Genomic DNA, 115343 nt, shown 5'->3' with positions numbered 1-115343 from the left:
GTGCGCTTTGGCGTTCGCTTCAGGGATACCGCGCATCAGCAGCAGCAGTTCGCCAATCACTAATTCTGCCACCGAACGGGTGTTGGAGAATGGCGCGTTGAATACCGGAATACCGCGCTTTGCCGCCGCATCCAGATTCACCTGGTTGGTACCGATACAGAAACAGCCGATAGCCACCAGTTTTTCCGCCGCAGCGATGATATCTTCAGTCAGTTGAGTACGGGATCGCAGGCCGATAAAGTGGGCATCACGGATGGACTCTTTCAGTTGCTCGCTATCCAGCGCGCCTTTGTGAAACTCAATGTTGGTGTAACCCGCAGCGCGAAGGCTATCCAGAGCTTTCTGGTGCACCCCTTCGACGAGCAGAAATTTAATCTTGTCTTTCTCCAGTGATACCTTTGCCATTTACCCGACCCTGTTTTTTGTCTTGACTGTGATGTTGTGCAGATTGCAATCCGCGTTAGTCAACATATCAAAAAAAACTATCGCGGCAATATGAACGTTTGCGTCGCGCATCTGAAGAAATGTCATACAGCGGGAAATGGTAGAGAAAAATGCTAAGAAATAAGAAGCTAGCGGCAGGTAACGTATGGCAATGGCAAAAACGTGACAGATATCACCAAATTTGCCGATTGCAGATTTTTTACAGGGAGGCATGCGCCTCCCTGTCAGATCATTTCACGATAGTTTTCACGCCTTCAGCGGTGCCGATCAGCGCCACATCCGCGCCACGGTTAGCAAATAACCCGACAGTCACTACGCCTGGCAGCGCATTGATGCTGTTTTCCAGCGCAATCGGATCGACGATCTCAAGACCATAAACATCCAGGATGACGTTGCCGTTATCTGTCACCACGTTCTGCCGATATTCCGGCCGACCGCCCAGCTTAACCAGCTCGCGAGCGACAGCGCTCCGCGCCATCGGAATCACTTCCACCGGCAGCGGGAATTTGCCGAGGATATCCACCTGCTTGGAGGCATCCGCGATGCAGATGAATTTATCCGCCACCGAGGCGATAATTTTCTCACGCGTCAGCGCCGCGCCGCCGCCTTTGATCATCTGCATCTGGCCGTTAATCTCATCCGCGCCGTCCACATAAATGCCCAGGCGGTCCACCTCGTTGAGATCGAACACGGTAATGCCAAGGCTTTTCAGTTTCTCGGTGGACGCGTCCGAGCTGGAAACCGCGCCTTCAATCTGGCCTTTCATTGTGCCCAGCGCGTCAATAAAGTGCGCCGCGGTAGAGCCAGTGCCAACCCCCACAATGGTGCCAGGTTCTACATACTTCAGCGCTGCCCAGCCCACTGCTTTTTTGAGTTCATCCTGCGTCATGGTCGTTTGCCTGTGGTGTGAAATTTCAGGCGCATTATAGACCAGCGTTACCCTAAATGTCCCTGTGACCAGGGTCACATTACGCGACGTCCAATTTCGTCTGTACCGAACAAAAATTTATGTCATAGTGCTGAGTACGATTTTTTCAGGAGAATGCCCGAGCAATGAAACGTCCGGACTACAGAACATTACAGGCGCTTGATGCGGTTATTCGTGAGCGCGGATTTGAACGTGCCGCACAAAAGCTGTGTATTACCCAGTCCGCCGTGTCGCAGCGCATTAAGCAACTGGAAAATATGTTTGGTCAGCCGCTGCTGGTGCGTACCGTGCCACCTCGTCCCACCGAGCAAGGGCAAAAACTGCTGGCGTTGCTGCGCCAAGTCGAGCTACTCGAAGAAGAGTGGCTTGGCGACGAACAAACCGGTTCCACACCGCTGCTGTTATCGCTGGCGGTCAACGCCGACAGCCTGGCGACCTGGCTATTGCCGGCATTGGCCCCGGTACTGGCCGACTCACCGATTCGCCTGAATCTGCAGGTGGAAGACGAAACCCGTACCCAGGAGCGTTTGCGTCGCGGTGAGGTAGTTGGCGCGGTGAGTATTCAGCCGCAGGCGCTGCCCAGTTGCCTGGTCGACCAACTCGGCGCGCTGGATTATCTGTTCGTCGGTTCGAAAGCGTTCGCCGAGCGCTATTTCCCGAACGGCGTCACCCGCTCCGCATTGCTAAAAGCACCGGCGGTCGCGTTTGATCATCTCGATGATATGCATCAGGCATTTTTACAGCAGTATTTCGACTTACCGCCGGGCAGCGTGCCTTGCCATATCGTCAACTCTTCCGAAGCGTTTGTACAACTGGCGCGCCAGGGGACAACCTGCTGCATGATCCCGCATCTGCAAATCGAAAAAGAGCTGAACAGCGGCGATCTGATCGACCTGACGCCCGGTTTGTTGCAGCGCCGGATGCTGTACTGGCACCGGTTTGCGCCAGAAAGCCGGATGATGCGCAACGTCACGGACGCATTGCTGGAATATGGGCATCGGGTGTTAAGGCAGGATTAATAAAACGCCCTCTTCCCGGCCGGGAGAGGGCGAAAGGGGTTACTTCGCCGGTGCCGCAGTCTGCGGCTGGCTCTGAGTCGGTTCCAGCTGGAACACGACATCTACCTGATCAGCAAACTGAATCGACGGTTGCTCATAAGTTTCCTGTGCGGAAGCGGCTTCTGGCGCATCCGCTTTCATCATGCGTACCATTGGGCTCGGCTGATAGTTGGAAACATGGTAGCGCACGCTGTAGATCGGGCCGAGTTTAGCGTTAAAGCCCGCCGCTAACTGCTGTGCCTGGTGCGTTGCATCATCGATAGCCGCTTTGCGCGCTTTATCTTTGAAAGACTCCGGTTGCGCAACGCCCAGGGATACAGAACGAATTTCGTTCAGCCCCGCTTTCAGCGCGCCATCCAGCAGTGAATTAAGTTTGTCCAGCTCTCGCAGCGTGACTTCCACAGTACGCACTGCGCGGTAGCCTTTCAGAATACTTTTGCCGTTCTGGTAGTCATAATCGGGCTGTGTGCGTAAGTTCGCGGAATTAATGTCTTTCCGGGCAATGCCGTTTTGCTCAAGAAAGCTAAGATATTGCGCAACACGGTCATCGGCCTGTTTTTTGGCTGAGGCAGCGTCTTTCGCGGCGACATTAACCTCAATCGCCAGCGTGGCGATGTCCGGGGTCGCGTCCACGCTTGCCGTACCCGAGGTGACAATATGCGGGCCGTCCGGCAATTCGCTCGCCTGTACCGCCATCGCGCTGAAACCGATCATTGCCGCCAGGGCCATCACTTTATATTTCACAGTTGCTCCTCCATGGTGCTTTTGTTACGCCCCGAATTGCAGGACGCCTGGCAGCAAGCTTAGCGGCTAAGCGTGAATTGTCCATCGGACTTACCTTAACTGAATAATCCCTGCATATGGTGCACGCCCTCTCGTGCCAGCTGGAAAGCGATAAACCACATCACCAGGCCCACCAGGGTGTTAATCACCCGCTGTGCTTGCGCCGTGCGCAAACGTGGCGCAAGCCAGGCCGCAAGTAAAGCAAGGCTGAAAAACCACAGGAAGGAGGCGCTCACCGTGCCCAGCGCAAACCAGCGTTTTGGCTCCGCATCAAGCTGACCACCCAGACTGCCGAGCACCACAAACGTGTCGAGGTAAACGTGAGGGTTCAACCAGGTAACTGCCAGCATCGTGGCGATGATACTCCAGCGCCCCTGCCGCAATGCTTCAGCACTCGCCAGTTCCATCTTGCTACCGAACGCCGTTTTCAGTGCGCCAAAGCCGTACCACAGCAGAAACGCCACGCCGCCCCACGTCACCATTGCCAACAGCCACGGCGACTGCATCAGCAATGCGCTCCCACCGAAAATGCCCGCGCAAATCAGTAATACGTCGCTGAGCGTGCAAAGCGCTGCGGTCATGATGTGGAACTGCCTGCGGATCCCCTGGTTCATGACAAAAGCATTTTGTGGTCCAAGCGGCAGGATCAACGCGGCCCCAAGCATAAGGCCTTGAAAATAATAAGATAGCACGTGGTAATTCCATCAGAGTCGTTTCAAATGCTGACTATAGCGCGGGATAATCATTAGATGAAATGGATAATACTTATCGTTAATAAGTAATGCTAATAATGAAGGATACAAATAAGGCCGGAACCCCGGCCCTGATGTTTACTGCCTGGTGGAATCTTTCACGCGTTTGAAATTCACGTCCATCTGTGGATACGGGAAACTGATACCATTTTCATCAAAACGGCGTTTGATAAGTTCCAGCACATCCCAATAAACGTTTTGCAGATCGCTGCTCTTGCTCCAGACACGTACCACAAAATTAATCGATGAAGGCCCCAATTCATTGAGGCGTACCGTCATTTCTCGATCTTTGATAATGCGTTCGTCAGCCTGAATAATGTCAGTCAGGATGCGTTTCACCTCATCGATATCTGAATCATACGCCACGCCAATAATAAACTCGTTACGGCGCACGGGTTCACGAGAGAAGTTAACAATATTCCCGGCAATGATTTTGCCGTTCGGAATAACCACAATACGCCCATCGACAGTGCGCATGGTGGTGGAGAAAATCTGCACCTGCAATACCGTACCGGCCACGCCACCCAGATCAACATACTCGCCTGAGCGGAACGGGCGGAAAGTCACCAGCAACACACCAGCAGCGAGGTTAGAGAGTGAACCTTGCAGCGCCAGACCGATAGCCAGACCGGCGGCACCAAGCACCGCGATCACCGAGGCAGTTTGCACGCCAACGCGGCCCAGAGCAGCAATCAAAGTAAACGCGATAATACCGTAACGCACCAGCGCGGAAAGAAAATCCGCCACCGTCGCGTCAATGTGGCGCGCCACCATCAGGCGATTAACGGTATTCGAGACAATGCGAGCCACAATCATCCCGACAATGATGATGGCAATGGCCGCCACGATATTAACGGCATAGCTCAACAGCAGCGCCTGGTTGTTTACCAGCCACGAACCTGCATTGTTGATGCTGTCGACAACGTCAAGATCTTCCATTCGTGCTTCCTTATGTTGTTCCAAAACGGGCCCCCCCTTACAGCAAGGAGAGATCCCTAAAGGGTAAACAAAAAGCCGCCATTTCGCCAAGTTGATCACATTTTGCCTTCGCAGGCATTTTGTTGAATTCACAATAAAAAAGGCCCGCATTTTGCGGGCCTTTTCAGACAGAAACAGTACAAATTACAGAACGTCTACCGCGTTCAGCTCTTTGAAAGCCTGTTCCAGACGAGTCACCATGCTGGACTGCGCTGCACGCAGCCATACACGCGGATCGTAGTATTTTTTGTTCGGCTGGTCTGCGCCTTTCGGGTTGCCCAACTGGCCCTGCAGGTAAGCTTCGTTTTCTTTGTAGTACTTCAGAATACCTTCCCAGGTTGCCCACTGGGTGTCGGTATCGATGTTCATTTTGATAACGCCGTAGCTTACAGAGTCTTTGATTTCCTGAGCAGAAGAACCGGAACCACCGTGGAAAACGAAGTTCAGGGGGTTGTGCTGCAGATTATGTTTCTTAGAAACATATTCCTGAGAATCGCGCAGGATAGTCGGGGTCAGTTTCACGTTACCCGGTTTGTACACGCCGTGTACGTTACCGAAGGAAGCGGCGATGGTGAAACGCGGGCTGATTTTGCTCAGCTCGGTGTAAGCGTAATCAACGTCTTCCGGCTGGGTGTACAGTGCAGACGCGTCCATATGGCTGTTATCCACGCCGTCTTCTTCACCACCGGTGCAACCCAGTTCGATTTCCAGAGTCATGCCCATTTTAGCCATACGCGCCAAGTATTTGGAGCTGATGGCGATGTTCTCTTCCAGAGACTCTTCAGACAGGTCAATCATGTGAGAAGAGAACAGCGGTTTACCGGTAGCCGCGAAGTGTTTTTCACCTGCGTCCAGCAGGCCGTCGATCCACGGCAGCAGTTTTTTCGCACAGTGGTCAGTATGCAGAATAACCGGCACGCCGTAATGTTCTGCCATCTGGTGTACGTGATGCGCACCAGAGATTGCGCCGAGGATTGCAGCGCCCTGAGGAACGTCGGTTTTCACGCCTTTGCCTGCGATGAACGCAGCGCCGCCGTTAGAGAACTGAACGATAACAGGCGCTTTAACTTTCGCTGCAGCTTCCAGAACAGCGTTAATGGAGTCAGTACCCACGCAGTTAACCGCAGGCAGAGCGAAGTTGTTTTCTTTAGCTACCTGGAACACTTTCTGAACGTCATCACCAGTGATCACGCCAGGTTTTACGAAATCAAAAATTTTAGACATGTTACGTAGTCCTGTATCTTCGGCCGTTGTACACATCATCCTTCAAGCTGACTCGGCGCTGGCTGCCTTCGCTTACATCAGAGACTTATTTCAGTCAGTTCCCGATGCTTCACTCCGTTGCCGCCTTGATGCAACCTGAATGATTTTGTGTAGAGAATTAAAGCGAGCCCGAAAGCGCGCTGAAAACAGGGCAGGTTTCCCTGCCCTTGAATGTCTTACTTCTTAGCGCGCTCTTCGAGCATGGCTACTGCCGGCAGTACTTTGCCTTCCACAAATTCGAGGAACGCGCCACCGCCAGTGGAGATGTAGGAAATCTTGTCAGAGATACCAAACAGGTCAATCGCCGCCAGAGTGTCGCCGCCGCCTGCGATGGAGAACGCGTCGCTGTCTGCAATCGCGTTAGCCACAATTTCGGTACCTTTACGGAAGTTCGGGAATTCAAACACGCCAACCGGACCGTTCCACAAAATAGTTTTGGCGTTTTTCAGGATTTCAGCCAGTTTTTGTGCAGAAACGTCGCCCAGATCCAGAATTTGCTCATCATCTTTGATGTCAGAAACAGATTTCAGGGTCGCAGTGGCGGTTTCAGAGAACTCTGTCGCAACGCGAACATCCGTCGGAACCGGGATATCGCAAGTACCGAGCAGACGTTTGGCTTCATCAACCAGGTCAGCTTCGTACAGGGATTTACCAACATTGTGGCCTTGAGCAGCAACGAAGGTGTTAGCGATGCCGCCGCCTACAATCAGTTGGTCAGCGATTTTTGACAGAGAATCCAGAACGGTCAGTTTAGTGGAAACTTTAGAACCACCAACGATAGCAACCATCGGACGAGCCGGTTCTTTCAGCGCTTTCCCCAGCGCGTCCAGCTCAGCAGCTAGCAGCGGGCCTGCGCAAGCAACATCAGCAAATTTACCAATACCATGCGTAGAAGCCTGGGCGCGGTGGGCAGTACCGAATGCATCCATTACGAAGACGTCGCACAGTGCGGCGTATTTTTTAGAGAGTGCTTCGTCGTCTTTCTTCTCGCCTTTGTTGAAGCGAACGTTTTCCAGAACGACCAGCTCACCCGCGGCAACTTCTACGCCGTCCAGGTAATCTTTAACCAGGCGAACCGGGTTGGACAGTTTGTCTTTCAGATAGTTAACAACCGGCAGCAGAGAGAATTCTTCGTTGTACTCGCCTTCGGTCGGGCGACCCAGGTGGGAAGTCACCATTACTTTCGCACCCTGCTTCAGTGCCAGTTCAATGGTCGGCAGAGAAGCACGGATACGCGCGTCGCTGGTCACTTTGCCATCTTTAACCGGCACGTTCAGATCAGCACGGATGAAAACGCGTTTACCAGCCAGATCCAGATCGGTCATCTTAATTACAGACATGGTGAATCCTCTCAATGATTCTTAAAGTTTTGCGAGCGCTGTTGCGCCCTACCTGAAACCAATAGCCGCCATTGCTAACGTCGTGTCGAGCATTCGGTTAGCAAAGCCCCATTCGTTATCGCACCATACCAGGGTTTTAATCAGGTGCGCACCACTGACCCGTGTCTGCGTGCCATCAACAATGGCACTGTGCGGATCGTGGTTAAAATCGGTTGAAACCAACGGTAATTCCGTATAGTCAACTATACCATGAAATGTTCCCTGCGCTGCTTTTTGCAGCAACGCATTGACTTCACAGGATTTTACCGGTTTCTTCACCGTTACACTCAGATCGATAGCGGTGACATTAATTGTCGGCACGCGCACCGCTATCGCTTCAAATCTGTCATTAAACTGCGGGAAAATTCTCGTGATACCTGCTGCCAGTTTGGTATCCACCGGGATGATGGACTGGCTTGCCGCGCGTGTACGCCGCAAATCGGGATGGTAAGCATCAATCACTTGCTGGTCGTGCATCGCCGAGTGAATCGTTGTCACGGTTCCTGACTCAATGCCATACGCATCGTCGAGTAGTTTTATGACCGGAATAATACAGTTCGTCGTACAGGACGCGTTTGAAACCAGCAGGTCGTCGGATCGCAACGTATTTTGGTTAACGCCGAAAACGATAGTTGCATCAAGGTCGTGGCTACCAGGATGGGAAAAGAGCACTTTTTTCGCCCCCGCCGCCAGATGCGCCTCGCCATCCTCACGGTTACCGTACACACCTGTACAGTCGAGCACTACATCTACGCCTAATTCGCGCCACGGCAGCGCATCGATAGTGCGCTCGTGCAGAATGCGAATAACGTCATCGCCGACAATCAGTTGTTCACGCTCCTGGCGAACATCCCATGCGAAACGCCCATGGCTGGTGTCATATTTCAACAAATGCGCCATGCCCACGGCATCGGCGAGTTCGTTGATTGCCACCACGGTGATTTCCGCCCGACGCCCGGATTCATATAAAGCACGAACCACGTTGCGCCCGATGCGACCGAAACCATTAATCGCTATGCGTACGGTCATAACTCTCCTGCAAGGCTAGCCAGCCTGAAGTGGATGACAGAGTAATCCAGCAACCACAGAAGGGGAATCCTCGCCTGCTTAAACTGCGTCTGTTTGATTATTTGTCGAACATTTAGCCGACTGAAACGCTTCAGCTAGAATAAGCGAAACCAGGAATAAAAGGAATGATTGTCCAGACGGTTTCGCCAGTAATCTGACCTGCATCACATTTTCACTGGAATAATTGGCGCGCGCGAAGGTCTTTTTGCTGGGGTTAAGAATTTACAGAAAGGGGAACAAGCGCAACAAAGCATCCCTGCGTGATGTGTTGATAAAGGAAGGTTGATTCCGGCAAACGCTTTACTGAGGATGATTAAAACCAGCTGCGTTCCGGCGTTTTTGGTTCAGTACGCTCTGTGCGTGGCATCTCAACCGGCAGCGAGGAGAGTTGCTTAGCCCACAGATCGGCTACCCACTTCACCCCTCTGGCGGTAAAACGCGCCTGAGACCAGCTACGCTTGTTTTCCCCAACGCCACCGTGGACGGTAAAGTATCCCGCATCAATATGGTACTGCGGCGGCATCAGCGCACCGTCGACGCGCTGCATAATGTTGCGCTCAAGCAAAAAGTTCCGGAACTGAGATTCCTTCACCCGAAGCATCTTACAAAGCTGACGGAAGCCAAGCGACTCCTCAACCCTGACATACCGGTCAAAGAACTCCGCCTTTGGGGCAGAAACGGCAAGTAGCGCTTCCGCGCGCTGACGCTTTTCGTACTGTTCGGCCCACGCGCGCGCAGCGGCTGCCGGATTAGTAAAATCGGGCAGGCTGATAAGCGACTCTTTCTCCTGCCAGCGATCGAGCATTTCTGCGGTAAAGCCCGGCGAGAGACGTGAAACCGTCAGCAATGAGTCCCGCTTATTGAGCAAAAACTCCTGTCGCATCTCACCTTCGCGCTCATACATATGCTCATTTACCGGCTGGGAGAGTCGTTGCGCAGTCTCCAGGCTTTTCACCATCCGTTTCACTTCGGTGTGCGTCAGGCCTGTCAATTTTGCGATTTCGCGGCTGCTGATCGTCGCCAGCGCATGTTGCGAATTGAAATTTTCACCAGGGATTACCATAGGTTCACTCCTTACACATACTCACCTTGGATAATTTGTAGAATTATTATACGAGTTACTGTACGAATATCCAGTATATTTTTTATACATAGCTCAACGGTGCATAAGCCGTGCGGTGAAGAGAGGACTAAATGGGTAATAAGTGGCTGAAGAAGCTAAAAAAGAGGCATGGTTGCCTGAGGGATTGTTATAGGGGGATGACGCTATGTTTAGCTGGCCTGCAAACCTGTAGCCTTAAATAAAACAGAGGCCCCCACTGGAATGCTGGCCCGGCAGGCGTTGCGCCGCCGGGCCAGAGGATGATTACAGCAGCGCTTTCGCTTTTGCTACAACATTGTCGACGGTGAAGCCAAACTCCTCGAACAGTTGCTCTGCCGGGGCGGATTCACCAAAGGTGGTCATACCGACAATAGCGCCATTCAGGCCGACATATTTGTACCAGAAGTCAGCAATACCGGCTTCAATCGCCACGCGAGCAGAGACCGCTTTCGGCAGTACGGACTCACGGTAAGCCGCATCCTGTTTGTCGAACGTGTCGGTGGACGGCATGGAAACCACGCGAGCCTTCACACCTTCGGCAGAGAGTTTTTCCCACGCTGAAACAGCCAGCTCTACTTCTGAGCCGGTGGCAATCAGGATCAGCTGCGGCTGACCTGCGCAATCTTTCAGTACGTACGCACCGCGGGCGATATCTGCCAGTTGCTGCGCGGTACGCTCCTGCTGCGCCAGGTTCTGACGGGAGAGGATCAGCGCTGTCGGGCCGTCATGGCGCTCAACACCGTATTTCCACGCCACCGCAGATTCCACCTGGTCACACGGACGCCAGGTGCTGACATTCGGAGTAACGCGCAGGGAAGCGACCTGCTCTACCGGCTGGTGAGTCGGGCCATCTTCGCCCAGACCAATTGAGTCGTGGGTGTAAACCAGCACCTGACGCTGTTTCATCAGCGCAGCCATACGCACCGCATTACGGGCGTATTCGACAAACATCAGGAAGGTGGAGGTATACGGCAGGAAACCGCCGTGCAAAGCGATACCGTTGGCAATCGCCGTCATGCCGAACTCGCGCACGCCGTAGTGAATGTAGTTACCGGCAGTGTCTTCGTTAATCGCTTTCGAACCGGACCAGATAGTCAGGTTAGAAGGTGCCAGGTCAGCGGAACCGCCGAGGAACTCCGGCAGCAGCGGGCCGAAGGCTTCGATAGCATTTTGCGAAGCTTTACGGCTGGCGATTTTCGCCGGATTGGCCTGCAGTTTTTCAACAAAGGCCTGCGCTTTAGCGTCGAAGTCTGACGGCAGCTCGCCCTTCATACGGCGGGTGAATTCAGCCGCTTCCTGCGGGAAGGCTTTCGCGTAAGCAGCGAACTTGTCGTTCCACGCCGCTTCTTTTGCCTGACCTGCTTCTTTTGCATCCCACTGCGCATAGATTTCAGACGGGATTTCAAACGGTGCATATTTCCAGCCAAGCTGCTCGCGGGTCAGCGCGATTTCCGCGTCACCCAGCGGCGCACCGTGGGAGTCGTGGGTACCGGCTTTGTTCGGTGAACCGAAACCAATGATAGTTTTGCACATCAACAGAGACGGTTTATCCGTTACGCTGCGTGCTTCTTCAACGGCGCGTTTGATGGCGTCTGCGTTGTGGCCGTCAATGCCACGAACCACATGCCAGCCATAGGCTTCAAAGCGTTTCGCCGTATCGTCGGTAAACCAGCCTTCTACGTGACCATCAATCGAGATGCCGTTGTCATCATAGAACGCCACCAGTTTGCCCAGCTTCAGCGTACCGGCCAGCGAGCAGGCTTCGTGGGAGATGCCTTCCATCATGCAGCCGTCGCCCATAAAGGCGTAGGTGAAGTGGTCAACAATGTCATGACCCGGGCGGTTAAACTGCGCTGCGAGGGTTTTCTCCGCAATCGCCATACCTACCGCATTGGCAATGCCCTGGCCCAGTGGGCCGGTAGTGGTTTCAACACCGGCGGTGTAACCCACTTCCGGGTGGCCCGGGGTTTTTGAGTGCAGCTGACGGAAGTTCTGCAGTTCGGACATCGGCAGATCGTAGCCGGTGAGGTGCAGCAGGCTATAAATCAGCATCGAGCCGTGGCCGTTGGACAGCACAAAGCGGTCACGGTCAGCCCAGGCCGGATTTGTCGGGTTATGGTTCAGAAAATCACGCCACAGCACTTCGGCGATATCGGCCATCCCCATCGGGGCTCCCGGGTGACCGGATTTGGCTTTCTGTACCGCGTCCATGCTCAGCGCACGAATAGCATTAGCAAGCTCTTTACGTGAGGACATTTTGACTCCAGATCGGACTGTTAAGGGCTGTTCCCGTAACGACTTGACGACAGCGCGTTTTGGGCTACGCCGGAAAAAAGTGCCAACAATGTAACCCAAGCGACAAGTCATGTACATGGAGCATCCTTTTGCCGATTCAGAAATCTCTGGAAGCTGCTCGCATGTTGCGCAATCTCCTCGCCCGCCTTCTGTTCTGTTCCTTATACTTAGGCTTACCGCCGGTTCGCCTGAGCTGGTGTATGAACAGAATAGCTATCCAATCATTGCGGAAGAGAACAAATGAAAATTCGCCAAGCCCTGTTTGCTCTGGGAATGACCACCCTGCTTGCCGGGTGTCAGAACATGAACTCCAACGGTTTTCTCAGCTCAGGAGCGGAAGCGTTCCAGGCCTATACGTTGAGCGACGCGCAGGTAAAAGCACTTAGCGATGACGCCTGTAAACAGATGGACAGCAAAGCGACCATCGCGCCGGCGAGCAGCCCGTACACGCAGCGTTTGAATAAAATTGCCGCCGCCCTGGGCGACAACATCAATGGCCAGCCAGTGAACTACAAAGTTTACGTGGCGAAAGACGTCAACGCCTTCGCCATGGCGAATGGCTGCATCCGTGTTTACAGTGCGCTGATGGACATGATGACCGACAACGAAGTTGAGGCGGTGATTGGCCACGAAATGGGCCACGTGGCGCTTGGACATGTGAAGAAAGGCATGCAGGTTGCGCTCGGCACCAATGCGGTGCGCGCGGCGGCGGCCTCCGCCGGCGGGATTGTGGGCAGCTTGTCGCAGTCGCAGCTTGGCGCGCTTGGCGAGCAACTGGTTAATTCGCAGTTCTCACAGCGTCAGGAAGCCGAAGCGGATGACTACTCTTATGACCTGTTGCGCAAACGCGGCATCAATCCAGCCGGGTTAGCCACCAGCTTCGAAAAACTGGCGAAGATGGAAGAAGGCCGTCAGAGTTCAATGTTTGACGATCACCCCGCCTCGGCTGAACGTGCGCAGCACATCCGTGACCGTATGGCGGCAGATGGCATTAAATAATCCAAAGGGAGGCAATCTGCCTCCCTTTTTGTTTCACCTGAAAAAGATGCACAGCGAACAAAACGCATCAATTACCAGATTGATCGCGCGGATCGCAACGCGTTGAAAAATGACAACACCTCTATTCCACGATTCCCCGTCAGGATGTTGTCAGCGGTGAGATGGCGCGCTATCCCGCTGATATCAGCTGCCTCCAGAAGAAGATCTGCTGGACCTACTGATAAAAAAATCCCTCCCGCACCGCGCTGGTGAGGAAGGGATTCCGTTGGTTACCGGTCAGACACTAAAACGCGTTATTCGTCTTCCAGATAGGTGTAGCCGTAAAGCCCGGCTTCGAACTCTTCGAGGAACTGCTGTTGCAGCGTCTCATCAAGCCCGGTCTGTTTCACCTGATCGCGGAACTGCGTCAGCAGCGTGTTCGGATCGAGCTGCACGTACTGCAACATATCCGCCACGGTATCGCCTTCATCAGAAAGCTCCACTTCAACGCTACCATCCGGGAAGACAAACACGTCAACCGCTTCGGTATCGCCGAACAGGTTATGCATATTACCGAGGATCTCCTGGTAAGCACCGACCATAAAGAAGCCCAGCATCGGCGGGTTCTCTGGATCGTATTCCGGCATCGGCATGGTGGTCGCAATCCCGTCACCATCCACGTAGTGATCGATAGCGCCATCGGAATCACACGTAATATCCAGCAACACTGCGCGGCGTTCCGGCGCGTGGTTCAACCCTTCCAGCGGCAGAACCGGGAACAGTTGATCGATCCCCCACGCATCCGGCATCGACTGGAACAGCGAGAAGTTGACGTACATTTTGTCCGCCATGCGCTCCTGCAACTCATCAATAATCGGGCGATGCGCGCGGTTGCTCGGATCGAGCTGTTTTTGCACTTCGTGGCACATATTCAGATAAAGCTGCTCGGCCCATGCGCGCTCTTGCAGGCTGAACGTGCCGGAAGAGTAACCGACATGGATATCATGCAGATCCATCTGGCTGTCGTGCAGCCATTCGCGCAGCGAACGGCGCGTACCCGGCTCATGCATCTCCTGCCAGGTTTCCCACATGCTCTGTAACGCACGCGGCGCGTCGTCTGCCGGCGGCGTCGCCGGCGTGTATTCGTTACGCTCAACGCCAATAATGTTGGAAACCAGCACAGTATGGTGCGCAGTTACGGCACGGCCAGATTCAGTGATCACCGTCGGGTGCGGCAGACCGTGCTCTTCACACGCATCGCCAATCGCCCAAATGATGTTGTTGGCGTATTCGTTCAGGCCATAGTTCACTGAACAATCTGACTGGGAACGCGTACCTTCATAGTCCACGCCCAGGCCGCCGCCCACGTCGAAGCACTGAATATTCACGCCAAGCTTATGCAGCTCAACATAGAAACGCGCTGATTCACGCACGCCGGTGGCGATATCGCGAATGTTCGCCATCTGCGAACCGAGGTGGAAATGCAGCAACTGGATGCTATCCAGACGCCCGCGCTCGCGCAGCATTTCTACCAGTTGCAGAACCTGGGTTGCCGCCAGACCAAATTTTGATTTCTCACCGCCGGAGGACTGCCATTTACCGGAACCCTGCGACGCCAGACGCGCACGTACGCCAAGACGCGGTATCACGTTCAGGCGTTCGGCTTCTTCCAGCACGATGGCGATTTCGGTCATCTTCTCAATCACCAGATAGACCTTATGGCCCATCTTTTCGCCAATCAGCGCGAGGCGAATGTATTCACGGTCTTTATAACCGTTACACACGATCACCGAACGGGTCATACCCGCGTGCGCTAGTACCGCCATCAGTTCCGCTTTGGAACCCGCTTCCAGACCCAGCGGTTCGCCGGAATGGATCAGTGACTCAATCACGCGGCGATGCTGGTTCACCTTGATCGGGTAAACCAGGAAATAGTCACCGTTGTAACCGTAAGATTCACGCGCACGTTTGAAAGCGGCGTTAATCGAACGCAGACGGTGTTGCAGGATCTGCGGGAAACAGAACAGCGCGGGCAGACGTTGCCCCTGCGCTTCACGCGCTTTCACCAGCTGCGCCAGGTCGACACGGGCTTCTGGAACGTCCGGATCCGGGCAAACGCTGATATGACCCAGCTCGTTGACGTCGTAGTAATTATTGCCCCACCAGGCAATGTTATAAGTACGAAGCATCTTGCTGGCTTCCTGGGAGCTCATCGCAACCTCCTGCATGGAACGTAGTACACCTTGTTCGCCTGCTGACGAAGGCGAAACCGAAGACATGTCGTCAGACATAACGAACCTCAATAGATGAAAGTGTATACCCTGTGCATATCACGACGCCCAACGGCTACGGCGCGCAAATGCATAAGCGTAAAATAGTTGACTACTATCGCAGTGACACATAGCGATAACAACCCATAAACAGCCTGACTTTTCAGCGCAATATGCTGAAGCACCGACTGTGCGACCGGTTTCTTATTCATATCATTGTAAAACACGTATCGGGACTCGAGTATGACAGCCCGGCGAAACCACGAGAAAACCCCTGTGTTAACAGGAGAGCCCTTGTTCAGTTATCACAATGCCTTACCGGCCCTGGAGTCCTGAGAAGCGCCGAAATGGGTATAACATCGGCAGGTTTGCAGATTCGAAATGCAGGTTGCGGGGAATAAACGCACGTCAGAACGACGCGACAGGTCCTGTAGAAAACAGCGCTTCATTATCTCTTATCACCTCCACGCAAGCCGTTAAGACCCGCGACAAGCCAAAGCCATTAAATTCACTGCTTAACCCGGCTGGAAGTGGCGACACAGCGTTTCTGCCGTGCGCTTTTTTTAATGAGCCGCGCGCGGCGTTTTATACCGATAACGGGGTGAAAATGCAAAATAAAAAAGCTGTGTTTGCCGCATTGCCAGGAAAATTTTCCGTCACTATTTGTGACAGGATGTGGCGAGCATCAAAAAACGCTGGCAATAAGGTCAAGAGTTAACCTAGAATAGCCATCCAGATGTTAATCCGTCCATACGTGAAGAATGTATGCGCAGAACCGATTAACACGCAGACTTCATGTGTCACCTTCTGCAGTCCGCGTCCGCCAGACGCGAAGACCTCCGGACACAGAATTCGAGCTAACCGTATTACTCCAGGGTGAAAACTTACTATGGCAAAACACCTTTTTACGTCCGAGTCCGTCTCTGAAGGGCATCCTGACAAAATCGCTGACCAAATTTCCGATGCCGTGCTGGATGCAATCCTCGAGCAGGATCCGAAAGCACGCGTTGCTTGTGAAACCTATGTCAAAACCGGCATGGTGCTGGTAGGTGGCGAAATCACCACCAGCGCGTGGGTAGATATCGAAGAGATCACCCGTAACACCGTACGTGAAATCGGCTATGTGCATTCTGACATGGGCTTTGACGCCAACTCCTGCGCCGTACTGAGCGCAATTGGTAAACAGTCTCCGGATATCAACCAGGGGGTTGACCGTGCAGACCCGCTGGAACAGGGCGCTGGCGACCAGGGCCTGATGTTTGGCTATGCGACCAATGAAACCGACGTGCTGATGCCTGCGCCGATCACCTATGCTCACCGTCTGGTTGAGCGTCAGGCTGAAGTGCGTAAAAACGGCACGCTGCCGTGGCTGCGTCCGGACGCGAAAAGCCAGGTAACGTTCCAGTATGACGACGGCAAAATCGTCGGCATCGACGCGGTAGTTCTGTCTACTCAGCATGCAGAAGATATCGATCAGAAATCCCTGCAAGAAGCGGTGATGGAAGAGATCATCAAACCGATCCTGCCGACCGAATGGCTGAATGCCTCGACCAAATTCTTCATCAACCCGACTGGCCGTTTCGTGATCGGTGGCCCAATGGGCGACTGCGGTCTGACCGGGCGTAAAATCATCGTTGATACCTACGGCGGTATGGCTCGCCACGGCGGCGGCGCTTTCTCTGGTAAAGATCCGTCGAAAGTTGACCGTTCCGCTGCTTATGCCGCGCGTTACGTTGCGAAAAACATCGTTGCCGCAGGTCTCGCTGACCGTTGCGAAATCCAGGTTTCTTATGCTATCGGCGTTGCTGAACCGACCTCCATCATGGTGGAAACGTTCGGTACTGAGAAAATCGCCAGCGAACAGCTGACGCTGCTGGTGCGCGAGTTCTTCGATCTGCGTCCGTACGGCTTGATTCAGATGCTGGATCTGCTGCATCCGATCTACAAACAAACCGCCGCATACGGTCACTTTGGTCGCGAAACTTTCCCTTGGGAAAAAACCGACAAAGCGGCGCTGCTGCGTGAAGCCGCCGGTCTGGAATAATTCTCTAACCGCGTTGCTATTCAGGCCAGCCTTGTGCTGGCCTTTTTATTTTTTACACCTGTTCATTTCGCCGCGATTTTTTCCAGCGCCTATACTCACTTATCCCGCACCGCATTTATCTGAAAGCGATTACACCGCTGCGCTTCGCTGATTTTTCAGACTTTTCCTTTTGAAAAACGAACACAACATGGTTGTTACATTCCGTTTCGGTTTAGTCTGAAACTCATCGCGTCCCCTCTCCTTTATCGCCCAACAATTCTATAATAATTAACACTTTTATTTACATTGACGGCCTTATTGCAATGTAACCGATTACACTCATGTGATGTAAATCACGTATTTTTACCGATGAGTGGCCTACCTTTTACATCGAAAAAACCAATGACATGAATGGAGGGCATAATGCCTGACAATAAAAAACAGGGGTATTCAAACAAGGCAATGACCTTCTTTGTTTGCTTCCTCGCTGCACTGGCAGGACTGCTTTTTGGCCTGGATATTGGGGTAATCGCGGGTGCGTTGCCCTTTATCACCAAAGATTTTCAGATTAGCGCACACACGCAGGAGTGGGTGGTCAGTTCAATGATGTTCGGTGCCGCTGTTGGCGCCGTCGGCAGCGGCTGGCTCTCCTGGCGCCTTGGGCGTAAAAAAAGCCTGATGATTGGCGCTATCTTGTTTGTCATCGGTTCGCTCTGTTCTGCGGCCGCGCCAAACGTGGAAGTGCTGATTATTTCCCGCGTACTGCTCGGTCTGGCGGTTGGTATTGCCTCTTATACTGCGCCACTCTATCTCTCTGAAATCGCGCCGGAAAAAATTCGCGGCAGCATGATTTCCATGTATCAGTTGATGATCACTATTGGGATTCTGGGCGCTTATCTCTCAGACACCGCGTTCAGCTACAGCGGCGCATGGCGCTGGATGCTGGGCGTCATCATCATTCCGGCGATTTTGTTGCTGATTGGCGTGTTCTTCCTGCCGGATAGCCCGCGCTGGTTTGCCGCCAAGCGCCGCTTCCATGATGCCGAACGGGTGTTGTTGCGCCTGCGCGATACCAGCGCCGAAGCGAAAAACGAGCTGGAAGAGATCCGCGAAAGCCTGCAGGTAAAACAGACCGGTTGGGCACTGTTCAAAGAGAACAGCAACTTCCGCCGCGCGGTGTTCCTGGGCGTATTATTACAGGTAATGCAGCAGTTCACCGGGATGAACGTCATCATGTATTACGCTCCAAAGATCTTTGAACTGGCGGGCTACACCAATACCACCGAGCAGATGTGGGGCACGGTGATCGTGGGTCTGACTAACGTTCTGGCGACCTTTATCGCCATCGGTCTGGTGGATCGTTGGGGACGTAAGCCGACGTTGGTACTGGGCTTTTTGGTCATGGCAGCGGGCATGGGCATCCTCGGCACGATGTTGCATCTGGGTATCCATTCGCCGTCGGCACAATACTTTGCTGTCGCCATGCTGCTGATGTTTATTGTTGGCTTCGCCATGAGCGCCGGTCCGTTGATTTGGGTACTATGTTCCGAAATCCAGCCGCTGAAAGGCCGCGACTTTGGTATCACCTGCTCCACCGCCACCAACTGGATTGCCAACATGATTGTCGGGGCAACGTTCCTGACCATGCTCAACACGCTGGGCAACGCCAACACCTTCTGGGTTTACGGCGGCCTGAACGTCCTGTTCATCGTGCTGACACTGTGGCTGGTGCCGGAAACCAAACATGTTTCGCTCGAGCACATTGAGCGTAACCTGATGCGTGGCCGTCCGCTGCGCGAAATTGGCTCCCACAACTAACCTTCAAGGCTTCCTCTGCGGAGGAAGCCTTTACTTTTTGCCTGTTGCACTCCTGCCCCACCCCACCTATTCTCTGCACTTATGAAAACACCCCGTCTCCCAATCGCCCTTCAGCAAGCCGTGATGCGCAGCCTGCGGGATAAACTCGCGCAAGCGAACCTGAAACTGGGACGTAACTACCCGGAACCGAAACTGGTCTATCAGCAGCGCGGCACGGCGGCAGGCACCGCCTGGCTGGCCGATTACGAAATCCGGCTGAATCCCGTTCTGCTGCTCGAAAACCAGCAGGCGTTTATTGAAGAGGTGGTTCCTCACGAACTGGCGCATTTGCTGGTGTGGAAGCACTTTGGTCGTGTCGCACCGCACGGCAAAGAGTGGAAGTGGATGATGGAGAGCGTGCTCGGTGTGCCCGCTCGCCGCACCCATCAGTTCGAACTGGAATCTGTGCGATCCAATACTTTCCCATACCATTGCAAATGTCAGCAGCACCAGTTAACGGTGCGACGCCACAATCGCGTGCTGCGCGGTGAGGCGGTTTACCGCTGCGTACACTGCGGCGAGCCACTAGCTGCTGGCGCGAGTAACTGAATCCATTAAGAAGTTTTCCGCGCGAACTGATTGCATCAGGCAACAGCTTCCGCTACGTTGCGAACTCGTTTTGACAGGGAGTTCGCCATGTTTCGTTTTATCTCACTCTTCTTCGCGCTGATTGCTGTTCCCGCCTTCGCAGCGGACGGCATCAACAGTTTTGCCCAGGCCAAAGCGGCGGGCGTCAAAGTTAACGCCGATGTGCCGGGCGATTTCTACTGCGGCTGTAAAATCAACTGGCAGGGTAAAAAAGGGGTTATCGACCTCGCGTCTTGCGGCTACCAGGTGCGTAAAAACGAAAACCGCGCCAGCCGGGTCGAATGGGAGCATGTTATGCCCGCCTGGCAGTTCGGCCATCTGCGCCAGTGCTGGCAGGATGGCGGGCGTAAAAACTGCGCCAAAGATCCGGTGTACCGCAAAATCGAAAGCGATATGCACAACCTGCAACCCGCTGTCGGCGAGGTAAACGGCGATCGCGGCAACTTTATGTACGGTCAATGGAACGGCGGCGAAAGTCAGTACGGTCAGTGCGGCATGAAAATTGATTTCAAAGCGAAGCTCGCTGAACCGCCTGTTCGCGCGCGTGGCGCAATTGCGCGTACCTATTTCTATATGCGCGACCAGTATCAACTCAACCTTTCCCGCCAGCAAACCCAGCTTTTCACCGCCTGGGACAAGCTTTATCCGGTCACAGACTGGGAGTGCAAACGTGATGAGCGCATCGCCAATGTGCAGGGCAACCATAACCCTTACGTGCAGCGCGCTTGCATGGCGCGAAAGAGCTAACCTACACTAGCGGCATTTGTTAAAGCCCGCCCCGTCCGTCAATCCCGGCCGGGGCTGCAACCTAAGCGGATTCGAAATACCATGCGCATTCCCCGCATCCACCACCCAGAACTAATCCAGCCAGGCCATGAGATTGCCCTCAGCGACGATGCCGCCAACCATGTCGGACGCGTGCTGCGTATGGGACCAGGCCAGGCCATTCAGCTTTTCGACGGCTCTAATCAGGTTTTTGAGGCCGAAATTGTCCGCGCCGATAAAAAAAGCGTGGTGGTGAAAATCCTTGGCAGTGAAGTGGACGATCGTGAATCGCCGCTTCATATTCACCTGGGCCAGGTGATGTCGCGTGGTGAAAAAATGGAATTCACTATCCAGAAATCGATTGAGCTTGGGGTAAGCCTCATTACGCCACTTTTTTCTGAGCGCTGCGGGGTTAAACTGGATGCTGAACGTCTGAATAAGAAGCTTCAGCAGTGGCAAAAAATCGCCATTGCCGCTTGTGAACAGTGCGGTCGCAATCGGGTGCCGGAAATTCGCCCGGCCATGGATCTCGAAGCCTGGTGCGCCGAAGAGGAAGCAGGCTTAAAGCTAAACCTGCACCCGCGCGCCAGCCAGAGCATCAATACGCTGCCGCTGCCCGTTGAACGCGTGCGCTTACTGATTGGCCCGGAGGGTGGGTTATCCGCCGACGAGATTGCGATGACCGCGCGCTATCAGTTCACCGATATTTTGTTAGGCCCCCGTGTGCTACGCACAGAGACTACGGCGCTTACCGCCATCACCGCGCTTCAGGTGCGCTTCGGCGACCTGGGTTGAAAGGAGAAGCAGAATGATCAAGCTCGGCATCGTGATGGATCCCATCGCGGACATCAATATCAAAAAAGACTCCAGCTTCGCCATGCTGCTGGAAGCTCAGCGCCGCGGCTATGAGCTGCACTATATGGAGATGGCGGATCTTTATCTGATTAACGGTGAAGCTCGCGCCCGTACCCGCACCTTGTCCGTCGAACATAATTACGACAAATGGTATGAATTCGGCAGCGAACAGGATATGGCTCTCGCTGAGCTGGACACCATCCTGATGCGTAAAGATCCACCATTCGATACCGAATATATTTATGCGACGTACATCCTTGAACGCGCGGAAGAAAAAGGCACGCTGATCGTGAACAAACCGCAGAGCCTGCGCGACTGCAACGAAAAGCTGTTTACCGCCTGGTTCCCGGAACTAACCCCGGAAACGTTGGTTACGCGCAACAAAGCGCAACTGAAAGCCTTCTGGCAAAAGCACACCGACATCATTCTTAAGCCGTTGGACGGCATGGGCGGCACTTCAATTTTCCGCGTTAAAGAGGGCGATCCAAACCTCTCGGTTATCGCTGAAACGCTGACCGAGCTGGGTAGCCGCTACTGCATGGCGCAGAACTACCTGCCCGCCATCAAAGATGGCGACAAACGTGTGCTGGTCGTTGATGGCGAACCGGTGCCTTACTGCCTGGCACGCATTCCACAGGGCGGTGAAACTCGAGGAAACCTCGCCGCAGGTGGACGCGGCGAACCGCGCCCGTTAAGCGAAAGCGACTGGGCCATCGCGCGTAAAGTCGCGCCGGTGCTGAAAGCCAAAGGGTTGATCTTTGTCGGCCTGGATATTATCGGCGATCGCCTGACCGAAATTAACGTCACCAGCCCAACCTGCATTCGCGAAATCGAAGCGGAATTCCCGATCTCCATTACCGGTATGTTGATGGACGCTATCGAGAAACGCCTCGGAAAATAACTGTCATATCAAGGGTGCGGGACGGATCCCGCCCCTCGCCAGCTTTGGCTAGTGACAGCACTCCGCTTTCCCCCCATACTAAGCTGTCGCTTTTTTGAACCAGGAAACAGAACCTCTGACAATGAATTTACAGCATCACTTTCTTATTGCCATGCCTGCTCTTCAGGATCCTCTCTTTCGTCGCTCCGTGGTTTACATTTGCGAGTACAACGATGAAGGTGCGATGGGGCTGATTATTAATAAGCCGCTGGAAAACCTGAAAGTGGAAGGTGTTCTGGAAAAACTCAAAATCCAGCCCACAGAACGCGATCCGGCAATCCGCCTGGATAAACCGGTGCTGCTTGGCGGCCCGTTGGCCGAAGATCGCGGTTTTATTCTGCACACGCCACCGGCGGCATTCTCGTCGAGCATCCGCGTGTCAGATAACACCGTCATCACCACCTCGCGCGATGTGCTGGAGACCCTTGGCACGGCAGAGCAACCGAGCGAAGTGCTGGTTGCGCTGGGCTATGCCTCGTGGGAGAAAGGGCAGCTCGAGGAGGAGATCCTTGATAACGCCTGGCTCACTGCGCCTGCGGATCTCAACATTCTGTTTAAAACGCCGATCGCCGATCGCTGGCGTGAAGCGGCCAAACTTATCGGTATTGATATCTCTACCATGCCTGGCGTGGCGGGACACGCCTGATGAGCGGAACCCTGTTAGCCTTTGATTTCGGCACCAAAAGCATTGGCGTTGCCATCGGGCAGCGCATCACGGGTACGGCTCGCCCACTCAGCGCGCTGAAAGCGCAGGACGGCACGCCGGACTGGAAGCTTATCGAAAAGCTGTTAAAAGAGTGGCAGCCCGAGTCTGTGATTGTGGGTTTGCCGTTGAATATGGACGGCACCGAGCAACCACTTACCGCTCGTGCCCGTAACTTTGCCAACAAAGTTCATGGCCGTTTTGGCGTGCAGGTGACGCTGCATGATGAGCGCTTAAGCACCGTAGAAGCCCGCGCCGGGCTGTTCGAACGCGGCGGTTTTCGCGCGCTCGACAAGGGAAGTGTCGATTCCGCTTCCGCCGTCATCATCCTTGAGAGCTACTTCGAACAACATTTCTGAACCTGCCCCGACCAGCAGCTCTCCCCCTTACTGACCCGACGAAAGCCGCGACCTGTTCGCGGCTTTCTGCCGATCGTTCTCACAGTTTCCGGCTGTGCTTTTTGCATTTCATTGCGTGTTTCTATAAAAGAAACATATTAGCATTAGCCAGCGTCAGGATTTTTCCGTCAGGCGTTCAACCAGCGCGTGAAGTGCCTGTAGCCGTGTTTCTACGACCGTGTCGTCAACGTGCCACATTCCGGCAAAGGCGAGTGCGGCGGAGTGTGCGCCAAGCGGTTTTGCCATCGAGACTTCACCGTCGTCATGGTGCCAGACCACGTGACCGTGCTCACGCTGCCGGGCGACATGCGGGCCAAGCAGCAGCCACTGCTCTTCGCTAAAGCGCTGTTGCAGGGTTTCATCACTTTCTGCCGCCAGTAACGCCATGCCGATGACGGACTGCCAGGCCGGAAGCATATGAAAACCAGCCAGCGCCTGGCTGACCTGACTACCGGGGCTGGAGTGATAGATATAGATCACCTGATCCTCCCAGAGCACCCCCATCGCCACCACGATATCTTTCGGGGCATGGCTTTCCAGTAGCGGCAGCGCCTGGGAGAAGAGTGCTGAACCACGGATGGCCTGCGCCGCCAGCGCATGGATTCCGGGACCAGGCAGATAGCGACGCTGTGCATCCTGCATCGTCAGGCCAATAGACGCCATGGTCATCAACAACCGGTTTACACGGGTTGTGTTAATGCCCATCAGGCGCGCCAGTTCGCGACAGCCAATGGCGCGATCGCTGGAAACCAGATATTGCAGGCAGCGAATGCCATCGATCAGGCTTTGATTGGGTTGTGAAGACATTGCAGGTTCACTTTTCAGGTTGCTCGAAAAAACGATTCTACCGCCAGTAAAGAAGGAAACAAGGTTATGAAAATCTTTCCTCAAACCGATGCCAGAACATTTCCAACGCAGCAACTGCACGCCGATCTGCTAGTTGCGGGCGGCGGGCTGGCAGGGCTTTGTGCCGCGCTGGCGGCAGCGCGAGACGGCTTGCAAGTGGTGCTCGTCCAGGACAGACCAGTGCTAGGCGGAAATGCCTCCAGCGAAGTGCGTCTGTGGGCCAACGGCGCAACCTCACATATGGGCAATAATAACCGCTGGGCGCGCGAAGGCGGCATCATGGGCGAAATCATGGAAGAGAACCTCTGGCGGAACAAAGAGGGAAATCCGGTAATGTTCGACCTGGTGTTGCTGGATCTTGCCAAAAGCCAGCCTGGGCTGACATTGCTGCTCAATACCGCCGTCTTTGAGGTCGAAAAAACGGAAAATGCCCTCACTGGGGTAAAAGCCTTCAACCCGATTAACGAGACTTTTTACACCATAAGCGCCACGCAGTTCTGCGATGCCACCGGCGACGGCGTGCTCGGTTTTCTGGCCGGTGCAGAATACCGTGAAGGCGCGGAAGAAGCTGAAGAGCTGGGCGAAAAAATGGCACCCGGTGACAATTTTGGTCACAAGCTGGGCCACTCCATCTATTTCTACACTAAGCAAACCGCCGGGCCGGTAAACTTTGTTCCCCCCTCTTTCGCCCTGCAAGATATCACCACCATTCCGCGCTACAAGCGCCTGACGTCAACGCTGAACGGCTGCGATTTGTGGTGGCTGGAGTGGGGAGGCCGCCTTGATACCGTGCACGAAAGTGAAGAGATCAAATGGGAACTGTGGAGAATTGTCTGGGGCGTCTGGGATCATATAAAAAACTCTGGCGAATTCCCTGAAGCCGCCAATATGACTATCGAATGGGTTGGTGCGATCCCCGGCAAGCGTGAAAGCCGCCGGTTCCTTGGCGATCATATGCTGTGCCAGCAGGACATTATTGAGCAACGCGATCATTACGACGCCGTGGGTTATGGCGGTTGGTCGATAGATTTGCACCCGGCTGATGGCGTTTACAGCACTCACGACGGCTGCCGACAGTTTCACAGCAAAGGCACCTACACCATTCCGTTTCGCAGCCTTTACAGCCGCTCACTCGATAACTTATTGCTTACCGGGCGGCTCATCTCCGCCTCGCATGTCGCCTTCGGCAGCGCTCGCGTAATGTGTACCTGCGGTCTATTGGGCGAAGTTGTCGGGCGCGCTGCGGCGCAATGTAAAGCCCTTAACCTGCTGCCGCGTGAACTGGCGCAGCGAGAGCATATCAGCACTTTGCAGCAGCATTTACAGGCCACTGGCTGCTATATCCCACGTCAGTGGCTGAACGACCCGGCTGCTGGCGCCACCGTCAGCGCCAGCAGCGAATACCAACTGAGCGAGCTGAAACCCAACGGCACCTGGCAGCCGCTTTCGGAACGCATGGCGTTACTGTTACCAGTGCGCGCGGGTGCGCAACTACCCGAGATGACGCTGCGTTTACGGGCATCAACACCGCAACCACTGGCGGTTTCACTGCTTGGCAGCGCACGCGCCGGGAACTTCACCCCAGACTATCAATACGACGAAAGCGTACTTCAGGTCTCCGGTGAAGCCGAGTACACCCTGGCTTTCAACTGGCAAAGCGATCGCGACCAGTACGTGTTTGTCGCTTTCGACGCGCAGGAAGGTATCGAAATTGCGCTCACGAGTACCCTCCTGCCAGGCATTATGACGGTCTTTAACAGCCTTAACGCCCGCGTGGCAAAACACACCCGCCAGGTCGCAGACGGCGATTATGGCGTCGACGAGTTCGATTTCTGGCTACCGCGCCGTCACCCGCAGCAGATCTTCCCTGCCCTGCGTTTCAGCCAGCCACTGAATGCCTGGTGTGCGCAGAATGTATTAAATGGCCGCTTGCGTCCGGAGCAGCAAATCAATGCATGGACACCCGCCGCTGACGATGTCGCGCCGGAAATCATCTGGCGCTGGGCGGAGCCGCAAACGTTGCAGCATTTAACGCTGGTACAGGACAACGACTTCGATAACGCGATGGAGTCAGTCCAGATGGGTCATCACTATGCCGTAACGCCACACAGCATCACGCACTACCGCCTTTGGGCCGACGAACGGCTTCTGGCTGACGTGGAAAACAATCACCACTCGGTGTGCCAGCATAGCCTTGCAGTGCCGCTGACGGTACGCAGCGTCAGGCTGGAGATCCTGAAAACGGCAGGCGCGCTGCCTGCGGTTTACTCGCTAAACATCCGCTAAAGCCAGCCTTGCAGCACACGCTGTTGGTGGCTTTGTGCGAACGTTTGCATTCCCGCCTGTTGCCCGGTTTGCATCACGCCGGGCAACTGGTGCGTTTTGCCTTCGCGGATCAGGCTCGCCACCGCCGGAGAGTTAATCAGCAACTCGAATAACGCCACTCGCCCTCCTCGCTTGTCCGCCTCAAGTTTTTGCGCCAGTACCGCCTGCAGGCTCCCCGCCAGCTGGCTGCGCACAGGATCTTTTTCTTGCGCCGGAAAGCTATCGACCAGCCGCTCTACCGCTTGTGCCGCACCGCGCGTATGCAGCGTCGCCAGCACCAGATGCCCGGTTTCAGCGGCGGTCAGCGCCAGGCGAATGGTTTCGCTGTCGCGCAGCTCGCCGAGCAGGATCACATCCGGATCCTCACGCAGCGCCGCGCGCAGGCCGTCAGCAAATGACAGGCAATGCAGACCGACTTCCCGCTGCTGAATTAAGCAGCGATTGCTGGTGTGAACAAACTCGATCGGATCTTCCAGCGTGAGAATATGACCATCGTTATGTTGATTCAGGTAATCCACCATGGCCGCCATTGTGGTGGATTTGCCGCTGCCAGTTGCGCCCGTCACCAGGATCAGGCCGTTTTCCCGCCCAAGCAATTCACTCAGCGATACGGGCGCATCCAGTTCACTCAGCAATGGACAGCTTTGCGGCAGCAAGCGTAACGCCAGCGAAACGCCACCGTGACGCGTAAAGGCACCGGCCCGCAGCCTGTGTCCTGCGGCTGTCGTCAGGGCAAAATCCACCTGCCCCCGCTCTCGCCACAGACGCTGCTGAGCAGTATTCAGATGCTGTTCAATCAGCCCGGCGAGATCGGTTATTTCAAACGGCGCGGGTTCCAGCCGTCCTTGCTGCCGCCAGCGCGGCACTGAGCCACTGCACAGGTGTAGATCCGAGACATTATGCTTTACACTAAGCGCCACTATTTCTTCTATATCCATATAGCCATCCTGGAATCATGAACGATATTGCGCATAACCTGGCACAGGTCCGGGACAAAATCTCAGCCGCCGCAACACGCTGCGGCCGGGCTTCAGAAGAAGTGACGCTGCTTGCAGTGAGCAAAACCAAACCTGCGAGCGCTGTCGCAGAAGCGATCAATGCCGGGCAACATGCTTTTGGCGAAAACTATGTTCAGGAAGGGGTGGATAAAATTAACCACTTCCGACAACTGGGCGTTCAGGGTCTGCAATGGCACTTTATTGGCCCGCTACAGTCCAACAAAAGCCGTCTGGTGGCGGAGAACTTCGACTGGTGCCACACGATAGACAGGCTGCGCATTGCCAGCCGTTTAAGCGAACAGCGCCCGGCAACGTTAGCGCCGCTGAATGTGCTTATCCAAATCAACATCAGCGATGAGCAGAGCAAATCCGGGATTGCGCTCAACGAGCTGGATGCGCTGGCCGCTCAGGTGGCCGAGCTACCCGGCGTTTGTCTGCGAGGATTGATGGCGATACCCGCGCCGCAAGCAGATTACGAACGCCAGTTTGCCGTGGCACGGCAAATGGCTGTAGCATTTGAAGCGTTAAAAACACGCTATCCGACGGTGGATACCCTGTCATTGGGCATGTCCGACGATATGACCGCCGCCATTGCGGCGGGAAGCACGATGGTGCGCATTGGTACGGCCATTTTTGGTGCGCGCGATTACACGAAAAATTAAGGAAAACTGAGGAACGCCATGAAGACGTTGACTTTCCTGCTCTCGACAGTGATTGAACTCTACACAATGGTTCTGCTGTTACGTGTCTGGATGCAGTGGGCACGCTGCGATTTTTACAACCCGTTTTCGCAGTTCGTGGTCAAAGCCACGCAGCCGATTGTCGGACCGCTGCGCCGCGTGTTGCCCGCAATGGGACCGCTGGATAGCGCTTCGCTGCTGATAGCTTTTGTGCTGTCGTTTATTAAAGCGATACTGATTTTTATGGTGATCACCTTCCAGCCGATCATCTGGATTTCCGCCCTGCTGATTTTACTGAAAACCATCGGCTTGATGATTTTCTGGGTACTGCTGGTAATGGCCATCATGAGTTGGGTGAGCCAGGGACGCAGCCCGGTGGAATATGTGCTCATGCAGCTGACCGAACCGCTGCTGCGGCCGATCCGCAGTCTGCTGCCGGCCATGGGCGGTATCGATTTTTCACCGATGATTCTGGTGCTGCTGCTGTACGTTCTGAATATGGGGATTGCGGAAGTGCTGCAATCTACCGGCGATATTCTGCTGCCGGGGCTGTGGATGGCACTATGAGTGCCGTTGTTACCTGTGAAGACGGGCTGGTGTTGCGGCTGTATATTCAGCCCAAAGCCAGCCGTGACGCCATTATCGGGCTGCATGGCGACGAGCTAAAAGTCGCCATCACCGCCCCGCCAGTGGACGGCCAGGCCAATGCGCACCTGGTAAAATTCCTCGCTAAGCAGTTCCGCGTGGCAAAAAACCAGGTCGTGATTGAAAAAGGCGAACTGGGCCGCCACAAACAGATTAAAATCTCACATCCGCAACAGATCCCGACGGAAGTCGCGGCGCTGATACATTAGGATCCGCTATGCAAAAAGTTGTCCTCGCTACCGGTAATGCCGGTAAAGTGCGCGAGCTGGCCTCGCTGCTGAATGATTTTGGCTTTGATGTTGTCGCACAAACTGAGTTGGGCGTGGAGTCTGCAGAAGAGACTGGCCTGACGTTTATTGAAAACGCCATCCTCAAAGCGCGCCACGTATCCCAGGTCACTGGACTTCCTGCCATTGCCGATGATTCCGGCCTGGCTGTCGATGCCCTCGGCGGTGCGCCGGGGATTTATTCGGCCCGTTATTCTGGGGTTGATGCCAGCGACCAGCAAAACCTGGAAAAGCTGCTCGACGCGCTAAAAGATGTGCCGGACGCTGAGCGCAAAGCGCAATTCCACTGCGTACTGGTCTATATGCGTCATGCGGATGACCCGACCCCACTGGTGTGCCACGGCAGCTGGTCAGGCGTGATCACGCGGCAGGCTGCGGGTAATGGCGGTTTTGGCTACGATCCGATTTTCTTTGTCCCTGCTGAGGGCAAAACCGCGGCGGAACTGACGCGCGAAGAAAAAAGCGCGATCTCCCACCGTGGACAAGCGTTGAAACTGCTACTGGAAGCACTGCGTAATGGCTGATTTGCCGCCTCTGAGCCTTTATATACATATTCCGTGGTGCGTGCAGAAATGCCCGTACTGCGATTTCAATTCCCACGCATTGAAGGGCGAAGTGCCACACGATGACTATGTTCAGCATTTGCTTAACGATCTCGATGCTGATGTCGCCTGGGCGCAGGGACGTGAAATAAAGACCATTTTTATTGGTGGCGGTACGCCGAGCCTGCTCTCTGGCCCGGCAATGCAAACGTTGCTGGATGGCGTGCGTGCGCGTTTGCCGCTCGCGCCTGATGCGGAAATCACCATGGAGGCCAACCCCGGCACCGTAGAGGCCGACCGCTTTGTCGAGTATCAACGAGCCGGCGTGAACCGCATTTCTATTGGCGTACAAAGTTTTAGCGAAACGAAGTTACAGCGCCTTGGGCGTATTCACGGTCCGCAGGAAGCCAAACGCGCCGCGCACCTGGCGAGCGGGCTGGGGCTACGCAGCTTTAACCTTGATTTAATGCACGGGTTGCCGGATCAGTCGCTGGAAGAAGCGCTGGATGACTTGCGACAGGCGATTGCGCTCAACCCGCCGCATTTGTCGTGGTACCAGCTCACCATTGAACCCAATACGCTGTTTGGCTCACGGCCTCCGGTGCTGCCAGACGACGATGCGCTCTGGGATATCTTCGAACAGGGACACCAGATCCTGACCGCCGCCGGGTATCAGCAATATGAAACCTCGGCTTACGCGAAGCCCGGTTACCAGTGCCAGCACAATCTTAACTACTGGCGTTTTGGCGACTATCTGGGGATTGGTTGTGGCGCTCACGGGAAAGTGACGTTTCCGGATGGGCGTATTCTGCGTACGGCAAAAACCCGCCATCCACGCGGTTATATGCAGGGTAATTACCTGGAAAAGCAGCACGATGTGGAGGCGCAAGATAAACCGTTTGAGTTCTTTATGAACCGTTTTCGCCTGCTGGAACCCGCGCCGCGAGCAGAATTTTCACGCTATACCGGACTGGATGAACGCGCTATTCGTCCGCAAATTGAGGAAGCACTGAAGCTGAATTATTTGACGGAAAGTGAAGAGAACTGGCAGATAACAGAACACGGTAAGTTATTTCTTAATTCCCTGCTGGAACTATTTCTTGCCGAATAATTCAGACGCTGGCTGTTCGGTTATTTGAACAGCCAGCCAGGGAATAATCAGTCGCTACAGTATATTACGCTGACGTATTGCGTGGCGCAGCAGCACAATACCACACGAAATAATCCCGCCGATCATTGCCGCCAATACCAGAATTAACGCCTTGCCCGCACCATCTTTTTTCATTGGAAGGGAGGGTGTCAGCTGGTATTTGATAGGGGAAAACTCAATATCTTTGATGTTCACCTTTTCCAGCTCCGACAATGTATATTCCCGATTCTGGAATTCCGCGTTTAACTCAGTTACATCTTTGAGCGACTTTTCAATTCTCAGCTTTTCTGCGATCCCATCCGCACCCAGCGCGATAGAAAAATCAGGATCATCTTGTACGGATTGTCCATTACTGTAGACCGGGCGCTTGATTCCAGCTGCATTGGCAACTTCCAGTGAGTAATTCAGGCGCTTGATTTTGGCATCATGTTTCGTAGTGATACGCACCCGATCCATCTCCAGCAGGTTTTTCTCGTAATTTTTACGTACTTCGACGTCACTACGCAGGGTATCCAGCGTCTCTTTCACCACCTGCGCTGACACATAGTCGATATAGTTTTGGAGCACCTGCTGCGCTTCCGGCGCGCTCGGTGCAGTGAAACTCAGCGACCATAAAGCGTAGGGCGAAGTGTCAACACTGCCCGGTTTGATACTATTAACGGCTTTGATTTTTTCAGACAACAACACGACGGCGCGGCGCAATTCGTGTTGATCAACATTCTGATCTTGTAATTTCCCCAAAACCAGTGGAGAGGAGGCAAGAAACTCTTCTTTCAAAGACTGAGAATTAAATTTTTTCAGGAAAAGATTAAATATCTCATTAGCATCAACAGGTACTTTTACACCAAGCACTTGCAGCGCAACCAGCGTTTTCTGTAATTCCGTCCACTGGATTTTTTCTGCCGCAGTCACCTCTGCCTGACTGGTCCATTTCTGTGGCAATAATGCGGCAATCAAAAACCCAGCAACAGCAAACAACAGTACCGTCGCGATAATGAAAACTTTACCTTTCCATAAAATACCTGCCAAACTTAGCAGGTCAATTTCATTCGTTTTAAAGGGAACAGGATGATTCTCATAAAAAGAAGGAGCTTGTTCAGGTTTGGTATTTAATGATGACATAAGATTATTTTCATAAAAATCGAGTCCATGATTTGAAGCTACGATATTAACATCAACAGGGACCTCCCGTAAGCAAATCAAACATCTATTAAGGTACTGAAATTGCCGCTATTTATCCAAAACCCACCAGGCTCTGTAGTTCCGCAGATTTTATTTTAATTGACCACCTAATTTTTTTATTTATATTAAAAATTACAGTGAGTTAGAAAAAAGAGACAAGGATTACCTGTCTATAATTAAGGGAAAAAGAAATAAGGATTATCTGTATATAATTAAGAAATAATAAAGAGTAATTGAATATATAAACACACAGCCATCCCTTAAAAGAGAAGGCTGTGTCGTGGCATTACTTCAACTGAGCGGTTAAGGCTTTACGGCTCTCTTCCAGCGTCACTACTCGCTTACAGACATCTTTCCCGAACTGCTGAAAATCCGCTTCCTGGTTTTTCCATTCGTTCTGGATAGCGGTTTGCAGACCGCCAAGGCTGCCTAAGACGTTTTGTAATGGGTTGCCGCCGCTTTTCAGCACGGCTTTCGCGCCCATTTCATTAATGCTGTCCTGCAGAATACCGCCCATCGCCTGGTTCACCAGTTGCTGGCCGTCCGCGCGGACTTGCTCAATCGCTTTATAGTGGAAGGTCAGACCATCGCTACGATGCTCAATAATGCGATTCATCTGCTCTTTTAATTGCGCATCAAGCCTGGTCAGGCGATTACGCATGCTGCTGCTTTCACCGACCTCTTTAACGATGATTTTATCCAGCGCGATGCGGTTTTTCTCCACGCGGCTGCGCGCACCATTATCAATCCACGGCAGCGCGCTGCGCAGTTCTGCCTGGTAATCTTTCGCCTGCTCGCGCTGAGCGGCGGTAAGTGTCGGTTGTTTGCCGTTGAACATCACATTGCCATCCGGTGTGATAACCAGATTGCCGTTCTCCCCTTTCACCTGCACGGTTTGCGGGTTGATGATCACATCGTCACGCGGCGTGACGCTACATTGATAGTCGGCCTGAGCCGCGAATGCTGTAAGCGTTAGAGCCGCCGCCAGTAGCGTTTTGCGCATCATATAAACTCCTGTAGAGACAAAACGGGCCAGCAAATGCTGGCCCCTTATGCTTTAGTTAGTCCCACCAAACGTCGAAAAGTTCGCTGACGCGCACCTCGGTCACCTGGTGTTCTTCAAGCCATTTACGCACGATAGCCTGATGCTCTTCAGTACATTTGCCAATCTCTTGCAGGCAGATCAGACCATCCCACGCCAGATAACCGCTACCGTCAAACGCCAGCTTGTTCGGCTCAATCACTTCCTGAATAAAGTCATCAACCGTTTTATCAATCTGCTCTTCGCTGGTGCCTTCCGGGAAGCGCCATGCAACAGAAAAACCCAGTTCCTGAAATTCATCGATGTGCATTTTTTTACGCAAACGACGGCTGCGGTTTGTTGCCATTATTTCACCCTCTCGAACATTAAGTCCCATACACCGTGACCAAGACGATGGCCACGCTGTTCAAATTTGGTTACCGGGCGCGACACTGGACGCGGCACAAAGTCGTTGGTCGCCGACAGGTTTTTGTAACCGTCGATGGACGTCATCACTTCCAGCATATGCTGTGCGTAGGCTTCCCAGTCTGTCGCCATATGAAACACGCCGCCCAGCTTGAGCTTGCTTTTCACCAGTTCAGCAAAGGGTACCTGAACGATGCGGCGTTTATTATGACGCGCTTTGTGCCACGGGTCAGGGAAAAAGAGCTGCACCATGTTCAAAGAATTGTCAGGAATCATCTTGTGCAACACTTCCACCGCGTCGTGGCACATTACGCGCAGATTTTCCACGCCCTCTTCATGAGCGGAGGAGAGGCAAGCGCCAACGCCCGGCGAGTGCACTTCAATGCCGAGGAAATCCTGATCCGGTCGCGTTTTCGCCATTTCAACCAGCGAAGCGCCCATGCCAAAACCAATCTCCAGCGTAACCGGGGAAGTGCGGCCAAACAGCGCGGTGAAATCAAGCGGCTGTTCTGTGAACTCAACGCCCATCACCGGCCAGTAATTATCCAGCGCGTGTTGCTGCCCTTTTGTCAGGCGGCCCTGGCGACGGACAAAGCTGCGAATGCGGCGCAACGGGCGGCCGTTTTCATCAAATTCCGGTGAAATGACGTCGTTATTCATAAAGTGATCTGCTTGTGAGAGTGTTCAGGAAACGGGCATTATCCAAAGTTCATCGCCCGATGCAAGCACCGGAAAGTTCCGGTTTACAGCTCATCGCCTCTGTGCTGCAATCTTCGCCCCTGATTACGTGATTCTGGTGACCATGCAAGCGTCTCAATTTTCAGCCCAGGTGCTGGGCTGGTACGACAAATACGGGCGAAAAACCCTGCCCTGGCAAATTGAAAAAACGCCTTACAAAGTATGGCTATCGGAAGTGATGCTGCAACAAACGCAAGTGACAACCGTAATCCCCTACTTCCAGCGCTTTATGGCGCGTTTTCCAACAGTGACCGATCTGGCGAACGCGCCGCTGGATGAAGTGCTGCATTTATGGACCGGGCTGGGTTATTACGCCCGCGCCCGCAACTTGCATAAAGCCGCACAGCGGGTCGCAAACCAGCACGCGGGGCGATTTCCGGAAACGTTCGAGGAGGTCGCAGCCTTGCCGGGCGTTGGCCGCTCGACCGCTGGCGCAATTCTCTCTTTGTCGCTGGGCAAACATTTTCCAATTCTTGATGGCAACGTAAAGCGCGTGCTGGCGCGTTGCTACGCGGTTGGCGGTTGGCCGGGTAAAAAAGAGGTGGAAAAGCGTTTGTGGGAGATCAGCACAGACGTCACCCCGGCTCAAGGCGTCGAGCGCTTTAACCAGGCGATGATGGATCTCGGCGCGATGGTTTGCACCCGTTCGAAACCGAAATGTGAACTCTGCCCGCTGCAAACGGGCTGTGAAGCTTATGCTTCCGGCACCTGGGCGCATTATCCGGGGAAAAAACCGAAACAGACGCTGCCAGAACGCACCGGGTATTTTCTGCTGATGCAGCACGAAGGCGAGGTTTATCTTGAGCAGCGCCCACCAAGTGGGCTGTGGGGCGGGTTATTCTGCTTCCCACAGTTCAGCGATGAGGCCAGCCTGCGTGCCTGGCTGGCGCAGAGGAAGATTAGCGCTGATAATCTCAGCCAACTTGTGGCGTTTCGCCATACATTTAGCCATTTCCATCTGGATATTGTGCCTATGTGGCTTGGCGTGTCCTCGTTCTCGTCTTGCATGGATGAGGGCGCAGGTCTTTGGTATAACTTAGCGCAACCGCCATCCGTCGGTCTGGCGGCTCCCGTGGAACGCCTGATACAGCAATTACGCGCCGAAGTCCGTTAGGCGCGCAAGCAAAGAGGATTATTTAATGAGCAGAACTATTTTTTGTACCTTCCTGCAACGCGAAGCGGAAGGACAAGACTTCCAGCTCTATCCGGGCGAACTCGGAAAACGCATTTACAACGAGATCTCGAAAGAGGCCTGGAAGCAGTGGCAGCATAAGCAAACCATGCTGATCAACGAGAAAAAACTCAACATGATGAACACCGAGCACCGTAAATTGCTGGAAGAGGAGATGGTTAATTTCCTGTTTGAAGGCAAAGATGTGCACATTGAAGGCTATACGCCGCCAGAAAAAAAATAAGCCGCTGTTTACGCGCAATCACTGGTAATGCCGCGAAAGCATGGGAAGGCATTGCCAGTGCGCAGAGGACACCGGCGCTAACACACCAACACAATTGCATCCCGGAATGATGAAAAAATATTTAGCGCTAGCGATTATTGCGCCGTTGCTGATTTCTTGTTCCAGTTCGAATAAAACGGGCGACGACTACAACGAAGCCTGGATTAAAGACACCAACGGTTTTGACATCCTGATGGGTCAATTTGCCCATAATATTGAGAATTTATGGGGATTTAACGAGGTTCTGATCGCAGGTCCAAAGGACTACGTTAAATATACCGATCAGTACCAAACCCGCAGCCACATCAACTTCGACGAGGGGACGATCACCGTCGAGACTATCTCCGGCACCGAACCTGCGGCGCATCTGCGCCAGGCGATTATCAAAACCCTGCTGATGGGCGACGATCCGGGTTCAATCGATCTTTACTCCGATGTCGACGATATTCAGATCTCGAAAGAGCCGTTCCTGTATGGCCAGGTGGTGGATAACAACGGCGAAGCCATTCGCTGGCAATGGCGCGCCGCGCAGTTTGCGGACTATTTGCTGCAAACGCGTCTGAAAAGCCGCAGCAATGGTTTACGCATGATCTACAGCGTGACGATTAACCTGGTGCCAAACCACCTGGATAAACGCGCACATAAATACGTCGGGATGGTGCGCAAAGCGTCGCATAAGTATGGCGTCGACGAATCGCTGATTCTGGCGATCATGCAAACCGAATCGTCCTTTAACCCGTACGCCGTGAGCCGTTCCGATGCGCTGGGATTAATGCAGGTTGTGCAGCACAGCGCCGGTAAAGATGTATTCCGCGCGCAGGGGAAATCTGGTACGCCCGATCGCAGTTATCTGTTTGATCCGCAAAGTAACATTGATACCGGCACTGCCTACCTGGCGATGTTGAATAACATTTATCTCGCCGGTATTACTAACCCAACATCACGGCGCTATGCGGTTATTACCGCTTATAACGGCGGTGCCGGCAGCGTGTTGCGCGTCTTTTCCGCCGATAAAGTGCAGGCGGCAAATATCATCAACACCATGACGCCGGGAGATGTGTATCAAACCCTCACCACGCGTCACCCTTCGGCGGAATCCCGCCGCTATCTCTACAAAGTTAACGCCGCACAGAAAACCTACCGTCGCAACTAATCTGCTGCCTCTTTCGTCTGTCCCGACGAAAGAGGCATAAGGTATTCATGTGAGTGATGCAAACGGTTGCGCTAAAGTGTGAGATCCGTCACCATATAAAAATGCAATCAGAGGAAGTTTGCATTTTTATGTCGGGCATAACAAATTCGCCACCCCGTAGATGGTAGAATCCTGACACATAACAAACGCAATTGTGCCCATTCCAACATCTATCACTCTCCTTTGTGAGGAAATTAGCATGAATCTTAAGCTGCAGCTGAAAGTCATTATCTTTCTGCAGTTCTGCCTGTGGGGAAGCTGGCTGACTACGCTTGGCTCTTATATGTTCGTTACCCTGAAATTCCAGGGCGCGGAAATTGGCGCGGTGTATAGCTCGCTGGGTATTGCATCACTGCTGATGCCAACGCTGCTCGGTATCGTTGCGGATAAGTGGCTGAGCGCAAAATGGGTTTATGCCCTGTGTCATCTGGTTGGCGCGATTACGTTATTTATCGCCGCGGGTGTCACCACGCCAGGCGCTATGTTCGCCATCATCCTGCTTAACTCGCTGGCCTACATGCCAACGCTGGGCCTGGTAAACACCATTTCTTACTTCCGCCTGAAATCCGCAGGCCACGATATTGTGACCGATTTCCCACCGATTCGTATCTGGGGCACCATCGGCTTTATTCTGGCGATGTGGGCGGTGAGCTTCTCCGGTTTCGAACTGAGCCACATGCAGCTCTATATTGGCGCGGCGCTGTCGCTGGTGCTGAGCCTGTTCTCTCTGACGCTGCCGCATATGCCGGTTGCGAAAAGCAAAGAGAAACAGACCTGGGTGGAGATGCTGGGCCTGAACGCTTTCGCGCTGTTTAAAAACAAGCGCATGGCGATCTTCTTTATCTTCTCAATGCTGCTGGGCGCCGAGCTGCAGATCACCAACATGTTCGGCAACACCTTCCTGCACAGCTTTGACGCGAACCCGCTGTTTGCCGATAGCTTCATCGTGACCCATGCTTCGGTGATGATGTCGATTTCGCAGATTTCCGAAACCGCGTTTATTCTGGCGATCCCGTTCTTTATGAGCCGTTACGGCATCAAGAACGTCATGTTGATCAGTATCATCGCCTGGGTACTGCGTTTTGGTCTGTTTGCCTATGGCGACCCGACGCCGTTCGGTACCGTGTTGCTGGTGCTGTCGATGATCGTTTACGGTTGCGCGTTCGACTTCTTTAATATCTCCGGTTCGGTATTCGTGGAGAAAGAGGTGAATCCGGCTATCCGTGCCAGTGCGCAGGGTATGTTGCTGATGATGACCAACGGCTTCGGCTGTATTCTCGGCGGGATGGTGAGCGGCAAAGTGGTTGAGATCTACACCACGGCGGGCATCACCGACTGGAAAACCGTGTGGTTGATTTTCGCGGGTTACTCACTGGTGCTGGCCTTTGCCTTCGTAATGCTTTTTAAATACAAACATGTGCGCGAACCAGCAGGTGTAGCGCAGAAAGCCTGAGCCCCTTCAGCGCCGCTTTGAAGGCGGTAAAAGAGGCAAAGACAAAACCCGGCCTGAACGCCGGGTTTTTTTATCCCTGCATGAACACCACCTCCTATGGAGGTGGTCAGCAAGAGGTTTTGGCTTTGCCTTTAAATCGTTCAGAACAGGCAGAGACTAATTGTAGGGCTTTTAGTACGCCCCTCTGGGGCGAAATCAATGCCACCTGCTAAGCAGGTGGTTTTTTACGACCATTTGCCCCCCTTTTTTTGCGGAGGTGGTTAGCCGCAGGCTTTAGCTTATTATCTTTTGAGTGAAATCGTTCAGAACAGGCAGGGACTTTTTATTAGGGTACTGATTGCGCCCTTCTGAGGTGCAACCAGTGCCATCTGCTATGAGATAGTTTTTTATAGCCAGCTTACAGCTCACCAAGAACCCAGGCCACCGCCAGCAAATCCGCGCTACCGCCGGGACTTAACCGGCGAGCCATTAACGCACTATCCATTTCGCGCAGCGCATCGCTATCCCAACCTGTTGCCAGCAATCTCGCCGCATAATCCTGGACGTAGCGCAGCCCTTCAATACCGCCGCGAGAAACCAGATTGCTGTCACGGTTCGCGGCCATCAGGCGCAGCAGCGCATTGTGTAACCGCCGCTCCCCCTGTTCCTGATGCCAGAACGGCAACACTGCGCGGCGCACAGTGATAAACCCCTGCTCGGCTTCACCGCGTGCCCCCGTCAGCCCATACTGGCGAAACTGTTTTTCACCCGCAGTGATAGCCTGTGGGCGACCATCCAGTTCACGCGCCACTAATCCACAGCAGATTTCACTGACCTGCTGGCAAAGCGCGTCAGCGCTAACCCTGCGCCCTTGTCCCTGCAAACGCCCGGCGGCGAAACAGAGCAGACCAAGCGAAAAAATGCCGCCCTTATGGGTGTTCACGCCCCCTGTCGCCGTGAACATCGCTTGCTCGCAGGCGATACCCATCGGGCGCAGCAGCCGTAGCTGCTCGCTGGCCGGTTTCTGTGCATGGGTTTTTCCTGCTTCGGCAAAGACCCTGAACCACGGCGTAATCGCCGCAATACTCTTTAAAAACAGCGCATGATCCATATCCTGGTGCGAGCCGTTATTGGCTCTGTCCACCAGCCCCGGTTTGGGGGTTAAATCCAGCTCAAGACGCAGCGCCTGTGCCGCAAGCTCAGGCACATCAGCAATGGCGGATTTAGTCGCGAGCAAACCAGCCATCAATTAATTTCTCCACGCGAGCCACTACATCTTCTAACGAATGGCGACGCGAACGGGCGCAGCCGTGTGCAGGTTCATCACATACCAGACAGCGGCGAGTATTTAAATCCAGCGAATGTCGCCCCACCTGCCCTGCTTTCGGGCAAAACACATCGAAATCCCACAATCTGCCAAGCGGATGGGTCTGTTCCATCTCCACGCACTGCGCTTTGATTTCCACCGCCGGATGCTCCACGCACCACAACGCTTCCGCGCCGGTTGGCAGCCACAATACCTGCCTGTCCAGCACGCGCCAGCGGTTTTGCCACAACAACTGGTCGCAGGCCTGGAGGGCCACGCCCATGGTATTGCGGTAACGAATACTGTCTTTTACCGCTCCGGGGGTAACCAGCGTCAGCGAAATAACGGGTTGTTGATAATGAGTGAGCCAGTCAGCCTGACGCGCCGCGCGGCTATCTTTCGCCGCCAGCAGCGCTTCGAGGCTGACGCCCGCTCTCACGGGCGTCAGTGTGGTCATAGATTGTCCTCTTTAACCTGACGAACCACATCGATCACGCTGCCGTCGCGATAGCGGATTACACCAACAATGCGGTCAGTAAAAGCGATCGGTTTCGGTTCGCCGGTCAGTGAAATCGCACGCTGATAAAGCGCTTCGATGTCGACGATTTTCAGGCCCGCCGCCAGCAAACGCTCGCGGATATCCGGACGCGCCGGGTTAACAGCAATACCATGATCGGTGACCAGCACGTCGATGCTTTCCCCTGGCGTCAGCAATGTGGTCACGCGTTTTACAACGGTAGGAATGCGGCTGCGTAGCAAAGGAGCCACGACAATGGTGAGGTTGGCAGCTGCCGCGACATCGCAGTGACCGCCGGATGCGCCACGCATCACGCCATCAGAACCGGTGATGACGTTAACGTTGAAGTCGACATCGATCTCCAGCGCGCTGAGGATCACTACATCCAGTTGATCGCAGCTGGCAGCCTTACCGCCCGGGTTGGCATAGACGTTAGTGGAGATCTCGACATGATTAGGGTTACGGCGCAGCGAAGCCGCCGCTTCGCCATCGAAACACTGCGTATCCAGCAGTTTTTCAATAAGCCCTTTCTCATGCAGATCCACCAGGCTACCGGTGATGCCGCCAAGCGCGAAGCGGGCTTTCACCCCGTGGCGCTCCATTTTTTCTTCCATGAAGCGCGTCGCTGCGGTCGCTGCTGCGCCGGAGCCGGTCTGCATGGAGAAACCGTCTTTGAAATACCCCGAATGTTCAATGACATCTGCCGCGTAGCGGGCAATCATCAGCTCGCGCGGATTGCTGGTGACGCGGGCCGCACCGACGCTGATTTTCGCCGGATCGCCCACGCTTTCTACCTGCACGATCAGATCAACCTGATCCTGACCAAGGCTCGCTGGCATGTTCGGGAACGGCACCAGCTCTTCGGTCAATAACACCACTTTTTTGGCGAACTGCGCGTCCACCATCGCGTAACCCAGCGAGCCACAACAGGATTTCCCCTGAGTGCCGTTGGCGTTACCGAACTCATCGCTGCACGGCACGCCGAGGAAAGCGACATCGATGTTCAGCTCGCCATCCTGCAACAGCTTCACGCGGCCGCCGTGAGAGTGAATCTGAACGGGCTCCGCCATCAGGCCGTGAGAGATCGCATCTGCCAGCTTGCCGCGCATCCCGGAGGTGTAAATACGCGAAATTACACCGTTCTGAATATGTTCGATCAGCGCATCGTTGCAGGTCATCAGCGAACTGGAAGCCAGCGTCAGGTTTTTAAAACCCAGACGCGCCAGCGTTGCCACAACGTTGTTGATCACGCGATCGCCTTCGCGAAATGCGTGGTGGAAAGAGATAGTCATACCGTCTTTCAGACCACTGCGGGCAATCGCGTCTTCCAGCGTCGCGCAGAGTTTGCGCGTGTGTTTGGTGTTGATATCCGCCAGCCACGGTGTTGCCGCGTGAGCGCTTTCAAAGGGTTTTAAATCACGCAGATGGGGAAAATTAACGTGAAGAAGCTCTGTTTGATTCATTGTTCTGTCCTTAACGACGCACGCCGGACGCAGCCGCACGTTCCAGCACCATCTGCGCGTGATTAATAATGGGGGCGTCAATCATTTTGCCGTTCAGCGAAACCACGCCGAGACCATTGCGTTCGCCCTCTTCCGCCGCTTCGATAACCACTTTCGCGTGATCCACTTCCTGCTGGGTTGGTGCATAGGCGTTATGCAGCAGATCGATTTGACGCGGGTTGATCAATGACTTGCCGTTGAAACCCATTTTGCGCACCAGATCGACTTCGCGCAGGAAACCGGCTTCATCATTGACGTCTGACCACACTACATCGAACGCATCAATCCCGGCGGCGCGCGCAGCGTGCAGTACGGCGCAGCGCGCATAGAACAGTTCAGTGCCGTCGCCACGTTCGGTTTGCATATCCATCACGTAGTCAAACGCGGCGAGCGCGATGCCAATTAAGCGCTGCGAGCTGCGCGCAATCGCGACGGCATTAATGACGCCAATCGCTGATTCAATCGCCGCCATCACGCGGGTTGACCCCACTTCGCGCCCGCAGGCAAGTTCGATACGCTCCAGGTGGCGTTCCAGTTCGTAGATATCTTCCGGCGTGTCCGTTTTCGGTAAACGCACCACATCAACACCGGCGCGAACCACCGCCTCCAGATCAGGCAGGCCAAACGGCGTGTTCAGTGGGTTAATACGCACCACGGTTTCCATATCCTGATACATCGGATGTTGCAGTGCGTGGAACACCAGCAAACGCGCAGTGTCTTTTTCGCGCAGCGCTACTGCGTCTTCCAGGTCGAACATGATCGAATCAGGACGGTAGATAAAAGCGGTGGAGAGCATGGCGGCGTTAGCGCCCGGCAGGAACAGCATGCTACGACGTAGTTTTTTCACAGCAGTTTCCCCCAGTCGATTTCGGTGCCTTCGGCGGCGCGCAGAATGGCGCTTTGCAGACGGGCACGGATTACGCAGTCCAGTGCGCCTTTATCTTCAATGATGATTAAGCCCTGGCGGACTTCCATCGCGCGCAGCGTGGTATCCACTACCTTGCGGATTTGATCGCCGAACTGCTTCATCACCTCGCTATGGATAACAATATCCAGCTCGCCTTCTGCGGGGGCGATTTTCACCATCAGGTCGCTGGACTCCATCGTCCCGGCCAGCGCCTCCCTTACAATTTTCATAATTATTTTCCTGATTTTTAAGCGACTTCCGCGCTGTAATGAGACTCAAGGTGCGCAAAAGTGGTATCCGGTACAATTTCCCGAATACGGGAAAACTGGTGTGTTTTAAGCAAACGACGCACTTCCGAGGCAGAGATGGCGGTGCCGGTCGCTTTAATGCGCGGAACTTCCACCACCTCGACCGCACCTGCCAGCAACTGATGCATAGTCTGGTTGTACTGGCGGGTGATATCGCAAAACGGCTCGCTGCCGATAAAGCGGTGGGTAACACCGAGCGCCGGAGCAATATGGTTACGGAAGATGAGCAGGTCGATTTCACTCCACGCCTGCTGCACTTTGCCGGTCTCTTTGAGGAAATAGGCCGGAAAGGTAGCGCGGGAAATAATGTACTGAGAGCCTTCGTGAACCGTGACATTGGGCAGGTGCGCCACACCCGCTTTCACCATTTTCAGCCGTGCGGAGAAAGGAAAAAACGAGGCATCTTCACGCACCACAAACAGGTGCAGCCAGTCGCAGGCCTGTGCGGCCTGCTCAACAAGATGCCGATGGCCCAGCGTGAAGGGATTGGCGTTCATCACGATGGAGCCGATGCGCTTTCCGGCAACGCGGCGCGCCTGCAAAGTACGGCAGTAACGCTGAATGCCAGACGGTGTATTCTCCATCAATATCGCGTTGTTGCCGCTCTGGGCAATCGGCCAAAAACCGCTGTGCTGGAAACGCTCCCGATTGCAGGGGCGCGTGCACAGGAACAGATGAAAATGTCCACGCGCCAGCGCCAGGTGCTCTACTTCCGCCAGCAGCCGCGCACTGAGGTTTTCCCCACGCAACTGTTCTTCAACCGCTACACACTTGATAACGTTGGCGGCGAGACCTGCACAACCCACCAGCCGGTTTCCCGACCAGGCTTCAACGAAGGTGGTGATATCGCTGTCCATACCTAAACCACTGTCTGCGAGCAACGTGCGGATAGAGGCCAGCCGTTGAGTATTGCCGTTGACTTCCGCAACGCGGAAGTCGATGGAGGGTCGTGCTTGCATCGTATTGCCTTCGTCTCTAGTGTGCTGCCGTCAGCGCATGGTCTGGCGCTTCGATGATCACATTGCTGAGGTGACCGATATTTTCGATCTCCACTTCGATGCGATCGCCTGCTTTCATAAACAGCGGTGGATTGCGTTTTTTACCAACGCCGCCCGGTGAACCGGTGATGATGACGTCGCCCGGCGTCAGACTGGTAAAGGTGCTGATGTACTCGATAAGCTCGGCGACCTTGTGGATCATGCTGGCGGTGGTGTCGTCCTGCACCATGCGACCATTCAACCACGTGCGGATAGTGAGCTGATGCGGATCGGGGATCTCATCTGCCGTCGTCATCCATGGGCCGAAAGCGCCGGTCTGCCGCCAGTTTTTACCGGCGGTGAACCAGGTATGCTGCCAGTCACGCGCAGAGCCATCCATATAGCAGCTGTAACCTGCGACATGGCTTAACGCTGTGTCACGAGAGATGTTTTCACCGCCTTTACCGATGATTACTGCCAGCTCACCTTCGTAATCGAATTCGCTGGAGTGACGCGGTTTCAGCACCGGCGCGTTATGCCCGGTTTGAGAGTCGGCGAAGCGCACAAACAGCGTCGGCGCCGGGTTATGTTGATCGAACTCTTTGCGTTTCTCGGCGTAGTTCATGCCGACACAGAGAATTTTCCCCGGGTTTTCAATAACCGGCAGAAAGTTGAGATCGTCAAAGCGCAGATCCGTCGCTTCACCGCTCAGCTGTTGTGCCTCACTCAGCGCGTCGGCCGCGAGCAACGATTTCAAATCACCGTAGCGGTCGCCCAGGCGCTGGCCCAGATTGATGACGCCATCAGCCTTCACGATGCCGTAGCTACGGATCCCCTGATGGACAAAGCTTGCGAGTTTCATATCAGTTCCTGTAGTGCTTAATCAGACGAGGAAATTGCCAAGAACCAGCAGCGATACCGACACGTTGATCGCACCACCAATACGGGTCGCAATCTGTGCAAACGGCATCAGGCTCATACGGTTACCGGCAGTCAGGATGGCAACGTCCCCTGTACCGCCCTGGCCGCTCTGGCAGCAGGAAACGATGGCGACATCAATTGGATGCATGCCAATCTTTTTACCTACGAAGAAACCAGTGGCAACCAGCGCGGAAACGGTACTCACGATCACCAGCAGGTTATCGAGAGTGAAAGCGTGAACCAGTTCTTCCCACGGCGTAATGGCAACGCCCACGGCGAAGAGGATTGGGTAAGTCACAGAGGTCTGGAAGAATTTGTACACCACCTGAGAACCTTCCAGCAGGCGCGGAGAAACACCGTGCGCGAGCTTAACCAGCACGGCGGCAAACAGCATACCGACCGGAGCAGGCAGGCCAATCAATTTGTGGCCAAGCATACCGATCATATACAGCAACACTGCCAGCAGTGCACCCGCCGCGATGGTGGTGACATCAGTTTTACCGGAAAACGCGGGAGCAGCTGGCGCTTGTTCATCACCGTTGCTGCGGTTTGGCATCAGTTGGCCTTCGCCGGTCAGATGCGGGAAGCGTTTACCCAACTGGTTCAGGCAGCCGGAAATAATGATTGCGGTCAGACCGCCCAGCATCACCATCGGCAGTACACGGCCCAGCGCGACGCCCTGATCCATGTGCAGCAGCGTGGCGTAACCAATGGAGAGCGGAATCGCGCCTTCACCTACACCACCCGCCATGATTGGCAGAATGATAAAGAAGAAGATCTGGAACGGTTCCATACCCAGCGCCAGGCCAACGCCCATACCCACCAGCATGCCAACCACTTCGCCGCAAACCATTGGGAAGAAGATACGCAGGAAGCCCTGTATCAGGGTGGTGCGGTTCATGCTCATGATACTGCCGACAATGATGCAGCAGATGTAGAGATAGAGGATGTTGGTTGATTTGTAGAACTTGGTAGTGGACTCAACCACCACGTCCGGCAACAAACCGTAATAAACCATTGCCGAAGGGATAAAGGTGGCGCAAATCGCCGCTGCGCCCAGTTTGCCGACGATCGGCAGACGTTTACCGAACTCACCGCAGGCAAAGCCGAAGAACGCCAGCGTCGCCACCATCACGACGATATCGCTCGGCAACTTGCCGCCAAGACAGTCGATAGCAATTAACGCACCGGCCAGCAGGAATAATGGCAGTGGAATAATCCCAACTTTCCATGTATCCATAATGTGCCACCACTTATCCTTCAGTGATGTTTTTTGAATCGCCAGCGATTCAGAGGTAACAGAGAATGAATCGTCAGTTGTGCTCATAATTAAGCCCCTTGGTTATTTTGTGTCTGTAGAGTAAAGGGCTAAATGCGTACTTTATGTGAGGAATAGCATATTAAAACCGGAGTTTTAATGGCTCCTATGGTTTTTAAGGTTTCTTTTATTTTGTGTGATTTACGCCTTAATTATTGCCGTGGTTTTTATGGTTTTTTTAAATAGAAATACAAGTTAATAACATTTCCAAAAAAGAATATTTAACAGACCATTTTTCCGCTTCAGCACTGGCTGTGCAAGGGATCACAAGTTTCCAGTAAACTGCGTACGCGCGCGCAAAAAGATGCTACATTGGCACTTTGCTGGCTGCTGTGCGAACCGTCATGAAAGTCTCGTTCCAAATCAAACTTTTTATTTCACTGGTGCTTTTTTTCTCCGGTTTGTTCGTTCTGCTTGGCGTTTATTATTACAAGGATGTCGGCCGCCAGCTATATCAGGAAATGAGCGCACGGGCAAAAATACAGGCCGAGGAAATAGCGATCATTCCGAATTTACGCAAATCGGTTGCCGATAAAGATATTCGAGCCATCGCGCAATTTATGCATAAAGTGGTGGCACATAGCGATGCAAGCTTTATTGTTATTGGCGATGACAAAGGCATCCATTTATTTCATTCAGTCCATTCTGATGTGGTCGGAAAAACATTAGTGGGCGACGATAATACCGAGGTGTTGCACGGGAAAAGCATCACCACTATCCGCAAAGGCGGGCTGGGTATTTCGTTACGCAGTAAAGCGCCGATTTTTGATGATGCCGGGCGCGTGATCGGGATTGTGTCGGTGGGGTATCTGACCAGTTATCTCGATACCATCACGCTCGGTAAAGTGATCAACATTTTTATTGCCGCTGTATTGCTGCTGGCTGCGCTGTTTATTTTTTCCTGGTTCTTTACCCGCAGCATTAAAAAACAGATCTTCTCCCTTGAACCGCGGGAGATTGGCCTGCTGGTGCGCCAACAAAAGGCGATGATGGAATCGATCTATGAAGGGGTGATAGCGATTGACAGCGAACTGCGTATTGAAGTGATCAACCAGGCAGCGCGCAAACTACTGGGGTTGAGCCAGCCAACGCGTGCGCTGCGCGGGCAAAACATCGCTGAAGTGATCTCCCCGGTGCCGTTTTTTGACCGTTCGATGATGCTGGAAAACGACACGCACGATGAGATCTGCCGTTTCAACCAGTTGACCGTTATCGCCAGCCGGGTACGCATCATGCTGGAAGATAAATTGCAGGGCTGGGTGATTACCTTTCGCGATCGCAACGAGATTGACACGCTGAGCGCGCAGCTAAGCCAGGTGAAACGCTATGTGGATAACCTGCGCATTATGCGCCACGAGCAACTGAATCGCATGACCACGCTCTCTGGTCTGCTGCATATGGAGCGCTACGATGAAGCCGTGCGCTACATTCAGGCGCAATCAGAACACGCGCAGGAGCTGCTGGACTTTATCTCTTCGCGCTTTAGCTCGCCAACGCTATGCGGTTTGCTGCTGGGGAAAGCGGCGCGCGCCCGTGAAAAAGGGGTAGAACTGGCCTTTGATCCGCTGTGTCAGATGGACAGAGCCTGCCGGTTGTTGGGTGAAGCGGAGCTGATCTCAATCATTGGTAACCTGTTGGATAACGCGATTGAAGCAACCCAGCGCGCAACGCTGCCTCACGAACCGGTTGAAGTGCTGATTTTGCTGAACGAACGGGAGTTGATTATTGAAGTGGCGGATCGCGGTATCGGCATTGATCCGGCGATTCGCGATCATATTTTTGAACGCGGGATGACCACCAAGCGCAGTGGCGATCATGGTATCGGTCTGTACCTGATCGCCAGCTATGTCACGCAGGTGGGCGGATCGATTGAAGTCTCCGCTAACACGCCTCGCGGCACGATTTTCTCTTTGTTTATTCCTGAAACGGGTAACGTACCGCGTCCCGTGCCGACCCTGGAAGATCAGAATTATGCAACATGAACTGATAGACGTGCTGATAGTAGAAGATGAAAACACGCTTGCGCAGCTTAATGCGGAACTGGTCAGCAAACACCCGCGCCTGCGGCTGGTTGGCATTGCCTCGTCGCTTGCCGAAGCGCGCGCGTTATTGAGCAACACCCAGCCGCAGTTAGTGTTACTGGATAACTATTTACCGGATGGCAAAGGCATCACGCTTATTAACGATCCGCAGATTATTCGCGCGAACTGCTCGGTGATTTTTATTACCGCCGCCAGTGATATGGACACCTGTAGCCAGGCGATCCGCAATGGCGCGTTCGACTATATCCTCAAACCCGTGTCGTGGAAGCGATTGAGCCAGTCGCTGGAGCGCTTTGTGCAATTCGCCGAGCAGCAACGCGTGTGGAAAATTGTCGACCAACAGAACGTGGACTCGCTTTACCAGTTACAGGCGAAGAATTTCCGCCAGGATAATGGCAGTAAAGGCATTGAAGAGAGCACACTGGCACTGATTCAGAAGCTTTTTGCTGATGAGATCGCGCGCTGTTTCTCCGTCGATGAAGTGGTGAGCGAAACGGGGTTGAGCAAAACCACCACCCGGCGCTATCTGGAACACTGTGTGGAAGCCGGCTATCTGGCGGTGGAGATGCAGTACGGGAAAATTGGCCACCCGAGACGCATGTACCGCCGGGTGGCAGCGTGAGATAGCCCCTCACCGTGTGGTTGAGGGGCTAAACACTACTTCAGTACATAACCGTACAGGCGTTTGATGCCGTCGGTGTCGGTCTCCGAATAAACGCCCTGTAGCTCCGGTGAAAAGCCCGGCAGCAGATTGACGCCCTCTTCCAGCGCGAGGAAATAGCGCTGCACCGCACCGCCCCACACTTCTCCCGGCACCACGCAGAGCACACCCGGCGGATAGGGTAGCGCGCCTTCGGCGGCGATGCGCCCTTCTGCCTTACTGATGCGCACCAGCTCAACATTGCCGCGAATAAACTCGCTGTTGGCATCCTGCGGGTTCATTACGACCGCTGGCAGGCTGGCTTTGCGGAACATCGCTTTTTGCAGATCTTTTACGTCAAAACTCACGTACAGATCGTGCATCTCCTGGCACAGTTCACGCAGCGTGTAGTCGCGATAACGTACCGGGTATTTATTAAAGATGGTGGGCAGCACATCGGCCAGCGGGGTGTCGTCTTCAATATGTTGTTCGAACTGGGCGAGCATCGCCACCAGTTGCGCCATCTTCCCGGCGCTTTCGGCCGGCGTCAGCAGGAACAAGATCGAGTTGAGATCGCACTTCTCCGGCACAATGCCATTTTCACGCAGGTAGTGCGCCAGAATGGTGGCCGGAATGCCAAACCCGGTATATTCGCCCGTTTCCACATCAATGCCCGGCGTGGTCAGCAGCAGCTTGCAGGGATCAACAAAATATTGCTCGTGCGCATAACCTTCAAAACCGTGCCATTTATCGCCCGGCTCAAAGCTGAAGAAACGCCGCTCACGGGCGATCACGTCTGTCGGGTGATCCTGCCACGGTCGCCCGGCGATTTCCGGCGGTACAAAAGGTTTGATCATCTTACAATTAGCGATAATCGCTTTGCGCGCTTCAATACCCAGTGCTACACATTCTGCCCACAGACGACGCCCGCTCTCACCCTGATGGATCTTGGCGTTAACGTCCAGCGCGGCAAACAACGGGTAAAACGGGCTGGTTGACGCATGCAGCATAAACGCGTTGTTCAGCCGTTTATGCGGACAAAAACGTGCCTGCCCGCGCAGATGGTTATCTTTTTTGTGGATCTGCGAAGTTTGTGAGAATCCAGCCTGCTGCTTGTGCACCGACTGGGTGACAAAAATGCCCGGATCGTTCTCGTTCAGCTCCAGCAGCAGCGGCGAGCAGTCGGCCATCATCGGGATAAATTGCTCGTACCCTACCCAGGCCGAATCAAACAGAATGTAGTCGCACAGGCTACCGATCTTGTCGATCACCTGCCGTGCGTTGTAGATCGTGCCGTCGTAAGTACCAAGCTGAATCACCGCCAGACGGAACGGGCGCGGCTGTTCTGCCTTTTCCGGCGCGACTTCGCGGATCAGCTCGCGCAGGTAAGTTTCATCAAAGCAGTGATCGTCAATGCCGCCAATAAAACCAAACGGGTTACGCGCGGCCTCCAGGTAGACGGGCGTTGCGCCGGCCTGGATCAAGGCGCCGTGATGGTTGGATTTGTGATTATTACGATCGAACAGCACCAGATCGCCCCGCGTTAGCAGCGCATTGGTCACTACTTTGTTGGCAGCAGAGGTGCCGTTCAATACAAAATAGGTTTTATCGGCGTTGAATACCTTCGCGGCAAACTTCTGCGCGTGCTTGGCCGAACCTTCGTGGATCAGCAAATCGCCAAGCTTGACGTCGGCATTGCACATGTCGGCGCGAAACACATTCTCGCCGAAGAATTCGTAAAACTGGCGGCCCGCCGGGTGCTTTTTGAAGAACTCGCCATGCTGATGACCGGGGCAGGCAAACGTGCTGTTGTCCATTTCGACATACTGGCGCAGCGTATCGAAAAATGGCGGCAACAGATTATCTTCATAGCCACAGGCGGCGGTTTCCAGCTCCAGCCAGTCCTGATCTTTACCGCCGATCACCGCTGTCACGCCTTGTGGCACGGTCTGCGGCTCTTGAGTGAATAAAAAAACCGGCAGGTTAAACCCCGTCCGTTTGAGTAACGCAAGAATGCCGCTGCGGCTCTCCGCTAATGTCATGACGACTGCCGCCACATCCGTAAAATCGGTACTATCCAGCGTCACCACTTCGCGGTGGGTGGAAAGCGCGGATATCAGCTCGCGGCTGACGGCAATTTTCATTGATTTCATAAGCACGAATACCCGTTTCAGGGGAGTAAAAGACCCCGGACAAAGCAGTTGCTTCGCCCAACGAACGTGTCTGACTGGAACCAGCTCCGACCGCCAGACATCAGTAAAAGCAGACAGCTTCTGATCTTACTGTTGTCCTACAGTGAGCGTGCGTTAACCTCACCGCATGGTGAGTGAAGTATGGGGGAAAATGACACGGGTGCCCGAAGGCATGCAGGTGCAAAACGCGCGACAAACCGCAGTCATGTACGTCATCTGGCCGCTCCCGTAAGGTGGAATAAAATTCGCGCAATCATGTCACCTTTCCCAAAGAGGCGCAACCAGGCCGGGCGTGGTCGCGCATAAAAATGCTATTCTACGCGGGATATTATTCAGTTATATGAAACACAGGAGTGACTCGTGCTTACAGGTCCTTTTATTAACGCTGCCGCGGTACTGATTGGCGGCACGCTTGGCGCATTGCTCAGCCACCGCCTGCCCGAGCGCATCCGTTCCTCCATGCCTTCGATTTTCGGCCTTGCGTCGCTGGGTATCGGTATTTTGCTGGTAATTAAATGCGTGAATCTGCCGGTAATGGTGCTCGCTACGCTGGTCGGGACGCTGATTGGTGAACTCTGTTATGTCGAGCGCGGCATCAGCGGCGGTGTTAATGCGCTACGTAACCTGCTGCAAAAACGCAAAGGTGGGGATGCTAACAGCGCTCACGAGTCGTTCATCCAGAGCCTGGTGGCAATCATCATTCTGTTCTGCGCCAGCGGTACCGGGATTTTTGGCGCCATGCGTGAAGGGATGACCGGCGATCCAAGTATTCTTATCGCCAAAGCTTTTCTCGATTTCTTTACCGCCGTGATTTTCGCTACTTCACTCGGTTTTGCTGTCGCGGTGATTTCCGTGCCGATGCTGATTATCCAGCTTACCCTCGCCACCTGCGCAACGCTGATCCTGCCGCTGACCACGCCCGCAATGATGGGCGATTTCACCGCCGTTGGCGGCATTCTGTTGCTGGCGACCGGGTTGCGCATCTGCGGTATTAAGATGTTTGCCGTGGCGAATATGCTACCTGCGCTGGTGATTGCGATGCCGATTTCTGCCCTGTGGACAGCATTTTTTGCCTGAGCGAACGTGCATTATGCGCAAAGTGGTGATAGATTGTGCAGTCCGCAACGAATTGAAGAAATTTCGTTGACGGAGCGCGGCGAATCAGGTTTAATGCGCCCCGTTGCCCGGATAGCTCAGTCGGTAGAGCAGGGGATTGAAAATCCCCGTGTCCTTGGTTCGATTCCGAGTCCGGGCACCACTATTTAGAAAACCCGCCCTTGAGGCGGGTTTTTGCTTTTCAGCGTTCCGGTAGATGTCTGGTTGTCTTAGCCGCTGTTAAGCCTTCTGTAAGAATGTTATTGGCGACCTTTATATTTCTGCAGCGTTTACAAAGATAATTGGGAATATAAGTTTTGAAAGAACTCAATATAAAAAAGCAGAAACCGCTCTGATACGCGGCTAAAGATGTTTGAGGTTTCTTTTCCCTTTCTGCAACCATTTTATTAGTACTTCTTCAACTATCCCCGCAGGCAAAAACTCCTGCTCCAGACGGCCACGCCGTAAGCTAATTAAGTAACGATAAAAATCGGCCTCTTCAACAAATAAGCCATCGGGTATTGCTTCCTGTGCTTTTACCGGTTCAGTAACAGCGCTATGGCTAGCATATTGCTCAAACAGCCCATGGTTCATGAGTAAAGCATCTAGCGTCGGACGACAACATCTGGCTCTTGCCAGCATCAACAATCCCCAGCTATCCATATCGCCCCAATAGGCAATGTGCTTGTCATCCAAAACCGGGCTGGATAACCATTGCACGTCAAGCCCACACCCCAGAATCGCGATAGTGTCAGATAATGCTGGGAGTTGATGCAGGCATTGCTCATTTTCAATCACCAGTATGCACGACGCGGGCAATGGTGTTTCCGCCAGTTCCGCCGTTGTCACCCGGCATTTTTTAAAAGGAAGCAATCCGGGCGATAGCGGTGCAACCAAAACCCAGTGGCTGGACTCATCAAAGGCATCGAGAAAAGTTATTAGTCCCTGCTCGCTGGCTTCGCCTGAAAAACGCACGTCCAGCAGTTGGGTTAATAACGAAATATTATTCTCGATAAATTTGGTATCCACCCCCTGCCCGGAAAGCAGTCTTAACGGCAGCCCTTTTGCATAACCGGGCTCTAATCGGCAGGCCAGCCTGGCGGCGCTGATGATGTCCTGCGGATCTTTGTGCCGCCAGAGAGAGCGATGGCTGACCAACAGCGGATGAAAAATGGGGTCAACCTGCTCAATAATTCCCTCCAGCAAGCGAAATTCCCGGCTCACCGCCAGATCCGCTGCAGCGCTGATCCAGTCAGAAGGGCCATTCAGGATCCAACGCAACGGCATTGATACCGGTCCGTCGCTCGCCCGATAACTCACCGCTTCCCATTCCACACGTCCAACTACAACTTGCCGCCATGACTGCACGTGTTGCAAAACGCGCTGAGCCTGCTCTGCGAATACTCTGGCGGAAGGTTTGCCAATGGGCAGACAGAGCGGCCAGTTGCCGGGTGGAAGTAAACGCTCAGCACGATGTTTGGCGTTATCCCATTGTCGGGAAAGTTTTTTGCGCAGCTCGTCAGGAGAATACATTCTATGCGTTCTCCCGCCGCTGGTAGTGCTGCTCAAGCTCTTCCCAGCTCAACGAAGCCATATTGGAATTCTGACCGCGACGGTGGACGATAATCGCCGAACGGGTATGATCGCGCAGCAGCCGCATCTCTTTATTGGGGGTGATAAATACCGCATGTAAGCCAAACTCTCTAAGCGCGGCAATGATCCTACCCGCCACTGCATGAGAGCTACGGGAGAAGGCTTCATCAAGGATAATGGTGCCGAAAAGCGGGTAACGACTCCCCGTAGGACAAAGCGCATAGCTAAGTGATGCGGTCAACACGTAAGACGCGATAATCTCTTTTTCTCCACCGCTACCGCCCTGTGACCCTTTACGTGACGCAATGACATTACCGGTCTGACGATCCATCGCAGCGACAGAAAACTCAAGACGAAAACGTGGATCCAAAAGCGCTTTGGCGCTCAAGGTTCGGTTCTTTTCACAAGCGTCACGAAGCAACTGAACCAGCGCCTGCAAGGCCTTGTAATGGCTCTCGCCGTTATCATCAACAAACCGTGCGGCATTCAATTGACGCTGCGCTTTTTCAAGCGTTCTCAAGCTTTCATGGACAACTTTTTTGGTTTCCAGGCGCAGGTAACAATCTGGCTGGAAATCGACCCTGAACATGGTTTCATTGAGTTCGCTGAGGCGCGCCTCAATAACCAGCACCTCATGATCGATATGGCTGAGCAGTTGCGTTACGCCGTCGTCAGATGAACGATTCAGATAGTCAAGGAAGCGGTTGAGCTTTTCCGGCAGGGCTTCTTCGGTCAACTCCTGCAAACGCTGTAAATAGACAGGAACATCGTCCAAATCCGCCCCCGCCTCAACGAGCGCGCCGGTATCCACACGTTTGGCTTCAGACATACGTTTAGTCAGCTCTATGTTCAGTCGATGCAGATCACCTTTAACGCCCTCAATTTCCTGCTGAATTCCCCGCTCATATTGACGTTCCAGATCGCGAATGTCGGGCAGTTGCTCCAGAGTCACCATCGGAAAATGTGACGCGCACAACTCTCGCTCTTCATCCTGCATATCTTGCTGCGCGGTTTGCTGGGCCTTACGTTCTGCGGTCCGGGCGAAGGTGAGCTCGGTATCCAGCCCATTAGTGACATTATTGGCGGCTCTGAGCTGCTTATCAAGTTCAGATTCAACCGTTTGGGCCTCATTAAGTTTTGCTTTCGCTACGCTGGCGTCAGAATCCGGGTGGGTCAGATTCTCCAGCCGCTCCCTGAGCGCGTCCAGTTGGCACTTTGCGCCGGGAACATCGATGCTATCGTAATCAATCTGTTGTATTTTCTGGAATGAAACGGCCTGATTTTGCAAAAGCCCCACCTCGCCTTTGGCAAACTCAAATGCCTCGCTTGCAGTTTTAACCTGCTCCTGGAGCGCGGCGATTTCTTTGGCAAGGAAGTTCAGGCGATCGCGGTTATCGAATCCCGTCAGCCAGTCTTCATCAAGGCGTTTCTGATCCTGTTTGTCATAAAAACGCTGTTTACCAGACATTAACCCCTGCACCGTCATCGCATGCGGTGTGTCACGCAGTTGTTCAGGGCTGTCAACACAATGCCTGTCGCTTTCGGCCAGTAATGCTTTGACGGCCTCTCGCCACGGATGATCTTTCCACAACAGCTTGCGGGTAAAACCATCATCAAAAAACCTGGCGGGAGAGTGCGGTAATTTGACCTCCAACAGCCGCACATGCAGACGATTGTTGCGCTGATTTACCCAGTGCAGCGCTTCCTGTGCAGATTCAGGCGCAACCAGAATACGCAGCCTGTTACTCCCGACAGCGCGTTCAATCGCTCCGCGCCATGGCGCTTCTTCCGGTTTAACCTGTATCAGTTCAGCGACAAAAGGCAGTTCAGACTCATCAACGTTCAGCGCTTTTGCCAGCTCGCTGCGAAACGCCTGATAATGGGCGGGAAGGTTAGAATCCGGACGACGCGCAATCTCGGCGCTTTCAGCATGTCGTTCCCGAAGTTTTTCGGTAATGCCAAGGCTGAGCGAGCCTTTTTGATACGCCTCTTCCTCTTTTAGCGTTATATTATCGGCAAGCTGCACACAGCGGGCTTCGGCTTCATGCTGATTCGCCTCTAGCTGTTGCTGACTCAGGTCAGGCGGCAACCCCAGATTATGGATCAACTGTTGATACTGGCGCGCCAGAGCCTCCCGACTGCCGAGCGTTTTTTGCCAGTCCTTAATGCGCTCATTCAGATCATCAATATTGGCGCCACCGGCTTGATAATAGCGCTGTATGCAGTCAGCAACCTGTTTTTTCTGCTGCTCAAGCTGCGACAGGATCTGTCCTTCGCGAATCTGTGCCTTACCAAACTCGATTTCAAGATGGCTGACCTTTTCCCTCCAGAGCTGGCTTGCCTGTTGTGCAAACCAGATGGGTAATAGTGATTCCAGCACTTTCCTGTCAGCAAGTTGCCGCGCTTGCTTCTGGTACTTATCCCAACTCAGGGCAACAGGCTGCAATGACTGCTGCTGTTTACGCGCCGTTTCCAGCTCCTGATGAATTTCTGTCAGACCATCAAAACTATTGGCCACTTCCGTTGCGCGATCGAAGGCGGAGTGATCGTCCAGTACCAGCTCGCGGAAAATCTCATCAATGCTGTTGAGTTGTTTTAACCCTGCCGCCCGATTTAACAGCGTAAAGGCGTTTTCCCCCACTTCGAAGAAATCCCTCAGGCGCGCCAGGTACTGCTTTTTATTCGGATATGTCCAGATCCCGGTCACTTCTTTTTCCATTTGCCGCAGCAATCGTGTGCCGCCGTCATGGTAAACGTTCAGCCAGTGTTCCAGCGTCTGTTCGAAGTTATCGCTGAAAAGCCAAAGCCTTTTCATATCCGTCACGCTGGAGCTTGTGGAATCAAACCACAGCAGTGCCCCCAGACGTACCTGCTGCCCTTCACGCTCCAGCGTCGCGGCGATGCCGGTCACGGTTTTACCCGGTCTGGCAATATGCGATTGCCCCTCCCCGCCATCGCCGGGGCCGGATACACCGCGGACGTAAGAGATCAAATCCCTGTCGCTTTCATGGCCGCCGGTTGAGGCCAGATTGTAGCGGGGATTGGCACAGAGTAGCGTCATCAAGGCATCGACCAGCGTCGTTTTTCCGCTCCCGGTAGGACCAATAACAGCGGTACCTTCCTGATGGATTGCTGCCTGATGCAATCCATTAAAACCGCCCCAGTTGAACAACTCGATACGAGTGAAAATAAAAGACTCCTTTCCAGCCTGACGCGCGATTTGATTCATACGTCCTCCTCACTACTTTCCTTTGCTGACGAAACATCTGGGGAGGTTTGTTGAGCAATTTGTTCCCGCAGCCATGCCAGTAATGCCTGAAGATTCATCGGGTCGGCAAAATGAGCAATAATCGGACGAATCACGATCCGCTCATGCGCATCCGGCGACGTGACCAGCCCATGCCCCTTTAATTGATCCAGTAAGGTAAGCAACCGGGTGCGTTCTTTTGATTCACTCCCTGGATCGCCAAGGTAAATCTGGAGCTGAGGGAGGAGATCGTCGATAGCGATCTGTGCCTGGCTGGCGCCCGTTCCACTTTCCTGCTCCCAGGCAACAAAATGCTGGCGCAGTATGGCAACTAATAATGATTGTTCCAGGTTAAGCCGTTGCCGTCTCACCAGAGGATGAGACCATTCATCCTGCTCTGGCGTTTCGTCAAGCCTGACTTTGACATACAGTAGACCGCGGATCTCATCAATGCCGATATCCAGATCGAGAGGTTCCAGAATGCGAGTCACCTCTTCAAGATGAGTCAGTAAAACGCGGTACAGATTGGGTTTACTGGCCTCTTCCAGCAGGCCGTATTTAAGCAATTCCTGAGTCGCTTCGCGTATTTTTTTCAGCGTTCGGATTTCGCTATTGGTTGCACTTTCCTCAACCGACTCATCTGCAACCGCTTCGTCCGATGGTTCTGATTCACTGCCTGCATTTGCAGCAACGCTCCGGTTAATTTGTCTGTCAAAAAAGCCCGCCATACCTGTTACTCCCAATCGATATCCATTAATGCCTGACTTTCCAGACCGGTAGTGGGCAGATTAAACCGCCAGCAGCGACCTTCTCCATCACTCAGCTCAGCAAATTCGCGCTGTGAATCAATAACCTCAATGCCCGCTTCTCTCGCCATGCCAATCCAGACAGCGAACGTTTCAAGATCGTGAGCCGGGGGCAACAGCGCTGCCAGTTCAGCCAGACCTACGGGGCGATTTTCTTTTGCCAAAAGCTGCAACGTCTGCTGAATCAACGCCTCACGATCGAGGCCATTGAAAGCATCCCAGAAATCATCGCCAATCTGAGTTAAATCCACCGCATGATTACTGAGATCTAATGTCTGTTCCGCTTCATCATCCACCTCTTTGAACCGTAAACGTTCAATAGCCGGGATGCCTGTTACCGCCACACCAACGGCAGGAAGCGGAACCTCTTGTTTGCGAATCATCTGGCGCTGCCAGTCGAGTTTTAACGCCAGATTCAGAAACTCGTTAAGCAGATGACCAACGCGCTGGTGTTCAGCAGCAAGCCCGGTTTTCATGAAACCACGGACATCACGCTCGCTACGGGCGCGAGCCTGGAGTACGGTTTGCGATTCATCCACCAGACGTTTAACCAGCCAGCGTAAATCATGACGCTGTAGACGGTTAAGCGCATCGGAAGCAGACGGATGGCTAAGAATCACACGTAGCCGTTCATTCATCACCTTAAGTTCAGAGGATTGACGGAGTTGCTGCTGAAAACTGTCGAAGACTCTTCCTTCGGGAGTATTAAGCAGCGCGTCCTGATCGTTGAGCAGGCGTTCTACGATATCGCCGCGATGATATTGCTCACCAATAATGGATTGCCGAAGCGCACGGTCGGCTTCGCGCCAGGAGTCTTCAACGCGACGAAAGTCAGCCCTCAGGCTGGAAGCTAAGTTGAAGACCTCTCGGATATGTTCAACCGCCTGATACGTTTCCAGCACCTCAATATGCCCGGCTTCGGCTTCCTGTAATTCACGTTCCAGCTCGGCAATACGACGACGTAAGGTTGAAACTCGGTTTGCCGGATTAGGATTAAGCCGAGTTTCCAGATTTTCAATTTCTCGCTGTACGGTGGACAATCGAGAAGCCGTAGAGGTCATGAAACGATTATCCAGTGATTCAACAAACGTAATTGCGACCTCAAGCGCATCAGTGGCGAAGATACGCCCATCCCGTTCAACAATTAAACGGCGTTTAATCCATTCCCGCAGTTCACGGCTGGCCTGAAGAGATGGATTTTCCTGATTAATCTCGTACTGTTCCTGACTCACATGCTCAACAAGAATGCCGGTAAGAGACTGAATCGCCTCCTCAAGAGGGATGCCATCATGTGATTTTTCAAACAGTGCTTTCAGGCTACTCAGTACTAATGGGGAGCGACGAGTAGCAAGAAGTACCCATGCAGGATGCTGGTTTTTTGCTGATATATAACTTTCCGTACGCTGCCTTGTGTTTTCTTCCATGTAACTGAACCTTCAACAAAGCGGGTTGAGATGCCAGACTGCGATAATTCACCGTTGCGGATTCTTTTTCAGCAGACCGCCTTACTTTATGATTTTTAACACAATATTTGATCCAGGTACTTTTATACAGAAACCGGAAAATATTGCCCCCACGCTCAATATATTCAAGAAAGATATAAAGACAGGCCGCGGAACAATATCTAAGACCACACTGACCTTACCATTTACCGATAATCAAATTGATGACAGAGCTAACAGAGCTATAGGGAAAGCCCCACTAATTTAACGATGCAACAAAAGTCTTCCACTACTGTGTAGTTTCACGTACGCTGTGCGGCTGGATTTCTCCCAGCGAAAATTCGCAGAGATACCCATGAACCGCAAACATACGCCATTCATCTCCCTCTCTCGCCGTAAACGCCGGGCTAAAACTCTCAAAATCAAAACCCTTATCAACCGTGAGCGGGAAATCTGGGGTGGGCTCTTCTATGACGAATGCGATCATGCAGCAGCCGTTGCCAGCGGAAACTGGTGCTGGAGCGATATTGTTTTTCTTGGACACGATCCGGCTGTCTTCTGGAATGCAGAGATCATAACCGCCAATGTCGCTTTTGCCGATACCGTAGAAGAAGCGGCATTCAATGAAGCTATGCTTCTGCTGGAAGCAGTTGGTAAGCAGAATGCGGTCCTCTCTGATAACAGCCCAGATAATATCATCGGCCACACATTGCTTCGTAGATCCGAGCAAACCTATTCGATATTTAACGGCTTAACCTTCAATGATTTTACCGATAAACGAGCACTGGAGATTGCCCGGGATGCTCCCCCGGCAGTTTACTGCGGCTACCGCATCTTACCGGGTTTCGCTTCCGGAATTGGCTTGAAGATGGTCGTTGAGGCTGATGTCTTAAAGCAGACTCTGATTGAAGCAACTATTCAAGATTTTCTTGCCCGCGGAGAGCGCAACTGGGTCTCTGACATGCCTTCACCGGTCCGCTATGCGGGACAAGATATCTGTAACAAACTTGACACAAAAAGCTGAGCATCTACGGGAACGAACCTTGAAAAACGAAGCCGCATACCTCATAGCCGCGCGGTTAATGGCCGCGCTCAATATGAGGAAAAACCATGGCACGAACTCGCGCAGAAAGGCGCCACCATATGCGTCGAATGAAACAAAGACGGCAACACGACAATGCAGTTGGCGACGGTTGTCCAAAACATCTGGGTCGTCATTATAAAACTCCGTGTAGCTGTTCCTGCTGGATGTGTGGACACCAACGTTACTGGTATGGACCAGGTATGCAGGAGCAACGCGCACGAGCAAAAAATACATGAGGAGGGCATATGAGGTAACTATCTATGAAGAGGAACCTAAAATGTCTGTTTTTAACACACGACGAGACCGTGACCGGAACGGTAAACCAAAACCACATTACCATGTTGGTTATCCTGGATTCGATGGCAAGATGATGCACCATTGCGATCGCATCTCTGGATTCTGGCCGAACTGGAACACCTGTCATTGTCCGTCAGCCTGGACACGTATGTTTATGACCAGGCCACGCCGGGCAAAAGAATCTGTCGCTATCGGGCAGATAATGAAAGGAACCGATCCCGACGGGATACTCTTCCCTCACCGAACGAAGCCATATGTATATTATTACTAAACACATCCCCCTTGCCGGGGCTTTATTACCAGAGTCAGCCGTGATCGATTGTTAATATCCAGGTAAAACGAGCCATACCTTAATACAGAACTGTCACGAGTTTTGAAAATCCCCGTGTCCTTGGTTCGATTATTCGCTACAGACCTCACGCCTCATCCGGAACGGATACTGCAAAGCGCGTTGGATAAATGAGTCGATGGCATCTTGCCCCCCTGCCCGAAAATCAGTGCAGTCCCCCATCAGATCCAACTCATCAACCCCGGGAAAAGGCCGCTGTTGCTGCACCACGTCCTGTGCGTGACCACACTAATAAAAAGGTGGCGCACTCTCCTGCATGGAGAATCAGCCATCATCCTTGTCACCAAAAGTCGTTTCCTTAATCGTTCAGGTGGTGCTGTGATTAGCCGATCATTCGGGCAGCAACGCCGTTACAGATGTGCTGTTTTTTATCTGCCCCAGCGTATAAATCTGAGAGCGGAGATGCTGTTCCAGTTGCCGGATAAGTTGCTGACGCAGAGGAGAATCGACTGGCAATAAGTTAATCTGACGAAGCTGTTCCTCCGTCGGTTCAGTTTGCTGAAAGCTGGTCATCATGCCGAAGACGGATGATTTGAGTTCGCTGACCGTCATGTATTTACCCTTATGCTCATCCAGCCCACTCAGTTGGTTACTCAGTTGTTGTAGCTTCGTCATCCCTTGATGCCAGCCATTCAGATTTTCTGTCGGTATGCTGGCGGCGTTTAACTGCCGAAGCCATTGCTGTGTCAGCGGTTTCGCCTGTTCAGGCCAGAGCGACTGCGCCTGTTTAACCAGTTGACGGCTATAGTCAATATTCCAGTCCGGCGGCAACTGGCTTAAACGCGCGAGCTGCTGCTGCGTTTCTGTGAACAAGGCTTGCGGTATGGGCGCTTGCTGGCGCAATGAATCCAGTTGCCCAGGGTTGAGTATTGCGGGTAACGGTGCCAGCGATGCACTAAGCTGGGCCTGCAACGGATCAGGTCGGTGTAAAATATGCCAGCCCCACACCGTTGCCGCACTTATTACCAGCATGGTGCACATTCCTGCAGCAAAGGATTGCCACTTTTTTTCCTGTACCGATATCGCCGCCAGCACATCCACGTTTGGCTGATGTTCGGGCTGTGCAACATACACCCAATTTGCCGTGTTGGCCGGTTCATTCTTTTCTGTAACAGGAATACCAGGCAGAGCATCACTTATTATTCCCGCGCCACTCACGACTGTCGCAGGCAACACGATACCAGTCGGAAGGGCTGTACCAGAGCCGGAGATACCATCACTGTTTTCCAGCTTAATAGCACTGTTGTGTATTAGCGTACGCAATATGTCGAACTGACTAAGATGTTTAAGCTCCAGGCGCTGTAGCACCGCGCCGAGACTCGTAAGCAGTTGCTCCGCCCGATATAGCTGGTTGAGATCGCTATAGTTTAGCGGCAGCGCGCGCATCCGTTGCTGCAGGCGCTGACTCAGATTGCTGAGAATTTCCATGCGGGCGTGAACAGGCTGCGGCCAGAGCCCTCCCCACTGGTGGCTTATCAGGGCCTCCAGTATTGCCAGCCCTTCATTCAGACCAAATAAGCCGGCCAGTTGAGTCCGGGCAAGCGTATACCAGGCCGCAGTCTGCAACTCCACGCCATTTTGCTCAAACAGTGAGAGACAGAGCTTTTCTATATACCGCCAGTTCACGTCAGGGCGTGCCGGATGGGTCAGTTTGCTCAGCTCATCGCGCAGGGTGGCATAATCCGGCAGAGTACGCGGGTCGCTACCGGTTTTGATTTTACGGGGGGAGATGTCATTCATGACCACATATCCATCTGACGTGTCTACAACGGTGGAAGATTATTCTTTATACGGCTTCATTTTCTGCTTATTCGAGATATTGCAGATACTATTGTGCTGCCAGATCAGCAATATATATCCCAAGGTGCAATAACACCTTTATAAACAGTGTCAGCCAGTTTAATTAACAAAGTAACATGCGCCTGCGAACTGGAAACGATGAGTCTATTTTATAAGAAAATATTAACGTTAAGCATTATCTTAGGCGCACCATTAAGATATTCATGACGCTAATAATATTTTTTCCTTGCATATTACTGTGATTTTATTGAATGAAAGATCATGATGCAGTTTCGGCACATATGTTCTGTTTGAAAATATCCACAACACTAAATACTTATAATTTATCTGTCTCATCAAGATACTGTTGATGTTTAAGATGCCGAAGCAAAACGCGGCCTTCAGGCATAAAGGCTGTGCCATAGCGTACCAGGCCAATACCGTTGAGTTCAGCATCAATGGCATAGCGCAGTTCACCAGGGATTTTCTGTTCGAGAAGAACAACGGTTATTTTTTTCAGGCGCGGCTCGTATTTGAGGAGCACTTCAGAAAACGTCTGCAGCAGCTGATGGGCGGTACCCGGCATACCCTGAAGAATTTTGGTCATATCCGGTAATCCATAATCCGGCAAATGCTTCAGCGTTCCGGCTCGGCAATTGAGGATACGCTGCATGTTGTCGAGCACAGACAAAATCACCTGGTTTTGTTCATTAACCTGATGGAGCTCAAGGCCACCGGTGAAGTCGCCGTAAAGCGTCTCATATAACGAAGGTGAATTTCTTTCCATATTTATTATTAACTAACGATGATATTTAAGGAGTGGGATTGTATTTTCAGAAAAATCATTTCGTTCAAGATATTGATTTATTTTTACCTCGTTAAACTACTCTAGAAAGGTCTCCAGTAAACATTTCATTTCTCCTTGTAAACTACCATAAGAACCAAGCCCCTTTCTGCAAATACATTTCTACCCTTGGTGGTTCTAAACCTTTTTCAGAAAGGCAGATTAATAAAATCATTATCATTTATGATCAACCTTATAATGGTCCGTTCAACCTCTTTGAATTTATAGCAAATGAGTTCTTTATTATGATCTGCAAATATTTTTTCTCTTTCGTTAACTTTTCATGAAAAAATAATCCAATCACTTGCTCAACGACTGACAGGTCCTCCGGTTTTATCGTAAATCGAGCTAAGTAGCATAGACGTTATTTTTCTCCAAAGATAATCCCGCCAATGAACCAAGTTGGCCTGGATTGCAGGCCAGTATCAATTGCTGGTGCATTTACATTTGCAACCGCTTGATGAGGAGGATCCTGATTGATAGAACATATCCGTACCCGTACTCTAATTTTATGCATTCGATTTTCCGGTAGCTTTGCCGCTGACCAGCGTCACCTTCTTGTCTGCAAACAGCATATCGCTCGCTAATTTCAGACAAATCTTTTGTTCTGCGGATACGTACATGGCACCGTTATATGCCCGGATTTTCACGGCATTAGCATGGCCGGGAGCCGCTGTGGCTTCTGATAAAAAAGACTACACTTCAGGCCGTTCCATCGAACGAATAACAAGAAAGTCCTGAGAGATAATTGCATTTTTCTCCACTGTTTGAATATCGTGAACAAACCAGGCATACATTTCAGACGGAGCTGTATCTGCAGGAAAGGGTTGTGGCTGATTATGAAAAGCGGCATGCGCATAATCGAGAAACCGCCTCGCTCGCCTTAATGCTGGCCCATAGACATCAGGCGCGATCAGGAGGCGTTTATCATCAGGATTACCTTCCATGCTATTTTTCATTTTTACTGCAGCATCATGGATATCTTCCAGCCATCCGCAGTTTTTATGCAGCACATCGAGTTCATTCTGATAGCGACCAGCCATAACGTTGGCCTGCTGTGAAATACCCAGTAATCCGGCAGATGCACCAGCTAAAGCCAAAGTATCCCCTCGCTCTTTTTCATATTTAATACATTCGCTACGGTATTGATAATATTGCAGCCCCAGCCACTCGATATAACTATCCAGATGGCGGTTTTGCGCATCAACATTGACGGATTTAAAAGGTATGGCTTGCTGATAAATTTGGGTCCACTCTGCAACTGATTTATTTTTAACCTGATCATGCAAGATGAAATAGCTAGCAACAGTTTCGGACTGGACACGCAAAGTTTGAAAATCAGGAAAAGGAACCCCGGCCATGGTTGCAGCACGATACATCCGGTGTAATGCAACCCGACAGAGTTCCGCGCTCGGTTTTTGTTCATTTGGTTTCAGACCACCACCTACATCCTCGGAACAGCCGGGCTGCAGCTCTTCCTGATGTTTATCATTACTCCCTCCCAGGCAATAAAGGCTACGCCAGGGACGATTTTCATGAGCGGCAACCAGATGCAGCGCATTTTTAACTGTAACGGGTAATGCGGACTCCTGGTCAATAGATTTATCACCCAGTAAAACGCTGATACCTTTTACAGGCCCGCCAAACGCTGATACAAACCAGCCGACACCGTTATTGTTACTGGCAGGCGTATGTCGGGCGCAATCAAACAATCCGGTAAAGATAATCTCTACTGGAATACTTTTATAGAAGTATTTCTCCCCCTGTTTCTGACAGATATCAGCTAACAGCGTATCGATAAATTTACGCGCAAGTGTTGCGCCGAGATCAAAACCGAACAATGAAATGGAGATAAGTTTTACTGGTACCGGGCTGTTTGCTTTTGCCAGTTCAAAGAAACGCTCAAAGCGAGCCTTTGCAGAGTTTATTCTGGTATCAACACCCGTTACCAACATATCAGCAATGGTGGGATTATCACGTAACCAAAGCGTCGCCTCGATAAATGTTTTTTTGGTTGCGTTTTTAGCAATATCAGTTGTCAGTTTTTTCCACTCAGCGGGATAAATAAGTTTTTTCCCGGAGTCTTTCAGTACCTCCCACCAATTTCCCCCTCTAATTAACTCTTTGCCCGCATCTTTCGCCATGTCTTTCGGCTGATCCTTGAGATCATCCAGCACGGAGTTTTAAGCTCCATCCATAATAGTGTGAATCCTCTCGACCAGTTCCTCATTAAAAGGTGTCCCGAGACCCGATATATAAAATTTATTATGTGTATTTAGTGAAGTATCTTGTTTCTTTTCAGGAAATGCTCTAAATAAGCGCGCCACATTACTAAGGCGTTGCTCAGGGACATCCTGATCAATATTGCGATGTATACCATCAAAGAAGAAACCAACATGCCAGGTACGTGAACAATTTTCCAGCCCGGCATCCTCCGCCTGCTGTGCCCGTTTCGCAGCAGCAATAATGCTTTCGATATCCATCAGTTGTGCTCCTGCTTTACAGCTTTTCCGGGAATATCAGGCCGTTTTCATAAGGCGACCAGGCATTATCACTCCAGCCCAGCAGAACTTTATCTCCGGGTAAAAAGTGAACATGCAGGTCATTTTCTCCCCGCTTTCTTTCCGGTAATGGCATCACGACACGACGCTTTTCAACACGCATTCCTTTGAGATATTGTTCATGGGTGATATCCAACGTCCAGATAATTTCCGCCGTCTTCCCGCTGATACTACCGCAGCATGTTGTCTTACCACCTCCGTGAGCAAACGCATTTGGCCCCGCGATCCCGTTCACGCTAAATCCCAGAATTGGCCGGTCAATTTCACTGTGGATTATTAACGTGACCGGCCCGGCTGGTGGTCCCCAGATTGACGCCTGGACAATATATGCGCCGTAAATAATAAAAGGTGCAATCAGCACTGCCCAAATCCATTTTCCCCAACGGGCATAGCCGCGATTTACAGCGTTATCAACTTTGCTGAAGGTTTTAAAAAATCCCATTATTTATATTCTATTATGAGATAGCTGCCGCCGCAGTTCAGCGTCACCTTCTTCTTGTCCGCGAACAAAATGTCTCTCGCTGATATCAGGCTCAGTTTTTTTCCGTGGATAATGTGCGATATACGGGCGGCCAATATCACCGCTGTCATATGCAATACCGACTTCCGTGTCATCAGTCAGCAGCGTACGCCAGCCGTAAGTATCGCCGGAATAGGGCTTCGCCTGGCGTATCCATAGAGAATCGTAGCCAGACAGCAACCCAGCGACCTGGTTGAACGATATCGAATAGCAAACTTATTAGGCAGCTCAACATGACTATGTTTTGATCAAGTAATCAGTGCATCTATGTATTTCGTTAAAAATCCTTTTGCTTTGTAAATTAAAAACTGATCGTCACAGTCTTTTTCTAAAGAGAAAAAACCTTCATACAAATGAAAGTAATCCGATTCAAATTCATGCCCTACAATAAACATCACAAGAACAAATGCAGCACGAACATTTAAACTAAGGCAGTATGTATCAGATTTCTCAAGCCCAAGGCATATGAGATCATTACTTTTATCACAACCTAAATACATACATTTTTGTGGATAAAGTTTTTTTAATAAGTAAAATATCTGATTATTTAAATCAATGCTACTAAAACCATCGAATCTTTCACTAGCAAGCTTATTTTTAAAATCTAAGATATGTATATTACCTCCCCCCAATACATCTGTTAAATACTCATTAAATTTATCATATATCAGCATAGATCTTTCTAATTCCGTGCCAGATGAATGTTGTTCATTTACAAAACCAAAGCAAGAATACATTGGATCAGTATTAAACCCGGAGCCAAGTACTATAGCCATATCAATATATAATTGCAGAGGGCCACGTTGCATTATATTTGATGCCTTAGCTTTATTAATTAAGTTTGCAAGACCAACTTTAAAATTTTTCGAACCTAATTCATTAAATATAAATGGAAATACCTCTTTACAATGTTCAGATAATTCATTAACGAAAGCGTTTTTAGAATAAAAATCTAGTAAGTCTAACTGCTCAGTGCTTATCTTCATCCAAATCTTTACCAGTAATAATTAATCTTGTTGATGAGATGAATTCACCCACATCTGTCCTTTCCGAATCATACACATTGGTTAGAACGGAAAAAACCGCAACAACATCAACAGAGCCATCAACAATAAAGGAAGATATTTCCGCATCTAAAATAGCCCATTTAAATGAAACACTTCCATTAACTGGAATATATGTCATTTCTTTCTTTAAATCCCAATTAGCAATATTAGGTCTCAAGGGCATGCTTTTTTTTGTTCGATGATCAACCAGTTCAACACCAGGACCGGTTTTTTCAATGAACTTCAGGGGGATATAAAACCCTTTAGAGCTAATATTTTTGATAGTGACAACAACAGGGATCTCTCGTTCATTATTGTAAATACACTCCTCACGTCTTTCACAATTTGCAGTGATAGTGAAGTAATCATTCTCAATCATTTTAGGCTCTTTTGAGTGTAAAGTTGGTGAAAGAATAGTAATAAAGAACCCCAGTATTATACTATATCGCATTCAATTTTTCTTCCTAAACCTGGCTCATTAAGTAAATCTCTTGCTTCAATGGCAATGAGCCAGCCATGCCTTTTCAATATAGTAGTATTCCCGTATGCAGCCATAATTGTCGACGACGGTTCTGCAGGATTGCCGCCATTATAGGGAACCGAAAATGGCGCATCTAGCTTGCCATCAGGCTTGTAGTAAACAACCTGGTCTTTATGCTGTACACCTGCTTTATAACCATACTCATCTGGTAACCCAAAACAATGTCCAAACTCATGAGCATAAACCCAAGCCCCTGTATCTTTAGACACGTCAAGAAACTTTCCAGTAACCCCCTCACGATTATATTGTTTATGAATTCTAAAAACATAATGTTCGTTTGACGCTACAAACACCACTTTGAATTCTATTGGAAATATTTTGACTCCACATTTAGGGTCTGTGGTTTTTAAAGAAAGCTTATTATCCCAATTTTCTTTAATACCTTTCATTAAAGTTTTTTTTGATTTTTCAATAATTGTTTCGTCTACACCTTTATCTGGCTCGATCTTCAATCGTATCTCCACACTAACTTTCTTTAAAGTTTTACAGTAAATTATTAATTTATATTGTCTCGTACCAAAATTATACTCATACGATTCACCTTCAGCATTTAACTGATCTGAATACCTTTTTACAGGATTCACCTTAATTTCTTTGGCATAGTCTTTACTCCAGCAAGATGCACAAGGTAAAGTCGCACTGATGGCTGGGTCCTCGCACCGTGCTACTTCTGAGGGGCGTTGAATCCTCTCTTTCACTCCCATAAACAATCCTTTATTGCGAAACCAATGAAAAAATCAATTTATATAATAATCCTCACCGTTATATTTACAGCCCCAGCTTATAATTGAGATTAAAAAGATTTCTAATTGCTTGGCTGTTAAAACCTCTGGTAAAAAGATAAGAACCCGAGGATCATAATACCTCAACATTGCCACCTGATTATTTGGCATAATTACCTCTAGATTATTTTTCAAATGAATGAAAAGATCTTTAAAAGATGACGAGCTTAAAATCCAAGAAACAGAATAATATTTCAACTCTAAATTAGTTAATATAGAAAAAAGATCATTATCAATACTTTCCAAAGCCAATAGCCAAGGTCCTGCAAATGCGAGATATCTATCATCCCAACTATCAAATAATGGCATTACACCATTACGTTTAACCAATTCTATTGTGCAGAAACGATCATACTGAGCACCATCAACAAGAGCATATATTTTTCTTTTATCGCTTTCACGTTGTATTTCTTTCAGACGGTCTATTATTGAATGCTTCATTATTATTCTCCCTTAATTAGTATCGGTGTACCATTTTCTGCAGCTTCAAGAAGGCAACTCAAACATATGCCACTTTGGCTAAACGAAGGCATCATTCCGCTCAATAATGCTGGTGCTGTCAGATGCGTCCGCTTTATCTTCCGCGTATATGTCGTATCTGTACCGTACTCTATCTTCCCTTCATCAATGATGAGATAACTGCCGCCGCCGATCAGCGTCACCTTCTTCTTGCCTGCGAACAACATGTCGCTCGCTGATATCAGGCTCAGTTTTTGTTCTGCGGATAAGTGCATTGCGCCGTTCTGTGCCTGGATGTGCACCGGACCTTCGCTGGCGTTCAGCGTCAGTGAACCCGTTCGTGCGAACAGACCGATACCTTCTCCGGCCAGAATTGCCGTGTTACCTATCGCACCGCTGCTGAAATCTCCACCCGCATTCACTGCCACATTCTGACCGGCAGCCAGTTGCATATGTTCGCCGCTGGTGAAGGCCACGCCCTGCGGGCCATGGAAATGGATCATCCCGTTCAGTGGTTTCAGGCGTCGGTCGAACATCGCTTTCTGGCTGGCAATATCCGCTTCAAGTGCCTGCGCCTGTTCTGCGGCAACGGCCAGGGCTTTCAGCTGCTGCTGACAGACGTCGATTTCTTTCAGCGCCGTTTCCATGCTCAGCACTTCTCCCACAGCCTTCTGCTGTCCGTCAGCGGTGATAAACAGCCCTTTCGCCACGCGAATGACGCCATATTCATCCGTTCTGAGTTCATAACCGGAGCCCCGCCGTTTGTTCTGCTCATCAACGATATGACCCTGGTTGAGCTGTGTGCCGCCGAATGGCGTGGCGAGTGCAATATGCTCCTGCCCACGCAGATCCTCCATTCGTAGCTCGTTGCCTGCCGCCGTGCGCAGGATGTTCTGGCTGCGGTTATCGCGGGTGACGATCTCCTGGTGCTCTGAATCGTGAAATGCGTGGGCAATATACGGGCGGTCAATATCACCGCCATCATATGCAATACCGACTTCCGTGCCGTCAGTCAGCGGCGTGTGCCAGCCGTAAGTATCGCCGGAACAGGGCTTCGCCTGGCGTATCCACAGGTAGTTATAGCCGGGCTCTGCATCTTCTCTGGTGAAGTCCATCTTCACCCGGTAACGGCCCTGATTGTCCAGCCAGGCATAGATATCGCCCTTCTCCCGGCTTTCAATGTGCGCCGGCAACGTGCCGTGGATGTGTGGCCGGGGTTCCTCCTGTGGCCGGAAGCAGAACTGTTCGCTGTACGGCATTCCCCATACCGACACATGCAACCGCGTGTCGCGGGCGGCGCGATAGGTGGTAAATGTGATCAGCATGCCGTCTTTCAGGTCGTTACGGTTGCTGCCGTCTGCTTCCAGCACCATGCCCGGCATCAACCCGGCGGCGTTACTGAACAGGTGCAGTCTGACTGATTTATTCAGTTCGCGTTCGTGGTGAAGTCGGGCATAAAACGCTCCGCTTTCAGTTTCCGGTTCGACGGTGCTGTCTTCGCCCACCTCAAGAAAGGGCTCGGCGTAGCGGTAGTGTTCTCCGATGGTGGTGGCATTGTTACTGACGGTGACAACAGCATCCATCGGCGTGCCTGCCTTGCGATAGTTGTAGTCCCGCGTACGCACCATCCCGGTTACCGTGTTATGCCAGGTGCGCAGCCCCCATACCGATTCGGCTGCACCGTCATACAACGCAGACGGCTCTTGGTACGGTAAATGCTCACCAGACTGGTAGAACTGCTGGCCGTCGGCAAAGGTCACCGTGTCCAGCCCGGTGACATCATTCCCCCCGGTTCGGAACCAGATACCGACCTCTGAAAGCATTCGCCGGATAAATTGCAGGTCACTTTCGCGCCACTGAGTGATGAGATCACGCGGTGGGTAACGCTTCTCCAGACGAAACTCAACATCCGCACCTTCCAGTCCATGGTTACGCAGTACCTGTTCCACCAGCTCCGGTACAGAAAGGTTCTGGTATATCGCACAGCGACGGGTATGAGAGAGCAGCGCAAGGCGGGATGAAAGCGTCACGCTGTAGTGCGTCCGGTCAACGGTCGAACCCAGCCATTCAAACGCCGTAATCACGCCGTGGACTTTACGTCCGTTGAGCATGCGCAGCGTGGCGTATTTCAGCAGTACATCGTCTGCCGCCACATCGTTTTGTGACGTGGTGAACTCAATGCGCCATTTCGATGGCGCACTCAGTGCTTCGCGTCCGTAAAAATTCAGCACGTCCGGTTTTACCCGGCTGTCGTTTATCTCAAGCATGTAACGGGTTTGCCCGTAGAACAGTGCCCGCCAGTTATCCTTCGCCATGGTTGTCACTCCTTAACGGGAACCAGCGTCAGGAATCCGCAACCCAGTTCAATGGTACGAGGTTTGTCCGGGTCGAGGTCATCGCGGCTCAGCACCAGCCGCCAGGTGTTGTTTTTCAAATCCGGGCGGTTGAATAACCCGATAACCGCGACATATTGCGCCTCTTCATCCATCTGCATATTGAGCATCACGCTGCCTTTGGGCATCACCAGCAGGGATTTGCTCGCCACAATATCCTCCTTCAGCACCGTACCGGCTTCACGCAACAGCATCTGGTAGTCGGCGGCATCCTCCTTCTGACGTTCCCTTAGCTGGTAGACACGAACCATCGTCGCCAGCGGCGTCTGCGCCTCATCGGCATTGACTCCCGAGCGCGGTTCAAAATCGAGATGCAACACCTTAATCTTTTTGTAGAAGATAGATTTGGTCATACTGGCCGCACCATCGGAGATGGCCTGCGTCAGACCGCAACCGGACAGCAGACAACTGAGAGCGAGCAGAACAACCTGTCGCAGAAAAACGGATGTCATGCAGAGATTCCTTTCAGAATTAGTCAAAACGATAACCGCCATCCTGTGCGGGATGTAAAGGTTGGCAATCCAGCCCCTCATAGCACCCCAGGCTGACGGTCAGATGGCAGCGCTTGCCGGGTTTGCCACTTTTCAACCCCAGAATGCCGGTACGGCCAAGCTGGATGCGGTGCTTTTGCCCGAGGCGCGGTTCTGGCAAGACACTCACCGGCACAGTCAGGCGCAAGCGCACATCAGAGCGATAGCCCAGATACACGCGCAGCAGCACCATCAGATCGGTGTGTAGCTGGCCACCGGGGAGCCAGCCTTCAGCTTCGCTCGGGTTAGTGGTTGCCAGCTTTAGCAGAATACGGCTGCAGGCCTCTTTGCCGGTTTTTCCGAGCGTGGCGCGCTGCGACAGGGAAACACGATTTTCTTTCCCCAACCCACTGCGCTGAGCCACCTGCACTTTGACTGGGTCCGGGCTGATGATCGTTGCGGTGGTATGCGGGGCCAGCAGGCTAACCAGCTGGCTAATACCTTCCGCATTGCGGGTTGGCAGCCGCATCGCCCCGAGCAGTGCCAGAAAACGGGAAACCGGGGTTGCCACGTTTTCAGCCGTACCGGGGATCCCCAGCCCCACCAGTCCCAGCAGGCATTGCGAAGTTTTATCGGTGCCGCCCGCTTCAAAGGTCGCCGGGTAGGCGTATTTACGCCATATTCGGTAGTACTGCGTGGTAATGCGGTGGCTAAAGATATCGAGAAAAGCAGTTGTGGCTTCATATCCTTCCCGCCGCTGGGCGATATCATCCAGATAAGCGGTCGGTAGCGGCGAATCCACACCGTACATTCCAAGAAAGGTCGTACGGACCGTAGGTGGCAGCTCCGGATGTTCTTCATCCGTCTCAACGGTGCGTAATTCGCTGGCCGGAAACCCCATCCCCGGCCAGGGGCGAAAGCGCACTGGGTCGGCATTTGGTTTCTCAGCTGTACCCAGCAAGGGTGCATCGGGATTATGCTGCTCAAGCAACTGGCAGAATCGAAAAAAGTTAACCCGCCAGATATCCTCGCCTAGGTGTTCCGTCAGCCCGGCACCCGCTGGCTGTGATTTTCTTTCCATCGCAGTCGTTTCCCTGTCGGTTGCAGCACCAGCGTGAGCTGATTGAAGAGGTGAACATCGGCATATAGCGCAAAGAAGCGGTGCAACATTTCACCAAACAGATTCACATCCCCCTCGCCGGCAAAGTTATCGGCATTAAGCGTGATTTCAATCTCGACGCCGCGCAGCATGTAGCCACGTTCAAAACGGCGCACCAGCGTATGCTTCACCGCCACAATAGCTTCCAGACGGCGTCGGTTCATCTCATCATCGGTCCAGTCATACAGCGCCAGCGTGCCGCGCAGCACTTCCGGGTTATCCATCATGCTCAGAAAGCTGGAACCCAGATGGCTCATCACCCGCCAGTGGAAGCGGTCACTCGCTGGCGGATAGAGTGGCAATGTTGGCGCACTGAGGTTTCGCACTTTCACCGCCACCTTACCGGCCTTTACCACCCGGTCGAGCAACGTGCTTTCCAGCGCTTTGCGGGGCATTTGCCCGTTGGTACCGGTGATACGAATGGAGAGCGATTCCGGCTTTTCAGCAAGCTGCTCCATTTCAAACGAATGGCCGCCGAGGATAAGCCAGGTGTCATACAGCCCGGACGGGCCACGCTTCACGCGGGTGTGGAAATAGCGCTCCGGCGCGTCAAAGCGCATCATGCCGCCGCGATGGCGAAAGCTGGTAAATGGTACGTAAGGGTGTTTACCATTTTTTATCGCGCCGTGAATATCATCGACGCTGTAGATTTCCGTGTGGCCGTTCTGCACACGCAGCGGGCGCAGCAGGTATTCGTTTTCCAAAGGGTCGATGGTCAGCGGGTCGGCTTCCAGCGTAAAAAGATTAATCACCGGCGCGCAATGCAGGCGAAAGTTTTCGGTTTCAAACGGCATATCGGACGGCCAGCCGCCATCGAGCACGATGTCGGTTTCAAACCAGGTGGTATCCTGGTTCAGCCCGATCAACTCCAGCCCGCGCAGTTCGACAAACATAAACTTCTGTCGAAAGCTGAAATACTCCAGCAACAGCTGATAACCGCTGAACGCAGAGTCGCCTTTCGGCCACAGACGCTCACTATCTTCGAAGCCCATCGGCTTACACCAACCGTCAAAGCGGATGCGCTCGGTGCGGGTCGCGGCATGACGGGCGTAAATCGCATGCACCCGGCGGGTCAGTGCCAGATGCAACGCGGATGCCACCGGGCTTTCGGCATCAAGGTAAAGGGCAACTTTATCAATGCCACTTTTGGCCCAGTCCACCCTGCTGGCGCACTTAAAACGCAGGCGAATAGCGGCACGTCCGTCAGGCTCGGTCTGCAAACGGGCACCAGCCAGATGAATCGGCTGTAGGGTGATATCCCGGGTCGTGCGGTACTGGCAGATGGTCTTGTCAGGACCAACCGGACGCGACAGCACCGGGAAGCCTTCAGGCAGAATTTCAGCCTGTTTAAGCTGCTGCCATTCCGGTTCGAACACCACTACGGAGAGTGACGGAATGGTGCGCATATAGTGCGGCCAGAGCAGGCTCACCAGCCCTTCGGTCAGCTCTGGCAGATCATCGTCGAGCTTTTCACGCAGGCGTCCCATCAGGAAGGCAAACCCTTCGAACAGGCGCTCGACGTACGGGTCGCGGGCACCGGTTTTATCCAGATTTAGCATGGCAGCGCGATCAGGATGGGCGCGGGCAAATTCTTTACCGGCTTCGCGCAGGTAACGCATCTCTGCTTCGTAATAGCGCAGGGTTAAATCATCCATGCACGGTTTCCCTGAATGTTGTGGTAGTCAAAAAAAGAGAAAATTACATCCAGCTTTCTCAGCCGCACAGCACCATCGCCCGGGCGGGATCAATGGCAATCAGGCCAGCCAGCAGCTCGTCCATTTCAGGAGCGAGGCGGGTTTTATCGCTTTCGCTGCGACCCGCTTTAAGGCGTAACAGCTTCAGGCGGCGGGCCTGCACTTCAAACAGCAGCCCGGGCTCCCACTCGTTAAGCGTCAACAGTGGTGCGCTACTGGTGAGCTCACCGAGCAGGTGGAGTGCCATTTCATTGCGTCCGAACTGTTCGGCAACACGGGCCATCAGCAGACGCAACAACCAGCGGCTACGCGGTGACGCTATGCCAGGGCGATGCTGAAGCCAGCCAAGCGCAGCCTCCGGGCCGTCGCTGTCGCCCTTTTCCATCGCCTCGGCTTCCAGCGCAAGAATGTCATCCGTTTGTCCGCCACCGACAACCGCTGCGGGTTGATTGCCAAACCCCGATATATCGTCGTTCACCTTTTCAGCAATCCAGGTCAGCGTCACTTCATCGGCAAACGGCGTGCCATCGTTCCAGGCGAGTTGTTCGAGACCATGCAGGCGGGCCAGCAGCAGCTTCAGGTCGCTGAGGATGTAGTCCGCCCAGCTATCCCAGGGTTGTCCGGCGCGAGTCAACCCTTGCCAAAGATACCACTGCAGGTCGAGCCAGAAACGGTTACCCCCTTCGCAGAACATGGTACTGGCCTGTTCCACTAATTCGGTCCAGTTCTGCTGCAAATACAAACGTTTAAGCTGAGCGCGATAATCCGGTTTTGGGGGGGACAGACGGGTGCGACCGCTGGCATCCAGCGCCGGGATTTGCCCCACCGTATCCCAGCGAACCGCTTTCATCAGCCGATGCGACGCCAGCCAGCCATCCTGCTGATCGGCCAGCCAACGGGAGAGCACTTTCGCTTGGCTTAAAAATTCGCCCTCGGATTTAACAACAATGTCCGGTGCGGACTGCCTGACCGTTGAAACAGGCGTACTTTCGGCTGTACTGATACTTGGTGACGTTAAGCTATCCAGCCCGCCATAACCCGCCAGACGCATCTCCAGCGCATGGGATAAACCGTCGAGAGAAGGGCGTTCGCCCTCCGGCCAGCGCTCCAGTTGGCTATCAAGCAAGCTCAGCACGGCCGCCGTCTGTGAAGTCTGCTCCCGGTTGGCATCTGGCCACAGCGAAAGCGTGTCCAGAATCTTTGTACTGTTCAGCCACTCAAGCGCGGACTTGCGGGCATTCGGGCGGCGCGGATGACAGTGCTCACCGTAACGGGTCAGCATTGCCACCAGCAATGGCAGCCCCTCATACAGCCCGACCTCGCCTTCCTGCTGCAGACGGGCAAAGATATACCAGGTGACCACCCTTAAGTCCCGGGCGGTACGACAGAGAATCTTTTCAGCCAGCTGGCACAACGTTTCTGGATCGATGCCGGAAAGTTTGTTGATTTCTTCGCGCATCAACTGGAAATCGTCGTCATAGGCAGGGTCTTCCCCCGCCCCGTCATTGCCCGCTAATGGTTTAAGCCAGTTCTCCCATTTTGACAGGCTGGCCTGCTGATGGACGAGCAGCGCTGACTGCTGTGCTTCATCGGGAACACACAGTGTCAGCAGCGCTTTTGCAGTAGCCATCTATTCTCCCTCCGTGGTTGCCAGCGTGTTATTCACGGCATCAGCACTTACCGGGAAGATAGCTTCCGGCAAGCGGAAACCCTGCAGCTTCAGCAGCGCCAGAGGTCCATCGCCCAGCTCGCTGCGCAGGATAAATTTCAGCGGATTTCCATCCGGTGTACTCCACACCAGTTGCGTACGGCTGCTGTCGAGAGGCGTGATCAGCGCCTTATTGAGCAAACGAATAAAGCCCCAGTTTCCCTGATAGTGCTCATAGAGGCGCATTTCCGTGTTCACGCTTCTCCAGCTCAGATCCACACCCGGATACCAGGTATTCCCTGGCCAGGTGAAGCTCTGCCAGCTTTCCATCTGGTTGAAGTAATCCAGATACTGACCATCCAGCGTCAGTTGCATTCGCGCAACATCACGTGAAGGGCGGGCCATCAGTTCAAAATGAACCCCCGCATCTCCCTGCGCGAAAATAATGTCGGAAATATCTGCCAGTTGATTAATAGCCGCCAGGAATGCCGGGTTGACGGTCATCCCCTGGCTTGCAGAAGGATCGACGACCCAGTGGCTGCCTTCCTGATGCAAGATGCCGCCAAGGTTGGTTTTAAGAAATGTCGCGATATGCCCGGAATCACCACGCACGAACTGCGCCAGCAATGGGAGTGAGGCATCGCTTCCAGTGGCTTTAAACGGATAACGTCCGGCAAACACGGTGTTCCACTGAGATACAATTGAGTTCTGCCAGCGGGCATTCAGACTGCCTGCCGCCGGGGTCAGCACCTGGCGCCAGGCCAGATCCAGCGGCTGCACAAACAGTGCCTGAGCAAAACCGTTCCACTCCTGCCCAAGGCTTGCCGCCACCAGGCCGCCGTAATCGCGTGTATCGGTCAGATCGATGGCCTTACCCTGAAAGACCGTCTGAGCCAGCATCTGCGCCATCGCTTGCGGATCAGGTGCACTGGTAACCTGTTGCAGTTTAAGGCGCACCTGCGTCACACGCGCCAGCCACGACTGGAAACTGAGATTACCGTTAGTGCCCGTGCCGTCTTTCCCTGCCATCAGGCCGTTCAGGGGTCCAAATACGCCATCCAACGGCCCTTTTGGCCCCTGTGTCTGTTCGATAAACTGTTGCGCATTGTTTTTACGCCCGACCAGCTTTTTCGCCGAATCGACCAGCGAGTCGGCAAGCCGCTCGCCTTTGGCCCCGGTCTGTCCCTGCCAGACCAGCGTGTGCATCAGTGCCACCAGTGGTGACTGACGCGCATCCGCCAGCAGGTTAAGCTGGGCAATCGCTTCGGACAGCGATTCAGCCTCATGCCACTGAATGCTGTTGGCCATGTTCAGCCAGGCATTACCGAAATCGGTAAAGTAGCGCTCAGTCAGGCGCTGCTCCAGCGCTTCCGGCGAGATATCGCTCCCGGCCTGATGAGTCTTATCGGTCAGCACCCAGTCGATTTCCGCGCGACGGGTTTTCACCACTTCATTAATAGCGCCCTCGACCTGCTCTTCCCATGCCTGGCGGGTAAACATGCCCGGCACCACTTCGGAGGTAGAAAATAGGGTCGATGCGTCGGTATCACCTGTCATATCTGCCAGTGTTAAGTCCGGCCAGTTGCGGGCGATGCGCTGCAGCATCTCCTGATACAGACCAGACTCCGCATTACGCTGCCCAATTTGTTTGAGCAGAATCTGACGTACGGTGCCAACCAGGTCTGTATCTGGCTTAATTTTCCACTCCGGGTGCGCGGGCAGGTTCTGGGCATAGAACCCGAGCAGTTTGGGAGCCTGGGTCTGCCAGACATTGTCGCTAACGCCAGTGCGCGTCGGCCAGAATTTCAGCATGTTTTCAGCAAGCCAGGCCGCATCCGCTTTATCCGGACGCGCCAGCATCAGGTAACCCTTGAGAAGGTTATAGGTTTTTTGGGCGGCGGTAGTACGTGCCACACTAGCCGGAGGAAGTTGCACAAACGCGGCTAGCTGACGGTGGAACTCATCAGCCAGCGCATCGCGCATCAGCAGCTGGTTGTTACGGGCATACAGTGGCCAGAGTGAATTCAGGGTTTTACGATCCTGATTCAGACCAAAGCGCGTATACCATGGCGCTCTGTGGACTTGCCTGTTCTGCAAACGGGCAATGGCTTGTTGCAGAATGAGCTGATTACGCATGCGTTCCGTCAACGGTTGTTTTGTATCGGCGGCAACGTGTGCGGTTTCCTGGGCCTGATAGATCTGAGCACGGTTAACAGCCAGAGAAAGTAGTGTTCCTGCGCCCCATAGAAGAACCAGCGCCAGCAGTATCAGATGCAGAACGCGGCGCCAGTGGAAACCGATTTTGTGGGCCTGAATATGCAGACAATCCTCTTCGAGCGCCTGCCAGGCCGGATGACTCAGACGCGCGTGCGGTAACATGGAGTTTGCGGGCAAAACAGGACTGAACATCACGCCTCGCAGGCGGTAAGGTGCAGGGCCGGTCATCAGGCTGGTCAACAAGGGGGTTAACTGCTGTTTAAGACGCCCGCGCAACTGAACGGATAACTGCAGCAACCAGTCGTGGCGGGTATTACGCAGAAACACTGGCATACCTGCACAGCGCAAACGAGAAGCAAGCGTGGTCAATGAGTCTATGGCGGTTTCTGGTGCAGCCCCCGGCCCGAACAATGTACCTGTCGCCGGAACGCCCTCACTTTCCTGACTCCACGCGTCCTCACGGATAAACCATAGCCAGACCGGAGCCTGCCAGCCAAACAGCAAATCACTTTTCTGGCGGCTGCGAGCGAGAGTATCCAGTGCCGCAGCATCCGGAAGCTGCGCGCAGTTCATTACCTGAACAGTGCCGTCTATCGGACGTTGAGGGCGCACCTCCTTCAGCGCGTCAACAAATTCTTGCTCCGGCTCGACTTCTGCCAGTCCGGCATGAATCAGAACAATGCCATCGTTTTCCTGCCAGTGATCACGCTTGAGCCCCGGGACCACTTTTTCGATATGGTCATCGGTTCCCTGAACCAGCAGCAGGCGAACTTTGGATTTCCAGCGGCGGCCGTAGCGCAGACGGAGATGATCGGTGAGCGGGCCGGAGGTAAAACGTGTGGTATCTTCATCAGTATGAGAAGGCGCTTCCGGCTGGGCCGCATTACCGACACTGTTCTCCTCTTCCTGATTCTGATTACCGCCTTTTACCCCAGCAGTTACCATCAGCGTTTGAGCAAACCACCCTGCGACAAGAATGACGATGATCAGCAACAGGCAGATAATAATTACACCAGGATGACTGAAGGGTCCCACGCTCACCATAGCGGCTGTCTCTTGCGGGTAAATCCAGAGAAAACAGCCAGCTATGCCTGTAATACAGAGCGCAAAGAAAATAATAGATGCGAGTGCGGATGGTCTTTTCATAACGAACGGTAACAATCCCTGATTATTATTCCGGGGTGACAACGCAGAGCTGTCGGTAGTCTGGTGATGATTCGGTCACAACCAGTTGTGCTTCACGGTCAGCGATACTCTGGCGGGTTGCGAGAATTAAGGCCTGCCAGGGAGCCGTCACACCGGCGAAACCTGCCACGCTGTCGATATTGACGTAACGCTGCGTCGTCAGCTCCGGTGCATAAACGCCGCAGGCTGTGCTCAGCGCATCGCTGTAAGCCAGCGCTCCTCCGGTTATCCAGCCACGTAGTTTTGCGTCTTTCTCAAGCCCACCCCATAGCATCGCGTGGCGTAGCGCATGGCTCATATCACCCGTGTGATTAATTTGCGGACGATGAATACGCGCTGATTCCGATGGCGTATCTTTGAGGCGGCAGTTGGTCATCAGCATTACTGAAATGGCTTCCCCGGAATCATTCGCAGGAACGTCATTCAACTGTGCGCTGATCACCAGCAATGCAGAAGGTTTTGCATAGTGGTAGTCGAGCCAGTAATCAATGATCTGCAGTCCAGAGAGGTCACGGATGCGGATCACGGGGCGGATAATCCCCAATAACCAGTTGAGCGAGATATCAGGCAACTCTTCGGCTAGATCCAGCGCCAGATAGCAGGTCATAGCTTCAGGTAACGTCGCCAGCAACAAGTTGATATGTTCCACCACCTCGTACTGGTATCCGTCCAGCACTTCAGGCGCGCTCCCCTCTTCTGCTAAACGGGAGTGCCTGACGGGCTTTCCCGCGCCACGGGGCATCACCGGTTGCAGTACGGGGGATTTAGCAAGTGCTGCGTGTTGAGTGGCTACATGCTGGCGCTCCAGGTGATTCACCAGATATTCACCAGCAAACCAGGCGAAGCGCTGCCCACGATCTTTATCATTGTCGTGACGGGCTTTGATGGTTCTGTTTGCCGCATCCTGCCCCACACTCTTGTACTTGTAGCCCGCACGGCGAGCCGAGAATAGGGCTCCCCAAATCAGCACCGGCAGCACAACAGCGAAAAACCAGAATCCTGGGCCAGAACGCTCATCCGGCCAGAACAAAAAGGTCAGCCCCATCCCCATAGCCAGAGCAAAGGCGCCGAAAATCAGCCAGTGTAGAGTTACCGGACGTGGCGGTTTGGCTTTCTTTTCCGGAATCCTTTCCAGAATGACAGGCATGGCTCAGCCCACCAGTGCATCAGGGAGAGAACTGATCAGTGTGCACCCACAGGCACATTTATGACCGTGAAATGCCACCGGCAGCCCGTTATCAAGATAGTCGGGGTTGCCTTCAGTAATAACTGTCGGGCCATGTCCTTCCTGCGGGCAGGATACCTTGTCGCCTTTACGGGCTACGCCAATGCCACCGAAAACCATAGTTGACGAGCCTGACTGAACTACACCGCCATGAGTGGTTTTATCGCCAATTCGAACAATTCTTTGCACCATATTTCCTTATTTAATCGTTATATATAAATCTTCACCCCTTAACCTGCACAAACTACATCCGTTAGCTTTAGTTGATCCTCTATCCGTCTTTTTCATCCGGCCAGGAAAGCAGGTTTTCATTCTGGTAACCTTTAGTACGGAAAGCCATAAACTGTATGTTTCATTAATTTTATGAGTAGCACCAATACTTTTCCCCAAATCATTTATAATGAGACTTTAGATACATTTCAATTTCTGCAGAATTTTTATATTTAAAATGTAACTATTCACCATTAAACTCACCATCAAGACCATTAAGATTCTGGTCATTTTTGATTGAAGAATTTATAGAAATGTTTTTAGAGGAATATTTATAGCCATAAACTTGATATGAGGTTCCATTTATCTTTTCCGCAGAATGTCGATGCACCCAAGAGATTAATACAATTACATTGATTTGATTCTGTACTTTAGTCAAAAAATTGTTTCCACATGAGGTTCATCGCCATCCACCTCATAAGCTTCAATTTTAAAAGCTTTACCATCGACTTCGTAATAAAAGGCCAATGGATAATTAACTTCATCTTCATACTTAATATAACCGCTGACATCGTCGACTTTAAATGTCCTTTGCACGGAATCTGCTTGAGCGACTGGATAAAAAAGAAAAGTTACCATATAAAACAAAAAAACATTCGCACGCAAATTGCCAACCCTTTTTATAATAAACACACAAAAAAATCAAAACCTTTCGCTAAAAACAGATAAAAACTCACATTAATCATAAAATTGATTACGGAAAAACAAAAACTTTATCATTCATGTAAGAAACGTCATCTATTTAATCACTTCTAATGTTATCACTTCTGAAAGAGTTAGGAAGGCAGTCACTGGATTGGATAACTTTGTTGTTTTTTATATCAAACGAGATTGTATATTCGTTTTTTTCAGATCCATTAATTATATCAATAATATAACCATATTCACCGAGTCTGAATCCATAATATGTAATGCCCATCTGGCTATCCGTGAAGCGCTTCAGTTTATTCCCTTCGTTAAAAACATTTATCGACTCAATTAAGCCCATCCTTTTAACGATATATTTAATTTCTTTTGTTTCGCTATCGATAGAAAGTGAAATACCTCCGGAGGATTTTCCTGGCAAGAGGCATGACACAATCACTACATCAATATACTCCGAAGCAAACAAACTTACTGGCAATAAATATAAAACAACTCCATAAAATAACATCCTTAATAACACCATATGATTTTCACTATACCTTTCAAAAAAAATCAACATCGAAACACAAAGATTAACTTCCAAAAAAATCAATGTTAATTGAGCCATATTTGGTTTAAAAATAACAACTATGATTTTAAAAATCAGACTCATGGGAAATTAAACCTGTTATTTCTCACAAAAGCATCATCAACGTCTTCAATACTATTCATTTTAATGTTTTTTTCTCCGAACGAATTTGAGTCACATCTCCTGGAACTAATAACGCCACCATTTTTTTTGACATCAAGATAAGCAACTACACCTGGTTTCTCCTCTGGCACTCTTAGTACATAAGAATAGACACCACGATTAAATCCGAGATAAGTCGTATACGTTCCTAAGTCTATCCATCTTTTAAGTTTATTTTGAGAATCAAAATCCACAGTTAATTCTGAAACATTACCTTTACTGAACGTATACCTGATCGTATCGTCTTCCTTCTTTGCACAAAATGCAGCTACTGAATTAATTTTCCCCGGAATATCACATGACGCAATAAGTATTTCACCAGACTGGCACTCACTGGCATATGAATAATTAGCTACAAAAGCGATCAGAACAAATGAGATAATTTTCATAAAAAAACACTTTCACAAAATATATAAGCGGCTTGTCGTTCAGCAAGCCTCATATCTCCGCCATTAACTACGCGTGTAACATCAGCAACATCGTCGTACCCGCGACCTTTTTCTATATTATAAGGTTTATATTTAATCCAGAACCAAAGTGCGCGACGAATAGCATATGTCATTTCATTAATGTCTAAAACTCCAGGTTCTATAGCACCAGAAACAACCATCATTTCATTTTTATTATTATGTCATAAGCCCCTCGTCAGAATTATAAATTTCAACATCACCCACTACTCCATCTCTAAATGAGTTTTTGCGCTGTATTATTACTTGGACACACTTTTTATCACACCACTCACCGGTATAACCATTATCTGTTTTGGTAAGTGTCATAGTCGCCACACTGTTGTTTGTTCTCTGCTTTAAATCAAGAGAATGAGAGTTAGCTATTCCATTTAGTAAAATTTTCTTTTCGTACTTGTCATACATATAACTGCCAGGAACAATGATTTTGGAGTTAAAAATATTAATTACATAGCTATTTTTGCCAATACCCGCCGAATACACTAAAGAAATAGAGTATTCAGAATTCATTGTAACTGAAGCCTTGCAGAATATTGCAGATATACACAAAAAAAGATAAAATATTGCCTTCATTAAATTCACTTCACCCCAAATGCACTTTTGGCTATTGATAACTTATTAATACGCTCCTCCATATGGCTCGACTTCTTAGCTTTACCTGAATAATAAAGATGCTCCTGCACAGCCAACCCATTGATATAAACTGAAACTCAACAAACATCATTCTTATCGGCTTTATCGTTTAGCATACCTTGGATTTTCTGATAATTGATTTGTACTGGACACTGATAACGCTATGCCAATTTCTTCATTGTTAATTTTTTCTGAGATATATTTGGCACTTAGCATAATTATAACGACCGGTAATTTGATATTTTTTTTCGATATCAACAACAGCCCCCCTTTGCCAGAGTCATATAAAAACGCCTAAGATTCCTTGGCGTTACTTAGCAAATATGAAGAACATATCCATGATGAATTTAAAGATGGAACAGCCGGAATTAAGCTCTCCATTCCATTATCATCTTTAAAAAAAAGCACCCGACTCATAACGTCACTCACATACACAATCCAAGGATTATTTTCATATACTTCACACAAGCCACCAGCACTTATTGATGCGATTAGATATGTATTATCCAAGAATGATTTTTTATCTGTATAAACTTTGTAAATCGTTTGCTTTTTATCTTTGTAAGTTTCTATAGAAATATATTCAACCTCACCAGATAACAAAAGAGAGGTGTCTACAGAGTCAATCTCGCTTTCAATATCATTAATTTTTTCATCTATTATATCATGGTAATTAGCGACATTACTTTCATTTAATCCACAGTTCGCTTCCTTTGTGAAAACACCATTTTGTTTACTTTTTAATTTATAATACAAACAATCAATATAAAATTTTTTGTCTCGAAATCCCAATGTTGCGTATGTAGTCCAATCATGCAAGGAACGGCTATCCGCAATAATAGCCGGGAGCCCATGAAAAAAATCAAACGCATAAACTGGATTCCCTGCATAGTCCTCTTTAAAATTGAATGTCGTTATCTCATTACCATCTTTTGCAAAAATCTGATGGTTACTTTTATCGTATCCATATACAACATTTGCTGTTGCCAAAACATCTGTTGGCATCACAGCAATAAGATTCATAAGGAAAAATATACATTTATTCATATTAAAAACCCTTAGGAACAGATGAAGTTTTTTCCAAAATAGCATGAAATCTTTTTTTACATAAGGCAAACCCACAATCAAAAATATTAACGAAAATTCAAAACTTTCGCTAAATATCAATAAAACTTTTTACATCAATCATAAACGATTACGGGAAAACAAAAAATCTATCATTCATGTTAGGAACGTCATCTATATAATCACTCCTAATGTTATCACTTCTGAAAGAGTTAGGAAGGCAGTCACTGGATTGGATAACTTTGTTGTTTTTTTTGATATCAAACGAGATTGTATATTCGTTTTTTTCAGAACCATTAATTATATCAATAATATAACCATATTCACCGAGTCTGAACCCATAATATATAACCCCCATCTGGCTATCTGTGAAGCGCTTCAGCTTATTCTCTTCGTTAAAAACAACTTTCAACTCTGTTTTCCCCGCCCTTTTAAAGCCATAACTAATTTCCTTTGTTAAGTTATTAATAGAGAGCGTAACTTGTTTCCCTTCCTCTCCTGGTAACAAGCAAGTGATAATTTTAATCACATTTTGTTCTTGCTCAGCAGTCACAGCCCCTGCTGATAAAAAAAAGTAAAGAACAACCCCTGAAAACACTTTATATTTTTTCATTGAAATACCTGTTCGCATAATGCATATGCTTCTTGTCGTTCAGCCAATCCCATGCTCCCACCGTTTACCCTTCTTGTAACAACAACAACATCACTATGACCTTTGCCTTGATCTAATAAATATACTTCATAATGCAACCAAAACCATAAAGCGCTTCGAATAGCGTAAGGCATTGTATTTATTTTCTCGGGATCCGAAACAGTATCAGGGGCTTCATCATTCCAATATTCACTATACCCTTCCATAAACCCATGATATTTTTCATATCCAGTAACTTGAATTAGCCCTCGCCCCCTGAAATTATAGCCGTCATCTGGATTGCTCTGCCTATTCCCATTTAATCTTAGATAATGCTTACGACCTATAGCTTGCTCATCCGCACGGCGAGTTATTCTCCCCGCCGAGTTTTTCTCATAGCCATCAGTTTCCGACTCAGTTGAGTGTTCTCGGTAATATTGGCTAAAGGACCTTAAAGTCGAGGGAGAAAATTGAAACCCCTCTGTTTTACCTTTCATTTTCGGACCAACCTCTCCTTTAATTTGGGAAAAGAAATGTCGCAACCTTGTTGGAGTATCTAACTTAAATACCTCCAACCTCCCTTGCAGTTCAGAAACTACTGTATTTAAATCAGCATCTGAGGCCTCTGGGAAAATAGTTTTTAACTGAGCATAAGTAACATCATCACTGGCACCAACAGCCTTAAGAAAAACAATAGGATGCATATGCCATACCGCTTTACCGGATGTAAAGGGCTCGACCTGACTCATCCATTCCACATCATCCAGCCACTTCTTCACAAACGCTTTACGCAGCGGATCATAGGTTTCGAAAAACTTCGACCATTTAGGATCGCTGCTACCGCCAAACCACTCACTGACATGTTTCACTGCCAGCCGGGCCGCAATATCGCGAATACCCATTTCAGGGTGATGAACGGCATTGTAAAGCTCTGCCCCGGATAGTTCTCCGTCCTGATCGCAGTCCAGCTTAGCCGCCATGGCCTTGTAGAAATCAGACATTTGTTGTTGCTGAATTCCGCGCTCCGGTACCATTTGCCCGGAAATGGTTTCAAAAGTGGATTTGACCCAACCTTCCATCAATGACGCCGACATATCAGGCGTAGATTCCTGAACGAGAGCAGAACAACCGAGCTTCCTGAGGTCGTACTGATTGAATTCTTCTACTTCGTTCTGACTCAACCAGCTGTTTTCAGTGATCTGGTAATATTTCTTCCCGCCACTTTCATTCGGATTACATTTATCTTCAGGAAGAACGGCATGGATATCTTTTCCTACCATAGTCGAAGTCTGCCTAAAGGTATCATCTGACTTGGTATACAGCTTGCTGTCTGGCTTGATACGAATATATTTACGACCGGAGGTTACTGCACCGGGGTTATCCAGAAAATCAGGCATACGGCTATCTTTACTGAGAACTTCGATATGTACGTATGTGCTACCGCTAACTTGCCCCATTCCCACCGGAACAATATCGTCACCCAAAAAGCCAATCGCCTCCCCGGCGCTGATGTTCAGCGTCGTTGCAGGTTTCACCGCGGCATCAAAGGTGCCTTTCTCGACCGCTTTCTGCATCCAGACTGGCAGATGCGCATACTGCTCACCATCAGGCTCCATGTATTTTTTCAGCAGGGTAACCCAGAAAGTCTTTCCGATAGTTTTTCCATTCTTATCCAGCTCCAGCGCCAGTCCGAATGGCTGAGGTTCAGGTCCATTCAGAAATGTCGTCTCCCTCAGAACAAGGATCCGACTGCCTTTCGCCAGATAACCCTCTTTTACCGGGGCCGGAGATGGTTTTTTTCCCTGTTGGCTGCTTTCATACATATCTGCTTTGCGCTTCATTACTGTGCTTTTCGCTTTCATACATTTACATTTCTGAAATGCCGCGAGTGGAGCCAGTCCCATATACAGTGAGTAAAACTCAAGCCAGGTATTTGCTTTCTGAGGGTCTGGCTTGCAGATTGACTTCACCAGCACAAAGGTCGTTGAGTATTGCAATGTCTGGTTGTTATAGGTGCCCGTCTTGTAGTCCCGATTCAGTCGCCAGGCCACCACTTCACCGTCAACCATACACTGAAGCGGAACGGCAGTATCGATCGTTTCGGCGTTAAGCGTGGAACCTGGCGCTGATTTTTCAGAGATATGGATACCGCCATGCCACATACGATTGGTGCCAGCCAGCCAGGAACCATGCGGTTCCTTTCCAATAAGGTCCATCATCTCATCCAGCGTAGCGTAGCTCTCGCCATTCTTCTTACGGGCAGGGAAGCAGGTTTTCATCGGCGCATTATCCGGGATTTCACGCTTTTCTGAAGTTTGACCACCAGCATCCTTATGCCGATAAAAAACATAAGCTGGTTTTGCTTTGCGATAATCACCACCGGGATAATAGCCATTACTTTGTTTGAAATCCGATACCCATTGCTGCCCATTGAACATAGCCATATGTCCATAAGGGTGGTCTTTTTTTATTTCACCTTTTGCAAAATCTTCTTTAATAAACCCTTGAATAATAACTACGTCACCGGGCAGGAAACAGTTTGTAGAAGGTATTACATTAAACCCTCTTTCAAGCAACGCAGGGCCATAGTCTTTTGCCGATACGATTGAAGGCCAGCTGTTAATATCACCGCCAGCATTAATTGCGGCTTTAACATAGCGAGCACAATAACCTTTGGATGATGCCTCTGCATGTTCGTTTAAATGCTTAACTGCTTTTTGTACGTCCCACATAAAACTATCCTTAGTTTATTTATGCGAGTTACTTGCTGGAGGCGACATGATCGATTTTCCAGCACCCATGAATAACATTCAGGGATACGTCATACTTTTTCTTTATGTTCGTAATACCCAGTATTAACTCAACGTTTGCATAGTGTTCAGCCGTTTTTTTTACTTTCTGAACCGAAATGTTATTTACCCAATCCTCAAAAATGTCCTGCGCATCGGTAAAATATTCTGCATCCAGTTCATTTTCTGACAACGATTTTTCAAGCTCCCGAAGCAATCTCGGAGATACCCATTTGTTCAACTTCTGCTTATCGTTAACAGCGGTTGAAGTCAGGGGATACTTGTTCTGATTGAGCTCATGCAAATACCAGTGATAAAAATCAGAGGTGGTTTTTTCCGGGGAAACACAGCTTAAATTAGCAGCACTGGCAACACCAACCGACGCGATAAAAATCATGGCTGTAAAAAAAGAGATAATCTTCATTCCTGTATTCCTTAGCGTGACATAACGCCGTCTGACGCAGGCGGCACAAGCTCAAGCGTGGATTTATCGAAAACAGGCGGCTCACATTGCATATTTGCCCCCGCCATCGGCACCTGATAGCGAGCCGCTTTCGTAATAAAATCCCCCTTTGTTCCATGCTCAATTCCGCTTTCGCTTAGCTTCAGGTAGGAACCGCCCCCGTTCAGCGTCAGGGTTTTCGGAGTGCTGATGGTGATTTCATCTTTACTGCTGGTGATCGTGAACTGCTGGTCAGCGCTCATCTCGAGTGTGCTATGCTGGGCGCGTATTTCTACGTTGCCCTGATTAGCAATGATCTTCGCACCACCTTTATGGGCAAATAGCCCCAAAGAGTGTTCAGCACTCACCGTGACATTCTTCATTGCTCCGATATCGACATGCTGCCCTGCGGTAACCATGATGTTTTTCCTGCTGGTCAGTTGCAGATGCTCACCAGAAGTAAGGGCAATTCCTTGCGGAGCAGAAACAAGTACCACAGCGGACTGCAAATCTTTCAGGCGGTTTTGGATCAGGTTATTCTGCGTTTGAATATCACATGTCAGGGCTTTCGCCTGTTCAGCAGCGCCGTTCAGCGCCTGCATCTCGCTGTTGGCCTGAATAATCTGGCTGACCGCCGGATTCATCTCCAGCACTTGCCCCTGGCCTTTGACCTGAGCATCCGCTGTCAGGTAAATTCCACGGGCAGCGCGCACAGCACCAAACTCATCGGTGCGCAATTCAAAACCAGCACCGCGCTTTTCGCGCCGGTCATCAACCAGATGGCCGATATTGAGCTGGGTTTTGCCGAACTCCGTCGCGAGCTTGATGTGCTCTTGCTGGCGCTTATCTTCCATGCGGAGTTTATTGTTCGCAGGCGTTCGCAGAATGTTTCGCGTGTGGTTATCGCGAGTGACGTGATCCGGATGTTCAGAATCATGTTGGGCATAGGCGATATACGGACGGTCAGGATCTCCAGCATCGAACATCACCGAAACTTCGGTGCCGTCGAGCAATGGCGCGTGGAAACCGTAATTATCTCCGGCATACGGTTTCGCCATACGCAGCCACAGATAGGCATAACCCTGTTCGCTGTCGCTACGGTCGAAATCCAGCTTCGTACGATAGCGTCCCTGATTGTCCAGCCAGGCACAGGTATCGCCTTTCTCGGTGCTCTCCACGCGAGCGGGCAATGTACCAGCAATCACCGGGCGATTATGTAGCGGCGGGCGATAGCACACGGCTTCGCTGTAAGGAATACCGGTAAAGGTCATCTTAAAGCTTTGCTTACGTGAACCACTGCTTTGCACAGCGGTGATAACGATGCCGTCTTTCAGGTTGGCAGGAAGCGCCCCCTGCGGTTCAAGTACCTCGCCCGGTGCCAGAACCGGGCTGGTTGTTTTACCAATGACTTTCTGCTGCGCATTCAGAATACGTTCATGACGCAAACGGGCATAGTACGCCCCACTCTCCGGGGTTTCGATATCGCCTTTGCTCAGAAAAGGCTCTGCGTAGTGATACACCTCACCCGTGGCTATGCCATCCGTGGTACGGACAGATGCAGAACTGTCCTGTGGTGTAAGCGCCTCGCGGTAGTTGTAATCACGGTTGGCGACACTTTCTGACACCACCTGATGGGCGGTTTTAATATCCCAGACGCTGAGCTGCCCGTTATCGCTGGTACGTGACGGCGGGATCAGCGGGAGAGTTATGCCAAACTGATACTGCTCCAGGCTGTCCTGGAAAATCACCACATCCTGTTCGAGGCGGACATCCATTTCAAAGCGCCAGAAGATGCCGACTTCAGCCAGTAAACGCTGCACAAATTCGAGGTCGGTTTCGCGCCACTGGGTGATCAGTTCACGTGCCGGATAATCCTGCGACAGACGGAACTCAAAATCAGCGCCTTCCAGCCCGTGTGAACGCAGGATTTTTTCCACCACTTCAACAACGGACTGATTGAGATAAATCTCGCTGCGCTTTGTGTACTGCAACAGCGCGATGCGCGGCACAATTTTCAGCGTATACCAGGTTTCATCTGCAGACGTTGAAAGACGCTGGAATGTCTGCACTACGCCATAAACAGTACGCAATGGCGTGGCTGGCATGCCGTTATACAGTGGAACCTGGAGCGTGAACGACGCCGGTTTAAGCAGCATGCTGTCGCTGGCAATATCGCTTTCAGTACAGGTCACTTTAACGGTGTAGTGCCACGGTTCGCTGAGCTTTTCTTCTGCCTTAAAATTGAAGACATCCAGAAAGTGCGGGCAGTCGTGAACGACCAGCTTGTAGCGAGACATACTCAGTAATGTGTCGATTTTTTCCTTCGCCAGGGTAATTACGGAATCACTCATCCTTTTACTCCTCTCTCCCGCACCTTCTCAGTAGGCAATATCTACGTAAATAAACGACATGAATTAAAATATTTACTCATTATCGCCGGTTAAATAGGAAATCCTTTCGTTAGTCATTTTTGTCTGGCACTGATAAATATTAACCCGCTACAGCATAGTAATTGTTTCTGCTTTGCCATCTGGAATTTTTCCACATTTCGCCACTTTGTTATTAACCCATACAATCTGTTCTTTCTTCATTGAATTTCGTGCTGAGTCGGGTAATTCTTTCCATACAGCATTCAATTCACGATCGGCGCTTGCATAGGCAGACTGTGCTAACTTCAATGAACTCTGCGAAAGCGTACTAATAATCTGGTCTTTATTTACTGCCAGTACGCTCATATTGAACATAGCCGCAGAAACGTCAGTCTAGTTAAAATTACTAAAAAGAATATCTTTATTATTATCAGCAAGTTTGGCCATATAGGTAACGCCGTTTCAGGTAACGCCGCTGTTGTTTACCTTTCCATTATCGCCCGTGACATACTGCAAATAATGAGGATCCTTGCTTACAACATCCAGCGTATCTTGTGGAATTTTAATTGAAATCGCCGCACTGCAATCCAGACCATCCCCTCCTGAGCCTGATGTGGAGACATTTGTAAGTTCTACTTTCATGCTATTCAACATATTCTGGTAAACGGAAACTGGTTTATCGTAATTAAACCGAATTTTTGTGATAAAACTGCTTTGCAACATACCCGATGCCTCATCCTTGATATATCCGCCAGGCGCTTTTACTGCATCATCTCTGCCACATTTAAAATCGTTTGAATCAAATAATCCGGCATTTGCTGCATTAGAAAACGCTGCAACAACGGTTAATAACGCCATTTTTTTAAAGATTTTTTAATTCCCTTTTTTAGATACTAATTGAGTTTTGTAGATGCTTTATCGCTTACTCGATGCCAAACACCAGTTCAACTCCCTCCTCCTCCCTCCAGCCAAGCGTCAGCATTTTCGGTTTCTGCTTCGCAGCCATATAGGTAAGCAACTGCTGGCTCAGCACCGGAAGAATTTGCTGATTAAGCAAGCTGTCGACGTTTCGTGCGCCAGTATCCGGCAGCAGGCAGGCGGCGGTCAGGGCATCATACAGGCTCTCGTCGACATGTGTGGCCAGGCCGTAATGGCGGTACAGACGTTTGCTCACCTGGGTGAGTTTCATTTCCACGATGGTGCGCATGGCAGTATGCGCCAGCGGACGGTAAATCACCGTCTGGAAGCGGGCGAGCAGCGCAGGCTGGAAATGGTCACGCAGGATCGGGCGCAGCAGCTCGTGGAGATCGCCTTCGCTGGCCTCTGGCTGTTCGTCGAGCAGCTGCATCAGGTTGTCGCTGCCGAGGTTTGAGGTCATCAGAATGACAGTGTTGCGAAAGTCAATTTCGCGGCCTTCGCCGTCGCGCATAAACCCGCGGTCAAACACTTGATAGAACAGATTCATCACGTCTCGGTGGGCTTTTTCCACTTCATCCAGCAGTACCACGCTGTACGGGCGCTTGCGTACTGCTTCGGTGAGAATCCCGCCCTGACCGTAACCCACATAACCCGGAGGCGAGCCTTTCAACTGGGATACGGTGTGCGGCTCCTGGTACTCGGACAGATTGATGGTAATCAGTGATTTTTCACCGCCATACAGCACCTCTGCCAGCGCCAGCGCCGTTTCGGTTTTACCGACACCACTCGGGCCGACCAGCAGGAAAACGCCCTGTGGGCCGTTTTCTGGCGTCAGCCCGGTTTTTGCCGCGCGCAGACGCTGGGCGATAGCCTCAAGGGACACATCCTGCCCGACCACGCGTTTGCCGATTTCATCTTCCAGGCTCAGCAGTTCGGTCTGCTCGTCTTTCATCAGGGAAGACAACGGCACGCCGGTCCAGTCGGCTATCACATTAGCGACAGTGCGCGCGTCGACATCAACGGAGAGCAGCGGGTTGTTGTGCTGGATGCCGCTCAACTCCTGCTGCAGCGTGAAGATTTCACTTTGTCGGGAGATGTCCTGGCGGCTCGCCAGCAGTCGTTCGGTGAGTTTCAGCTCCTGATCGTACCTGGTCTCAAGTTCGTCGAGTTCAGCTGTCAGACGCACCACTTCCTGCTCAATCGCCGTCAGGCGTTCACCGGGGCTCTGATTACCGATGGCGGTGTCTTCCAGCAGCGCCTGCTTCTCCATTTCCAGAGCGGTAATTTGCGAGCGAAGACGGGTCAGCCGTTCCGGCACGGTGTCGAGGCTCATGCGGACGCGGGCACTGGCGGTATCGAGCAGATCAACGGCTTTGTCCGGCAACTGACGGCCCGTCAGATAACGGCGGGAAAGTATCACAGCAGCGCGAACCGCATCGTCAGTGATATGCACCTTATGATATTCGGCGTAGCGGGATTTCAGACCACGCAGCATCAGACAGGCGGTATCGTCGTCCGGTTCGTCCACTTTCACCATCTGGAAGCGGCGTTCCAGCGCAGCGTCGCGCTCGAAGTATTGTTTGTATTCAGACCACGTAGTGGCGGCGATGGTACGCAGTTCACCACGCGCCAGCGCCGGTTTTAGCAGGTTAGCCGCGTCTGCGCCTCCCGCATGGTTGCCCGCCCCGATGATGGTGTGTGCTTCGTCAATAAACAGCAGAATCGGCACCGGCGATTGCTGCACAGCATCGATAACATTTTTCAGGCGCTGTTCAAATTCCCCCTTCACGCCTGCGCCCGCCTGTAACAACCCAAGATCGAGGGTGCGCAGAACGACAGATTTGAGCGATTCAGGCACGTTGCCTTCGGCAATGCGCAGCGCGAGTCCCTCCACCAATGCGGTTTTACCCACACCCGGTTCCCCCACCAGAATTGGGTTGTTCTTGCGACGGCGTGACAGAATATCCACCATCTGACGGATTTCAGTATCGCGACCGAACACCGGATCAATTTTGCCTTCTTTCGCTTTGGCGGTGACGTCGAGGGTGAATTTATCCAGTGAGCTCTGTAGCGCCGCGCTCAGTTCGCCCTCTTTTACTTCTGCCCCCACCGGGCAGCCGACCATTTCAACATCGCCACCGTAGTTCTGTGCCAGTTCTGCTTCCTGCTGCACTTCCGGGCGTTCGTCAGATTGCGCATCCAGCAGCGGGCGCAGGCGCTCCAGTTGACTTTGACCCAGCGTCAGCAGGGGCCACAGACCATCACAGTGGGCAAGTCGCTGGTTTTCCGTCAGCGCCATCAGCAGGTGAACACTGCGAATGTGCTCTTCTCCTGCGAGCGAGGCCAGCATCCAGGCTTCCTGCATCAGTTTCTGGATATCGGCGGATAGCTGCGGACGGCTGCGCACCGAGCGCGGTTGGTTATCCAGCCAGCCGAGCAAATCTTGCCATAGTGCATCCATATCCCACTCGTAGCGACGCGCCAGCACCGTCAGGTCACCTTCCCCCTGCTCCAGTAGTTTCAGCAGCCAGTGCTCTGGCTGGATTTCCGCATGCGCACGGGTCTGACAGAGCGAAGCCGCGCCTTCCATCGCACGGGCACAGTAAGGATTCAGACGTCGAAGCAAGATAGCTGGATTTTCCATGAAATTCTCTCTGTTGTCGGTTCCTGGACACGCTACCGCCCATCGCTGTTTCCCGTGAAGGGGACCAAAGCGCATGCGGTCAGGCTGGCAAATTGTGTGTTTCTTTGCTCAACGCCCATACGGACAGACATTCAGCAAAAAAGGAAAAGCGGACAGGGGGGACTGTCCGCTTGCGACTTACGCGGTGGCGCGTTCGTTCCAGGAATCGGAATGAATGATGTTGCCGTCTTTGTAGGTCCAGGTGATTTTTTCGTAGCGCAGTTCGATCTGCTCGAGGTGGTTGTGCTTCTCGTAAGAAGGGTCTTTGATGTCGTGCATCACCGGATTCACTTTCACTACTTTCACGTTTTCCAGTTTGGTGTTGAAGTACTCCACTTCCTGGCCCGCGTCGTTGATTTTGTACCACTTGAATTCCGCAGACTTCAGGGTCTGGCCGGTCGTCACCGCCTTGTACAGATACGGGCTGGAAGAATCGATTTCCTTGGTGAACAGGAACGGGGTGTGGATTCGGGTGCCGGTCAGCTTGCCGGTGTTGTTGTCAGTCGGGATGTACAGATTATGCTGCTGTGCAACGACTTCGATACTGCCTTCGCGATCCTGGACGTCCACAGATCCTTTGATGTCCGCGCCGCCGTCGTCCTTCAGCCAAAGATAAACAGGAATTGCCATGGAATTACTCTCCATTGTGTTGTGATACGCCATCATCCTGTGATGACGCTGAGGGTTTGCCCGGTAACTGACAGGCGTTGGCCTGCGGTACCAGACTGATTTCGACACGGCGGTTGAGCGCACGGCCTTCCGGGGTGTCATTGGTTGCAATGGGGCGACTTTGACCGTAGCCCTGCACCGCAAAACAGCTTTCCGGCACATCACCGGTGTCACGCATCCAGTCGCGTACCGCTTCGGCACGTTTCAGGGACAGTGTCTGATTCAGTTTCGGGTTACCGGTGTTATCGGTATGACCGGACACGACAATCAGCCAGGCGGGTCTGGCCTTGATGTCCACCAGAGAGTTGACCAGCAGTCTGGTAGAACCAGACTTGAGGTCTGACTCACCCGTGTCGAATAGCGACATGCTGTCGAGGCGGATAATTTTCGGTACCAGTTTTGGTTTTTGCGGCGGCGGTGGCGGAACATAAGTATCAATGGCCTGCTGAACACTCAGCCACAAACGCTCACCAGGATAGAGTCCCAGTCCGTAACGCTGCGGCTCGCCCTGACGCTTCCAGCGCTCCAGCAACAGGGCATCCTGTTGCAAGGATTGTAGTGACTGCGCTTTCGCTGCGTAGTGGGTCATGGGAATGGCGTACCAGCGCTGCAGATCAGCAGCGATCCGCCCAATAAGGGACTGGTTATGCAGAACGGACAGACCAAGCGCGCTGACGATGCAAAACAACAGGAACATCACCACAAGACGCCAGGTTTTCCCGCCCTGAAGCGGCATGGCATAAGGCGCAAGTAACGGCAGAACCGGATCGGCAAAATGCCACAGCGACGGATACGTTGAGCTGGAAGCTGGGGGCAGCAGTTTGGTATGGCGAAACAACCACTGCGGCCAGATGGCCTCGATTTCACTACGGACTGCCCCACTGCGCACAACCACCGCAAACGGGGTGACAACCGGACACAGGATGTCCGCTTTCGTCAGTTCATCCATCACCACCTGTTGCAGCAGGCTAACCGCATGAGACAGGTACGGCAGACAGATCACGTTTTCGGGCAGAGATCGCCACTCCTCCAGCGTTTGTGCAGGTTCATCCGTCGGGAAAAACAGCGGCGTGTTACCCCGTATTACGATCCACGGCGTTTCCGGCCCGGAAAATTCACCAACCAACACGACAGGTGGCATATAGCCGGAAAGATTTTTCAGCTGTTTCACCTGCTGACGCAGTTCCTTCAGAGAAACACGCAGTCGCCCCTCATCCTTGTGCAAATCTGGCAAGCAGCGGAACATCACCACTAATTGCTCGGCCATACCTGGTTCACGCGCGAGTAAATGATCAGCAAATTTGCTTAACTGATCCGTTGAACCCACTTTCAGATAGCAGCCCTGCGCCGTGGTTCGGCATGCTCCCTGCACAAACAGGTGGTCGTCAATATCACCGCACACCAGCAAAACCGGGCCGGTGAAACCTGCTGGTGGAGAAACACGCTTATCAATACGTTGACCGGCAGGCTGCTGGCGACGATAGCAGCTACACATCAGCAACAGCGCCACCATGAGCCCTGTCAGCGTCAGCACACTGTTAACCAGCACAGAGACATTCAGAAAACCCCAAATCACCCAGAGCGCGGCAGCCAGACAAATCAGCACCGGAAACGCAGCCCGTGGCAGTGCAGATTTTCGCATCAGCGCAACTCCGGGAGTTGCTGGCGCAAAAGATCCTTCAACCACAGGTGACCACCAGCCCAGACCAGTGCAGTGAGAATCGCCGACAGGATTATCCAGAACCATACGGAGCGCAGAATGTTGTAGCGGCGTTTACCGGTTTTCTGTACGACCAGGTCAACGCGAGTCTCCAGCGGTGGTACACGCTCATTAAGAGCCGCAACCACCTCTTCTCGCTGCGTCTGTCCGGCACCGGAGAGGGCAAACTGCCCCTGGAACCCCAGCGCAAGAACACGCTGGTAGCAGGTCAGCACCGCAGGAACCGGTGACGGCTGAAGCAATACTTCCGCAATGCGGTCATATAAGGCACCACCCGCACGTAGCGAACCAAAGTAACGGGCCTGCAACGGCGCTGCGCGCCAGGCTTTGATACCTTCGTCCATGTCAGCCTTCTGCAGTACCTCAGTGGCAAATTCATAGTCCAACGAATCCGCTTCTGCTGCAGCAGAAACGGGCTTGCGGTTCATCACCGCTTCATCCAGCAGGGCACACTGCGCATAGGTAATATGCGCGATGCTCTCGCTGTCGTAACCAGCGCGCTCCAGTGCTTCACGTACGCTCTCCACCTGTGCACAACAGTTTTTATAGAGCGCCTTGCCATCCGGAGCTCTGCCGCCGTGACGCAGTTGTGCCACTGTGAGCCAGGTATCCGCCATCAGGTCGTCGATATCGATATCCTTTCTCATGAGCGCAGCACCGCAAACAGTTCAAGTTCAAGCTCGCCCAACAATGACGGTACGTAGAACAAACACACGCCCTGCTCCAGCATCTCATGCGCCGCACGGCTCTCCATATCCAGCACGAAATACTGATTTTCCAGGCGCACCGGCAGTGCAGCAGGAACACGGGTGAGAGGGATAAGACCAATACCTTCCATCGCCACGCCGGTAATCTGCCCCACATCATCCGGGGTACCAGCCATGGCCATTTCAGTAAATTTCTCGGCCACCTGCCAGGCAGGCAGATTTGAACGGACAGACAGATAAAAATCGGCTTCTTCGCGCAGACGAATATCATGCAACACCGCTTTCCAGGTCTGCTCGTCCTGACGGGTCATATTCACGGCAACAACACGCGACGGCAGACTGGCTTCCAGCAGCTCGCTGATAAGTTCAAATAACGGCGGGAAGGTGTTTTCCGGGGCGTGATGGTCGTAGTCCGGGATCGCATCCAGATCGCGATCCAGAGAAAACGTCAGCAGACTACCCGCAAGTCGCGCCAGCTCTGCCCATACCTGTTCAGGGTGACGGGACGGAAAACGTTCGAACTCCGTCAAAACACGGGCATGCGTATTCAGCGCATTTAGCAACCAGAACAACGAGACATCGGCAACCGCAAAATCCGCCATGCGGTCATTGCTCTCTCGACGCATCGCCATCAGACGCTGGCGTCGGGAACGCAACTGGCGATTCAGCAGCACCAGACGTTCACGTAACAGGCTGCTCGCAGAGAACATTGCCATCGGCGGCACAAAGTCCGGATCCTGACGCCAGCCCCCCTGCCCGTTACGCAATAGACGAGCTACAGCGCAGGTCTGCCAGGCATCATTACTTTCATGATCAAAACGGAACGCAAGGTTGAAACGGGCCACTGCCATCGGTTCTTCTTCCTGACCGAATACATCCTGAACCGTTACCCACTCTTCGCGATAACGCAGCGGACGTTCGGCAGGCACTGTGTCCATCTGGACATTAACAATGCCGGGTTGCATCACTGGCAACGCAATCAGCACGGTCACACTATCCATCTGAGCGGAATCTGACAGTTCCACTTCTCTCGGCTCAGGCGGTAAATCACTGTTTTGTGTGTCAACCAATGTGCCATCAGGAAGCCACAGGCGCAGGGTCTGCACCTGCACCCGACCAGACGCGAGAAGGGCGTCATTGAGCTCTACACACTCAACACCCCAGGGAAAGGGGCTGTAAAGCCGCGACAATCCGGCACGGGAAAAAGAGTCCCACCCGGACTGTTGCTGAAACTGCTGTGGGGCCAGTAAGGCCCCTTCATGCCATAACGGACGATAAATCTTCATCCCTGGTTTTCCCTCGCCTTATGACTTCGCCTTCGGCATCTGGGAAACCAGTGACAGGTTGACATCCATGCCTTCGACCTGGAAATGGGGGATGGCATAGAGTTTGACGCGGAAGAATCCGGGGTTATCGTCAATATCTTCGACCACAACTTTGGCATCGCGCAGCGGGTGGGAAGCCTGCAGCTCGTCGCCCGGATCGGTCATTTCGGTGACCAGGCTACGCACCCAGGTGTTCAGCTCCAGTTCCAGTAACCGGCGATCTTTGGTGGTGCCGATGTTTTCGCGCTGAATAAGCTTCAGGTAATGCGCAATACGCGAGAGCAGGAAGATATACGGCAGGCGCGCATTGATACGGCTATTGGCGGTTGCGTCAGCGGTATCGTACAGCGCCGGTTTCTGCGTGGAGTTCGCGGAGAAGAAGCAGGCGTAATCACGGTTTTTGTAATACGACAGCGGAATAAAGCCGAGATTGGCGAACTCAAATTCACGCGTTTCCGGGATCATCACTTCAGAGGGAATTTTGACCTGATTGCCCGTGCCAAGGTCATAGAGGTGAATAGGCAGATCCTGAACGGCACCGCCCGCCTGCGGGCCGCGAATTTGTACGCACCAGCCGTTATTGATAAAGCTGCGAACCATATTGGCAGCAAAGGCGAACGAAGCGTTAGTCCACAAGTATTTATCGTGATCCGGCCCTTTCACTTCTTCAACATAATTGAAGCTGCGTACCGGCACGGTATCAGGACCATATGGCAGACGGCCAAGCACGCGTGGCATTACCAGACCGATGTAGCGGGAGTCGTCCGTCTCGCGAAAGGATTTCCACTTGATGTATTCAGCACGGTCAAAGTAGTTGCCGATATCTTTAATCGCCGCCACGTCCTCCATCGCGTCCTTGAGGAAGAATTTCGGTCCCGCAGAGCCAATAAACGGCATGTGGGCCGCGGCAGACACTTTCGAAATATTGCGCAACAAAGCGACATCCTGCGCAGAAGCATCAAATTCGTAAGCGGAGATCAGCGCGGCGATAGGCTCGCCACCCGGCGTGTCATACTCGTCGATGTAAGTATGTTTGTATAAACCGCTCTGGATAATTTCGGGGCTATCTTCGAAATCCTGGCGCAGATCGTCTTTGGAGAGATCGAGCAGTTCGATTTTAACGTTCTGGCGAAAATCGGTTTTATCTACCAGGGATTTCAGCCCACACCACAGACTTTCTACAGTCTGAAACGCCTCATGGTGCATCACTGCATCCAGTTGGCGGCTGATCTGGTAATCCAGCTCTGCGATATGGTGGTCAATCAAATTACGGTCAAGTTTTTCGACTTTCGAACCGGACTTTGTCAGGCATTCCAGGAACACCTGCATCCCGGCGGTCAGACGCTCATCGGCAGTAGCGTCCGACATTGCTTGCGCATCCTGCCAGATATCCAGCGCGCTTAACGCCGTTACCGGGCTCAGATTGATTTTTTCAAATAAAGAGGCATAGACACCTCCCGCTTGCGAGCCTTGTAAAACCACGCTTTCGCCGGTGGCGACACTTTCATTTTGTACAGACATCAACATTCCTTATTCATCTGTTAAAACTTCGCCAGCATTCATGGCTGTTTGGGCGCAAGGGATGAGAGCTCATCACGCAACTCTGCGCTGAGAGAGGGGTTAAGAAGAATTTTTTCTAATTCCTTTCGGAAAGTCTGATTATCGAGTAAGTTCGCTTTCAGATCGCGAAGCAGATTACGCATTGCCAGCATAGCTTTGAGCTGGGGAATTTGGCGGGCGACCTCTTCTGGTGTGAAATCTTTCATATCGCGGAACGTCAAGCTGATATTCTCTTCGCTACCATTACCAGCCAGTGTATTTTCGACAACCAGGTTAACTTTTGGGGAATAATCAGAAAGAACACTATTAAAGTTATTCTTATTAATATTGACTTTAACACGTTCGCTTAAAGATGCGGTTTCCTGCCCATGACTAAAATCACCCGCAACCAGTAATTTCAAAGGTAATTCTGTTTTTTTCTGTGCTCCGCCCGTATGCAGGTCGAGTTTCAGGTTGATACGCGCTTTCGGTATCTCCCGCTGGAAGCTATCGCTCATCGTTCCCTCTCTGTTTATTGTTTTGAGATATTTGCGCGTCACGGTCCCTGCGCATAACACGGGAACAATAAACCAAAACGGTTCATTTTTTTACAGCAAATACTAAAGATTAGGAATAAATAAAGGCTTTCAATTAATTTTTAATGCGCGAAGTTATTAATTGATGAGTTAATTAGCGCACTGTACTTTCCAGATAATATTATTACCGATAATAGAGCCGCGCTATATTTTCAGAAAGTATTCCTGAATGAATTTAAATATATCGCTAAAGTTTCTTTAACGCTGTTCAAGTTGATAATACGGTACCCGCCGCGTTGTGCCCGTCAGGCTATCGAATACATCCGTTTCTGCGGTGCTGATTCTCATCCCTTTCTTTCTGAGCCTCGCCACATCTGCGGCAAGCCGCTGAATGCCAAACCAGAATAACGCATCAAGCGCCGTGACCTGGAGCCCCTTCTCCAGCGCCAGCTTCAGGCGTTCGCGCGGGGCTTTAACCTCTTTAGCGATTTGCTGGTACGGTGCCGCCGTAACGTTGGTGGGATCAAGGCGACGGATACGATTGGAAAAGCGGTAGCTAAAAGCATCCGGAATAGTGCTTAAATCGCTTTTCAGACTGTAGGTACATCCCCAGCGGCTGCCGCTGATAACGGCGGGTTTACGGCTGATTTGCAGCTCATCGCGCAGGCTGTCGATAAGCTGCGGCGCACGAACCAGCAACAAACGAAAAGGCAGCTCCAGGCTGGTAACGTAATCCACATTCAACAATGCAATGCGTAAACGCTCCTGCGCCCCGGCCTGCGTCTGACGGCACTCGTCCATGACATCGGCCCACTGACGCGCCAGACGCGGCGTTTCATCAACGGCGGTGAAACTATATTTTTCAATCTGATAGTCGATACGCCCGCTCATCTTTGTCTGCCTCTGCTCCCTCGTTTTTACCCGCGAATCACTTTACCAGCGTGCAAATATAACCGGAAGCAGGAGGCTGCTCTGATCTGTGCTTTTAGAGGCACAAATAAAAAACCACCTCGTCAGAAGTGGTTTAGGTTGGATACCAAAAACGGCCCCGGCTAAGGCTTACTCATCACGGTCATTATATGATCGGCCAGCATGCCCGCATGCGGCGCGGTCAGCATAGTCATATGATTCCCGGGGCTCAACACGGTGGTGAAGTGTGTCGCGTATTCACGCCAAATCGCTTCGCGCTGTGCCCGCTCTGCGCCATTAGCTTCTTGTGCATTAATGCTATGCAACATGCCCTGGTAACGCTTGCGGGGAATATAGGACGTATTCAGGTTTGCGTACAACACATGGAAAACGCCCGCCAGCAACGAAAGCGGCGTGTTACGGGTATACACTCCCGCCTCAATCAAAAGTTGATGCAAGCAGATAAGCCGCTGGTGCGGCTCCATCCGCGATAGTGCTTCCTCCGTAACAGGCAGCGCCCGATTTAGCATCAAATTATAAATGCTGATTAATTGCATCACCGCCCCGAGATGGCTGATCGGCGGCCTGACTCCGGGGGAGCGGCTATCAATGATAATCAGATCGGCAACCATCTCCCCCTGCGCCTGTAATTGCAGCGCAATTTCAAAGGCTATCCAGCCGCCAAAAGAGTGCCCAATAAGGTGGTATGGCCCGGAAGGCTGCCGTTCACGCATTGCGCAGATGTAATCTCGCGCCGTCTCTTCAATCGTCAGGTGCGGCATGGTTCTCACATTGGTGAGCCCGCGCGCCTGTAGCGCATAAACAGGAAGTTTTGCAGGCAAAAACCCCACCAGGTCGAGAAAACTGAATGCCGATGCGCCAGCACCTGGGATGCAAAAGAGTGGCGTTTCGCAATCAGCGCCTTCCTGCATAATCACCACAGGGTGCCAGCAAGATCGGGGGAGCAGATCTGCTGACATTCGCTTCGCCAGTTGCGCCAGTAACGGCGGTTGCATAATCGATAAATGCGTTCCACCAACAATATGTAGCGACGAATCGCTGCTTACGGTGCCATGCCAGCCACGCCAGATATCGTCGCTTTCATCCGGGTTTGCCGTATAAAGATTGATGGTGAGATCCGCAGGAGTCGGCTGATACCGTAACCCCAGCGGCCTGAGGTACAACACCGTTTCCATTCGTAGCAATAGATCCTCATAGCGAATATCCTTCGGCAACCAATTATGTTCGCTACAAAGATCAAAAAAGGCTTGCATATCAATGGGCGTTTGCAGCTGTGCCAGTATCGATCTTTCGCTCTCCGGCACATGCATGGACAAGAAATTTACGATCATGTCGTCGCGCAGTGCCCGCTCGCTGCTCGTGCTGAAATCACGCGTTTGATGCGCAGCCGGATGATAGCTATCAATCATGCCGATAAAGGCGATCTCTTCCCCGCTTCGCTGTAACTGCACCGCTATTTCATAACTGATAACGCCCCCTAAAGACCAGCCAGCAAGATGGTAAGGTCCATGCGGCTGTAAACGGCGGATGGCCTCAATATGACAGGCAGCCAGCGCTTCCAGCGATGTCGGCGGATTCTCTGCGGTATGCAGACCAAGTGCTGAAAGCGCATATACGGGGCGATCAACTCGCAACAACGTGGCCAGAGGCGAATAGACCAGCGGATCGCCTGAAGGCTCATGCAGCAAAAAGAGTGGCGGTTGTGCACCTTCATCCCGCAGCACAATGGGATTATCGGCAAAAGGTGAAACGAGTGATGTTTCCCTGTTCTGAATGACACACGCAAGCTGCGCGAGGGACGGTCTGGCAAAGAGTGTCGCCAGCGAGATAGCCAGCCCCGTTTTTGCCATGCGGTTTAACAGCTGAACCGCCAGTAAGGAGTGACCGCCGAGCTCAAAAAAGTTGTCATGCCGCCCGACCTGCGACAGCCCCAGCAGGTCGCACCAGATGGCAGCCAGCGTTTCTTCCACGTCACCAACGGGCGCGTCATCCCCGCGGGTGACCACTGCCGTGCGATCCGGGGCGGGCAGCGCCCGGCGATCCAGCTTGCCGTTCGGGGTGAGCGGGAAACTTTCCAGCGTGACGAACGCGGCAGGCATCATGTACTCCGCCAGCGACTGCGCCAGCTGCTGACGCAGCCGGGCGGGCACCAGCGTCTGACCGGGCTGTGCCAGCAGGTAGGCGACCAGCCGTTTATCACCCGGCGTGTCCTCCCGCATCATCACCACCGCGTCGCGCACGCCGTCGCATCCGGCCAGGCAGGCCTCAATCTCCCCCGGCTCGATACGGAACCCGCGCAGCTTGACCTGAAAATCATTGCGCCCGAGAAACTCAATGTTGCCGTCCGGCAGCCAGCGACCGAGGTCGCCGGTCCGGTACATCCGCTGGCCGGGCGTGAACGGGTCCGGCAGAAAACGTTCTGCCGTCAGCTCCGGTCGGTTCAGGTAACCGCGCGCCACGCTTTCACCGGCGATATGGATCTCACCGCAGATCCCCAGCGGTACCGGCAGGCCGTGCTCATCCAGCAGATAGATCTGTGTGTTGGCGAGCGGTTTGCCGATACTCGGCGTCGCCAATGTTTTATCAATCATGCACATGCTGGCATTGACGGTGCACTCCGTCGGACCATAGGCATTCACAAAATGGATCTGCTCAATGTTTTGCATGGCCGACCATGCTGATAAAGGAATCGCCTCGCCACCGATAATAACCATACTGGGATGCTCTTTAGCGATATCGTGTAAACCTGCGTCAAGCAGCCCTTGCAACTGAAGGGGGGTACAATCAACAATATCGATACGCTGTCGTCGCAGAAAATCCAAAAAGGCCGTCCCTTCTTTGCGCACCTCTTCGGGCACGATAACAACCGTATGCCCTGACAATAATTGCAACCAGCATTGTACTGACGCATCGAACACCATACTGGCATTCATCGTGATACGAGACGGTTGCTGGAGATCCAACCGGAACTGTAAGGCGGCATACAAGTTAATGACATTGCGGTGTTCAACCATCACCCCCCTGGGTTTCCCGGTCGAACCGGAGGTGTAAATCACATACGCCAGATGTGCCGGCGTCAGCCCCTGCGCCTCCGGGTTGTGTTCTGCCGCCCCCTCCTCCGGATCCGCGTCCGTCAGTATCACCGGCAGCGCGGTGTCCGGCTTCTGCGCCAGCGCACGCTGCGTCACCAGCGCCACCGGCGCGGCATCCGCCAGCATGTAATCCAGCCGTCCCGCCGGGTACGCCGGGTCCAGCGGCACATACGCGCCGCCCGCTTTCAGAATGCCCAGTATCGCCACCAGCGCATCAGCGCTGCGCGGCAGGCACACCGCCACCCGGTCGTCCGGGCGTACCCCCAGCGCCAGCAGCCGGTGCGCCAGCCGGTTGGCCCGGCGGTTCAGCGCATCATAGCTGAGCCTGATATCTTCACACACCACCGCCACCGCATCCGGCGTGCGCGCCACCTGTGCCTCAAACAGGCAGTGGACCAGGCGTTCAGCCGGAAGCGTCGCCCGCGTGGCGTTAAACGCCACCAGCATCTGGTTGCGTTCCCCTTCTGGCAGTACGGGGAGGCTCAGCACCGGACGCTGCGGCTCATGCGCCAGCGCCGCACTCAGCGACGCCAGCGTGGCCTGCAGGTAACCGAGCTGGCGCTGCGGGTCAATGCCCGCCGCCGTCTGCGCCGTCAGGATGAACCCCTCCCCGGTGTCATCCACCGAGAACACTATCGGGTAGTGGGTCCGCTCCTGCGCCTCCAGCAGCCGGATGCCCTCGCGGATAAGCCCGCTGCGCGCCGGGCTGTGACGGTAATTCAGCAGCGTGCTGAACAACGGCAGCGGCTGCGGCACCCCGCTGCAGCGCAGCGCCAGCGACAGCGGCGCCTGTTCATGCTCAAACAGCGCCGCCAGCGCATCCCGCGTCGCCAGCACGGCCTCCCGCGCACTCAGCCCGGCCAGCGACACCCGCAGCGGCAGCGTGTTGATGAACATGCCGGGGCCGGACTCACCGCTGTCACCGGCCTGCAGACGCCCCATCAGCACGGTGCCGGACACCACCTCATCCCGGCCGCACAGCTGCGCCAGCAGGCGGGCCAGCGCCGTGTGGAACAGCACCCCGGGGCTGACGCCCAGCCGCCGCGCCTGCGCGCGGATGTGCCCCGCCAGCGCGCTGTCCAGCGTCTGCCGCGCTTCCCCGCCCGTCCCGTCGCTTTCCCGCGTGACGGCCGTGTCATACGGGGCGGTCGGCGTGTCGATATCCGCCAGCCGGGCGCGGAACCACGCCTCATGCTCACTCTCCGGCACCCGCAGCGTGCGGGCGATAAAGTTGCGGTAGGGCACCGGCGCCGCCAGCGCTGCCGCGTTCCCGTCCAGAATCTGCGTGATTTCGTCGCAGACCAGCGCCATGGAGATGTGGTCACAGACCAGATGATGAAACTCAAGCGCCAGCAGCCACCGCGGCTGTGCCGGGTCGTACGCCGTCTGTGCGCGGAACAGCGGCGCGCGGCTGACGTCCATGCGCCGCGGCCGGCTGGCCTGCGCCCGCAGCTGTGCCGCGACATCCTGCCCGGCCTGCGGCACCAGCACCGTCACCGGCAGGACGGCGCGACGCCGGACCACCTGCACCGGGCGGGACACGCCCTGCCAGCACACCGCGCTGCGCAGGATGTCGTGGCGGTCAATCACCTGCTGCAGCGCCGCCAGGAATGCCTCCAGCAGCGCGCGGGTGTCGAAGGCCAGCAGGCTGCTGAGCAGGTAGGCATCCCCCTGCCCCTGCAGCAGATGGTGAAACAGAATGCCCTCCTGCAGCGGCGACAGCGGGTAAATGTCCTGCACGTTCGCCGCCCCGCCCTCCACCGTGGCCACCACCGCATCAGTCTCCGCCTGCGACAGGCTGACCAGCGGCAGCATACCGGGCGTGATCGCCCGGCAGTCAGCCGGGATACGTGGCGGCGGCACCGGCGTATCCGCCTCCCGGAGGGTGATGCGCCGGGCCATGTCGGCCAGCACCGGGGCGGAGAACGCCCCGCGGATATCCAGCGTCATGCCCCGGCCGCGCAGCCGCTCCAGCAGGCTGACCACCCTCAGCGAATGGCCGCCAAGTTCAAAAAAGTTGTCGTGCCGCCCGACCTGCGACAGCCCCAGCAGGTCGCACCAGATGGCCGCCAGCGCGTTTTCCACCTCACCCACCGGCGCGTCATCCCCGCGGGTGACCACCGCCGTGCGATCCGGGGCGGGCAGCGCCCGGCGATCCAGCTTGCCGTTCGGCGTGAGCGGGAAACTTTCCAGCGTGACGAACGCGGCGGGCAGCATGTACTCCGCCAGCGACTGCGCCAGCTGCTGACGCAGTTGTGCAGGCTCCGTCGTCTGACCGGGCTGTGCCAGCAGGTAGGCGACCAGCCGTTTATCACCCGGCGTGTCCTCCCGCACCACCACCACCGCGTCGCGCACGCCGTCGCATTCCGCCAGGCAGGCCTCAATCTCTCCCGGCTCGATACGGAACCCGCGCAGCTTGACCTGGAAATCATTGCGTCCGAGAAACTCAATGTTGCCGTCCGGCAGCCAGCGCCCGAGATCGCCGGTCCGGTACATCCGCTGGCCGGGCGTGAACGGGTCCGGCAGAAAACGTTCTGCCGTCAGCTCCGGTCGGTTCAGGTAACCGCGCGCCACGCCGTTGCCCGCAATATAGAGTTCGCCCGTCACGCCAGACGGCACCAGTTGACGGTGATTGTCCAGGATGTAGATCCGCAGATCGGCGAGCGGGCCGCCAATCACACTGGCACCCTGCGAGGTGATATCTGAAGGCGCTATTTCATACCAGGTCGCATGTACGGTGATTTCCGTGATGCCATACATGTTAATAAGACGCGTATTACGGTTTGCTGCGTTGTGGATCCACGGCACAAGAGTGCGCATTTCAAGCGCTTCCCCACCAAAGATGATGCAACGCAGGGTATGTGGAGTTGAGTCCTGGGCAGCAATCAACTGGCGGAATGCGCTGGGGGTTTGATTGAGCACCGTAACCTGTTCACGGCATAACAGTGCATAAAGCGAGTCGGGTGAGCGAGCGCACGCCGTTGATACCACAATCAACCGCCCGCCTGAACATAACGCACCGAATAACTCCCAGACGGAAAAATCAAAAGAGAAAGAGTGACATAGCGACCAGGTATCGTTGTGACTAAAGCTAAAAACAGGCTGGCTGACGGTTAAAAGGCGAGTGATATTGCGGTGTTCGACCATTACGCCTTTGGGCTGGCCTGTGGAACCGGAAGTATAAATAACGTAAGCCAGATGGTGCGCCGCCAGGCCAGGAGATAATGGCACAGGGTTATTCTCATCATCTTCGTCAGCACTGGCTGGAAACGGCGCATCCATTAACACGGCAGGAATAGCGCTATTCAGCGCCTGCACAAGGCCAGAATGGGTGACCAGTGCGACGGGGGCGGAATCTTCCAGCATGTAATTGAGCCGTTCGCCCGGATAGACCGGATCCAACGGAACATAGCCCCCGCCCGCCTTGAGGATACCGAGGATGCCGATCACCATATCCAGGCCACGTTGCAGGCAAATAGCCACGCGGTCATTCGGATGAACACCCATTCTGATGAGCTGATGGGCCAGCGTGTTTGCTCTGCGGTTCAGAGCATCATAGGTTAGTGACTCCCCCTCGAAAACGACAGCGATAGCCTGTGGCGATCGACGGGCTTGAGCTTCAAACATTTCGTGGATTAATAGGTCAGAAGCGTCACTTTCTATAGCGGGAGCAGGCTGTAGCAGTTTCTGGCGTTCATGTGTCGATAAAATCGGTAAGTGAGACACTGGCGTATCACTATTCTGCAGTGCGCCTTCCAGTAATACAGCAAGGCGAGATTGCATTACCTGAATATCGGCAGGTGTGAAATAGTCGAGGGAGAAATTAAATTCAACGCAGACTGACTGGCTCTGTTTATTATTGCTGGTAATAGCGTACTGATTAATGGTTATCGCTAAAGGATATTGTGCCCGGTGATGAGGTTTGATGGTATGAACTGACGCCCCTTCCAGATGAATGTTAACGTCGTAAGGTTCATAAGATAGCGACATGTCAAATAAATTCGCGCTGTCGGTTTTTTGCTGATTCTTTATTCTCCGCTGAATTTCCGTAATCGGCAGCCTCTGATGTTTATAGCAAAGACGTAATTCATCGGCTGCTTTTTGCATCACATCAGAAAAAGTATCCTCATCGGTTAATCTAATGCGAACCGGGATAACAGAGGCATACATGCCCACCGCCGTTTTTTGTTGTGCATTTCTTCGATTATGGAGCGGAATACCAAAAACAATATCGTCACTGTTTTTTATTCTTTTAAAATAACAGGCAAAAAGGGCATACATAAAATGCAATATAGAGAGCCCATATAAAGAAGCCACTTGTTCAATGCGCTGAAAAAGATTTTCCTCAAGCATCCAGGTCACGGGATCAGGCAGATATGATGCCGGCGTCCGGGTTGTCGCCAACGGAGGGAATAATGGCGGCGGCAATGTCGTATATCGCTCAAGCCAAAAAGCCTGGTCTTTGTTGCACTGCTTCGCACTCAGATAAGTCGCATCACTGGCAACAAAATCGGCATAAGATAACGCAGCCCCTGCAGATAATTTCTCCCCGCGAATAAGACGACTATAATTTTCGCTCAACTCCACGTTAAGCAGGCTCAGACTCGTTCCGTCGGCGATAATATGATGGCAACACAGTTGCCAATACCAGCGGTTATTGCCTGCATAGATTAACGAACTACGCCATAACCTTTCTGCCAAATTAAATGGCTGAGTAAAATTTAGTTTCACATACTGTTCAGCTTCATTTATTGGGTTATCCGTTGCCGAAAAATCCTTAAATTCCATTAATGGCAAAGCGGAAGAAGCAAAATATTGTGCTGGCGACGTACCGGCAACTATCCGCAAACGAAATGCATCATGCCGCTTAATGACAGAGTCAAATGCTTTAATCATGATATCGGGAACGATATTGCCATCAATGATCATAACGCTCCCTATATTGTAGTTAGTTAATTCAGGATTTAGCGTCTGAGCGAACCAAATTGCTTGCTGATCTGAACTCAATGGAAACGGCAACGCTGGAAGCGCTGTACATTCTTTCGCCACTGATGCACTGTCTAAAAAGCTATTATTGGGAGATATGTCCATATATTCCAACCTAATGAATGAAAGCCAAAGCGTCGTAATTAATTGACAGCACAATTTTTTTCAGAAAACAGAGTGCTATCAAGTAATATTCCTGATGAATGTTTTTATCCTTTAAATGAACAACTAATTATTCACTGCAAACGCAGGAGATCTTGTCGCCAACGTTGCGAACCGAATGAGGTAAAACTCAACATGTTTTAACGATAAGCCTATCAATTAGTGCATCCATCCATTCTCTACACCAGCTATATCCATTTTGAAAAGCAGGAAATAATACCGAGGGAAATCATTACGTCAGCGTCACATCATATAAAAAACGCGATTAATCAGCCACATCCTCTTATCTATGAAGTTATTTACTTCTCATTAAAACCCTCCGTCGCGAGTAATAACCCTTACAAATTTATAATAAATACCTTTTAAGTCTATATGGCAAGAAAATATATCACCATAACAACATCATCGTGATATTTACAGCACCATGCGTTTGATAACAAAGATATTATTATTTTTAATTTAGCAAAAAATATTTTATATTTACGCTTACCGTCACAATGAAAAATTCTGAAAGGAGTTTTTAACTATTCTGTGAAATTATTCATGAGGTGGATAGATAAGTGACCATATAACAGAAAACCTTAACGTTGATGAATGATAATAGTGTGATTTCCTCAAGATGATTCTCAACCAGCGCGCCTTTGCGGAGAAAGAAATGCGTGATGGCTACAGCACCTGCGTTACACTGATTGCATTTACTGGCAACACGTTACCGATGAGATAACTCATTAACTTATTGATAGATAATATGTTTACTTCACAACTAAGCCATTCATCCTCTGCTTTCGTGATGCACTCGGAAACGGGGTTCATCACGCAATTCCCGGCAATGGCTTACTGCCAGGTCGCATTCGACGTAACCGCTTACCAGGATTCGCTTTTTAGCGAATATGCCATCCCTTTTCCCCCGGTGCTTGATAAAGCGGTAGCAAAACGGCGCGCGGAGTATCTCGCGGCTCGCTATGCCGCCAGGCAACTATTACAAAACGCAGGCTGCGATGGTCATGTTGATACGTCTCCCAGCCGGGAACCCGTCTGGCCCGCGGGCTGGTGCGGCAGCCTTTCTCATACCCGTGGTCACGCTATTGCGGTTATTGCCCCGCGTGGCGCAGGGCTGACGCCTGGTATTGATATTGAAATGTTCGATGCAAAAACCATGAGAGAAACGGCGGAGATGTTCACCAGCCTTGATGAACGACGGTTACTTGCCGCCTGCGGCTTAGCGTATGAAACGGCGTTGTTGATACTCTTTTCCGCCAAAGAGAGTCTGTTCAAAGCGCTCTACCCTGAGGTGCACTGTTTTTTCGGTTTTGAAGCGGCGCGGATCTGTAGCATCGATACGGCGGCACATAGCCTTACCCTTGAGCTAACACAGCCGCTGACGCCTGCACGCAAAAAAGGATGCCAGTTTCATGGCCTGTATCTTATCGAGGAAAATCGGGTGATTACGCTTATCGCGTAAGGCAGTGGCGAGAGACAAAACGGGGAAGGCAGCAGCGAATTGCCACTGCCTGTGTTACAACTTACAGACCAATCATGGTGCCGGTATTGGTTAGCGCATTCGCTTCGAGATCAAGGCCGGAAAAACCGCCCAGAGCCGCGTCTTTACCGCTGTTAGTGACTTTATTCGCAGTCACTTTCGCGGTGCCATAACTCAGCATATTGAGGTAGTTATACACGTTACCGTCTGTTTTTACGGTTAATGCATAATCACTGACAATATTGCCACGGTTATTAATATCGTTTACCGCATTAATCGCAATGCTTTGCCCCAGCATATTGCTGTTGCTGTTGTTGGTAACGTGCCGTTGGGTCGTCAGGGTAAGGCTGGTTCCCGCCAGGATATCTTTAAAATTCTCGATACCATTCAGGGCACTAATCACCAGCGCATTATTAGCGGCAATGGTGTTGCGGTTATACAGCACACCTTTCAGCACGCTGAAATTCACATCACCTTTACCACTGATCCAACCATAGTTGGTGGTGCTATTGTCCACGCTCAGGTTCAGGTTCTTATCCGACGCGATAACGCCCGTCGCCGTTCCATCCTCCAGCTTACCGTTGCTGTAGTTCTCAAGGTAAGCAGAAGTGATGTCGAGGTTACCGGCGCTATATGTCATCGCATAGTTATTATAGAAAACACCCGCCGCTTTAATGATGGCGTTGACACCGCTCATCAGCATACTGCGGGTGTTATCAAATACGCCCCGGGACAGCACGCTAAGCGGGCCATTTTCTGCCACAATACGGCTGTTAGTGCTGTAGATATTTTGTGCGGAAAGCGAGACGCCGGTTTTACCCACCATGCCGCCTACATCGCCTTCGACACCAAAATACTCGCCGTTGTAATGACTGAAGTTATTACCGTCTCTGTTTTCAATATTGCCGACAGCATTGACGGTAAGTGTTTTATTCGCGGCAATCAGCGCTGTGTTGTTATAGACACCTGATTTGGAATTAATGGTGATATTTTCACCCGCGATCAACCCGTTGTTGTTATCTACCGAGTTCGCAACCAGCGTGATATCGCCCATTTGAGAGGTCACAGAACCTTTGTAGCTGTCGAAATTGCCTGTCAGCATCAGGTTAATATTGCTCAAACCAGCAATCTGGCCATAGTCATTGAGCAACCAGTTCCCGCTGATTCCGACATCGCCAGCAGAGGTGATCTTACCGCTATAATTATCAACCGTGCCTTTTGCCGCCACATTTACATCGCCAGTCAGGGAACGCAGCGTGCCATGGTTATTACCAACATTGCCATTAGCGGTAATCGTCAGATCACCACCTGCTTCAATAAGGGAATTATTGTTGGTAACGTTGTTAGCAGTAATAGCAACATCACCAGCGCCCAGCATATAGAGGTAGTTATACAGATTACCTTTGGTTGCAACGTTAATATCACCGTCGCTGACAACATTACCGCGGTTATTAATATCGTTTACCGCGTTAATTGTGATCCCGTTACCGACCATATTGCTGTTGCTGTTATTTGTCACATGACGTTGCGTATCCAGCGTCAGGCTGCCACCGGCGGAGATATCTTTAAAGTTCTCAATACCGTTCAGAGCATTGATCGCAAGCGACTTATCAGCTGCAAGGGTATTACGGTTATAAAACGCCCCTTTCGCCACATTCAGCGCCACAGCGCCTTTACCGCTGATCCAGCCGTAGTTAGTGAAATTGTTGTCCACATTCAGCGTAATATCTTTATCTGCGCTGATGAAACCTGTGGCGTTATTATCGATAAGCGTGCCGCTGCTGTAGTTTTGCAGGGAAACGGTATCGAGTGTGAGGTTGCCCGCGCTGGAAATTGTTGCGTAGTTATTGTAGAAAACCCCGCCCGTTTTAATTGCGGTCTCGGCCCCACTGACCATCAGCGCGCGCGTGTTATCAATGTTCCCTTGCGCTTGCAGGCTCATTGGCCCATTTTCGGCAATGATGCGGCTGTTGTTGTTGTAAATATTCTGCCCGGAAATCTCAACGCCACCTTTACCGATCAAGCCACCGGTCTGTTGCGGCATGCCGAAATAGAGGCCAAAGTCATTGCCAAAGCGATTACCATCGCGGTTATCAACATTGCCGCCCGCATGGATAGTCAGCTTTTTATTAGCTAATACCAGCGATCTGGTGGTGTTTACGCCGGCTTTCGCGTCGATGGCAATATTTTGCCCAATCATGAAACCGCCGTGGGTATCCACCGCATTCGCACTCAGCGAGATATCACCTTCTTCCGCGCTTACAACGCCAATATAGTTGCTCAGGTTGCCGTTAACCGACACCTCCACGCCCTTCTTGCCGCCGATGCCACCGTAGTCATTACGATAGGAGTCGCCCTTCACAATCACTTTCTTATTGGAAAGAAGGTTGCCGGAATCGTTATTGACCAGGCCCTTGCTGTTTAGCGAAACATCGCCGTTCGATGCGATTTGACCGCCACTGTTATTGATACTGTTTGCGTTGATTTCTACACCGGTATCGGCTGCGATGCCTAAGGAGTCGGAACTGACGGTATCCGCTGTTTTGGTGCTACCGTTATTAACCGTGCCACCAGCAGTGATCTTGATATGACCGCCAGCAGAACGGATTAAGCCTTTGTTGTTATCAACGTTGCCAAGGCTGGCAATATCCATGTCGCCTGATGTTTCCAGAATACCGCTGTTGTTGTTGATCGCGCCGGTATCAAGCCCCAGGTAGCCGCCATGGATCTGACCATTACTGTTATTAAGCGTCCCGGTTTTTAAGGTGACAATACCTGCTTCGATACCGACATCGTTTCCTTTACCCGCGTTGGTAAACGTATTGTTATTGGTATCGACAGCCAGCACACCGCTGGCGGCAATTTTGCCGTTGGTGTTATCAAATGCGCCGCTATTAACGTAGATATCTGCCGTCGTCGAAATCGTACCTGAACGGGCATTAACAATAGCGTTTTTATTGGTATCGAGATAAATAGCACCAGCGGATGTAATAAGACCCGTTGTATTATCCAGCTTGCCGTTGGTATTAATCTTTGTCGAACCTGTTGATTGAATCTGCGCATTGCTGTTCAGCAACTGGCCATTGGCATCAATGCTGATCCCACCAGCTCCACCGGCAATGACGCCCTGGTTACGCACGCCCA

At 52.0% G+C, this 115343-nt stretch carries 96 protein-coding genes, 1 tRNA gene and 1 pseudogene (2 of these 98 cut by a window edge); 26 read left to right on the top strand and 72 right to left on the bottom strand.

Annotated features, from left to right (window positions below; translation table 11 throughout):
• Positions 1-405 carry the beginning of a phosphoglycerate dehydrogenase gene (serA, locus tag BN2591_RS19655; RefSeq protein ID WP_017457601.1) on the bottom strand. The gene continues 828 nt to the left of window position 1, outside the view, so 405 of the gene's 1233 nt are visible here — the first part of the coding sequence; it begins with the start codon at positions 403-405; the stop codon falls past the left edge of the window.
• 268 nt (positions 406-673) lie between these two features.
• Positions 674-1333 carry a ribose-5-phosphate isomerase RpiA gene (rpiA, locus tag BN2591_RS19645; RefSeq protein ID WP_086873515.1) on the bottom strand — a complete coding sequence of 220 codons (660 nt, stop codon included), beginning with the start codon at positions 1331-1333 and terminating at the stop codon, positions 674-676.
• Positions 1334-1497: 164 nt separating this feature from the next.
• Here rpiA and argP point away from each other — a divergent pair, with 164 nt between their 5' ends.
• Positions 1498-2391 (top strand): DNA-binding transcriptional regulator ArgP, encoded by an 894-nt coding sequence (gene argP, locus BN2591_RS19640; protein ID WP_017457598.1) that lies wholly within the window; start codon positions 1498-1500, stop codon positions 2389-2391.
• 39 nt (positions 2392-2430) lie between these two features.
• Here the strand turns inward: argP and BN2591_RS19635 are convergent, their stop codons facing one another.
• The 8 genes from BN2591_RS19635 to tkt form a co-directional block, all read right to left on the bottom strand.
• On the bottom strand, positions 2431-3174 hold the full coding sequence (locus tag BN2591_RS19635) for an oxidative stress defense protein (protein ID WP_086873514.1): 744 nt from the start codon (positions 3172-3174) through the stop codon (positions 2431-2433).
• Between the two features lie 95 nt (positions 3175-3269).
• Positions 3270-3905, bottom strand: a complete 636-nt coding sequence (argO, locus tag BN2591_RS19630) for an arginine exporter ArgO (RefSeq protein ID WP_086873513.1) — start codon at positions 3903-3905, stop codon at positions 3270-3272.
• A 138-nt stretch (positions 3906-4043) separates the two neighbouring features.
• Positions 4044-4904 (bottom strand): small-conductance mechanosensitive channel MscS, encoded by an 861-nt coding sequence (gene mscS, locus BN2591_RS19625; protein ID WP_086873512.1) that lies wholly within the window; start codon positions 4902-4904, stop codon positions 4044-4046.
• 183 nt (positions 4905-5087) lie between these two features.
• The gene (gene fbaA, locus BN2591_RS19620) at positions 5088-6167 is read right to left on the bottom strand and encodes a class II fructose-bisphosphate aldolase (protein ID WP_086873511.1); all 1080 of its coding nucleotides are present in this window, start codon (positions 6165-6167) and stop codon (positions 5088-5090) included.
• A 215-nt stretch (positions 6168-6382) separates the two neighbouring features.
• Complete coding sequence (gene pgk, locus BN2591_RS19615) at positions 6383-7546, bottom strand: phosphoglycerate kinase (protein WP_086873510.1); 1164 nt, start codon at positions 7544-7546, stop codon at positions 6383-6385.
• A 48-nt stretch (positions 7547-7594) separates the two neighbouring features.
• On the bottom strand, positions 7595-8614 hold the full coding sequence (gene epd, locus BN2591_RS19610) for an erythrose-4-phosphate dehydrogenase (protein WP_086873509.1): 1020 nt from the start codon (positions 8612-8614) through the stop codon (positions 7595-7597).
• A gap of 352 nt (positions 8615-8966) precedes the next feature.
• Entirely contained in the window at positions 8967-9716 is a 750-nt protein-coding gene (locus tag BN2591_RS19605) for a phage antirepressor KilAC domain-containing protein (protein ID WP_086873508.1), read from the bottom strand.
• 303 nt (positions 9717-10019) lie between these two features.
• On the bottom strand, positions 10020-12011 hold the full coding sequence (gene tkt, locus BN2591_RS19600) for a transketolase (protein ID WP_086873507.1): 1992 nt from the start codon (positions 12009-12011) through the stop codon (positions 10020-10022).
• 279 nt (positions 12012-12290) lie between these two features.
• Between tkt and loiP the strand changes: the two genes are divergently transcribed.
• Positions 12291-13049, top strand: coding sequence for a metalloprotease LoiP (loiP, locus tag BN2591_RS19595; RefSeq protein ID WP_086873506.1), 759 nt, complete (start codon positions 12291-12293; stop codon positions 13047-13049).
• 293 nt (positions 13050-13342) lie between these two features.
• Here the strand turns inward: loiP and speA are convergent, their stop codons facing one another.
• The 3 genes from speA to BN2591_RS25025 all read right to left on the bottom strand — a co-directional run bounded on the left by speA (position 13343) and on the right by BN2591_RS25025 (position 15747).
• Positions 13343-15319 carry a biosynthetic arginine decarboxylase gene (gene speA, locus BN2591_RS19590; protein ID WP_086873505.1) on the bottom strand — a complete coding sequence of 659 codons (1977 nt, stop codon included), beginning with the start codon at positions 15317-15319 and terminating at the stop codon, positions 13343-13345.
• 8 nt (positions 15320-15327) lie between these two features.
• Positions 15328-15510 (bottom strand): acid stress response protein YqgB, encoded by a 183-nt coding sequence (gene yqgB, locus BN2591_RS25030; RefSeq protein ID WP_141399354.1) that lies wholly within the window; start codon positions 15508-15510, stop codon positions 15328-15330.
• A 93-nt stretch (positions 15511-15603) separates the two neighbouring features.
• Positions 15604-15747, bottom strand: a complete 144-nt coding sequence (locus tag BN2591_RS25025; protein WP_419177757.1) for a hypothetical protein — start codon at positions 15745-15747, stop codon at positions 15604-15606.
• Positions 15748-16187: 440 nt separating this feature from the next.
• Between BN2591_RS25025 and metK the strand changes: the two genes are divergently transcribed.
• From metK to ruvX, 8 genes are all read left to right on the top strand, one after another.
• The gene (metK, locus tag BN2591_RS19580) at positions 16188-17342 is read left to right on the top strand and encodes a methionine adenosyltransferase (protein WP_086873503.1); all 1155 of its coding nucleotides are present in this window, start codon (positions 16188-16190) and stop codon (positions 17340-17342) included.
• 402 nt (positions 17343-17744) lie between these two features.
• Positions 17745-19139 carry a sugar porter family MFS transporter gene (locus tag BN2591_RS19575; protein ID WP_020455160.1) on the top strand — a complete coding sequence of 465 codons (1395 nt, stop codon included), beginning with the start codon at positions 17745-17747 and terminating at the stop codon, positions 19137-19139.
• Positions 19140-19220: 81 nt separating this feature from the next.
• Positions 19221-19727, top strand: coding sequence for a SprT family zinc-dependent metalloprotease (locus tag BN2591_RS19570; RefSeq protein WP_086873502.1), 507 nt, complete (start codon positions 19221-19223; stop codon positions 19725-19727).
• Positions 19728-19814: 87 nt separating this feature from the next.
• Positions 19815-20513: a deoxyribonuclease I gene (gene endA / locus BN2591_RS19565; protein WP_086873501.1), complete on the top strand. Its 699-nt coding sequence runs from the start codon at positions 19815-19817 to the stop codon at positions 20511-20513.
• 81 nt (positions 20514-20594) lie between these two features.
• Positions 20595-21326 carry a 16S rRNA (uracil(1498)-N(3))-methyltransferase gene (gene rsmE / locus BN2591_RS19560; RefSeq protein WP_086873500.1) on the top strand — a complete coding sequence of 244 codons (732 nt, stop codon included), beginning with the start codon at positions 20595-20597 and terminating at the stop codon, positions 21324-21326.
• 13 nt (positions 21327-21339) lie between these two features.
• Positions 21340-22287, top strand: a complete 948-nt coding sequence (gshB, locus tag BN2591_RS19555; RefSeq protein ID WP_086873499.1) for a glutathione synthase — start codon at positions 21340-21342, stop codon at positions 22285-22287.
• Between the two features lie 121 nt (positions 22288-22408).
• On the top strand, positions 22409-22972 hold the full coding sequence (locus BN2591_RS19550; RefSeq protein ID WP_017457580.1) for a YqgE/AlgH family protein: 564 nt from the start codon (positions 22409-22411) through the stop codon (positions 22970-22972).
• Positions 22972-23388, top strand: coding sequence for a Holliday junction resolvase RuvX (gene ruvX / locus BN2591_RS19545; RefSeq protein ID WP_017457579.1), 417 nt, complete (start codon positions 22972-22974; stop codon positions 23386-23388). Before BN2591_RS19550 ends, ruvX begins: the two co-directional genes overlap by 1 nt.
• 153 nt (positions 23389-23541) lie before the next feature.
• Here the strand turns inward: ruvX and BN2591_RS19540 are convergent, their stop codons facing one another.
• The gene (locus BN2591_RS19540; RefSeq protein WP_086873498.1) at positions 23542-24234 is read right to left on the bottom strand and encodes an IclR family transcriptional regulator; all 693 of its coding nucleotides are present in this window, start codon (positions 24232-24234) and stop codon (positions 23542-23544) included.
• A gap of 66 nt (positions 24235-24300) precedes the next feature.
• On the opposite strand from BN2591_RS19540, the gene BN2591_RS19535 reads away from it, so the two are divergent.
• The gene (locus BN2591_RS19535) at positions 24301-26559 is read left to right on the top strand and encodes an FAD-dependent oxidoreductase (protein WP_086873497.1); all 2259 of its coding nucleotides are present in this window, start codon (positions 24301-24303) and stop codon (positions 26557-26559) included.
• Here the strand turns inward: BN2591_RS19535 and BN2591_RS19530 are convergent.
• On the bottom strand, positions 26556-27536 hold the full coding sequence (locus BN2591_RS19530; RefSeq protein WP_086873496.1) for a type IV pilus twitching motility protein PilT: 981 nt from the start codon (positions 27534-27536) through the stop codon (positions 26556-26558). The genes BN2591_RS19535 and BN2591_RS19530 overlap by 4 nt on opposite strands.
• A 17-nt stretch (positions 27537-27553) precedes the next feature.
• Between BN2591_RS19530 and BN2591_RS19525 the strand changes: the two genes are divergently transcribed.
• The 5 genes from BN2591_RS19525 to hemW are packed head-to-tail and all read left to right on the top strand — an operon-like array spanning position 27554 to position 30861.
• The gene (locus BN2591_RS19525) at positions 27554-28258 is read left to right on the top strand and encodes a YggS family pyridoxal phosphate-dependent enzyme (protein WP_086873495.1); all 705 of its coding nucleotides are present in this window, start codon (positions 27554-27556) and stop codon (positions 28256-28258) included.
• 18 nt (positions 28259-28276) lie between these two features.
• Positions 28277-28843, top strand: a complete 567-nt coding sequence (locus BN2591_RS19520; protein ID WP_086873494.1) for a YggT family protein — start codon at positions 28277-28279, stop codon at positions 28841-28843.
• Entirely contained in the window at positions 28840-29130 is a 291-nt protein-coding gene (gene yggU, locus BN2591_RS19515; protein ID WP_017457573.1) for a DUF167 family protein YggU, read from the top strand. Before BN2591_RS19520 ends, yggU begins: the two co-directional genes overlap by 4 nt.
• Positions 29131-29138: 8 nt before the next feature.
• Positions 29139-29732 carry an XTP/dITP diphosphatase gene (locus BN2591_RS19510; RefSeq protein WP_086873493.1) on the top strand — a complete coding sequence of 198 codons (594 nt, stop codon included), beginning with the start codon at positions 29139-29141 and terminating at the stop codon, positions 29730-29732.
• Positions 29725-30861: a radical SAM family heme chaperone HemW gene (hemW, locus tag BN2591_RS19505; protein WP_086873492.1), complete on the top strand. Its 1137-nt coding sequence runs from the start codon at positions 29725-29727 to the stop codon at positions 30859-30861. The genes BN2591_RS19510 and hemW overlap by 8 nt, the downstream gene beginning before the upstream one ends.
• Positions 30862-30915: 54 nt before the next feature.
• Here hemW and wzz(fepE) read toward each other — a convergent pair whose 3' ends face one another.
• The 4 genes from wzz(fepE) to trmB form a co-directional block, all read right to left on the bottom strand.
• Positions 30916-32022, bottom strand: coding sequence for an LPS O-antigen length regulator Wzz(fepE) (gene wzz(fepE), locus BN2591_RS19500; RefSeq protein ID WP_086873491.1), 1107 nt, complete (start codon positions 32020-32022; stop codon positions 30916-30918).
• 346 nt (positions 32023-32368) lie between these two features.
• Positions 32369-33088, bottom strand: coding sequence for a YggN family protein (locus BN2591_RS19495; protein WP_086873490.1), 720 nt, complete (start codon positions 33086-33088; stop codon positions 32369-32371).
• A gap of 55 nt (positions 33089-33143) precedes the next feature.
• On the bottom strand, positions 33144-33470 hold the full coding sequence (locus tag BN2591_RS19490; RefSeq protein WP_086873489.1) for a YggL family protein: 327 nt from the start codon (positions 33468-33470) through the stop codon (positions 33144-33146).
• On the bottom strand, positions 33470-34189 hold the full coding sequence (trmB, locus tag BN2591_RS19485; RefSeq protein WP_086873488.1) for a tRNA (guanosine(46)-N7)-methyltransferase TrmB: 720 nt from the start codon (positions 34187-34189) through the stop codon (positions 33470-33472). The genes BN2591_RS19490 and trmB overlap by 1 nt, the downstream gene beginning before the upstream one ends.
• A 142-nt stretch (positions 34190-34331) precedes the next feature.
• Here trmB and mutY point away from each other — a divergent pair, with 142 nt between their 5' ends.
• The 4 genes from mutY (at position 34332) to BN2591_RS19465 (ending at position 38366) form a co-directional block, all read left to right on the top strand.
• Positions 34332-35381, top strand: a complete 1050-nt coding sequence (gene mutY / locus BN2591_RS19480; protein WP_086873487.1) for an A/G-specific adenine glycosylase — start codon at positions 34332-34334, stop codon at positions 35379-35381.
• Between the two features lie 25 nt (positions 35382-35406).
• On the top strand, positions 35407-35682 hold the full coding sequence (locus BN2591_RS19475; protein WP_017457565.1) for an oxidative damage protection protein: 276 nt from the start codon (positions 35407-35409) through the stop codon (positions 35680-35682).
• Between the two features lie 109 nt (positions 35683-35791).
• Entirely contained in the window at positions 35792-36874 is a 1083-nt protein-coding gene (mltC, locus tag BN2591_RS19470) for a membrane-bound lytic murein transglycosylase MltC (RefSeq protein WP_086873486.1), read from the top strand.
• Between the two features lie 238 nt (positions 36875-37112).
• Positions 37113-38366: a nucleoside permease gene (locus tag BN2591_RS19465; RefSeq protein WP_086873485.1), complete on the top strand. Its 1254-nt coding sequence runs from the start codon at positions 37113-37115 to the stop codon at positions 38364-38366.
• Between the two features lie 397 nt (positions 38367-38763).
• On the opposite strand, the gene citG is transcribed toward BN2591_RS19465, so the two are convergent.
• From citG to BN2591_RS19425, 8 genes are read right to left on the bottom strand one after another with little or no spacing between them, the layout of a single operon-like run.
• Entirely contained in the window at positions 38764-39591 is an 828-nt protein-coding gene (gene citG / locus BN2591_RS19460) for a triphosphoribosyl-dephospho-CoA synthase CitG (protein ID WP_086873484.1), read from the bottom strand.
• Positions 39569-40108: a citrate lyase holo-[acyl-carrier protein] synthase gene (gene citX / locus BN2591_RS19455; protein WP_020455180.1), complete on the bottom strand. Its 540-nt coding sequence runs from the start codon at positions 40106-40108 to the stop codon at positions 39569-39571. Before citX ends, citG begins: the two co-directional genes overlap by 23 nt.
• A complete protein-coding gene (gene citF, locus BN2591_RS19450) occupies positions 40105-41631 on the bottom strand; it encodes a citrate lyase subunit alpha (protein WP_045512859.1) in 1527 nt (508 codons plus the stop codon). Before citF ends, citX begins: the two co-directional genes overlap by 4 nt.
• A gap of 10 nt (positions 41632-41641) precedes the next feature.
• Entirely contained in the window at positions 41642-42517 is an 876-nt protein-coding gene (gene citE, locus BN2591_RS19445) for a citrate (pro-3S)-lyase subunit beta (RefSeq protein ID WP_086873483.1), read from the bottom strand.
• Positions 42514-42807, bottom strand: coding sequence for a citrate lyase acyl carrier protein (gene citD, locus BN2591_RS19440; protein ID WP_086873482.1), 294 nt, complete (start codon positions 42805-42807; stop codon positions 42514-42516). Before citD ends, citE begins: the two co-directional genes overlap by 4 nt.
• Positions 42808-42824: 17 nt before the next feature.
• Entirely contained in the window at positions 42825-43844 is a 1020-nt protein-coding gene (citC, locus tag BN2591_RS19435) for a [citrate (pro-3S)-lyase] ligase (RefSeq protein WP_086873481.1), read from the bottom strand.
• Positions 43845-43860: 16 nt separating this feature from the next.
• Positions 43861-44724, bottom strand: coding sequence for a fumarylacetoacetate hydrolase family protein (locus BN2591_RS19430; protein ID WP_086873480.1), 864 nt, complete (start codon positions 44722-44724; stop codon positions 43861-43863).
• Positions 44725-44745: 21 nt separating this feature from the next.
• The gene (locus tag BN2591_RS19425; protein ID WP_086873479.1) at positions 44746-46110 is read right to left on the bottom strand and encodes a 2-hydroxycarboxylate transporter family protein; all 1365 of its coding nucleotides are present in this window, start codon (positions 46108-46110) and stop codon (positions 44746-44748) included.
• Between the two features lie 335 nt (positions 46111-46445).
• On the opposite strand from BN2591_RS19425, the gene BN2591_RS19420 reads away from it, so the two are divergent.
• Together BN2591_RS19420 and BN2591_RS19415 are read left to right on the top strand one after the other, a co-directional pair.
• Positions 46446-48083, top strand: coding sequence for an ATP-binding protein (locus BN2591_RS19420; protein WP_086873478.1), 1638 nt, complete (start codon positions 46446-46448; stop codon positions 48081-48083).
• Positions 48073-48765: a response regulator gene (locus tag BN2591_RS19415; protein WP_086873477.1), complete on the top strand. Its 693-nt coding sequence runs from the start codon at positions 48073-48075 to the stop codon at positions 48763-48765. Before BN2591_RS19420 ends, BN2591_RS19415 begins: the two co-directional genes overlap by 11 nt.
• Before the next feature lie 35 nt (positions 48766-48800).
• On the opposite strand, the gene BN2591_RS19410 is transcribed toward BN2591_RS19415, so the two are convergent.
• Positions 48801-50936: an ornithine decarboxylase gene (locus tag BN2591_RS19410; protein ID WP_086873476.1), complete on the bottom strand. Its 2136-nt coding sequence runs from the start codon at positions 50934-50936 to the stop codon at positions 48801-48803.
• A gap of 399 nt (positions 50937-51335) precedes the next feature.
• On the opposite strand from BN2591_RS19410, the gene BN2591_RS19405 reads away from it, so the two are divergent.
• Together BN2591_RS19405 and BN2591_RS19400 are read left to right on the top strand one after the other, a co-directional pair.
• Complete coding sequence (locus BN2591_RS19405) at positions 51336-52052, top strand: DUF554 domain-containing protein (protein WP_086873475.1); 717 nt, start codon at positions 51336-51338, stop codon at positions 52050-52052.
• A 105-nt stretch (positions 52053-52157) separates the two neighbouring features.
• A tRNA-Phe gene (locus BN2591_RS19400) sits at positions 52158-52233 on the top strand.
• A gap of 200 nt (positions 52234-52433) precedes the next feature.
• Here the strand turns inward: BN2591_RS19400 and BN2591_RS19395 are convergent.
• The 5 genes and pseudogenes from BN2591_RS19395 to BN2591_RS19380 form a co-directional block, all read right to left on the bottom strand.
• The gene (locus tag BN2591_RS19395) at positions 52434-53603 is read right to left on the bottom strand and encodes a DUF3322 domain-containing protein (protein ID WP_086873474.1); all 1170 of its coding nucleotides are present in this window, start codon (positions 53601-53603) and stop codon (positions 52434-52436) included.
• Between the two features lies 1 nt (position 53604).
• A complete protein-coding gene (locus tag BN2591_RS24935; RefSeq protein WP_341864806.1) occupies positions 53605-54951 on the bottom strand; it encodes an SbcC/MukB-like Walker B domain-containing protein in 1347 nt (448 codons plus the stop codon).
• Between the two features lie 1737 nt (positions 54952-56688).
• Positions 56689-56892: pseudogene (locus BN2591_RS24930) on the bottom strand (ATP-binding protein); the annotation flags it as partial.
• On the bottom strand, positions 56889-57638 hold the full coding sequence (locus BN2591_RS19385) for a DUF4194 domain-containing protein (protein WP_208616151.1): 750 nt from the start codon (positions 57636-57638) through the stop codon (positions 56889-56891). The pseudogene BN2591_RS24930 and the gene BN2591_RS19385, both read right to left, overlap by 4 nt.
• A gap of 5 nt (positions 57639-57643) precedes the next feature.
• Positions 57644-59140: a DUF3375 domain-containing protein gene (locus BN2591_RS19380; protein WP_086873472.1), complete on the bottom strand. Its 1497-nt coding sequence runs from the start codon at positions 59138-59140 to the stop codon at positions 57644-57646.
• A gap of 373 nt (positions 59141-59513) precedes the next feature.
• Here BN2591_RS19380 and BN2591_RS19375 point away from each other — a divergent pair, with 373 nt between their 5' ends.
• Positions 59514-60182, top strand: a complete 669-nt coding sequence (locus BN2591_RS19375; RefSeq protein WP_086873471.1) for a hypothetical protein — start codon at positions 59514-59516, stop codon at positions 60180-60182.
• Positions 60183-61218: 1036 nt separating this feature from the next.
• Here the strand turns inward: BN2591_RS19375 and BN2591_RS19360 are convergent.
• From BN2591_RS19360 to BN2591_RS19180, 38 genes are all read right to left on the bottom strand, one after another.
• Entirely contained in the window at positions 61219-62628 is a 1410-nt protein-coding gene (locus BN2591_RS19360; protein WP_086873469.1) for a VasL domain-containing protein, read from the bottom strand.
• 376 nt (positions 62629-63004) lie between these two features.
• Positions 63005-63454, bottom strand: a complete 450-nt coding sequence (gene tssE, locus BN2591_RS19355; protein WP_086873468.1) for a type VI secretion system baseplate subunit TssE — start codon at positions 63452-63454, stop codon at positions 63005-63007.
• Between the two features lie 752 nt (positions 63455-64206).
• Complete coding sequence (locus BN2591_RS19350) at positions 64207-65688, bottom strand: DUF2235 domain-containing protein (RefSeq protein ID WP_341864805.1); 1482 nt, start codon at positions 65686-65688, stop codon at positions 64207-64209.
• Between the two features lie 6 nt (positions 65689-65694).
• A complete protein-coding gene (locus BN2591_RS24925) occupies positions 65695-65994 on the bottom strand; it encodes a DUF2235 domain-containing protein (protein ID WP_341864804.1) in 300 nt (99 codons plus the stop codon).
• A gap of 16 nt (positions 65995-66010) precedes the next feature.
• On the bottom strand, positions 66011-66514 hold the full coding sequence (locus BN2591_RS19345) for a DUF3304 domain-containing protein (protein WP_086873467.1): 504 nt from the start codon (positions 66512-66514) through the stop codon (positions 66011-66013).
• Positions 66515-66840: 326 nt separating this feature from the next.
• Positions 66841-67578 carry a hypothetical protein gene (locus tag BN2591_RS19335; RefSeq protein WP_086873465.1) on the bottom strand — a complete coding sequence of 246 codons (738 nt, stop codon included), beginning with the start codon at positions 67576-67578 and terminating at the stop codon, positions 66841-66843.
• Positions 67562-68017, bottom strand: coding sequence for a hypothetical protein (locus BN2591_RS19330; RefSeq protein ID WP_086873464.1), 456 nt, complete (start codon positions 68015-68017; stop codon positions 67562-67564). The genes BN2591_RS19335 and BN2591_RS19330 overlap by 17 nt, the downstream gene beginning before the upstream one ends.
• Before the next feature lie 56 nt (positions 68018-68073).
• A complete protein-coding gene (locus BN2591_RS19325; protein ID WP_086873463.1) occupies positions 68074-68883 on the bottom strand; it encodes an immune inhibitor A domain-containing protein in 810 nt (269 codons plus the stop codon).
• A gap of 33 nt (positions 68884-68916) precedes the next feature.
• Positions 68917-69402, bottom strand: a complete 486-nt coding sequence (locus BN2591_RS19320) for a DUF4123 domain-containing protein (protein ID WP_086873462.1) — start codon at positions 69400-69402, stop codon at positions 68917-68919.
• A 2-nt stretch (positions 69403-69404) separates the two neighbouring features.
• A complete protein-coding gene (locus tag BN2591_RS19315; RefSeq protein ID WP_086873461.1) occupies positions 69405-71735 on the bottom strand; it encodes a type VI secretion system Vgr family protein in 2331 nt (776 codons plus the stop codon).
• A 5-nt stretch (positions 71736-71740) separates the two neighbouring features.
• A complete protein-coding gene (gene tssJ, locus BN2591_RS19310) occupies positions 71741-72265 on the bottom strand; it encodes a type VI secretion system lipoprotein TssJ (protein ID WP_086873460.1) in 525 nt (174 codons plus the stop codon).
• 19 nt (positions 72266-72284) lie between these two features.
• Complete coding sequence (gene tssG / locus BN2591_RS19305) at positions 72285-73364, bottom strand: type VI secretion system baseplate subunit TssG (protein WP_086873459.1); 1080 nt, start codon at positions 73362-73364, stop codon at positions 72285-72287.
• Positions 73328-75097 (bottom strand): type VI secretion system baseplate subunit TssF, encoded by a 1770-nt coding sequence (gene tssF / locus BN2591_RS19300; RefSeq protein WP_086873458.1) that lies wholly within the window; start codon positions 75095-75097, stop codon positions 73328-73330. Before tssF ends, tssG begins: the two co-directional genes overlap by 37 nt.
• Positions 75098-75155: 58 nt before the next feature.
• Entirely contained in the window at positions 75156-76766 is a 1611-nt protein-coding gene (gene tssA / locus BN2591_RS19295) for a type VI secretion system protein TssA (protein WP_086873457.1), read from the bottom strand.
• Positions 76767-80147: an ImcF-related family protein gene (locus BN2591_RS19290; RefSeq protein WP_143468271.1), complete on the bottom strand. Its 3381-nt coding sequence runs from the start codon at positions 80145-80147 to the stop codon at positions 76767-76769.
• Positions 80148-80172: 25 nt separating this feature from the next.
• Positions 80173-81333 carry a hypothetical protein gene (locus BN2591_RS19285; protein WP_086873456.1) on the bottom strand — a complete coding sequence of 387 codons (1161 nt, stop codon included), beginning with the start codon at positions 81331-81333 and terminating at the stop codon, positions 80173-80175.
• 3 nt (positions 81334-81336) lie between these two features.
• The gene (locus tag BN2591_RS19280) at positions 81337-81603 is read right to left on the bottom strand and encodes a PAAR domain-containing protein (RefSeq protein ID WP_425268959.1); all 267 of its coding nucleotides are present in this window, start codon (positions 81601-81603) and stop codon (positions 81337-81339) included.
• 453 nt (positions 81604-82056) lie between these two features.
• On the bottom strand, positions 82057-82287 hold the full coding sequence (locus tag BN2591_RS19275; RefSeq protein ID WP_086873455.1) for a hypothetical protein: 231 nt from the start codon (positions 82285-82287) through the stop codon (positions 82057-82059).
• A 136-nt stretch (positions 82288-82423) separates the two neighbouring features.
• The gene (locus BN2591_RS19270) at positions 82424-82978 is read right to left on the bottom strand and encodes a hypothetical protein (RefSeq protein WP_086873454.1); all 555 of its coding nucleotides are present in this window, start codon (positions 82976-82978) and stop codon (positions 82424-82426) included.
• Positions 82975-83445 carry a hypothetical protein gene (locus BN2591_RS19265; protein WP_086873453.1) on the bottom strand — a complete coding sequence of 157 codons (471 nt, stop codon included), beginning with the start codon at positions 83443-83445 and terminating at the stop codon, positions 82975-82977. Before BN2591_RS19265 ends, BN2591_RS19270 begins: the two co-directional genes overlap by 4 nt.
• Positions 83442-83669, bottom strand: coding sequence for a hypothetical protein (locus BN2591_RS24390; RefSeq protein ID WP_143468270.1), 228 nt, complete (start codon positions 83667-83669; stop codon positions 83442-83444). The genes BN2591_RS19265 and BN2591_RS24390 overlap by 4 nt, the downstream gene beginning before the upstream one ends.
• A gap of 13 nt (positions 83670-83682) precedes the next feature.
• On the bottom strand, positions 83683-84033 hold the full coding sequence (locus tag BN2591_RS19260; RefSeq protein WP_086873452.1) for a hypothetical protein: 351 nt from the start codon (positions 84031-84033) through the stop codon (positions 83683-83685).
• 417 nt (positions 84034-84450) lie between these two features.
• Positions 84451-85203, bottom strand: coding sequence for a hypothetical protein (locus BN2591_RS19255; RefSeq protein WP_086873451.1), 753 nt, complete (start codon positions 85201-85203; stop codon positions 84451-84453).
• A gap of 148 nt (positions 85204-85351) precedes the next feature.
• The gene (locus tag BN2591_RS19250) at positions 85352-85834 is read right to left on the bottom strand and encodes a hypothetical protein (RefSeq protein WP_086873450.1); all 483 of its coding nucleotides are present in this window, start codon (positions 85832-85834) and stop codon (positions 85352-85354) included.
• The gene (locus BN2591_RS24805; protein WP_244173037.1) at positions 85831-88584 is read right to left on the bottom strand and encodes a glycoside hydrolase family 19 protein; all 2754 of its coding nucleotides are present in this window, start codon (positions 88582-88584) and stop codon (positions 85831-85833) included. Before BN2591_RS24805 ends, BN2591_RS19250 begins: the two co-directional genes overlap by 4 nt.
• Positions 88585-88612: 28 nt before the next feature.
• Positions 88613-89065, bottom strand: a complete 453-nt coding sequence (locus BN2591_RS19235) for a DUF3828 domain-containing protein (protein ID WP_086873449.1) — start codon at positions 89063-89065, stop codon at positions 88613-88615.
• An 11-nt stretch (positions 89066-89076) separates the two neighbouring features.
• Positions 89077-91434, bottom strand: a complete 2358-nt coding sequence (locus BN2591_RS19230) for a type VI secretion system Vgr family protein (RefSeq protein ID WP_086873448.1) — start codon at positions 91432-91434, stop codon at positions 89077-89079.
• A gap of 147 nt (positions 91435-91581) precedes the next feature.
• Positions 91582-91818 (bottom strand): lysozyme inhibitor LprI family protein, encoded by a 237-nt coding sequence (locus BN2591_RS24800; protein ID WP_244173036.1) that lies wholly within the window; start codon positions 91816-91818, stop codon positions 91582-91584.
• A 96-nt stretch (positions 91819-91914) separates the two neighbouring features.
• On the bottom strand, positions 91915-92310 hold the full coding sequence (locus BN2591_RS24795; protein WP_244173035.1) for a hypothetical protein: 396 nt from the start codon (positions 92308-92310) through the stop codon (positions 91915-91917).
• A 64-nt stretch (positions 92311-92374) separates the two neighbouring features.
• A complete protein-coding gene (gene tssH, locus BN2591_RS19220; protein WP_086873447.1) occupies positions 92375-95014 on the bottom strand; it encodes a type VI secretion system ATPase TssH in 2640 nt (879 codons plus the stop codon).
• A 177-nt stretch (positions 95015-95191) separates the two neighbouring features.
• Positions 95192-95683, bottom strand: coding sequence for a type VI secretion system effector Hcp (gene hcp, locus BN2591_RS19215; protein ID WP_017457535.1), 492 nt, complete (start codon positions 95681-95683; stop codon positions 95192-95194).
• 4 nt (positions 95684-95687) lie between these two features.
• Complete coding sequence (locus BN2591_RS19210) at positions 95688-97364, bottom strand: OmpA family protein (protein ID WP_086873446.1); 1677 nt, start codon at positions 97362-97364, stop codon at positions 95688-95690.
• Positions 97364-98089, bottom strand: a complete 726-nt coding sequence (gene tssL, locus BN2591_RS19205) for a type VI secretion system protein TssL, short form (RefSeq protein WP_086873445.1) — start codon at positions 98087-98089, stop codon at positions 97364-97366. Before tssL ends, BN2591_RS19210 begins: the two co-directional genes overlap by 1 nt.
• Entirely contained in the window at positions 98086-99435 is a 1350-nt protein-coding gene (gene tssK, locus BN2591_RS19200) for a type VI secretion system baseplate subunit TssK (RefSeq protein ID WP_086873444.1), read from the bottom strand. The genes tssL and tssK overlap by 4 nt, the downstream gene beginning before the upstream one ends.
• 18 nt (positions 99436-99453) lie before the next feature.
• Positions 99454-101001, bottom strand: coding sequence for a type VI secretion system contractile sheath large subunit (gene tssC / locus BN2591_RS19195; protein WP_086873443.1), 1548 nt, complete (start codon positions 100999-101001; stop codon positions 99454-99456).
• 32 nt (positions 101002-101033) lie between these two features.
• Complete coding sequence (tssB, locus tag BN2591_RS19190; protein WP_086873442.1) at positions 101034-101531, bottom strand: type VI secretion system contractile sheath small subunit; 498 nt, start codon at positions 101529-101531, stop codon at positions 101034-101036.
• A 276-nt stretch (positions 101532-101807) separates the two neighbouring features.
• Positions 101808-102440, bottom strand: coding sequence for an ECs1377 family protein (locus BN2591_RS19185; RefSeq protein ID WP_086873441.1), 633 nt, complete (start codon positions 102438-102440; stop codon positions 101808-101810).
• A 161-nt stretch (positions 102441-102601) separates the two neighbouring features.
• A complete protein-coding gene (locus BN2591_RS19180) occupies positions 102602-110662 on the bottom strand; it encodes a non-ribosomal peptide synthetase (RefSeq protein WP_086873440.1) in 8061 nt (2686 codons plus the stop codon).
• 805 nt (positions 110663-111467) lie between these two features.
• Here BN2591_RS19180 and BN2591_RS19175 point away from each other — a divergent pair.
• Positions 111468-112181: a 4'-phosphopantetheinyl transferase family protein gene (locus BN2591_RS19175; protein WP_162842165.1), complete on the top strand. Its 714-nt coding sequence runs from the start codon at positions 111468-111470 to the stop codon at positions 112179-112181.
• Positions 112182-112242: 61 nt separating this feature from the next.
• Here BN2591_RS19175 and BN2591_RS19170 read toward each other — a convergent pair whose 3' ends face one another.
• On the bottom strand, positions 112243-115343 hold the 3' portion of the coding sequence (locus BN2591_RS19170; protein WP_086873439.1) for a beta strand repeat-containing protein. It continues 664 nt past the right edge of the window; the window shows 3101 of its 3765 coding nt (coding positions 665-3765); its start codon lies beyond the right edge, outside the window; it ends in the stop codon at positions 112243-112245.

This window comes from Kosakonia pseudosacchari, assembly GCF_900184035.1.
Classification (GTDB): Bacteria; Pseudomonadota; Gammaproteobacteria; order Enterobacterales; family Enterobacteriaceae; genus Kosakonia; species Kosakonia pseudosacchari.
This window is presented reverse-complemented; position numbering and strand designations above follow the sequence as displayed.

What these genes read in the sequence shown, in the direction of transcription:
- rpiA (WP_086873515.1), bottom strand. Translation starts at nt 1,333, where the DNA reads ATGACGCAGGATGAACTCAAAAAAGCAGTGGGCTGGGCAGCGCTGAAG.
- argP (WP_017457598.1), top strand. Translation starts at nt 1,498, where the DNA reads ATGAAACGTCCGGACTACAGAACATTACAGGCGCTTGATGCGGTTATT.
- mscS (WP_086873512.1), bottom strand. Translation starts at nt 4,904, where the DNA reads ATGGAAGATCTTGACGTTGTCGACAGCATCAACAATGCAGGTTCGTGG.
- fbaA (WP_086873511.1), bottom strand. Translation starts at nt 6,167, where the DNA reads ATGTCTAAAATTTTTGATTTCGTAAAACCTGGCGTGATCACTGGTGAT.
- pgk (WP_086873510.1), bottom strand. Translation starts at nt 7,546, where the DNA reads ATGTCTGTAATTAAGATGACCGATCTGGATCTGGCTGGTAAACGCGTT.
- epd (WP_086873509.1), bottom strand. Translation starts at nt 8,614, where the DNA reads ATGACCGTACGCATAGCGATTAATGGTTTCGGTCGCATCGGGCGCAAC.
- BN2591_RS19605 (WP_086873508.1), bottom strand. Translation starts at nt 9,716, where the DNA reads ATGGTAATCCCTGGTGAAAATTTCAATTCGCAACATGCGCTGGCGACG.
- tkt (WP_086873507.1), bottom strand. Translation starts at nt 12,011, where the DNA reads ATGTCCTCACGTAAAGAGCTTGCTAATGCTATTCGTGCGCTGAGCATG.
- loiP (WP_086873506.1), top strand. Translation starts at nt 12,291, where the DNA reads ATGAAAATTCGCCAAGCCCTGTTTGCTCTGGGAATGACCACCCTGCTT.
- speA (WP_086873505.1), bottom strand. Translation starts at nt 15,319, where the DNA reads ATGTCTGACGACATGTCTTCGGTTTCGCCTTCGTCAGCAGGCGAACAA.
- yqgB (WP_141399354.1), bottom strand. Translation starts at nt 15,510, where the DNA reads ATGAATAAGAAACCGGTCGCACAGTCGGTGCTTCAGCATATTGCGCTG.
- BN2591_RS25025 (WP_419177757.1), bottom strand. Translation starts at nt 15,747, where the DNA reads ATGAAGCGCTGTTTTCTACAGGACCTGTCGCGTCGTTCTGACGTGCGT.
- metK (WP_086873503.1), top strand. Translation starts at nt 16,188, where the DNA reads ATGGCAAAACACCTTTTTACGTCCGAGTCCGTCTCTGAAGGGCATCCT.
- BN2591_RS19575 (WP_020455160.1), top strand. Translation starts at nt 17,745, where the DNA reads ATGCCTGACAATAAAAAACAGGGGTATTCAAACAAGGCAATGACCTTC.
- BN2591_RS19570 (WP_086873502.1), top strand. Translation starts at nt 19,221, where the DNA reads ATGAAAACACCCCGTCTCCCAATCGCCCTTCAGCAAGCCGTGATGCGC.
- endA (WP_086873501.1), top strand. Translation starts at nt 19,815, where the DNA reads ATGTTTCGTTTTATCTCACTCTTCTTCGCGCTGATTGCTGTTCCCGCC.
- rsmE (WP_086873500.1), top strand. Translation starts at nt 20,595, where the DNA reads ATGCGCATTCCCCGCATCCACCACCCAGAACTAATCCAGCCAGGCCAT.
- gshB (WP_086873499.1), top strand. Translation starts at nt 21,340, where the DNA reads ATGATCAAGCTCGGCATCGTGATGGATCCCATCGCGGACATCAATATC.
- BN2591_RS19550 (WP_017457580.1), top strand. Translation starts at nt 22,409, where the DNA reads ATGAATTTACAGCATCACTTTCTTATTGCCATGCCTGCTCTTCAGGAT.
- ruvX (WP_017457579.1), top strand. Translation starts at nt 22,972, where the DNA reads ATGAGCGGAACCCTGTTAGCCTTTGATTTCGGCACCAAAAGCATTGGC.
- BN2591_RS19540 (WP_086873498.1), bottom strand. Translation starts at nt 24,234, where the DNA reads ATGTCTTCACAACCCAATCAAAGCCTGATCGATGGCATTCGCTGCCTG.
- BN2591_RS19535 (WP_086873497.1), top strand. Translation starts at nt 24,301, where the DNA reads ATGAAAATCTTTCCTCAAACCGATGCCAGAACATTTCCAACGCAGCAA.
- BN2591_RS19530 (WP_086873496.1), bottom strand. Translation starts at nt 27,536, where the DNA reads ATGGATATAGAAGAAATAGTGGCGCTTAGTGTAAAGCATAATGTCTCG.
- BN2591_RS19525 (WP_086873495.1), top strand. Translation starts at nt 27,554, where the DNA reads ATGAACGATATTGCGCATAACCTGGCACAGGTCCGGGACAAAATCTCA.
- BN2591_RS19520 (WP_086873494.1), top strand. Translation starts at nt 28,277, where the DNA reads ATGAAGACGTTGACTTTCCTGCTCTCGACAGTGATTGAACTCTACACA.
- yggU (WP_017457573.1), top strand. Translation starts at nt 28,840, where the DNA reads ATGAGTGCCGTTGTTACCTGTGAAGACGGGCTGGTGTTGCGGCTGTAT.
- BN2591_RS19510 (WP_086873493.1), top strand. Translation starts at nt 29,139, where the DNA reads ATGCAAAAAGTTGTCCTCGCTACCGGTAATGCCGGTAAAGTGCGCGAG.
- hemW (WP_086873492.1), top strand. Translation starts at nt 29,725, where the DNA reads ATGGCTGATTTGCCGCCTCTGAGCCTTTATATACATATTCCGTGGTGC.
- BN2591_RS19495 (WP_086873490.1), bottom strand. Translation starts at nt 33,088, where the DNA reads ATGATGCGCAAAACGCTACTGGCGGCGGCTCTAACGCTTACAGCATTC.
- BN2591_RS19490 (WP_086873489.1), bottom strand. Translation starts at nt 33,470, where the DNA reads ATGGCAACAAACCGCAGCCGTCGTTTGCGTAAAAAAATGCACATCGAT.
- trmB (WP_086873488.1), bottom strand. Translation starts at nt 34,189, where the DNA reads ATGAATAACGACGTCATTTCACCGGAATTTGATGAAAACGGCCGCCCG.
- mutY (WP_086873487.1), top strand. Translation starts at nt 34,332, where the DNA reads ATGCAAGCGTCTCAATTTTCAGCCCAGGTGCTGGGCTGGTACGACAAA.
- BN2591_RS19475 (WP_017457565.1), top strand. Translation starts at nt 35,407, where the DNA reads ATGAGCAGAACTATTTTTTGTACCTTCCTGCAACGCGAAGCGGAAGGA.
- mltC (WP_086873486.1), top strand. Translation starts at nt 35,792, where the DNA reads ATGAAAAAATATTTAGCGCTAGCGATTATTGCGCCGTTGCTGATTTCT.
- BN2591_RS19465 (WP_086873485.1), top strand. Translation starts at nt 37,113, where the DNA reads ATGAATCTTAAGCTGCAGCTGAAAGTCATTATCTTTCTGCAGTTCTGC.
- citG (WP_086873484.1), bottom strand. Translation starts at nt 39,591, where the DNA reads ATGGCTGGTTTGCTCGCGACTAAATCCGCCATTGCTGATGTGCCTGAG.
- citX (WP_020455180.1), bottom strand. Translation starts at nt 40,108, where the DNA reads ATGACCACACTGACGCCCGTGAGAGCGGGCGTCAGCCTCGAAGCGCTG.
- citF (WP_045512859.1), bottom strand. Translation starts at nt 41,631, where the DNA reads ATGAATCAAACAGAGCTTCTTCACGTTAATTTTCCCCATCTGCGTGAT.
- citD (WP_086873482.1), bottom strand. Translation starts at nt 42,807, where the DNA reads ATGAAAATTGTAAGGGAGGCGCTGGCCGGGACGATGGAGTCCAGCGAC.
- citC (WP_086873481.1), bottom strand. Translation starts at nt 43,844, where the DNA reads ATGCAAGCACGACCCTCCATCGACTTCCGCGTTGCGGAAGTCAACGGC.
- BN2591_RS19430 (WP_086873480.1), bottom strand. Translation starts at nt 44,724, where the DNA reads ATGAAACTCGCAAGCTTTGTCCATCAGGGGATCCGTAGCTACGGCATC.
- BN2591_RS19425 (WP_086873479.1), bottom strand. Translation starts at nt 46,110, where the DNA reads ATGAGCACAACTGACGATTCATTCTCTGTTACCTCTGAATCGCTGGCG.
- BN2591_RS19420 (WP_086873478.1), top strand. Translation starts at nt 46,446, where the DNA reads ATGAAAGTCTCGTTCCAAATCAAACTTTTTATTTCACTGGTGCTTTTT.
- BN2591_RS19415 (WP_086873477.1), top strand. Translation starts at nt 48,073, where the DNA reads ATGCAACATGAACTGATAGACGTGCTGATAGTAGAAGATGAAAACACG.
- BN2591_RS19410 (WP_086873476.1), bottom strand. Translation starts at nt 50,936, where the DNA reads ATGAAATCAATGAAAATTGCCGTCAGCCGCGAGCTGATATCCGCGCTT.
- BN2591_RS19395 (WP_086873474.1), bottom strand. Translation starts at nt 53,603, where the DNA reads ATGTATTCTCCTGACGAGCTGCGCAAAAAACTTTCCCGACAATGGGAT.
- BN2591_RS19385 (WP_208616151.1), bottom strand. Translation starts at nt 57,638, where the DNA reads ATGGCGGGCTTTTTTGACAGACAAATTAACCGGAGCGTTGCTGCAAAT.
- BN2591_RS19380 (WP_086873472.1), bottom strand. Translation starts at nt 59,140, where the DNA reads ATGGAAGAAAACACAAGGCAGCGTACGGAAAGTTATATATCAGCAAAA.
- BN2591_RS19375 (WP_086873471.1), top strand. Translation starts at nt 59,514, where the DNA reads ATGAACCGCAAACATACGCCATTCATCTCCCTCTCTCGCCGTAAACGC.
- BN2591_RS19360 (WP_086873469.1), bottom strand. Translation starts at nt 62,628, where the DNA reads ATGAATGACATCTCCCCCCGTAAAATCAAAACCGGTAGCGACCCGCGT.
- tssE (WP_086873468.1), bottom strand. Translation starts at nt 63,454, where the DNA reads ATGGAAAGAAATTCACCTTCGTTATATGAGACGCTTTACGGCGACTTC.
- BN2591_RS24925 (WP_341864804.1), bottom strand. Translation starts at nt 65,994, where the DNA reads ATGGATATCGAAAGCATTATTGCTGCTGCGAAACGGGCACAGCAGGCG.
- BN2591_RS19345 (WP_086873467.1), bottom strand. Translation starts at nt 66,514, where the DNA reads ATGGGATTTTTTAAAACCTTCAGCAAAGTTGATAACGCTGTAAATCGC.
- BN2591_RS19335 (WP_086873465.1), bottom strand. Translation starts at nt 67,578, where the DNA reads ATGAAGATAAGCACTGAGCAGTTAGACTTACTAGATTTTTATTCTAAA.
- BN2591_RS19330 (WP_086873464.1), bottom strand. Translation starts at nt 68,017, where the DNA reads ATGATTGAGAATGATTACTTCACTATCACTGCAAATTGTGAAAGACGT.
- BN2591_RS19325 (WP_086873463.1), bottom strand. Translation starts at nt 68,883, where the DNA reads ATGGGAGTGAAAGAGAGGATTCAACGCCCCTCAGAAGTAGCACGGTGC.
- BN2591_RS19320 (WP_086873462.1), bottom strand. Translation starts at nt 69,402, where the DNA reads ATGAAGCATTCAATAATAGACCGTCTGAAAGAAATACAACGTGAAAGC.
- BN2591_RS19315 (WP_086873461.1), bottom strand. Translation starts at nt 71,735, where the DNA reads ATGGCGAAGGATAACTGGCGGGCACTGTTCTACGGGCAAACCCGTTAC.
- tssJ (WP_086873460.1), bottom strand. Translation starts at nt 72,265, where the DNA reads ATGACATCCGTTTTTCTGCGACAGGTTGTTCTGCTCGCTCTCAGTTGT.
- tssG (WP_086873459.1), bottom strand. Translation starts at nt 73,364, where the DNA reads ATGGAAAGAAAATCACAGCCAGCGGGTGCCGGGCTGACGGAACACCTA.
- tssF (WP_086873458.1), bottom strand. Translation starts at nt 75,097, where the DNA reads ATGGATGATTTAACCCTGCGCTATTACGAAGCAGAGATGCGTTACCTG.
- tssA (WP_086873457.1), bottom strand. Translation starts at nt 76,766, where the DNA reads ATGGCTACTGCAAAAGCGCTGCTGACACTGTGTGTTCCCGATGAAGCA.
- BN2591_RS19290 (WP_143468271.1), bottom strand. Translation starts at nt 80,147, where the DNA reads ATGAAAAGACCATCCGCACTCGCATCTATTATTTTCTTTGCGCTCTGT.
- BN2591_RS19285 (WP_086873456.1), bottom strand. Translation starts at nt 81,333, where the DNA reads ATGCCTGTCATTCTGGAAAGGATTCCGGAAAAGAAAGCCAAACCGCCA.
- BN2591_RS19280 (WP_425268959.1), bottom strand. Translation starts at nt 81,603, where the DNA reads ATGGTGCAAAGAATTGTTCGAATTGGCGATAAAACCACTCATGGCGGT.
- BN2591_RS19270 (WP_086873454.1), bottom strand. Translation starts at nt 82,978, where the DNA reads ATGAGTCTGATTTTTAAAATCATAGTTGTTATTTTTAAACCAAATATG.
- BN2591_RS19265 (WP_086873453.1), bottom strand. Translation starts at nt 83,445, where the DNA reads ATGAAAATTATCTCATTTGTTCTGATCGCTTTTGTAGCTAATTATTCA.
- BN2591_RS24390 (WP_143468270.1), bottom strand. Translation starts at nt 83,669, where the DNA reads ATGATGGTTGTTTCTGGTGCTATAGAACCTGGAGTTTTAGACATTAAT.
- BN2591_RS19260 (WP_086873452.1), bottom strand. Translation starts at nt 84,033, where the DNA reads ATGAATTCTGAATACTCTATTTCTTTAGTGTATTCGGCGGGTATTGGC.
- BN2591_RS19255 (WP_086873451.1), bottom strand. Translation starts at nt 85,203, where the DNA reads ATGAATAAATGTATATTTTTCCTTATGAATCTTATTGCTGTGATGCCA.
- BN2591_RS19250 (WP_086873450.1), bottom strand. Translation starts at nt 85,834, where the DNA reads ATGAAAAAATATAAAGTGTTTTCAGGGGTTGTTCTTTACTTTTTTTTA.
- BN2591_RS24805 (WP_244173037.1), bottom strand. Translation starts at nt 88,584, where the DNA reads ATGTGGGACGTACAAAAAGCAGTTAAGCATTTAAACGAACATGCAGAG.
- BN2591_RS19235 (WP_086873449.1), bottom strand. Translation starts at nt 89,065, where the DNA reads ATGAAGATTATCTCTTTTTTTACAGCCATGATTTTTATCGCGTCGGTT.
- BN2591_RS19230 (WP_086873448.1), bottom strand. Translation starts at nt 91,434, where the DNA reads ATGAGTGATTCCGTAATTACCCTGGCGAAGGAAAAAATCGACACATTA.
- BN2591_RS24800 (WP_244173036.1), bottom strand. Translation starts at nt 91,818, where the DNA reads ATGAGCGTACTGGCAGTAAATAAAGACCAGATTATTAGTACGCTTTCG.
- BN2591_RS24795 (WP_244173035.1), bottom strand. Translation starts at nt 92,310, where the DNA reads ATGGCGTTATTAACCGTTGTTGCAGCGTTTTCTAATGCAGCAAATGCC.
- tssH (WP_086873447.1), bottom strand. Translation starts at nt 95,014, where the DNA reads ATGGAAAATCCAGCTATCTTGCTTCGACGTCTGAATCCTTACTGTGCC.
- hcp (WP_017457535.1), bottom strand. Translation starts at nt 95,683, where the DNA reads ATGGCAATTCCTGTTTATCTTTGGCTGAAGGACGACGGCGGCGCGGAC.
- BN2591_RS19210 (WP_086873446.1), bottom strand. Translation starts at nt 97,364, where the DNA reads ATGCGAAAATCTGCACTGCCACGGGCTGCGTTTCCGGTGCTGATTTGT.
- tssL (WP_086873445.1), bottom strand. Translation starts at nt 98,089, where the DNA reads ATGAGAAAGGATATCGATATCGACGACCTGATGGCGGATACCTGGCTC.
- tssK (WP_086873444.1), bottom strand. Translation starts at nt 99,435, where the DNA reads ATGAAGATTTATCGTCCGTTATGGCATGAAGGGGCCTTACTGGCCCCA.
- tssC (WP_086873443.1), bottom strand. Translation starts at nt 101,001, where the DNA reads ATGTTGATGTCTGTACAAAATGAAAGTGTCGCCACCGGCGAAAGCGTG.
- tssB (WP_086873442.1), bottom strand. Translation starts at nt 101,531, where the DNA reads ATGAGCGATAGCTTCCAGCGGGAGATACCGAAAGCGCGTATCAACCTG.
- BN2591_RS19185 (WP_086873441.1), bottom strand. Translation starts at nt 102,440, where the DNA reads ATGAGCGGGCGTATCGACTATCAGATTGAAAAATATAGTTTCACCGCC.
- BN2591_RS19180 (WP_086873440.1), bottom strand. Translation starts at nt 110,662, where the DNA reads ATGGACATATCTCCCAATAATAGCTTTTTAGACAGTGCATCAGTGGCG.
- BN2591_RS19175 (WP_162842165.1), top strand. Translation starts at nt 111,468, where the DNA reads ATGTTTACTTCACAACTAAGCCATTCATCCTCTGCTTTCGTGATGCAC.